The sequence below is a fragment of the Lysobacter terrae genome, from assembly GCF_054782215.1.
This window is the reverse complement of record NZ_BAAGSX010000001.1, coordinates 614,297-723,712: the sequence shown is the minus strand read 5'-3', so window position 1 is coordinate 723,712 and position 109,416 is coordinate 614,297. Positions and strand designations below refer to the sequence as shown.

The following is a 109,416-nucleotide window of genomic DNA, read 5'->3' as shown; positions in this document are numbered from 1 at the left end:
CTACCTCATTACACGGCGGCACGCGCTGGGCATCCTGCTGATTACGGTTCCCGTGTTCGTAGCGGCTGAAGACTGGCTGGCCGGCTTAGCTCTGGCTGCCGTCATGGCATTAGTATTCGGCCTTCCGTTTCTGCTTGTTCTTTTTCGGGTGCGTCCTGGGGTACCAGGGACTGCGCCCTAACAATTCATTCAAGCCGAAGCCGCTTCGCGGCTCGGCTAAGTTCAGGCGTTAGGGGGCTTGATGACACACCACTGGCTGATCGCAGCAATAGCCCTAGTCGCTTCAGGCAGCACTGCAGCGTCGTGCGTTGTCGAGCCCTTAGAGCCACAGCTGCGAGCTGCACAAGTTGTGTACGTTGGCACTGTCGTAGAGTCGGCGCTGGCAATTCCCGCGACCGGGCTGAAAGATGGCAGTCGCTTGGATATCAGGCACACCGTCCAGCCGCAACGAGTGCTCAAGGGCGACCCAGACGCTGTGCCTGTCGTCGTCTCAGGCACCGTGTATTCGGACCCCGCATCTAATCACTCTTGGGAGCTTGCGGAGGCTGTGCAAGTATCTCCCGGAGATTCCATACTCGTCGTAGGGGAAGCCCAGGCACCGACACGTTTGGGCCTGTGCACACCATCGCGCCGCTGGGACTCCAAGGCCTCCGATGCCGTACGCACAGTTTTCGGACACGCTCCCTAACAATTCATTCAAGCCGAAACCGCTTTGCGGATCGGCCTAGTCAGGCGTTAGTCCGCATGAAATTTCCAGTACTTCTGGTAAGTGCCATTCTGTTCTGCTCGACCGCTTCGGCTTGCGAACCAGCCCTTGAAGGAGGCTGGCGTTCCGACGGCGACAGAACCATGGCCTTTGCCCGCGACAACGCAAAGCTTCAGCCACAGCAAGAGTCTTTCTTGACCGCGCTCATGGGGCACATGACCATGGAGTTTGGTGACGGGAAAGTAGAGCTCCGCTTTCCTGACTTGCAGGTTCCGGTTAAGGGCGAGCTCAAGCCATTTGCTGGCTTCGAGGAGAAAGGCTCTTACGACGTTCTTTTCTGCAATGACCGCATGGCCGTCATTCGCTCAACCCTAGACAACGGCGAGGACGACGTTGGGATTTACTATTTCGTTGGTCCCGATGAAATGTGGACGTACTTGGGCAGCAATAAGCCGGCAGTGCCGGACTTGCACTTGCGCGAGTACTTTAGGCGTACCCACTAGGGCCAACAATTCATCCAAGCCGAAGCCGCCTCGCGGCTCGGAACAATTCAGGTATTAGCTCTGAAGGGGAAGAGCACCGTGAGTCCAAAATCCTTTGTCTTGGCGGCCGCAGCCGTTCTATCGCTCGCCGCTGGTGCGATTGCCCAGTACTTCTATCCATATGCGCAGAGCAGCCCAGTCGATGTCTGCTTCACTATTCTGGGTGTAGCCCTCATTTTCGCCTGGTATCGGCTAGATACCACTCAGATTGGATATCGCCGCAGCCCTTGGTTGAACGCAGCGGTGATTGCGATCGCTATTGTTGGCCTTCCCTACTATTTCTTCCGCTCCCGCGGCCTAAAGCGCGGGCTTGTTGCGACTGGCTTGTTCTTACTCACAATCGTGTCGTCGGGCTTCCTAACTGCCCTGGGTAGCGCCGCCGTGTACCGGCTGCAGAGCTAACAATTCATCAAGCCGAAGCCGCTTCGCGGCTCGGCTTAATTCAGGCGCTAGGCCATGAGCACTACCGCAAATCTAGAGTGTCTGGCACAGCTTCTCGAGGCGGAGATGCCGCACGCCGCCTTTCAGCGTCGTGTAGGACCTGATGGGCCTGAGCTTGTCATTCGCTCACCATCTGACCAAGTAGGAGAGCTCGTCATAACTGACGACGGCGACGAGCTGACCGTGTGCATCGGCACGTTTACTCATAGCCATTGGGGCTGCTTCGACAGCACGCTGCCAGCCGAGCAACGGCCCGAGCAGGTGGCCAAGCCCGTCCTTGAGTTCATTAGCGCAATCTTGTCAGACAGGATCGAGTTCTTTGGCGCAAGCACGGGTGGCGGCTCCCGCCCTGTCGGCAAGCCGCGGGGCTGGCTGTCAAGGCTCATGTTCGGCTCTACTACATATCGTTGGTCCGGCCCGGTTTCCGGGTGAGCGCTGACAATTCACTCTCCAACCTTGGTCGCAGATACAGGCGTTGGGCACCATGGGGACTCCCTCTATTAATCCTGGCAATCTCTACGCCCCGCCGCGGTCGCAATCTGCCAAGGCTTTGCCTACGCCATCACTGAGGTGGCGCTTCTGGTTAACCTGCTTCGGCGCCGCGATTGTGCTGCCTGCACTGTTCTACAGTCTTAGCCCATCGGCTTGGCTCGGCACTTCTCTCGCCGTCTTGGCGTGGGCGCTGGCCGCGTACTGGATACTCATCCCATACCTTAGGCTTCGAGACCGCGCTGAGGCGCTGGATCTAACCTACATTGTCTGCATCGTGATCGGGGTTCCGCCCTGCACCGGATTAGCATTCATCCTGCTATTTGTTGCAATGGCAGTGATGGCGTTCTTCTTCGCCTCGGTCTTGTAGGGGGCTGGGATACCGCCTGACCATTCATTCAAGCCGAAGCCGCTTCGCGGCTCGGCATAATTCAAGCGTTGGGCCTCGCATGAACGACATCACGATCCGTGAGATTCAAGAGAACGACCACGCTGAGTGGCAGCGGCTTTGGGCGGGATATAACGCCTTCTATGGCCGGTCCGGCCCCACTGCTCTGCCAGCTGCCGTCGTGGAGACCACCTGGCAGCGCTTCTTCGATCCGTCGGAGCCCGTGCATGCGCTCGTGGCAGAAGCTGATGGCAAGCTCGTAGGCCTCGCGCACTATCTGTTCCATCGCAGCACGATTCAAATCCAGCCCTCGTGCTATCTGCAGGATCTGTATACCTCGGAAGAGTCGCGAGGTACCGGCGTCGGCCGCAAGTTGATTTTGGCGGTGTACGATCGCGCCTTGGCTGCGGGCTCGCCTAGGGTTTACTGGCAAACGCACGAGACCAACAGTGTTGCCATGCAGTTGTACGACAAGGTGGCCGAGCGCTCCGGCTTCATCGTTTACCGCAAGCTGCTTTAGCCGGCAGAGGGCGAGGCCGTACCGCGGGCGAGTCCCGGCATAATTCAGGCATCAGCACTCATGGGGGACTTCATGCGCCTTTTTGCAGCAATCGCCTTGGCGATCTTGCTCTCTTCCTGCTCGACCACGCCAACCAATTCCCAAGGCTGGATTGAACCGCTTGACGCGATCCGCGCGGCCAATGACGACCCGGATCATGGTGTCCGTGGCGAGTTCATCATCACCGTCAAAGCGCTGGATTCCTACAAGGACCGGTCGTTCTTGAACCCGGAGCAAGACTACCGAGACCAAAGAAATCTCACCATCAAGATGCCGACCGCAATGGTTCCGGACCTGGAACATCGCTTGGGCGTCAAGTTTCAAGAGCTCAAGAACCGCAGGCTGGTTGTCCTCGGCGTTGCCAAGCGCACCCGCATCGATTTCATCAGTGACGGTCGCCCGACGGGAAAGTACTACTTTCAAACCCACGTCCTGGTTGAGAGCCCCACTCAGATACGGTTTGCGGACTGAGCGCCAATAGTTCATTCGAGCCGAAGCCGCCTCGCGGCTCGGTTCAACTCAGGCTTTAGGCCACAAAAGAGAATTCCTCATGTTCGTTGTTCTGTTGACCTACACCCAGCCTTTGGCGGCAGTGGACGCACTGGTTCCTGAGCATCGCGAGTTTTTGCAACGTATGTATCAGGCGGGTACGTTTCTGCTTTCCGGCCGTAAAGAGCCGCGCGATGGCGGGGTCATTCTGGCCAATGCGGCGTCAGCTCAGGAGTTGAAGTCAGTTCTCGCCCAAGATCCGTTCCACGTCCACGGCGTGGCTAGCTACCAAGTCATCGAGTTTCTTCCATCCATGGCAGCGCCGGCGTTGCAGTCGCTGGTTTCGGCCTAAAATTCATTCATGCCCAAGCCGCTTCGCGGCTCGGCTAAATTCAGGCGTTAGCTGCTCGGGGGGAGCACATGGATCCAAAGCTCAAAGAGCTCGTTGGCCGTACCAATCTCGGGGAACTGATTCACCATAGCGCGCCCGAGGTCGATCTGAACCAGCCCGTAGACACCGTCGCGCCACCTAAAGCCGATGTGGCGCGATCTACCACAGACCCTCTTCAGATCAACTTCGCTACTGCCGACATCGCAGGCAAACTGCAGGATTCTCGAACCGGGAAAGGTGTAAAGGCATTTGCGTTGATCTTTCTCGGCGGCCCCATGACGATCTTCGGGCTTGGACTCATATTCATGGCATGGTCCAGCCCCACGACAAGTGCTGTTAGCGCCTACTTCTCGACCCTAATAGGCTTGGCTATAGCTGGATTCTGGCCATATGTCGTGTTCGCCAATCGTCGCAAGCAGTCGCGAAACAGCTGACGATTCATTCAAGCCGAGTCGCTTCGCGGCTCGGCTCAATTCAGGCCGAAGCTGCCACCGATGACAGTCCTAGTCCGCCAAGCACGAGAAACAGATGCTTCTGCCATCTGCGCCCTGCTGCGCACTGTGGTGCCTCTAATCCTTCCCGACCCGACGGCACCTGAGGCCGCATCCTTTCTAGCGAGCTTTGAGGCGCCAGCCGTCGCGGAACGCCTCGCTGCCCCGAATTACATCCATTTGATTGCGGAGAGCGGCCGCGATCTGCGTGGCTATATTGCGCTCCGGGATGGCCAGCACCTCTACCACTTGTTCGTGCGGCCCGAGTTTCATGGGCAAGGTATCAGCCGCCTGCTCTGGCAACACCTTCTTCAAGTCGCCGCCCCACGGGCGCTTACGGTAAATTCGTCCTTGCTTGCCGTTCCGGTCTACCGCAGCTTCGGCTTTGTTCCCAACGGTGAGCCGCAACTCCATTGCTGTCCACCTTACGTGCCCATGCTGTACGCAGGTGGCAGCTAGCGAGTCATTAGAGCCGAAGCCACTTCACGGCTTCACTTAATTCAGGTGTGAGCTTCTATCAAGGAGACGCGACATGACTTCCGAGTTCGTTCGCCAATTTCTTCTGTGGTCGCTAGTCACCAACTACGCAATTCTGCTCACTTGGTTCCTCGTCTTTCGCTTTGCTCGTGGCTGGCTTCGAAAGCTGCACGGGAAATGGTTCAACCTGTCGGATAGCGCATTCGACTCCATTCATTACGGCGGCATGGCGGTTTACAAGATCGGCATCCTGCTTTTCAATTTGGCGCCGCTCGTCGCAATATGTCTCACGGGCAATAAACAATGACCGATGCAAACCCCTATAGCCCGCCAGCCTCGCCAATAGCGGAAGCACCGCCACTGCCCCCTACTCCCCAGCGAGCGGCCAAGCCAAACATATTCAGTCGTTGCTGGCGCGGCACGGCCCGCCTATGGCAGGCCTATTGGCTGATAGGGATCGCCGGTCAAATCGCGTTCCTTGCAGCAGCGGCCGCTCTGGCGGTCGCTTGGTCCAGCGTGCTTTCCTCCTCTTCGCTCGGTTCGATTGCGCTGCTGGTACTGCTGCCCCTCTATTTGGGCTACCTGGTCTTCGCGTGGATCTGCATCTGGAGATGCGCGCACAACGTAGAGAACCCCGCATGGGGTGGGCTGGCCCGGGTTTCAGTAGGGTTTTCTGCGCTAAGCACAGCGATGAAGGCTTTCAGCGTTGCTCAAGCATCCGGGCTTTTAGGCTGACAATTCATCCAACCGGTAGTCGCTCGCGGCTCCGCCTAAACCAGGCGTCAACCCTTATGAAGAACATCGTGATTTTCATGCTGGCGCTTATCTGCAGTACGGCCCAAGCCGCGCAGGTGGGACTGCGCCGGGACCGACCGCTAACATGCCCCAAAGAAGTCCGTTCTACCGGGACACTCCTGATTGGTCTTGGCCCTCGGCACGGTAGCGAGCTGGCCATTGTCAGAAAGAGCGATGGTGCTCGTTTCGTCCTCGTCGCAAAGGACAAGATTCTCGACATGCCGTCTCCAGACTTCAAAAAGACCGTCCTATTTCAGTACTACGTCGATGCGGAGGTCGAGGCTACTGACGGCATTCGGCAGAAGATCTTCAACGCCCCTGGCGAGTTCCAAGTTATCGTGTCTGACGATGTAATGGCTGACAAAGGCGGACACCGGTGCACATTTCGGTTCACCGAATGACCTAAGACCTGAGGGCTAGCCGATGCGCTCATTGCTTTTAGCCGACTACTCGCTGGAAGCCTTCGGCGGACGCTTACTCAGTGGACCTTTTCACTGGATGGGCTGCCTCTCCATCAAGGTATCCGCATGGCGATGAACCACCCGCCAGCCTTCCGGCTCACGCCTGAAAATCGTGGTGACTCGGTAGTCCCGCTTGGCGTCCTCGGCCTGCCCGGAACGCCGGTAACGGATATGTTCGTACTGCACTATGTAGGCGAAGTCGCCGCTCGCCGTGGCCTGGACCTGCTCGATCGCTTTGGTTCCCTTGGTATCCAGGAATTGCGAGCTTGCCCAGCCAAGTCTGGCACTGACCTCTTTCCACCCTTTCGCGGTCGGACCGCCTGCTGCGCCGGATAGCGTCACATCGTCCGCGTGCGACCACAGGGCTCTGACCGCATCGGGTTGGCCGTTGTAGAACTGTGTCGCTGCCCCCGCATACTTGGCGAGCATGGCTTCCAGGTCGGCGTCATGAATCGGCTGTGCTGATTTATCGGCGGCTTGACTCACCTGGGATGCGATCACAAGCAGCGCGACCGACATTGCAGTCAGGAATGCTTTCACGGGCGATCTCCCGTTGTGGTGCGAATGAAGGGATTGCCGATGGGGCCTATGGCTGCAAACGACCTTCGATCGTGGTTTCGGTCACACATGACTAAGTGGGTCTTGGGCTGAGACCATCCCGCTAACTCAGCTAGGGCGCGGCGCCATGCCGCGCCCGGTCGTGTCGGCCTATCGACGGGACGGATGGGTGCGCGCCTGCCGCGATCGCGTAAGTCGGCGTCGCTGCAGCAACCGGTAGGCCGCCGGAATCACCACCATTGATAGCAACGGCGCGCTAAGCATGCCGCCTACCATCGGCGCGGCAATGCGTTGCATGACTTCCGAGCCGGCGCCGGTACCGATCAGGATCGGGAGCAGACCCGCCAGGATCACGGCCACGGTCATGGCCTTCGGTCGCACGCGTTGCACGGCGCCTTCGCGGATGGCGAAGTCCAGTTCGTCTTCGCCGGCATCGGGATTGATGGCGAGCTGTCGCTCCCAGGCGTGGCGCAGGTACAGGAGCATGATGATGCCAAACTCGGCGGCGACGCCGGCCAAAGCGATGAACCCGATCAGGGTCGCGACCGACACGGCGTGCCCCATCGCCCAGATCAGCCAGAGGCCGCCCACCAACGCGAGTGGCAGGCTGAGCATGATGATGGCGGCCTCAGAGGCGCGTCGGAACACCAGGTAGATCAGGCCGAAAATGATCATTAGGGTTGCCGGCACCACGATACGTAGACGCTCGCTGGCGCGCTTGAGGTACTCGTACTGTCCCGACCAGCTCACGGCGTAGCCGGCTGGCATCGGTACTTGCCTGGCGACCGCACGTTGCAGGTCGGCCACCACCGATCCCAGATCGCGGCCGGCCACGTCGACGTACACGTAGTTGGTCAAACGGGCGTTGTCGCTACGCAGCATCGGCGGGCCTTCGGTAACCCCAATCTCCGCCACCTGCCCCAGCGTCAGTTGCATGCCATTGGGCGCGAGCAGCGGGACCTGCGTGAGCGCCGCCGACGAATCGCGCACCGTGCGCGGATAGCGCACCACCACCGGATAACGCTCGCGGCCCTGGATGGTTTCCGCGACCGGCTCGCCGCCGATTACCGTGGCGATCAGGCGTTGTACTTCGGCCTGGCTCAACCCGTAGCGCGCCGCGACGTCGGGCTTCACCTTCACGTCGAGGTAGCGCCCTCCGGTGATGCGTTCGGCCAGTGCCGAGCTCACGCCGGGCACGGTGCGCGCGACCTGTTCGATGCGGTCGCTAAGTTGCGCCAGCACCGCGATGTCCGACCCGCTCACCTTGATGCCGATCGGACTCTTGATGCCCGTCGCCAGCATGTCGATGCGGTTTCGAATCGGCGGCACGAACAGGTTCGTCAGGCCCGGCACCTTGACCGCGCGATCGAGCTCCTCGCGCAGCTTCTCGGGCGTCATGCCCGGTCGCCATTGGCTGCGCGGCTTGAACGTTATCGTGGTCTCGAACATCTCCAACGGCGCGGGATCGGTCGCGGTCTCAGCGCGGCCCGCCTTGCCGAAGACGTGATCCACTTCGGGCACCGTCTTGAGCATGCGGTCAGTCAGCTGCAGCAACTGGCTCGCCTTGCCGGCCGACAGGCCGGGCAGCGCCGAGGGCATGTACAGCAGAGTCCCCTCCTCCAGGGGTGGCATGAACTCGCTGCCCAGGCGCAGCAGCGGCATCACGCTCAACAGCAGCAACACGCCGGCCAGCGCCAGCGTTGCCCCCGGGAAGCGCAGCACTGCATCCAGTACGGGGCGATAGAGCGCGATCAGGGCGCGGTTGAGCGGATTGTCTTTTTCGGCGCGAATGTGGCCGCGGATCAGGTAGCCCATCAGCACCGGGATCAGCGTGATCGCCAAACCGGCCGCGGCCGCCATCGCGTAGGTTTTGGTGTAGGCCAGAGGCGAGAACAACCTGCCTTCCTGCGCCTGCAACGCGAACACCGGTACGAACGACAGCGTTATGACCAACAGGCTGACGAACAACGCCGGGCCGACTTCACTCGCGGAATCCGCCATCAGTTGCCAGCGCTCGCCGGCGTCCGGTTCCCGGCTGCGTTCCTCGCGGAACTGCTCCAGGTGCTTGTGCGCGTTCTCGATCATCACCACGGCCGCATCGACCATGGCGCCGATGGCGATTGCGATCCCGCCCAGCGACAGCAGGTTCGCGGTCATGCCCTGGTAGTGCATCACGGTGAACGCGGCGAGCACGCCCAGGGGCAAGGTGATCACCGCGACCAGCGAGGAACGCACGTGCCACAGGAACAGTGCGCACACCAGTGCAACGACGAGGAACTCTTCGCCCAACTTGCGGGTGAGGTTGTGCACGGCTTCGAGGATGAGTTCGGAGCGGTCGTAGGTCGGCACGATCTCCACGCCAGGCGGCAGGCTCGCCTTCAGATCCGCCAGCTTGGCTTTTACCGCCTCGATCGCGGCCAGGGCGCTCTTGCCCGAGCGCAGGATTATCACGCCGCCGGCAACTTCTCCCTCTCCGTCCAGCTCTGTGATCCCGCGCCGCAAAGTGGGGCCGCGCTGCACGGACGCAACGTCCTGCAGCAGGACCGGCACGCCGTCGGCGCCGGTAGCGACCGGTACACGCTCAAAGTCGCCGCGCGAACGCAGGTAGCCCTCGCTACGTACGATGAACTCGGCTTCGCCCTGTTCGATTACCGAACCGCCGGTGGCGCCGTTGGCCGCTTGAATGGCCGCGGTCAGCTGGTTGATGGTGATGCCGCGGGCGGCTAACGCCTGCGGATCCGGTGTGATCTGCCAGGCTTGCACCATGCCGCCAACGCTCGCGACTTCGGCCACGTCGGGCACGGTCTTGAGGTCGTAGCGCAAGAACCAGTCCTGCAGGGCGCGCAATTGCCCCAGGTCATGCCGACCGGTGCGATCGACCAACGCGTACTCGTAGATCCAGCCCAGGCCCGTAGCATCCGGCCCGATCGCCGGACTGACTTGCGCCGGCAAGCGATCGCGCACCTGACTCAGGTACTCGAGCACGCGCGAGCGCGCCCAGTACAAGTCGGTCTTGTCGTCGAACAGCACGTAGACGAACGAGTCGCCGAAGAACGAGAAGCCGCGCACCGCCTTGACGCCCGGCACCGACAGCATCGTCGTGGTCAGCGGATAGGTGACTTGGTCCTCGACGATGCGTGGTGTCTGTCCGGGCCATTCGGTGCGGATGATGACCTGGGTGTCGGAGAGGTCGGGCAAGGCGTCGAGCGGTGTGTGCGCCACCGACCAGAGGCCCAGCACGGCGAGCGCGATCGCGGCGACCAGCACGAACAGCCGATTGGCGATCGAGGCGCGGATGATGCCGGCGATCATGGCTTCGCCTCCGCGGTGGGCACGTCGCGGATAGTGCAATCCGTACCCGCCTCCGGCGCGAACTTCGGTACCAGCGCCATGTCCATGTAGGGCGACTTGCCTGGCTTGTCGAAGTGCTGGTCCGGCATCATCGGGTCGTACCAATAGAGGACCGGGCATGTCCGCGCTGCGGCGCGGGGCGCAGCCGGCGGTGCCATTTCGGGCATGCCAGGCATGACCTCGCTGGGCATCTGTGCCGCTTCATCGGGAGCCGTCGTCTGGGCACCTGCATTGAGACGTTCGAGCGCTCCTGAAAGGTTGGCTTCCGAGTCGATCAGGAACTGTCCCGAGGCCACGATGCGCTCGCCGCCTCTCAGCCCGGCGAGAATTTCCGTCATGCCCTCGCTGCTGCGCCCGGTCTCCACGCGCACGGGCCGGAAGGTGTTGTCGGCGCTGAGCACGATCACTCGCGCCTGTGTTCCGGCGCCGATCAATGCATCCGTTGGGACCAGGGGACGTTCGATCCCGGCCGCGGGTTTCAAAATGACCTGCGCGAACATGCCTGGCGCGAGCGCACCGGCCGGGTTCTCCAGCACAATGCGTGCCCGCTGTGTACGACTGGTCATGTCGACCTGCGGAAGCAATGTTTCGACGCGACCGTGAAATGTTTCGCCCGGCACTGCGTCGACGGTCGCGACCACCGGCGTTCCCGCCTTGATGCCTGCGACACCCGCTTGCGGAATGGCCGCTTCGAGCCAGACCGTGCGAGTGCCGTTGATGCGGAACAGCAGCGTGCCCATCGCTGCGGACTGTCCTTCGCGCGCACCGATCTCGCTGACCACGCCGGTCACCGGCGACGTCAACGTGACGCGGTCGCCACGCGTACCGCTCCCCGCGGGCAGTCCCAACGCCCGCAGGCGTTCGTGAGCGGCCGATTGCAAGTCACGCGCCGCCGCGGAGTGCGCGCCACCCAAGGCGCGTGCTTCCGCGATGGCGGTGTTCCAACTTGGCGCGATGAGGCTGGCCAATGGTTGTCCGGCGCGCACCGGCTCGAACGGGGCGCGCACGTGCAGATGTTCGACGATGGCATCGACGCGAGCACTCACGATGCGTTCCTGACGCAAATCCCAAGCGATCGTGCCGGGCACGCGGATCGCGCTTTGCAGCTGGCCGCGCTTTACTTCGACCGTACGAATGCCCAAGTTCTGCCGCACGCCGGGTGCAATCGCAACGCCGCCAGCGCTCGCCTCATCGGCGTACTTCGGCACCATCTGCATGTCCATGAAGGGCGATTTGCCCGGTTTGTCGAAGTGCTGGCCTGGCACCATCGGGTCGTACCAGTACAGAACCTTGCGGTCGCCGGAAGCCGCGCCTGCAGTGGTGGACGCGCTATCGCGCGAGCGTCCCAATAAGTAGCCGAGGCCAGCGGCGCCCAGCAGTGCAACCAGCACCGCGGCAATCACGATGAAACGATGGGAGCGGGTCATGGCTGTGCCTCCGTCGGCAGCAGGAAGGCCAATGCGGCCCAGGCGCGCCCCAGTTCGCCGAGGTGCTCGGCGTGGGCGAGATGGACATCGAGTTCGTCGCGACGGGCGTTGAGCCACGGCTGCAAGTCGCCGCCGGCGCGGTAGGCGGCAAGCGTCGTCATGCTGCGATCCTGCGCGAGCGGCAGCAGCGAGTCTTCATGCAACGCGACTTGCCGCTTCAACCCTTCCCATCGGGCAAGATCGGCGCGGATGCGCGCAGCTTCCTGACGGCGCAGGTCTTCGCGGCTGGCGAGCGCGGCTTGATAGTCGGCCTCACGCGCGGCAACGCCGCGGTCCTGCCGGTTGCGCGTGAACAACGGCAGACCGATGCCGACCTCGAACAGGAGCATGTCGCTGCGCTCGCCCGAACGCTGGCCGTACGAGGCGCCCACGGTCCAATCCGGGCGCTTGTCGGCGCGGGCTATGTCTATAGCGGCCGCAGCCGTTTCGACCTGCGCGGTAGCCGGCAGCAAAGGTGCCAACCGATCGACCGCGGCGAGCAGTTCGGCTTCCGACACCGGCAACGCGTTGAAGTTGGGCGCGGTATCGCTGACCTCGACCGCGGCATCGCCAAGCCAACGCGCCAGGCCGGCTTGCGCGGCCTTCTTCTCTGCACGCGCCGCTTCGATGCGGTTATCCAACTCCAACAGCGCGGCCTGGGTGGCCAGTGCATCGCTTATCGCTTCGCCGCCGCTGCCCATGCGGACCTTGGACACATTGGCGGCCAATGCCGCCTGTTCCCGCAGCTTTTGCAGCGCCGTCAATTCGCGCTGCGCCGCCCACACGGCGATCCATGCTTCGGCGACGGCGCGGCGCACGCTAAGCCCTTCGGCCTCGGCCTGCGCCTTCGCCTCATCGATCTGGCGGGCCGCGAAGGATCGACGTGCCGAGCGCTTCGCCCGCGACGGAATTTCCTGCCGCAAGCCGATCTTCTTCATGGTCATGTCGTCGACGCGTGTATCGAAAGCGTCGCTGCCGGTGACCGGCAGGTTGTCGATGCCGACGGTGAGCATCGGGTCGGGCAAGGCGCCGGCGCGCGCCGCTTCTTCCTGCGCCGCCGAGATGCCGGCACGACGTGCTTCCAGCATCGGGGCACGTTCACCGGCGAGGCGCACGGCCTCGGGCAACGTGAAAATGGGGGACGCGGCCCAGGCCGCAAGCGGCGCCACTAAGACGGCGACGCACAAAGTCCGGGCCAGCATGCGCATGTAAGCGCGCCGGGACCGGCAACGATCAGAACGGGAGTTCATGACACCTCCGAAACGGACATGGCAACGCGCACGGCACATCGGCGCCGGCGCGAATTCGCTACGTCGTTTCGGGGGCTAGATCAGAAGACTGCAAAAACGCAGCCGTGGAGGCGGATCGGATTGCGCGATCGGCACGTCGGACTGAACGGCGACGTGGGAGATCGGCTGCACGTACACCGGCGCGAGGATGAGCGCCGGCAGGGCCAAGGGCGGAACCGTCAGCTTGACCACGTCGACTGCGACCGAATGGTCCGGGCTGCAATGCTTCTGGCACAGGGCCGGATTGTCCTGCTTCTGCGCCATACCCATCTCGGCGCAGTGCTCGGACATCGCCTTGGTTTCGGCGGGCATCTGCTCCATCGGACACAGGTACGCGGCCAACGCCGCCTGCTGGAACAGCAGGCAGATGATCACCAGGGTGGCGATCTGCAGGCGGTGGCGGGTGCGCCGGGTCATGGGACGGGATGGTACTCCTGGAATTGGCGGCGTATGAAATTCCCGGCCGCCGCATATCGCCTTGGAGCAGGCGCCGGACGAGGAAGTTCCGAACGTTGGGTACGGGCCGTACTATGCCCCCATGCTCAGCGCCTCAGCCAAATCACCATTGACCGCCATCGTGGGGGCCAGCCTCGCCAACCTGACCGCATTGGATGCCTGGCGCCTCTGGTTCAGCCTGGCCACGCTGGCGTGCGACGCGGGGTTCCCAGCAAGAGCGAGGGCGAACGGTGGCTGAGTTGCAACTGCAGAGCATCCTGACCTGCCCGCAATGCGGGCATCAGAGTACGGAGACCATGCCGACAACGGCTTGTCAGTTCTTCTACGAGTGCACTGGCTGCGGTGCGGTGCTGCATCCGAAGCAGGGAGACTGCTGCGTCTTCTGCTCTTACGGCACGGTTGCTTGTCCTCCCATCCAACAACAGAAACCTTGTTGCGGATAGGGATCAGCACTCATGTCACTGCAAACGCAAAGACCCTTGGCAGCCGCGTTCGACTGCATCGCCGATGGCTCGATCGAGAAGACAAAGCAGATCCTTGTCGCCCATCCGGAGCTCGTCAACGCTCACACCTTCTTTGCGGGCGGGACCCTGCTCCACTACGCTGCCGCCAAATCAAGCGCAGAAATGATCGAGCTGCTGGTCGATCTCGGCTTCCATGTCAATTTGCCAGGCAAAACCTTTCAAGACTCCGCACTTCATTCGGCGTGTTGCAACGGCCGCTTGGAAAATGTCGTAGCACTACTTCGCCTCGGGGCGTCCATAGAGCAGAAGGCCTCGTACAACGATCCGGTATTTGGCGCGGTAATTGGCAAGCGCCCGGATATCGTCGAGATTCTTTTCCGCGCCGGCGCTGACCTTGCGCAGCGCTACACCCTGGAGAGCGGCGACAACGTTGATTCGTACGAGTTCGCCGTTCTCAAGGGTGCGCACGAATGCGCAGAAACGATCGCAAAGCTTTCCGGCAGGCTAGTTCATTGACGCGAAGGCCTACCCATTCATTCGCCACGCCCGCTGCGGGTACCTCATCAGGTTGCCCTGCTCGCCATGGGCCGAGAATCCTCCTTCGTGGAGCAGGCTGCGCGCGATCTGGTTCACCGCCACCCGCAGTTCCGCTACCGCGGTGATCTCCCACAGCCCTGAACGCAGCAGCGGGCCGACCGCATAGAGTCCTTCGACGGGCTGTCCGGCGCGATCGACGACATTGAAGTGCTCGGTGGTCTGCAGTCCCAGGCCCAGCGGATCGGCGGCGAGCAGACCCGCTTCGCGCAGGTTGGAGATCAGTGGGTCGGGCGTGCGTTCGACGTCGGTATCCAGGCCGGTTGCGCGGATCAGTACGTCGTAGCGCTCGACACTGACTTCGCTGCGACCGCGTTCGCGAATGGAGACGGCGATGGCGCCATCGCGCCGGCGTGCGCGGAGCAGGCGCCCTGCGCTGACGCGCAGTTGCCCGCTGTGGAGCAGGGTCTCGATTTCCTCCGCTACCGCGGGCGCGATGCGATGGCGGACGCGTTCCCAGTAAGGCCGCACATGGCGGAGAAAGCGGGCGCGGTCGGGCATGGGCAGGCCGCGCCAGAAGTCCTGCAGATACGGCCGCACCGCGTCCACCAGGCTGCGCCAGTCGGGCACGACCTGGGCGAGACTTCTCAGCTTGCTGAGCAAAAGACGCAGGTCGCGTTGATTGAGCGCATGCAGGATGGCGGGCGGCAGCGAGATCGGCGGGGACGGCTCTTCGCTATGTGCGCACGGGAGCAGGCCATGGCGCGAAAGCGCGTGAATCGGCCCGGTATGGCCGCGTCTGCGCAAGGTGACCACGACATCCGCCATGGTCAGCCCCGTGCCGACGATGAGGACGCTGGCCTCGGTGTCGATTCGATCGATCGCGCCCTCGCGCCAGGGCCACGCCACGTAGCTGGGATGCACCGTCAGCGCAGGACCCACGCCCGCCAGCGCCTGCGGCGGTAAGGCGCCGATCGCCAGTACGACCTGATCGCTCAACTGCGCGCCGCCATCGGCGAAATGCAGACGGAAGCCGCGATCGAGACGCTCGACCGCGATGACCTCCTGTTCGACGCAGGCCAGCGTGGCTTCGGTCAATTCGGAGGCGGCGGCCAGGCGCGCACGCAGGTACTCGCCGTAAGCCAGCCGCGGCAGGAAGCGATCCCGCGCCGCGGACGTGAGACAAAGCCAGTCGGCGAAGTCGCCGGGGATCTCGGCCTTCAGTCCGAGTTGGCGCGCACGCACATTGAGCAGATGTTCGGGCCGGGCATCGCCGTAGGCGACGCCGCGGGCGAAATTGCCGTTGATACCGACCAGACAGATATCCACTTGCGGCTTGGCATTGCGTGCCAGTTCGATGGCGAGGGCGCTGCCGCAGAATCCAGCACCGATGATGGTGATGCGCATGTAAGGCCTCCGTTGCGATGCGGGGCCATTAGATCGGCGCGGATTCGAAATGGGGTAAACAGAGAGTTATCCGGCAATGTCGGCTTGGCAGTTCGACATGCCCGCGGAGCATGAGCAGGCGTGAAGAATTTCGTGATGCAACATTGCCAAGGAGACGGTCGAAGCGGTTCAATCGCTGCTCTTGAGGAGAGTCCGTCGTGGCCCAGCCAGCCCTCTTTGCGCCGATCAACATCGGCCAGCTCCAGTTAGCCAATCGCATCGTCATTGCACCGATGTGCCAGTACTCCGCGGAGGACGGGTGCATGAACGACTGGCATCTGATCCATCTGGGACAACTCGCACTGTCGGGAGCGGCGCTGCTGACGATCGAGGCGACAGCGGTCGTCCCGGAAGGCCGGATCAGCTATGCCGACGTCGGGCTATGGAACGACCAGACGCAGGCCGCGTTGGGTCGCACCCTCGATGGCATTCGCCGATGGTCGGACATGCCCATCGCCATCCAGTTGAGCCACGCGGGCCGGAAGGCTTCGGTCGAGGTTCCGTGGAAGGGCGGCGAACAATTCGCTCCGCACAGCGCGCTGGGATGGCAGACGGTCGCGCCCTCCCCTATTCCCTACAAGGACGGGCAAGCGGCGCCGAATGCCTTGAGCCGCCAGGACCTGCGCGACATCAGGGACGCCTTTGCGCGCGCCGCCGTGCGTGCCGCGAACGTGGGCGTCGATGCGATCCAGCTGCATGCCGCGCACGGCTATCTGCTGCATCAATTCCTTTCGCCGCTGTCCAACGCACGCGAAGACGAGTACGGAGGTTCGCTGGAAAACCGGATGCGCTTCCCGCTCGAGGTTTTCGCTGCGGTGAGGGATGCGTTCCCCGCGGAACGAGCCGTGTCCGTGCGCGTTTCGGGAACCGACTGGGTCGACGGCGGCTGGGACCTGCCGCAAACGCTCGCCTTCGCCCAACAGCTGGAGCAGCACGGGTGCAGCGTCATCCACGTGTCCAGCGGTGGCCTGCATCCTGCGCAGGCGATTCCCGTCGGGCCGAGTTACCAGGTTCCGTTGGCGCGTGCGGTGAAGAGCGCCGTCAAGATCCCAGTCGTCGCGGTGGGATTGATCACGAGTTATGAGCAAGCCGAAGCCATCATCGGCAACGGCGACGCTGACATGGTCGCGCTCGCCCGCACCATTCTGTACGACCCTCGCTGGCCCTGGCACGCCGCGGCGCATCTGGGAGCGACGGTCAAAGCGCCGGATCAGTACCTTCGGTGCCAGCCGCAGAGGTACCGGCATCTGTTTAGCCATCAGGCCCGCCAGACATAGAGAAGGCCCAGTCTTCGAGGTTTGATCCTCTACTCGGCTGAGCCTTCCGTGCCGGAGTTATTACAGCGAGTTTTCAGGCTCGTCGCTTGTTCTCCGACGCCTGCGAGGTTAGCGCGACGGTTGTTATTGCAGGATCAAGACAGCCGTGTCGCGTGCGGTAGCACCCGATACGGCCATTCAGCCAGCAAACCGGCCGGCGCCCATGATGCCCAGGCAGGCGGCGACGAGGAGCAGCACCAGCGCGATACCGCTGGCCCAGGCGAGCACGACGCCCAGCACCGCCCTCCACTCTCGACGGCGGGCGAAATACGCCATCAGCGCCAGGGTCGGCGCAAACAGCAGTACCAGCCAAAGCACGCCTTCGAGGAAGCCGCCCCCCATCGAGCCGCCCATCGAAATGAAGCGGGAAAACAGCGGGAACGCTACGCCCGTCCACAGGAAGGTGAATGCGATCGCAGCCCAGCCCCAGCCGAAGCCGCGCCATAGCGGACTGCGCGCCGGCCGCGCGATGCCGCCATTGCTTGGGCGGGAGGCCGGCGGTTCGTAGGGCGAATTCATGCGTCGACCTCGGCGGTGTCCGGTTGCGCCTGCGCAGGCGCGGGGCGGATTTCGTCGCGCAAGCGCTGCAGGCGCTGCGCCTGTTCGTCGCGATAGAACAGGTTGTAGGTGTCGAATGGGATGATGCGACCGTCGGGCTGGGCGATATGCACGCAGCTCTTCTTCACCGCACGCAGGTCGAAACTGTGCGCGTCGATGAACTGCATGATCAGCACGCGGAACACGTTGCGGTAGGTCCAGTCCTGCGGCGCCTGCACCTGCGGAAGGCAGCACAACAGATCGGACAGCGAACAGGCCTGCGATTCGGGCGAGTGGTTGGTGGCGAACAACTCGAACACCTTGGCCCGCAGGCCTTCGTCGCGTTCCACGACTATGGTGTTGCGTCCGGCCTCGACCAGCGTCTTCGGACTGACGAAGCGCGTGAGCGGCACCACGTCGTTGCCGAGTTTGAGCGCATAAGCCATCGCCAGGCAGTCTGGATTGCACGGCACCGGGATCAGGTCGTCGGGCGTGAAGCGCGGCGTCTGTTCGAGGATGCGGCGACGTACTTCGCTCAAGGTCAGGCGGTGTTTCGCCGGATCGAAATTCTCATTGCGCCCGGCGTCCTGGATCGGCTGGAAGGTCACCCCGCGCACGCAAGGCTGCTGCAGGGCGAAGTCGATGATCTCGCCGAGTTCGCCGTCGTTGAGTCCCTTCTTGACGGTGACCACCAGGGTGGTCGAAATGTCGTGGCGGTTGAGGTGTTCCAATGCGCGCAAACGGATGTCGCGCAGGCGCGCCCCGCGCAGTTCCTGGTGCACCTCGTCGCGCAGCGAGTCGAACTGCAGGTACAGCTCGAACCCGGGCTGGTATTGCGCCAGCCTCGCGGCGAACTCGGGCTCCTTGGCGATGCGCAGGCCGTTGGTGTTGACCATCAGGTGGCGGATCGGCCGGCGCCGCGCGGCGTCGAGTACTTCGAAGAACTGCGGATGCAGCGTCGGCTCGCCGCCCGAGAGTTGCACCACGTCGGGTTCGCCTTCGTTGGCGACCACGGCATCGAGCATGCGTTCGATCGTGGCGAGGTCGCGGAAGCCGCTGCGGTGCGGGCCGGAACCGGCATAGCACACGGGGCACTTGAGATTGCAGTGGTCGGTGAGCTCGACCAGGGTGAGGCAGCTGTGCTGCATGTGCTCCGGGCACAGCCCGCAGTCATAGGGGCAGCCCCAGTGCTGCGGCGTGTTGAAGCGCAACGGCATCTCCGGCGCCTTGATGAACACTTCGCGCGCCTTGCGGTAGTACGCGGCATCGTCGGCGATCAGCACGCGCTCGCGGCCGTGCTCGGGGCACCACTTCTCCAGGAAGACGTCGTCGCCCTTGATCAGGATCTTCGCTTCCACGCGGCGCAGGCAGGTCGCGCAGATCGACACCGCGCTGTCGTAGAACAGATACGGCCGCACCTTCCCTGTCATCGCAGCATCGCCCTCCCCAGGCGCGGAATGTCGCGAGCGTAATACAGCAGGCCGGCCAGGCACAGCAGCTGCAGGCCCGATACCAGGCCCAGGTAGGCGGTCGGCATCGGCTTGAGGAAATCCAGCAGCAGTCGGAATGTCAGGTACGACGCGAGGAACAGGCGGAAGGCATCGCCTTCCCGCACGAAGCGATCGCGACCGCGCCACAGCACGGCGCCCAGCACGGCCAGGAAGAGGATTTCGTACAGCGGCGCCGGATGCCGCGGCACGCCGTCGCCGAAATCGACACCCCAGGGCAGCGCGGTCGGTGCGCCCGCGGTGCCGTCAGACAATGCCGTCAGCAGGCAGCCGATGCGTCCGATCAGCATCGCCAACAGCAGCGCGGGCCACATCAGATCGCCGGTCGAGCGCTGCACGCCAGCCACGCGCTTGCCGGTTTCCACGCCCACCAGCCCACCCAGAAGCGCGCCGACGATGGACTTGCCGCCGAGCAGTGCGCGCCAGTCGGGAAACTGCGCGAATGCCGTGCCGGGATCGTAGAGCCAATACGCGATTTTCGAACCCAGCGCGGCGCCCATGGCCGCGAACACGATCACGATCAGATTGCGGTCGCGATCGGCGAGCGCATAACCCGGCGCGCGTCGCCGCAAGGCCAGATAGAAACGGAAGCCGACCGTATAGGCCAGCACCTCGAACACCCAGTGCACCCACGCGGGCTGCTGGAAGAGATTCACGCCCAGGGCCACCAGCCGCGGCCGGTCTGCGCGTAGCGATCGGCGGCGCGTTCGAAGCGGTTGCGCGCGCTGATGCCGCCGCAGGCCAGGTACAGCGGGAGAAACAACAGGCCCAGCGCCATGTACTGGTAGACATGCGCGCGTTCGTGATCGGCGAGGACGATCGGGGCTTCCTCGCGATGCCCCGCGCGATGCGCATAGGTCACGCAGGTCGAATCCAATGTGTAGCCCGTATGCAGGATCACGTTGCCCAAGGTGAGCGCGCCGCCCGGCCCCCAGGGCCAGTGGTGGAACACGATCGCCAGATCGCGCGGGCGCCAATGCGCGTGTGCGCCGAAGGCGAGGCCTGCCGTGCCGGCGACCAGCCCCAGGACCGTATTGGGCAGCGCCCACACCGCACCGAGCACGAGCACGGCGCCGCGCAGAACGTTCGCCGGTAACGCTGGGCTCAAGTGCCCTCTTCCGGGATCAGCAGCCAGAGGATCAGGTAAACGATGATGCCGGGGAACGCGGCGGACACCACCGACAACAGCACGTACAGCACGCGCACCAGCGTCGAGTTCCAGCCGAAGCGCTGGGCGATGCCGCCCATCACTCCGGCGAGCATGCGGTCGTGCCGCGAGCGGGACAGCGTGCGTGGAGCGTTCATGGATCCCTCCTCCGATTGCCTGCGAGTCTAGCGTGGCCTCAACGCGGCCTGGGCCGCTGTCTTTCGCATTTCGAGCAAGCGCGCACGCAACCACTGCGCCGAGGGCACGACGGGATGCCCCGGGCAGCGGACCTGGTAGGCGCGGCCGGTCATGCTGCTCTGCGAACCCGCGAGCGCGATGAACTGCTCGGCATTGGCGACCTTGTCGCGCTCGCGCAGCCAATCGTACTTTCGGCGCAGGTGCTCCTGCGCCTTCGCCGACGGATACCAGGTGCCGTTGCGCTGGAACTCGCAACCGGAGCCGCCCAGCGCCGCGATCAGCTGATCGATCTCGCGCGCCGCGGCGGGCGGCGGTGCGGAAACAGCCGGCAGCGACAGCAGCAAGCCGGCCAGCAAGGCGAACGAGAGGGTTGTGCGGGGACGATTCATGCGCGAAGCCTGAGGGCGGCGAGCTGAACCCAATATCAAACGCCTACCGCGACCGCTGCGCCAGCCAGTCGTGGATCGCCGACGGTACTTCGCGCTGGGCACGGCTCGACACGTAGATGCCGATGTGGCCGCCCTTGAACGACAGCTCGCTGTAGTCCTCGGTGCCGACGAGATCCTTCAGCGCCTTCGACGCCGCCGGCGGCACCAGATGGTCCTGTTCGGCGAAGATGTTCAGTACCGGCATGTCGACGTAATGCAGGTCCACCGCGCGATCGCCGATCTGGATGCCGCCGTTGACGAAGCCGTTGCGCTGGTAGAACTGCGACACGAACTGGCGGAAGGCCTCGCCGGCCTGGTCGGGCGAATCGAAGATCCACTTCTCCATGCGCAGGAAGTCTTCCAGCGCCTGCTTGTTGTCGAGGATGTCGACCATGCCGACGTACTTCTGCACGAACAGGCGCCAGGGCTTGAGCGTGAGGTAGGTCCAGTTCATCAGGTCGGCCGGCACGTTGCCGAGCGTGTCGACGAACGTGTCCACGTCCAGGCAACGCACCCAGTTCGACAGCATGTTGTCATCGCTGTGGAAATCCACCGGCGTGACCATGGTGACGAGGTTGCGGATCTTCTTCGGGTTCAACGCGGCGTAGCACAGCGAGAACGCGCCGCCCTGGCAGATGCCGAGCAGGTTGATCGCGTCCATCCGGTAGGTACGGCGCAGGTGATCGACGGCGCCGCCGAGGAAACGCTGGATGTAGTCCTCGAGATCGAGATAGCGATCCGAACGGTCGGGATAGCCCCAGTCGAGCACGTACACGTCCTCGCCGCGTTCGAGCAGGCCGCGCACGATCGACTTGTCGCTCTGCAGGTCGACCATGTACGGCCGGTTCACCAGCGCGTAGCTGATCAGCAGCGGAACCTTGGCGGTCGGTGCCTTCTCGCCCTTGAAGCGGTACAGCGCCACCTTGCCGTCGCGCCAGACTTCCTCGCGCGCGGTGGCGCCGTAGTGGACGTCGTCGACTTCGTGCAGCGTGTCCAGGCCGGCGCGCAGCTTGGCCTGCATCTGCATCGCTTCCTGCGCCAGGGATTCGGGCGTGAAGTTGAACGGACCGTGCAAGTCGGGGCGGTTCATGCGCGTGCTCCCTTCTTGGCCGGCGCCTTCTTGGTCGCGGCCTTCTTCGGTGCCGCGGCAGCCGCGGGCGCATCGTCCGTCGCGGATGGCGCGGCGGTGCGTTCCTGCAGCGCGTCGCGCACGCGGCGCAATTCACGCTCGAGCTGGACGATCTTGCGATGCGCGGCGTCGATCTCGGTGCGCGTGGGTATGCCGAGCTGACCGCAGTACTGTTCGACTTCGCGCTGCAGTCCGGCGCGCACCTTCATCTGCGCATTGAGCAGGTCGCCGTAGGTCTCGCGGAAACGCGGCGACAGCGCGATCTCGGCATAGGCGTCCTCGGCAGCGTCGATCCACAGGTCGAACAGCGCGCGTGCGGAGGTGAGCTGGCGGCCGGGCTCGCTGCGCTCGGCCAGCTTGTCTTCAAAGCGGCGGAAGGCGGATTGCGTGGCTTCGGCCATCAGCGCGTTGTAGGCGTTGCTCTTTTCCTGGTAGTCCAACTGCGCCTGCGCGAGCGACTGCCAGCGCTCCTGGTGTTCGCGCGCGAAACCGAACGCGGGCAGGCCCAACCAGCTGCGTCCGTCGCGCTGGAAGGACTGCAGCATCGGCGCCATCTGCTCCATCCACTGGTCGACGCCATGCTGGCCCGGACCCGGCATGCCCTTGAACATGTCGGCGAAGGCATTGGGCGCATTCGCGCCCAGCATGCGCTGCCAGGCGGTAGCGATGTCGCCAGGCTGGGCCTGCGTGCCGGCGAACTGCGCGGCCAGTTGCTGCATCTGGCCCATCCACTGCTGCGCCTGCGAGTTGAAGCGGTTGACCGCGTCTTCGGCACCGGTGGTGGGACGCGCCGCGGCCGCGCCCTTGGCGAGCTGCGACCACCAGCCCAAGGCATCGTTCCAGTTGGGCACGGCCGGTTGTGCGGGCGTGGCACCGGTGCGCATCGCGTCGCCCCATGCGCTCCAGTACTGGCGCGCGAGCTGTTCGAAATCGTCAAATCCGCTGGCCATCACGTTCCTCCGTCAAGGCCACGGATCATAACGCCCTGGTTGTTGCAGTGATTCATTAACGCGGGCGGTTCCTTCTCCCCGCCTGCGGGGAGAAGGTGGCGCGTAGCGCCGGATGAGGGGCGGCGAGCGCAGCGAGCTGACGGATCCCTAGGGCTTGGGAATACGCAGGGTCTTGCTGATCATCAGCGAGCCCGACAGCGCGAACAGCAGCACCAGCGGGTGGAATTGCCACGGGCCCAGCTGGGTCATGCCCAGCCACAGGTTCGGGCCGAGCGCGCCCTGCCACGCGGCGACGGCCAGCACCACCACCAGCAGCAGGCTGGTCGGGATCGGCGTGCCCTCGAAGTACTTGACCTTGTCGCCGCCGCCGGCCAATTGCTCGGCGGTGACGTTGTAGCGCGCCAGGCGGCTGACGCCGCAACCGACGAAGTAGCTCAGCACGATCCAGTCCCAGCCGCCCTGCAGCCCGCAGGCATAGGCCAGCGCCGCGGGCGCGACGCCGAAGGAGATCACGTCGGCCAGCGAATCCAGTTCGCGCCCCAGAGTCGACGAGGCCTGCCGCCAGCGCGCCACGCGGCCATCGAGCGCGTCGAAGACGAAGGCGGCCGGGATCAGCGCCATGCCGACCAGCAGGTCGCGCACGACGCCGTCCTGCAGGAAGCGCATCGCCGCGAAGATCGCGCCGGTGCCGCAGAACGCATTCGCGAGGGTGAACCAGTCGGCCAGATGGAAGCCGCGGATCATGGAGAAGTGGCGGCGCTGCGGAGTCGGTGCGTTCATGTCCGCGATGCTGCCAAGCGCGCGCGTCTACGGCAAGCGCCGCCGCTAAACTTACACAGTGCCTTCACAACATCCCGCTCAACAGCCGCCCACTCAGCGCAAGATCGTCCACGTCGACATGGATGCGTTCTACGCGTCCGTCGAACAGCGCGACGACCCTGCCCTGCGCGGCCAGCCCGTGGTCGTGGCCTGGCGCGGCGCGCGCTCGGTGGTGTGCGCGGCCAGCTACGAGGCACGCAAGTTCGGCGTGCGCTCGGCAATGCCGGCAGTGCGGGCGGAGCGGCTGTGCCCGCAGGCGATCTTCGTCCCGCCCGACTTCACCCGCTACAAGGCCGTGTCGAAACAGGTGCGGGAAATCTTCGCGCGCCACACCGATCTGATCGAGCCGCTGTCGCTGGACGAGGCCTATCTCGACGTCACCGTCACCAAAACCGGCCTGCCGACGGCGACCGAGACGGCCGAAGCGATCCGCGCCGCGATCCGCGAGGAGACACAGCTGACGGCCTCCGCGGGCGTGGCGCCTAACAAGTTCCTGGCCAAGATCGCCAGCGACTGGCGCAAGCCCGACGGGCTGTTCGTGATCCGTCCGCACCAGGTGCTGGCCTTCCTCGAACCCCTGCCCGTCGGCCGCCTGCCCGGTGTGGGCAAGGTGATGGAAGGCAAGCTCGCGCAATTGGGCGTGACCACGGTCGGCGACCTGCGCGCCTTGCGCATCGAAGAACTGGAACGCCGCTTTGGCCGCTGGGGCCAGCGTCTGCACGAGCTGTCGCTGGGCATCGACGACTATCCGGTGCAGAGCGAACGCCAGACGATGCAGATCTCCGCCGAAGACACCTTCGAGACCGATCTGCTGCTGGAAGAGCTGGAGCCGCACATCCGGCGGCTGGCGGAAAAGGCGTGGGCTGGTTACGAGCGAGAGCGCGAGTCGGAGCACGGGCGCCTGGCGCGCACCGTGGTCTTGAAGTTGAAGACTGCCGATTTCCGCACGCTGACTCGCAGCCTTACGCCGTTGTCGCGTCCGGAGTCGTTACGGCAGGTCGCCGACATCGCGTGCGAGTTGCGTTCGCGCGTGGAGCTGCCGAGCCGGACGCGCTATCGCCTGGTGGGCGTGGGATTGTCCGGGTTCGTCGATCCGGATAGTGCGGCGGCGCAGGAGGATTTGTTCGGGTGACATCCCTCTCCCCGCTTGCGGGGAGAGGGACAGCGTTGCGTAGCAACGCAGGGTGAGGGGACGTGTTGCGCGGCGAAAAGCTGCCCCTCATCCGCCCTTCGGGCACCTTCTCCCCGCGGGTGCGGGGAGAAGGAAAGGCGGGTCACCAGATCACTACGCGCTTATCGCCCGTACGCACCATCGCATCGCCCTGCTTGCACTGGAACGCCGCCGCGTACTCCGGCATGTTCGACGGTGGTGCGATCGCGCGGAAGTTCGCCGGTGCGTGCGGGTTGGAGGCCACCAGCACCTTCAGTGATTCGGGTGTCATCGTGCTGCGCCAGCTCAGCGCGTAGCTGGCGAAGAAGCGCTGGTCGCGGCTCATGCCTTCGAGCATCGGGTCGGGCGAGTTGCCGGCGGCCTTCTTCATCGCGTCGTACGCGACCTCGATGCCACCCAGATCGGCGATGTTTTCGCCCAGGGTCAGGCGGCCGTTGACCTTCATGCCCGGCAGCGCTTCGTAGCCGTTGAACTGCTGCACCAGTTTCTCGCTGCGGTCGGCGAAGCCCTTGGCATCGGCCGGGGTCCACCAGTTCTCGAAGTTGCCGCTCGGCCCGAAACGGCTGCCCTGGTCGTCGTAGCCGTGCATCAACTCGTGGCCGATGGTGGCGCCGGTGTTGCCGTAGTTGAGCGCGTCGTCCGACTTGGGGTCGAACAGCGGCGGCTGCAGGATCGCTGCGGGGAAGACGACTTCGTTGAGCTGCGGGTTGTAGTAGGCGTTGACCGTCTGCGGGCTCATGCCCCATTCGCTGCGATCGACCGGCTTGCCGATCTTCGCCAGGTACCAGCGGTAGTTGAACTCGTTGGCCGCCTGCACGTTGCCGATGTAGCTGTCACGGCTGGTTTTCAGCCCGGACCAGTCGCGCCACTTGTCGGGGTAGCCGATCTTGGGCGTGAACGTCTCCCACTTCGCCAGCGCCTTCTGCCGCGTTTCATTGCTCATCCACTCGAGCTTTTCCAGGCGCGCCTTCAGCACGTCGCGCATGTTCTGCACCATGTCCAGGACCTTGGCCTTGGACTCGGGTGGGAATGTGGCTTGCACGTACAACTGGCCCATCGCCTCGCCCGCTTCACGATTGACGGTGCCCAGCACGCGCTTCCACGGCTCCTGGATCTGCTTCTGCCCGTTGAGCGCCTTGTTGTGGAACTCGAAGTACTGCTGGGCGAAATCGTCGCTGAGATAGCGCGCCGCGTCGTCGACCATGTGGAAGCGCAGATAGCTCTTCCACGTCGCGACCGGGACGTCGGCGAGCATGCGGTCGAACTCCTGCTGGAACGCCGGCATCGCCAGCGAGAACATCGGCGGCGCCTGCACGCCTTGCGCAGCGAAGAATTCGCTCCAGCGGAAGTGCGGTGTCAGCTTGTCGGCATCGGCGACGGAGACGGCGTTGTAGAACAACCCCGAGTCGCGCGAGAGTTCCTCGCTGGACTTGGAGACTTTCGCCAGGCGCGTTTCGAACGCCAGCACGTCCTTGGCCTGCTTGGCTGCGTCGGCCGCGGAAACGCCAGACATTTCCAGCAGCTTGGCCACGTGCGCCTGGTAGTCGTCGCGCGCCTGCTTCTTGTCGGCATCGAAGTAGTAGCTGCGGTCCGGCAGGCCAAGACCATCCTGCGTGACGTAGGCGATGTTGACGTTGGAATTCTTGAAGTCCGGGCTCGGGCCGAAACTGAAGACGTAGCCTTCGCCCTTGGCGAACGACTCGCGCAGGAAAGCGGCAACGGCGGCGCCATCGCTCAGCGAGTCGATCGCGGCCAGGCGCGGCCGCAGCGGCTCGATGCCTTGCGCGTTGCGCTTCGCGCTGTCCATGCCCGTCGCCCACAGGTCGCCGACGATCTTCTCGACGCCACTGCCCTGCCCGGCCGCGGCGTGCTCGGCGAGCTGGTGCTGGACCGCTAGCGAACGTTCGCTCATCGCTTCGTACAGGCCCCAATCGGTGCGATCGGCGGGGATGGGATTGGCCGCTTTCCACTTGCCGTTGACGTAGGCGTCGAGATCGGCGCAGGCGCTCTTGGCGGGATCGAGATCGCTGGCGTGGAAGCCCGCGACCTGCGGCAGCTTGCCTTCGTCGAGCTTGAACGCGGGCGGCGTGGGCGACGCCTGCGCTTCGGCGGTCGCGTGCTTGCCGGCGTCACAGCCGGCCAGGGCGAGCATGCCGAGCAGGCAGCCGGCGGCCAGCGGTTTGATCGTGGAAACGGCCATGGGAATTCTCCGATTAGGGGGCGGGGCCGCCGGCAAGGAGGCCCGTTCGCAGGCCGTGCGGTGCATCCACGAACCTAGCAGCCGCGAGGCGCGGTATGCATGTGACGTTCGGGCTAGTCGGGAAAAGAAAAGCCGCCCGCAATCGGGCGGCTCACGATGGCACTCAGGCGCCCTGCAGGCGATCAGGGCTTGCTGACGTCAAGGAAAATATCCCGTGCCGCCACGCCCAGATCCGGCTGATCGATGAAAAAGCCCTGCACGCCCAACCCGTACAGCTGCACGGCTTCCGCAATCACCGACTGGTTGACACCTGTTGGCGTCTGGCTGAGATACGGCTCTTCGGCGCGCAGCGTGTACGGATGTACGACCAGCCCGGCCTTCAGCGCGTACGACAGGAACGGATGCACCAGGCCGTAATTGCGTGTGGCCAATTCGGCCTTGCCGTCGTCATTGGCGTCGACCTTCGGTGCCAGCGCGCCGCGCGGCAGCAGATTCACCTTCCACGGACCGATGCCGCTGGCGTAGTTCGCCTTCATCCATTGCAGGGCCGGCTCCGTCGCCAGCGACTGGTAGTGCGTGTCCGTGCCGATGCCGCCGAGGATGTTCGCCAGGCCGCCGTAGGTCGCGGCGAGGTCCGCACCGTGGCTCGCGTTCCAGCGGAAGTCGTAGGGCCCGGTCGAATAGATGTCGTCGAACAACTGCACCAGCGGGAAGTCCACGCCGGCCGAGGGCATGATCGATTTCTTCAATTCGATCAGATTGGCGACTTCGAAACTCTGGATGTAGACGCGGCGCGGATCGGTGAAGCCTTCGGCGACCAGGGTTTCGACCAACTTGCGTCCGAGCGACATATGGATCGGCGTGCCGTCGAGACGGCGGCCTTCGCTGGCGAAGTAAGTCGGATGCTTGGTCTCCGGATAGACGCCGATCACATGGCCGTCGCGGCTCTCAGCCTTCGCCAGGCGTACGACTTCGGCGAAGGTCGGGATCTGGTACAGGCCATCGAAGCGCGTGTTGGCCGGGCGCACGGCGGGAATCCGCTCTTTGGCCCGCAGTGTCTTCAGTTCCGCCAGGGTGAAGTCTTCGGTGAACCAGCCGGTCAGTGCATTGCCATCCACCAGCTTGGTGGTGCGGCGGTTGGCGAACTCCGGATGCTGCGCGACGTCGGTGGTGCCGGAGATCTCGTTCTCGTGGCGTGCTACAAGCACGCCGTCCTTGGTCGCGACCAGATCCGGTTCGATGAAGTCCGCGCCCTGGCGGATGGCCAGGCGATACGACTCCAACGTGTGTTCGGGGCGATAACCGCTGGCACCGCGATGGCCGATCACGATCAGACCTTGATGATCGGTGCGGTGGTTGGGCGTCACGGCATTGGCATCCTTGGCATACGCCACCGGAGCCAGCGCCATCAGGGCGCAAGCGGCGGCGAGCAACGTGCTTCGCATGATGAACCTCTTTGGAGAGTCGGGGGAATGCCGGCGCGTCCGGCCGGCCCCCACATCGTCCGCAGGCGAGGTTGCGGTAGCTTGACCGCCGTGAGTCACGTAGCGGCCGGCGGCGCTTTCGCTATGATCGCGCGACCGTCCAGGGGAAAGACTTCGATGAGTACATCTTCCGGCCCGACGTCGGGCTCGACTTCATCCGGCTCGCTGGCTTCCGCGCTCACGCGGCACAAGTCGATCGAGCAGCTGCAGGCCGAAGTCGGCACGCGCCGCGATTTCCGCCGTGTGCTGGGCTTGTGGCAGCTGACCGGCATCGGTCTGGGCGGCATCATCGGCGTGGGCATCTTCGTGCTCGCCGGGCAGCAGGCCGCGGCCAATGCCGGGCCGGCGGTCGCGCTGGCCTTCATCATCGCGGGCATCGCCAGTGCGGCGGCGGCGCTGTGCTATGCCGAGTTCGCCGGGATGATTCCGGTGACGGGCAGTGCGTATACCTACGGTTATGCGGTGCTCGGCGAATTCGCGGCTTGGCTGATCGGCTGGGACCTGTTGCTCGAATACGCGCTGATCGTGGCCGCCGTAGCCAGCGGCTGGTCCGGTTATGTCATCGCGATCCTGGATTTCATGGGCGTGCATCTGCCGGTGTGGGCGCTAGGCGCCATGGGCACGGGCGAAGGCCATGTTTTCAACGTCATCGCGGCAGCGGTGTCGCTATTGATCGCTGGCCTGCTCACGGTCCGCACCGAATGGGGTGCGCGCTTCAACACCGTCATCGTGCTGATCAAAGTCATCGCGGTGATCCTGGTGATCGGCGTCGGTGTGTTCCACATCGATCCGGCCAACTGGTCGCCGTTCGTTCCCGAGCGCGTGATCGGCGCCGACGGCAAGGGCCATTTCGGTTTCCCGGGTGTGGTGACCGCGGCCGCGGTCGTGTTTTTCGCGGTATTCGGCTATGACACGCTGACCACCGCCGCGGAGGAATCAAAGAACCCGCAACGCGATCTGCCGCGCGCGGTGCTCTTATCGCTCGGCGTGTCGATGGTGCTGTATATCGCCATCTCGCTGGTGCTGACTGGCATCGCGCATTACTCGACGCTGGGAACCGCCGCGCCGGTGGCCGATGCGTTCAAGAATCTGGGCATGCCGTGGATCAGCGTCGCGATCTCGGTGGCGGCGGTGACGGGCATCATCAGTGTGATGTTCGCCTTCCTGCTGGCGGCGGCGCGCATCTGGTTCTCGCTGGCACGCGATGGGCTGCTGCCGGCGTGGTTCGCCAAGGTGCATCCGCGCTATGGCACGCCGCATCGTCCGACGCTGCTGTTGGGCCTGGTAAGCGCGGTCGTCGCCGGCCTGCTGCCGATCGGCGAAGTCGCCGAGTTGGTCAACATCGGTACGTTGTCGGCGTTCGTGGTCATCTGCAGCTCGGTCATCGTGCTGCGCCGCCGGCGTCCGGACATTCCGCGTGCGTTCCGCACGCCATGGGTGCCGGTGGTGCCGCTGATCGGTATCGCCTTCTCGATCTGGTTGGTGTCGCAGTTGCCGTGGATTACCTGGGAGCGCTTTCTGATCTGGATGGCCGTCGGGCTGGTGGTTTATTTCGGCTACGGCATTCGGCATAGCAAGTTGGCTTCGAAGAGCTCGTAGCAGCGGCATTGCTACGGGCGGGCAGGCGGTGCCGGTGGGCAGTCGCGACACGCCGTGAATCCGTCCATGGAGGCTTGTCAGCGGCATCCATGCCGCTGACAGTCACGCCTGCCCACCGGCACCGCCTGCCCTCCACACATCTCGGGCGCGTCTACGAAAGAGCAAAAGCAACTCGCTGCGCTCGCCTCCCCTCATCTGCCCTTCGGGCATCTTCTCCCCGCATGCGGGGAGAAGAAGTGCTTGTGATCGAAGCGGCGATCTGCACGCTCGCGATAAGCGCTGCCCGATGGGATGGGGGTGCGGAGAGCGGACCAGGATGGTCCGCGGCCCCGACTAAAGGCAGGGATGCCGTCCGGAGGGGCGGAGCACCCCCGTCCCGTCGGGTAGCGCGTCCTGCCGAAGCCGACTGCTTCGAATCAGCGCGGCGCGTCGTAACCGCCTCGCAGGCCGCGCGGGGATAGCACCAGTTGCCACAGCTGGATGCGGCGCGCGCGGAAGCTCGCCATCGAGCCGGCGAGATAGAAACGCCACATGCGGCGGAAGCGTTCGTCGTAGGCCGGCAGGCGCTGCCAGGCGGCTTCGATGTTCGCGCGCCAGGCCTGCAGGGTGCGGTCGTAGTCGGGGCCGAAGCCGTGCCAGTCCTCGATCACGAACAAGCCTTCCACGGCGCGCGCGATCTGCGCCGCCGATGGCAGCATCGAATTGGGGAAGATGTAACGCGCGATCCACGGATCGGTGTAGTGCTGCGACACGTTGTTGCCGATGCTGTGCAGCAGGAACAAACCGTCCTCCGCCAGGCAGTCGCGCGCGACTTCGAAGTAGCGTCGGTAGTTCTTCACCCCGACATGCTCGAACATGCCGATGGAGAAGATGCGGTCGAATTTCTCGCCGCGCTCCGGTAGCAGGCGGTAATCCTGCACGCGGATCTCGACCGGCTGTCCATTGCAGAGTTGTCGCGCGAAGTCCGCCTGCTCGCGCGACACCGTCACACCGACGCCGCTTACGCCGTAGCGCTCCGCCGCGAACTTCAGCGCCTCGCCCCAGCCGCAGCCGATGTCGAGCACGCGCATACCCGCCTGCAGGCCCAGCTTGCGGCAGATCAGGTCGAGCTTGGCTTCCTGTGCCTCGTCGAGCGTCCGGGCCTCGCGCCAATAGCCGCAGCTGTACACGAGGCGGCTCCCGAGCATGGCCGCGTACAGATCGTTGCCCAAGTCGTAATGGCGCTCGCCGACGATGAAGCTGCGGCCACGCGTCTGCAGATTGAACAGCTGGGCGCGCAAGCCGTCGAGCACCGCAGCGATGCCGTGCACGCGCTCGTCGATGTGCGCATCCAACAGGCGGAACAGCAGGCCGTCGAGCGAACGCGTGTCCCACCCGCCGTCCATGTACGACTCGCCCAGGCCCAGCGATCCCTGCGCCAGCAAGCGCGCGGGCACGCGCGGATCGTGCATCTGCAGGTCCCAGTCGCGATCGCCGTCGATGCGCACGTCGGCCAACGCCAGCAGCCGCTCCAAGCGGTGACGGAGAGGATGGATGCGCATCGCGGCCGTGGAGGACTGCGTCGCGAACATGGGTTCATCCTGGCTGGAACAGGCTCCGGTAAGCGGGAGCGATATACGGCAGCAACGCCGCGGCCGGCACCTCCACCGTCTGCGTCCCGTCCGAGTATGGACCGACCTGGTACGGCGGGAACACGAAGCGCACGGCGCGGATGCGGCCGTCGGCGCCGACGATGGGTTCGAACTGGCTGAAATGCTCCGGGTCCGGTGCGGTGCCGTCCTCGATCATCTTGTTGGCGCTCTTGAGCACTTCCACGCGTTCGGACGGCGGCAGCTCGTCGGCGTCCACGCGTTGCGACAGCGCGGTGTGCAGTTGTTCGCGCACGAGGGTGGAGATCGCTTCCCAGCCTTTCGGATCGGCGACGAGATCGCTGGCGCGCAGCAGCTTGTTCTGCTGCGGCAGCCAGACCCAGCGCGCGATCAGCGGCGCGCCGTGGGCGCCGCCGGTGTAGCTGCTGCCGTCCACGCCGACCGACACCAGCGTGGGCGAGACATGCAGTTCGGTGAACGGCAGAACCAGTTCGTAGGGCGCACTGCCCTCGCCTTTCTCCCGGCCCTTCGCCGTTTCGAGCAGGTCGGCGCGCGCCGCTTCCGCGTAGCGCCTGAGTTCGGCGGCCAGTGCCGGGTACTGGTTGGCGACCGCCGGGTAGCTGATGCCGATGACGTAGTCGGCGGTGTGCTCGGCGACGTCCTGCATCGGTGCATTGGCGGCCACCGGCGTCGCCGGAGCGGTCGGTGTCTGCGCAACCGCTGCAGGCGCCTGCCCCGGCTGTTCGCGCTTGCACCCAGGAAGCGAGACCGCGACGAACAGCATCAGAACGGGCAACGGCCCGAGCCGGTTGGTGCCGAACCCATAAGACGTTGAGGTGCGCGGAACACGCGTGCGCATGAACAATCCTTTCAAGGCATCCCTTTCTAACCCGCCGGGACAGTATCGCCCCGAACTGTGATGTCCGTATTCACAATCCACGCAGAATGCCGGGCGAACCGGCACTGCGCGTTCACCATTCGGTGCGGTTGGGCAGCAGTCCGCGCAGTTCGGCGTCGGTGAGGTTGCGCCACTGGCCGGGCTTGAGGTGGCCCAGCTTGACGTTGCCGATGCGCACGCGCAGCAACTGCTTCACGCGCAAGCCGAAGTGCGCCGCCATCAAGCGGATCTGCCGGTTGAGGCCTTGCACCAGCACGATGCGGAAACCGAACTTGCCCAGCTTGCCGGTCTTGCACGGCAGCGTCATCTCGCCGTGCACCGGCACGCCGCGGCTCATGCCGCGCAGGAATTCGTCGGTGACCGGGTGGTTCACCGCCACCAGGTATTCCTTCTCCAGCTTGTTCTCGGCGCGCAGGATCTCGTTGACGATGTCGCCGTTGCTGGTGAGCAGGATCAGACCTTCGGAATCCTTGTCGAGCCGGCCGATCGGGAAGATGCGCTTCTCGTGGCCGACGTAGTCGACGATGTTGTCCTTGACCGACGACTCGGTGGTCGAGGTGATCCCCACCGGCTTGTTCAACGCGATGTAGACGTGGCGGCGCTGGCCCTTGGCGACGGTGCGCACCTGCAGCTTCTGGCCATCGACCAGGACCTCGTCGCCCTCGGCCAGTTCGGCGCCGACCCGCGCGCGCAGGCCGTTGACGGTGACGCGCCCTTCGGCGATGAGGCGGTCGGCTTCGCGCCGCGAGCAATGGCCGGAGTCGCTGATGTACTTGTTGAGACGCATGCCACGGTGGGGTCGGAACGGCGGGGCATGATACGCCGTCCCTCCCCGTCCCGCCGGCCGCGGCGCAGGACGAGGGCGCGGCGCTAGGCCAGCAGGTCGACGTACTGCTTGTGCCGCTGCACCCACAGCGCCGCATACGAACACGCCGGCCGCACCCGGGTGCCGGCGCCGCGGGCGAATTCGAAGGCCGCGCGCACCAGCTCGGAAGCGATGCCCCGCCCTTCGAGCGGACGGGGTACGCCGGTGTGATTGATCACCAGGATCTCGCCGTCGTAGTGGTACGTGACCTCGGCCTCCAGGCCTTCGACGACGGTGGTGAAGCGATGGGCGACGGGGTCATGGTGAACTTCGTATTGCGGCATGGCGTTCAGGCGTGGTCTCCGGAAGGAATCGAGGACGGAGGGTCATGGGCGAATCGCCAGTCTATTCGCCCGCGTCGCTACGGCCCTGCTGATGGCGGTCCTGCTGGCTGACGCTGCCCTGGATGGCGTCCATGCGGCTTTCGGCCTGGTGCAGCTCCTCGGCATGGGCGTCGGCTTCGGCGGCCTGCTCGGCGTCGGGTTCGAGCGTCGCCTGCTGACCCACCGGGTGGTTGTGATCGGTATCGAACTGGCGCCACGGCGGCGGTTCGCGGTCATGGGCCTGCTTGGCTTCCAGCAACTGGCGGGTGTTCGCCAGCGCTTCTTCGGGGGTGATGTGGTGGGGCTTGCGGGTGCGCGAGGTGCCGCGATTGGTGGCGCGCGGGGTGGCAGACGGGGCGACGGAGAAGCTGGTGGTCGTCGCGTCGGCGGGTGGCAGCGTGGTGGCCGCGTCGGTGCGGGCGGCCCGGCGCCGCTGGGCTTTCTCGGCGGTGGTGACGCCGGAGGCGCCGGCGGGGCGTGCGGTCGGCGTGGAAGGCGTCTTCGTTGCCGCCTGCTTCGCGGGGCGGGTCGCGGGGCGCTTGCTCGCCGCGGTCTTCTTCGCTGCGGCCTTCTTCGCGGCCGGCTTCACGGTCTTCTTCGCGACCTTTTTCGCGACCTTCTTTGCGGCCTTCTTGGGGGCGATCTTCTTGGCTGCCGGCTTCTTCACTGCCTTACGGGCGGCGGCGGTCTTGCGTGCGATCTTCTTGGCCGGAGCTTTCTTCACGGCCTTCTTCGCGGTCTTCTTCACTGCTTTCTTGGCGGTTTTCTTGGCCGCCTTGCGCGCCGGTGCCCTGCCGGCGGCGGACTTGCGGGCTGCGGGTTTCTTCACTGCCTTGCGGGCGGTCTTGCTGCTTTTGCGGGTCGCCATGCTCGTCTCCCTGGTCGCTGGTGTGCGATCCGGCGCTGGCCGCGCCGTACGCGGGACGGATAGCACGCGCGGCATTCACATCCGGTGAGCGATGGTGTGACCGCCCCGGTCGCTCCACTGCGTTGGTTTGCATGCAGGTGACAGGGGCGATCCCCACGGAGGGCGCCCACCCGGCCCGGCGGCCGGCAAGGAAGGCGCTCTGGTCACCCGCCAAGCAAAGCAACCAGGGGGAGACTCGTCATGGCCCAGATGCAATTCAGTTCCTACGAAAAATTCAGCGACGAAGCGCTGATGCGCCGCTACTTCGAGCTGTCAGATCATCCCGAGGAGCATGCGGACGAATTGGCCGCGATCGACTCGGCCATCCAGTCGCGGTTGTTCGCCCAATACGGCGCTGCCGAGCCGGGATCATCGCCGCGTAACCGCACCGCCTCGCCGCTCTGAGAGATCTGCGTCAATCCTGCTGAGTAGCCCTCGCCCCGCTTGCGGGGCGAGGGACAGCTTCGCGCAGCGAAGCAGGGTGAGGGGACGTGTCGGCGGTAGCGATCCCGGCGCGGGCAGGCGGCGCCGGTGGGCAGTCGCGACACGCCGTGAATCCGTCCATGGAGGCTTGTCAGCGGCATCCATGCCGCTGACCGTCGCGCCTGCCCACCGGCACCGCCTGCCCTCCCATACATCTCGGGCGCGATGGCAAAAAGCGAAAGCAACTCGCTGCGCTCGCTCCCCCTCATCTGCCCTTCGGGCATCTTCTCCCCGCACGCGGGGAGAAGAAGTGCGTGTGATCGAAGCGGCGATCTGCACGCTCGCGGTTAGCGCTGCCCGATGGGATGGGGGTGCGGAGAGCGGACCAGGATGGTCCGCGGCCCCGACTAAAGGCAGGGATGCCGTCCGGAGGGGCGGAGCACCCCCATCCCGTCGGGTAGCGCGCCCCACCGAAGCCGGCGGCTTTTAAATCCGCCTACGCGGGAATGACAGGCAGGGCCGGATTCCGAACCGATGCCTACAGGAACCGGGGACTCTGCAAGCTCTGGATGAAGTGCTGCAGCACCTCCGGCTCCATCAGCAGCATGAACATCACGCCGTACGCGGCGCCGGAAAGATGGGCGCTGTGGTTGACGTTGCCGCCGCCCTGGCGGTCTTTCCAGAACGAATACGCGACATAGCCGATGCCGTACACGAAGCCGGGCACCGGCAGCGGCGCCATGATCCACATCCACGGATCCAACAGGATCGAGGCGAACAGCACCGCCGAAACGCCACCGGAAGCACCCAGGCTGCTGTAGCGCGGATCGTGGCGATGCTGCATGTAGGTGGGCAGGATCGCCACGACTATCGCCGACAGATAGAACAGCACGAAGCCGATCGGCCCGATGTAGCTGCTCATCACCCGCTCGACCACACGCCCGAAGAAGAACAGCGTGATCATGTTGAAGATCAGGTGCGACCAGTCGGCATGGATGAAGCCATGCGTCAGCAGCCGGTCGAACTGCTTGTTCCGCTCGATCGCCGGCGGCCACAGGATCAGGCGCTGCAGCAGCGCCGGCCGCTCGAACGCCAGCCATGACACCACCACGGTCACGGCAATCAGCATTAAGGTCAGCATCGTCGTCAGGCCGTCCGGTAGTTGTCCTGCATAGGATAGCCGCGCGCGTACGCCGCGAACGCGAGCGCCGCCGCGAATGCGAAGGCCGCGAAGAAGAACATCAGGAACGCGTTCTCACTCAGCCCCGTCGAGGCGATATGCGCGGTCACCGTGTCGTTGCGCACCGCGGCATTGGTCAGCAGCACCCACAGGCTGCCGAAGGTGCTGGTCAGATACCAGAACGCCATGATGACGCCCTTCATCGCCTGCGTGGCCTGGCTATAGGCGAACTCCAACGCCGTCGCCGACACCAGCACTTCGCCGAAGGTGAGCAGCAGATACGGCAGCATCTGCCACGACAGCGAGGTGGGCGCGCCGCTGTCGATCTCCAGCTGGATCAAGCCGGCGATGATCCAGGCGAAGCCCGCGAACGTGATGCCCCAGCCCATGCGGCGCAATGCCGTCGGCTCCCAACCCAGGCGGCGCAGCAACGGATACAGCACGGCGTTGTTGAAGGGAATGATCAGCATGACCAGCATCGGGTTCAGCGCCTGCATCTGGCTGGCTTCCTTGACCAGGAAGCTCGGCCACCACGCCAGGTCGTGCGGCACCACCATCTGCTTGCCCTGCAATACCCAGGTCGAGGCCTTCTGATCGAACAACGACCAGAACGGCGTCGTCAGCGCGAACACGATGAGGATGCGCAGCACCGCGCGCACACTGTCGACGGCTTCGTCGGGATGCTTGCCGCCGCGGGCGCGCTCGAGTTGCATCGACGTGCCGACGCCGCCGAACGCGATGATCGCGGCCAGGGCCAGGCAGGCGGTGATCACGAAACCGAAATCCTCGGGCCAGAACGGCACGGACACGCCGAACAACAGCGGCACCGAAATCAGCAGCAGCACCGCCGCGATGGTGAAGCCCACCGCGACCACCACCAGGCCCGGCTTGCCCTGCCCGGCCACTTCGGTAGTCAGCGCCGTCTTGGCGACGTTGAAGAACGAGTGCGGATCCTGGCCATGGGTCGGCGGCACCCGCACGTACTGCCCGCGGCCCAGCCAGAAGATCACCGTCGCGATGAACATCAGGATGCCCGGAATGCCGAACGCCACCGCCGGACCGTAATTGCGCAGGAACAGCGGCATCAACAGCGAAGCGAAGAACGAACCGAAATTGATCGTCCAGTAGAACGCGTCGAAGACGATCTTCGCCAGATGCTTGTTGTCGCGGGTGAACTGATCGCCCACGAACGACACCACCAGCGGCTTGATGCCGCCGGAGCCGAATGCGATCAGGAACAGGCCGGTGTAGAAGCCGGCACGATCGCTCTCGAACATCGCCAGGCAGGCATGGCCGGCGCAGTAGATCAGCGAGAACCACAACACCGTGTTGTATTTGCCGAAATAGCGGTCGGACAACCAGCCGCCCAGCAGCGGGAAGAAATAGACGCCGATGACGAAGCTGTGGAAGACGTCCTTGGCCGCACCTTCGCGCTCGGCCTCGGGCAGATAGGCCAGCAGGATGCTGCTGACCATGAACTGCACCAGGATGTTGCGCATGCCGTAGAAGCTGAAGCGCTCGCACGCTTCGTTGCCGATGATGTACGGGATCTGCCTCGGCAATCGGGCCGATGCGGCGGATACGGCAACTTCGCTCATGCGGGACAACCGGGTTCTGCGGGAAGCGGCAAGCCTACCCGAATCCCCGCGAATGCCCCCGGGCACCGCCCCGGAGGCATTCAGGAATGCGGCGTTACGCCCATTCGGTCAGCCCTTCCCGCTCGTACAAGGTCGCGAACGACGGACGCGTCTTCATCCGCTGCGCCAGCGCAGCCAGATGCGGCCAGGTCGTGGCCGGTTGCGGCATGTTGCGGGACCAGCGCATCAACATGGTGAGCTGAAAATCGGCCGCGCTGACGTGATCGCCGAGCAGGTACGGACCGTGCGCGCCCAGGTGCGCATCGAGCCGGTCCCACGCGGCTTCGATGCGGGGCTGCACGTGCTCGCGCACCAGGGCCTCGTTGCCGGCACCCGCGGGTTCGTGCGGATACCACCAGATGCGGAACAGCGGTTGCACCGCATTGGCAAGGTGAAACATCCACTGCAGGTACTGCGGCCGCAACGGGCTGTCGAGTGCGGGCGCGAGACTGGCCTGGTGATGCCGGTCCGCCAGCATCACGGTGAGCGCGCCGCACTCGAACCGCGGCACGCCGTTGTCGATCAACGTGGGCACCACGCCGTTGGGATTGAGCGCCAGGTACTCGGGCGACTTCTGTTCCCCGGCCTTGGTGTCGACCAGGCGCAATTCGTGCGGCACGCCAAGTTCGATCAGGAGCCAATGCACGACCATGCTGGCGGCACCAGGGGAGTAGTAGAGCGAGTACATGCTGCGGCTCCTTGGATTGGGCCGCAGATCATCGCATGCGCGGACCAGGCGGCACATGGCGGGCGCTTGCTCCCGGCTGCTGACACCACGCCGACAGCAAGCTGCGCACATTCGCCACCATTCGCATCGCCGCGCCATCTTCGCGCCGTTACCATCCACCCCTTCCTTCCACCCGCCTTCCACATCCGACCATGCGCCGCACTCTCCTGCTCTCCGCCAGCCTGGCCCTCGCCCTTGCCGCTACCGCGACGCAAGCCGCCGACCTCAGCACCGTGTCGGAGCGCAGCGGCTTCCTGAAGACCGGCCGCTACGACGAAGTGATCGCGCTGTGCGATGCCTTCCAGCAACGCTATCCGCAGGTGGTGCGCTGCTTCGACTTCGGCACCACGCCGGAAGGCCGGCCGATGAAGGCGCTGGCGGTCAGCACGACCGGCAAGCTGCAGCCAGAAAGCGCGCGCGAAGCCGGCCTACCGGTACTGCTGGTGCAGGGCGGCATCCACGCCGGCGAGATCGACGGCAAGGACGCGGGCTTCCTGCTGCTGCGCGAATTGCTGGAAGGCAAGAAGAAGAACAACCCGCTCGACCGGATCGTGCTGCTGTTCGTCCCCGTCTTCAACGTCGACGGGCATGAGCGTTTTGCCGCATGGAACCGTCCCAACCAGCGCGGTCCGGAGGAAATGGGCTGGCGCACGACCGCGCAGAACTACAACCTCAACCGCGACTATGTGAAGGCCGACGCGCCGGAGATGCAGGCGATGCTGGGCCTGGTGAACGCCTGGGATCCGCTGGCGATGATGGATCTGCACGTCACCGACGGCGCCAAGTTCCAGCACGACGTATCGATCATGGTCGAACCGGCCGACGGCAACGACGAGCCCTTGCGTGCGGTCGGCAAGGCCTGGCGCGATGGTGTGATCGCGCAATTGAAGAAGCAGGGCTCCATGCCGCTGCCGTTCTATCCCTCGTTCGTGGAGAACGACAATCCCGCCTCCGGCTTCGCCCACGGCGTGGCGGCGCCGCGCTTCTCGCAGAGCTACTTCGCCCAGCGCAACCGCCTGGGCATGCTGGTGGAAACGCATTCCTGGAAGGACTACCCGACCCGCGTGCGCGTGACCCACAACACCGTGCTCGCCGCCGCCGAACTGATCGCGGCGCACGGCAAGCCATGGCGCGAGCAGGAACGCGCCGCGGACGCGCGGGCTTCGCAGCTGGGCGGACAGCCGGTCGCGCTCGACTACAAGGCGACGGACAAGGTGCGGACGATCGCCTTCCAGGGCTACGCCTACACCCGCACGCCGTCGGAAATCTCCGGCGCACTGATGACCCGCTACGACGAAAGCAAGCCGCAGGTCTGGAACATTCCGCTGCGCGACGAGATCGTGCCCGGGCACGTCGTCGCCGCGCCGCGTGCCGGCTACGTAGTGCCCGCGGCCCATGCCGCCTGGGTCGCCGCCAAACTGCAGCAGCACGGGATCGAATTCCGCCGCCTGGACACGCCGGTCGCCGGACAGGACGTGCAGGTGTTCCATGCCGACACGACGAAGTTCGGTACGCAGTCCTTCGAAGGCCATCAAACCCTGGAAGTCACCGGTGCCTGGCAGGCGGAACAGCGCGACCTGCGCGCCGGCGCCTTGTTCGTGCCGATCGCGCAGCCCAAGGCCAGGCTGGTGATGGCGCTGTTCGAACCGCAATCGCAGGATTCCCTCCTCGCCTGGGGCGAATTCAACACCGCGTTCGAACGCAAGGAATACATGGAGGACTACGTCGCCGAGGAGGTCGCCCGCGACATGCTCGCCCGCGATCCGGCGCTGAAGGCGCGGTTCGAACAGCGCGTGCGCGACGATGCCGCTTTCGCGAAAGACCCCGCCGCGCGGCTGGAATTCTTCGCCCGTCTGCACTCGTCCTGGGACAAGGCTTACGACGTCTATCCCGTGGTGCGCGTGGACAAGGCTCCCTGATTGCGACGCCTGTTTGCTGCGATGTGATGTCGCTCACGCATGCGGGCCACGAACGGAACCGGCGCGGGTGTAGCCTGCGTCGGTTTCGAACCGTGGAGACTCCATGACCGTCCGCCGCCTCCTGCCCGTGCTCGTCCTCGCGCTGCCGCTGCTCGCGTGCAAGCCTTCGGCTTCCGAACAGACCAGCGGATCGTCTGTCGCGCCCCCGCCGGAGCACAAGACCGCCAGCGCCCCGACGCACTGGCAGTGCGATCGGCTCGCGGTCACGACGTACTTCGACGACGCCTCGCTGGAGTCGATCACGCTGGAAACGCCGGAGCGCAGGTTCACGCTCAAGTCCATGGCCGATGAAGGAGGCGCGCGCTTCGCCGACGCCGCCGGCAATGAATTCCGCAGCCGCCCCGGCTCGGTGGTGCTTGCGCTGGCCGGACAGCCCACGGCCGAATGCAGGAAGCTGCGCGCCGACGCCTCGGCGTCGCGCTAGGCCACGCGTCCGCGGAAAGGATCCGCGTCGCCGGCGAACAGACGGTGGGCGACTTCGCGCTCGTCCGCCTCGATTTCGCCGATGAAGCCGCGGGCGTCGCCCAACTCGGCGAAGGCGGCGAAGCCACGTTCCAGGAAGCCCTGCAGTTCTGCCAGTCCCGCCGCGCGCGCGGGACCGCGCGAGAGCTTGAGCAACGCAAACACACCCGGCATGCGCAACGCATGGGCGAGGCCGTTGCCGACCCGGGAAATCAGCTCGATCTGGTGCGTGCGCAAACGCGGCAAACCGCACGCGCGATAGGCCTGGACATAGAGCGAAGCATCGAGCTTGCTCCCGCGCGGCGCCACGTCTCCCAATACCTGCGCGATGCGCAGATCGAAGGCATGAGTGAGCACTCCCAACTCGATCGCGTCGGCGAGCGTCCCCAGCAACGCGCCCGGCAACAGGCGCTGCATCATCGGCAGCACGCGCGCGATGTCGGCGTCGCGCCGGCTGAAGTCGCGGTCGCTGTAGACGTCGTTGAGGAAGAAGTGCGCGGCGGGGCGTCGCTTCGGATCGCGCAGGAAGCGGTCGAAGCTGGCCTCCAGGCGCTCGGCCTGCCAGCGGCGCACCTCCGGCAGCCAGCGCAGCTGGTTGCGCGGCTCGCGCTGGGGATCGTGCAGGGCCTGATGCCGGGCGAGCAGGCAGCCGAGGCGTTGGGGGAGGTCGCGCGTTCGTGACATCAAGCGGATGATCCCGTCCGCGCGCGGAGGAGGCAACCTCATCGACGGGCATTCACCCGTCTGAAACGTCGGCATCGGCGACGTCGGCATCGACTACCTGCGTCCCGTTCCGGGCGCACCGGGTCGGCTACACTCGGCCGACTCCATCCCCTCCCGTACGCATGCTGTCCTTCCACACCGCCCGTCAGAGGGCGCGCAAGGCTTCCGATACGCATCCGCCCCGCATCGGCCTGGCCGTCGCCGGCGGCGGCCCGATCGGCGGCATGTACGAGCTGGGCGCCCTGCGCGCGCTGGACGAGGCCATCGACGGCTTGGATCTGTCGCGCCTGGATTGCTACGTGGGCGTCAGCAGCGGTGCGTTCCTGGCCGCCGGGCTGGCGAACCGCATCGGCACCGAGGAGCTGTGCCGGATCTTCCTCACTGGCGACAGCGACGATGTGCATTTCCGGCCGGAGACGTTCATGCGACCGGCCTTCTTCGAATACATGCGCCGTGCCGCCGCGCTGCCGCGCCTGGCCACGGACTGGTGGCGCGAGCTGTTGACCTCGCCGGGGCTGTTCTCGGCGGGCGAGCTGCGCTGGCCGGATTTCCTGACCCGTTTCGGCGGCCTGGTGCCGACCGGGTTCTTCGACAACAGCGAAGTGGAACGCTTTCTGCGCGATGTGTTCACGCGTCGCGGCCGTAGCAACGACTTCCGTCAGCTCGATGCGCGCTTGTTCGTGATCGCCGTCGATCTCGACAGTGGCGAGGCGGTGCGCTTCGGCGCCGGCCAGTGGGAAGACGTACCGATCTCGCAGGCGATCCAGGCCAGTGCGGCACTGCCCGGCCTGTATCCGCCGGTGGAGCTGCGCGGTCGCCAGTTCGTCGATGGTGCCCTGCGCCGGACGATGCACGCCTCGGTGGTGCTGGAACGCGGCATCGATCTGATGCTCGGGGTCAATCCGCTGGTGTCATTCAACTCCGGTGTCGACTCGGGCATGGGTGCCGCCAGTCCCGGCCGGCTCGCGGCCGGCGGTCTTCCGGCGGTGCTGTCGCAGACGTTCCGCACGCTGCTGCAGTCGCGCATGCAGATCGGTCTGGCCAAGCACCAGCAGCAGTTTCCCGACATCGACCAGCTGATCTTCGAGCCCAATGCGCAGGATGGCGAGCTGTTCTTCACCAACGCTTTCAGCTTCGCCAATCGCCAGCGCATCGCCGAGATCGCCTACCGCAACGTGATGGCCGATCTGCGCAATCGCGCGGAGATACTGGCGCCGGTGTTGGCCGCGCATGGCCTGCGCGTGCGTGCGGAGGTCGTCGGCGACTCGCAGCGTTCGATCCTCGATGGCCTCAAGCCGCAGCCGCGCAAGACGGAAACCACGGCGCGCCTGCATCGTACGCTTGACGATATCGATGCGCTGATTGCTTCGCGCAACGTTCACTGAGTCCTCTGGGCTTCGGTGGGACGCGCTACCCGACGGGACGGGGGTGCTCCGCCCCTCCGGACGGCATCCCTGCCTTTAGTCGGGGCCGCGGACCATCCTGGTCCGCTCTCCGCACCCCCATCCCATCGGGCAGCGCTTACCGCGAGCGTGCAGCTCGCCGCTTCGGTCACACGCTCTTCTTCTCCCCGCGAGCGGGGAGAAGATGCCCGAAGGGCAGATGAGGGGGCGAGCGAAGCGAGTTGCTTTTGCCTTTGCCAACGCGCCCGAGATGTATGGGAGGGCAGGCGGCGCTGGTGGGTAGGCGCGACTGTCAGCGGCATGGATGCCGCTGACCAAGCCTCCATGGACGGATTCACGGCGTGTCGCGACTGCCCACCGGCGCCGCCTGCCCGCGCCTGCATGCATGCATGCAACACGCTGCAGCACGAATGTCCGCTTAGCTTGGTGTGAAAGCTCTAGACAACACCGCGATCTTGCAGCCATCACCCACCTCCCTTCCGGGATCCGCCATGGCCAAGTTCAAGAAGACTGCGAAGAAGACTGCCGCCCCCACCAAGCGCACGACCAAGACTGCGTCCAAGAAGGCCAGCGCCGCGCAGGCCGAACAGCTGTCGAAGACCTTGAGCGAATCCGCACAGCAGGTATGGCTCGCGGGCGTAGGCGCCTTCAGCCGCGCACAGACCGAAGGCACCAAGCTGTTCGAAGCGCTGATCAAGGAAGGCCTGAAGCTCGAGCACAACGCACTGAAGTTCGCCGGCGGCCAAGCCGACGCCGTACGCGGCGCAGTCGAAAGCAAGGTGGGCCAGGCGCGCGAGCGCGCGACCGACACCTGGGATCGCCTGGAAAAGGTTTTCGAAGACCGCGTGCAGCGCGCGCTGACCCAGCTCGGCGTCCCCGGCCGCGACGATCTTGCCGAACTGACTCGCAAGGTCGACTCGCTGACCGCCGAACTGCGCAAGCAGAACGGCAAGCCGGCCGCGAAGACCGCGGCGAAGACGGCCCGCAAGCCGGCCGTTCGCAAGGGCCGCGCCACGCCTTCCGCCTGAACCTCGCGCCGGGCGCCAGCATCGTCCTGAATCGGCGCCAGTAACGGGCAGTTTCCGCCCGCCAGTCCAACCGAAACGCAGCTCCCCTCCCCTTGCGATTCGGACTGGCGGGCGTTTTTATGCGCGATCGATTTTTGCGCAACCGCTGACGTCCTTCACGTTCTCGCCCTTGGTGCCGTGCCGTATAGTCTCGGCCTCGAACTCTCGGGGGCACCATGTCGGCTTCGTCGCTTCTGCTCGCAACCATCGTGACCGTAGCGCTTGGCGGCGCGGTTTCCGCCTGGCTATGGCTGGTGCTGCGTCCGCGTGTGGAACGCGATGAGGGTCTGAAGCTGCTCGCGGCCATGCGCTGGCGCGAATTCTCGCGCCTGGTCGTGGATGGCCTGCGCAGTCGCGGCTTCGAGCCCGAAGCGGTGGAAGAAGCGGCCGAGCGCGGCCAGGATTCGGTGATCCATCTCAAGCGCGAGGGCCGGGAATGGCTGCTCGCCTGCAAGCACGGCCTCAACTACCGCATCACCCAGACCATGGTCGCGGATATGGCGGATGCGATCCGCTTCCACGGTTCCGCGGGTGGCGTGGTCGCGACGCTCGGCGAGTCCGATGCCGATGCGCGCAGGGGCGTGGCCGGCACGGTCCAAGTCCTGGACGGCAACGCGCTATGGCCGCTGGTGCAATCGCAGTTGTCCTCGGGCGTGCGCGACGAGCTGGCCGCCAAGGCAACCGGGGCCGCGACGCGGCACATCGCGCTGGCCTGGGCGGGCGCCGCGACGCTGGGACTGGTCACCGCACTGACGGTTCCCGTGCCTGCCAGTGCGCCCGCCGATACGACCGTCGTAGCCACGACTAGCGCAGCGCCGTCTGCGCCGGTCGCCGCTCGGCCTGCACCAGTGGCCTCGGGCACCACCGCGGAAGCCGTGGCACCGGTGAGCGAGAACGAGGAGCGCGACGAGGTGATTCGCATGGTCACCACGCTTCCGGGGGTGGAGCGGGCGATGTGGAGCACGCGTTCCACTCTGCTGGTCTATCTCACCGATGAGGGTGCCGACCCGGTTCGCGGTGTTTGCGATATCGTCGTGAAGTACGACGCGCTGCGCACCTCGCGCGTACATCTGCAGCCGCCGACTGGGGCTACGCGGCCCGCGCGGTTTTTGCAGTGCGCTACGTTTTAGTGGCTAGCTGACTTTCGTAGCGCATCCCGCCAAAGCGGGCGCCGAAGCCGACATCGCTGATGCATGCACCTGCGGGGCAGGCGGCGCCAGTGGGGCTGCGTGACACGCCGTGAATCCATCCATGGAGGCTTCTCGGCGGCATCCATGCCGCCGACAGTCACGCAGCCCCACTGGCACCGCCTGCCCCCGACACATCACCGATGCGTTGGCGAAAAGCGAAGCTCGAAGAGCGAATTGCCAGCAATTACCGCTTTTCTTCGAAGCGGCGATCTGCACGCTCGCGGTTAGCGCTGCCCGCCGGGATGGGGGTAGCGGAGAAGCGGACCAGGATGGTCCGCGACCCGACTTAAAGGCATGGATGCCGTCAGGAGGGCGGAGCTACCCCCATCCCGGCGGGCAGCGCGTCCCACCGAAGTCGACGACGTTAGACAGTCTCGGAGTGCCATCCGTGGCGCATTGCCGCGCGGCATCCATGCCGCGCCAGAAAATCCGCACAAGCCGCCAATAAGGCGGCTTGTAAGCGCGGGTTTTCTACCAATGAACCCCTCGCATCAGCGCAGCGAACGCGATCTGCTCGTTGCTCGGCTGCGCCTCTCCCTTGAGCGCGGCCCTGTCGCCCTTCGCCGCCGCCGAATCGGGGAACAGTTCGAAGGCGGTGCTCATCACGACTTCGTACGCCTTCGGGGCCACGGCATTGATCACCGAGGCGAAGATGCCCAGGCGCGTCGCGATGCGGCTGGGACGTTCGATGATGCCCTTCACCACCAGGTCCGCGGCTTCGTCCGGCGTCAGCGTCGGCACGCTCTCGTACATCTTGGTCGGCGCGATCATCGGCGTCTTCACCAACGGCATGTTGATCGTGGTGAAGGAGATGCCCTTGCCGGACAACTCGCCCTGCGCGCAGCGGCTCCACGCGTCCAGCGCCGCCTTCGACGCGACATATGCCGAGAAGCGCGGCGAATTGGCCAGCACGCCGATCGAGGAAATGTTGATGATGTGGCCGCGACGGCGATGGGTCATGCTCGGCAGGAAGCCCATGATCAGGCGCAGGCTGCCGAAGTAGTTCAACTGCATCGTGCGCTCGAAATCGTGGAAGCGGTCGTAGCTCAGTTCGATCGAACGGCGGATCGAGCGGCCGGCATTGTTGATCAGCACATCGACGTGGCCATGCTCCTTCAGCACGGTCTGGATCAACCGGTCGCAGTCGGCCATGTCGGCAAGGTCGGCGGTGTAGGCGAAGACCTTGCCGCCCGCCGTCTTCATCGCGTCGCGGGCCTTGAACAGTTCCTCTTCGCCGCGCGCCACGATCACGGTGATCGCGCCCGCTTCGGCGACACGCTGCGCCGTCGACAGGCCGATGCCCGACGAACCGCCCGTGATCACCACGACCTTGCCCTTGACCTTGCCCTTCAGCGAGCGATCGACGAACAGGTCCGGATCCAGGTGGCGTTCCCAGTAGTCCCACAGCCGCCAGGCATAGCCGTCCAGCGGCGGCACCTTGATGCCGCTGCCGCGCAGGGCGCGCTCGGCCTCGCGATTGTCGAAGCGCGTGGGATATGTGATGAACTTGAGCGTTTCCTTGGGAATCTTGAAGTCGCGCAGCAGCATGCCGATGAAGCGCTTCACCGGCGGCAGGTTGCCCACCGCGGCGCGGATTCCGCCGGGCACGAAGGCGAACATGCGCGCGTCGATGCGCATGGTCATCTCCGGCGCGTGGCCGGCGCGCGCGAAGCAATTGAGCACCTCGCCCACGCGCATCGGTTCCGGATCGGTCAGATGGAAGCAATGGCCGTCCAGCTTGGGCTTGTGCGCGATGTGGTCCATCGCGTCGACGACGTAGTCGACCGGGACGATGTTGATGCGGCCGCCTTCGATGCCCAGCGTGGGCATCCATTGCGGCAGCATTTCGCGCATCTTCTTGATCAGGGTGAAGAAGTAGTACGGGCCGTCGATCTTGTCGATCTCGCCGGTCTGCGAATGGCCGACCACCATGCCGGGGCGATAGATGCGCCATTTGATGCGCTTTTCCTTGCGCACCAGGCCTTCGGATTCGTGCTTGGTGGACAGGTACGGATCGTCCAGGCCTTCGGCCTCATCGAACATGTCCTCGCGGAACACGCCCGGATACAGGCCCGCGGCCGCGATCGAACTGGTGTGGTGGAAGCACCCCGCACCAATGGCCGCGGCCAGGTCCAGCGCATGCTGGGTCCCGTCGATATTGGCCGCACGCTGCGAGGCGGCGTCGGCGCTGAGGTCGTAGATCGCGGCCAGGTGGAAGAAATGCTTCACCTTGCCGGTCAGCGCCTTGACCTGCGCGGCGCTGACGCCGCACTTGGCCGCGGTCATGTCGCCGGGGACCACCACGACGCGCTTGGGGTCCCATCCCATCTTCTTGGCGATGGCATCGAACTTCTTCTGCGAATCCTTGCGCACCAGCACGTGGATCGTGCCTTTGCGTTCCAGCAGCTTGCTGACCAGATAGCGACCGATGAAACCGGTGGCACCGGTGACGAAGTAGCTCATGCCCCTGCTCTCCCGAGAACAGCCGGCGCGATGGTGTGTGCGAAGCGAGCGCCGGCCTGCGGCTAACGTTGCCAGAGGCCGCCGCGCCCCACAATGCCCTCCCGTATTGACCGTGCAAAACGCCCATGCTGTGATGCCGCGTCCGTCTCGTCCCGTCCTCTGCATGGAGCCGCCGTCATGGCCGATCTGAAGTCCCAATTCGAACAGGCCGCGAAGGACGTCCACGCGCTGGCCGAGCGCCCCGACAACGACACGCTGCTGCGCCTGTATGCGCTCTACAAGCAGGGTTCCGAGGGCGACGTGTCCGGTGCGAAGCCGGGCTTCTTCGATTTCGTCGGCACCGCCAAGTACGAGGCCTGGGCGAAACTCAAGGGCACCGGCCAGGACGAGGCGATGAAGAAGTACGTCGACCTGGTCAAGAAGCTGCGCGGCTGAGGCGGGACTGACGATCGATGGCCCGGCAAACCCGCCAGCGCATCCTCGATGCCAGCCTGGCCATGTTCAACGCCCAGGGCGAACCCAACGTCACCACCAACCACATCGCCGATGAGCTGGAGATCAGCCCCGGCAACCTGTACTACCACTTCCGCAACAAGGACGACATCATCGAGCAGCTGTTCGCGCGCTTCGAAGAGCGCATGGACACCGCGCTCGCCGCGCCCGAAGGCCGCCTGCCCGGGCTGGAGGACATCTGGCTGCAGTTGCACCTGGTGTTCGAGGCGATCTGGGACTACCGCTTCCTCTACCGCGACCTGGTCGAGATCCTCAGCCGCAACCGCCGCCTGCGCCTGCGCTTCGCCCGCATCCTCAAGCGCGCCGACGAGCAGGCGCATGCGGTCATGCGCGGCCTGTCGCAGGCGGGCGTGATGCGCGCGTCCAGCGCGGAACTGGCCGCCACCGCGACCAACGTGCTGGTGATCGCGACGTTCTGGCTCAATTACGCCTCCGCGCGCGGCGACAAGGACGAGCACGAAGCCATCCGCGCCGGCATCGTCCAGGTGATGATGCTGCTGGCCCCCTTCCTACGCGACGCCGAACGGCTGCACCTCAACAACCTGACTCGCGCCTACGTAGATTGATCACGCCCACCCGGCCACGCCGCGCGGCGGCGGGCGCCGGTCACTGACAGGAGTTCGCCATGGCTGCCGCCAAATGGGCTGCATTTCCCCTCGATGCCAAGGGTTTCGCCTATGCAGGCGACGCGCTGAAGAAAGCCTGGCCGCAGCTGCACGCCGGCGACTGCGAACCCTTCCCCGACGCCAAGCACGCCGCCGTGCTGCTCAAGGCCGCCGGCAAGGCCGCGCCCAAGCTGGATGCCGACGCGTTGTCTTCGGCGCTCCAGGACGCCTGGCGCGCGTTCCATCGCGGCGACTTCAAGCTGGCCTTCGAGACCGGCGAAAAGCTGGGCCCGGTCGGCGCTTCGGTCGCGGTCAAGGCCATCGGCATCCATGCGACTTATCTGGTCGACAGCGAGGCCGAGAAGCTGAAGCGCTTCGAACAGGCCGCTAAGCTGGCCGAAGCCGCGGTGAAGGCCCTGCCCGACGAAGCGAACAGCCACTACCGCCTCGCCTTCGCTCTCGGCCGTTACAGCCAGGGGCTCTCGATCGTGAAAGCGTTGAAGGAAGGCATCGCGACCAAAGTGCGGACCGCCCTGGATACGACGCTCGAACTGGCGCCCAAACACGCCGAAGCGCACACCGCCATGGCCGTGTACCACGCGGAAATCGTCAACAAGATCGGCGCGCTGATCGGCGGCATGACCTACGGCGCCAAACCGGCCGAAGCCGAAAAGCACATCAAGACCGCGCTGAAACTGACGCCCGCCTCGCCGATCGCGCATATCGAGCACGGCAACGTACTGATGCTTCTGTACGGCGACAAGAAGGAAGACGACGCCGCAGCAGCCTACGAGAAGGCCGCCAAGGCCAAACCGGCCGACGCGATGGAAGCGCTGGACGCCGCGTATGCGCGGGATCAGATCGAGTAATTCGGGTCTCGCCGCCTGGGAATTCGTCGAAATTTGTCAGGCCAGAACCCCGGTGCGGGAAATTTCGGGTCGCGACGGGTTGATCCCCACGGCCGCAGCCCCTAAAATGCGCGGCCCAGCATCGCTCCGGCGACGCATCGGGCGGTTAGCTCAGCGGTAGAGCATTGCCTTCACACGGCAAGGGTCGCAGGTTCGAACCCTGCACCGCCCACCATCGAATCAGCACAAAGGCCACCTGCGAAGGTGGCCTTTGTCGTTGCAGGAGGTCGTGATTCCCGGGGCCTCGACGGCCTCAGTCCTTGGGATCGCAATGCTTGTCCCGGGCGGCGTGCGCCGCACGCATGCGTCGCGCGATCCACAGCGCTAGCGCGGTCAGCACACTGGCAATCATCGATTCCCCCGAGACGACGTACTCATTACTGCCTCATCGGCCCATTCAGCGGACGGCGGCCGCAGCCGCCCTGGCTGGCCATCCGGGGATGATAGGGGTGCTACGGGAGCCGGCGATATTGGGAAAATGCTTAGCCCCGCACCATCCGGGCGGCCGCTCGCCCGCCCGCGACCGCGGTTATCGCAGCTCCGGCTCGATCCACCGTTGCAGGACCGCCAGCAGTTCATCGGGATCGATGGGCTTGGCGACGAAATCGTCCATTCCGGCCGCCAGGCAGCTTTGCCGCTCTTCCTGCATCACGTTCGCCGTCATGGCGACGATGGGCAGCCGCTCGTTCGACTTGAACAGGCGTATCTCCCGCGTTGCCGTCAATCCATCCATCACCGGCATCTGCAGGTCCATGAGCACCAGGTCGTAATAGCGCTCGTGCACCAGCCGCAACGCCTGGCCGCCATCGCCGGCGACGTCCACCACCAGGCCGGCGTCGCCGAGGATGGCTTTGGCGACTTCCTGGTTGAACTCGTTGTCCTCGACCAGCAGCACGCGCACGCCATGCAGGGACGAATCTTCGTGCGCCTCCCGCAACTTGCGCGGCCGCGCGGTGCGTCCTTCGTCGCTGCCCATGCCGATGCGCGCTGTGAACCAGAACGTGCTGCCCTTGCCCAGCTCGCTCTCGACGCCCAGCGTGCCTCCCATCAGTGCGACGAGATTCTTGGAGATCGCCAGGCCGAGGCCGGCCCCGCCGTAACGACGCGTGGTGGAACTGTCGCCCTGCCTGAAAGGCTCGAAGATCAGTCCGATCTGCTCCTGGCTCAGTCCGATGCCGGTGTCCTGCACGCAGAAGCGCAGCAGCAGATCGCGCTCGCTGCGTTCGAGCACCTCGACCGCAATCCGGATCGCGCCCTGCTCCGTGAACTTGATCGCGTTGCTGACGTAGTTGATCAACACCTGCCCGAGGCGCAGCCGATCGCCCACGATGTTCGCCGGTACTTCGGGCGCCAGGTCGAAAGCGATGGGTAGGCCTTTCGCGATCGCCTTGTCGGCCACCACGTCGGCGACGTTGCTGAGCAAATCCTGCATGGCGAAGCAGGTATTTTCGACGGTTAGCTTGCCGGCCTCGATCCGGGAAATATCGAGTACGTCGTTGAGCACGCTAAGCAAATGCTGCCCGGCGATCTGGATCTTTTCCAGGTACTCGCGCGTGGCAGCGTCGGTGCGGCCTTTGAGCGCCAGATGCGACATGCCGAGAATGGCGTTCATCGGCGTGCGTATCTCGTGGCTCATGTTCGCCAGGAAGCGGCTCTTCGCGGCGCTGGCGGCATCGGCCGCAAGCTTGGCGCGCTTGAGTTCGTCCTGGACCCGCACCCGCTCGGTCACGTCCTGCGTGGTGCCGCTGACATGGAGCGGCGCGCCACTGCCGTCGTAATACATGCGGCCGCGCGATGACAGGCAGTGCACGCTGCCATCGTCCCAGACCGCGCGATAGTCGGCCGCAAAAGATTCGCCCTGTAGTGCGGCCGCGATGGCTCCCGCGACGCCTTCGCGGTCGTCCGAATGGACCCGCTCCAAGAGCGCCTCGAGGCTCACCGACATGTCCGGGGGCAGTTCGAACATTGCCAGGGTGTGCTCCGACGCACTGAGCGTCTGGGTCTCGACCATGTATTGCCAGGTCCCCAGGTCCCCGCCTTCGATCGCCAGGCTCAGCCGGACCTCGCTCTCGCGCAGCGCCGCTTCCGCCCGCTTGCGCTCGGTGATGTCGCGGACCCAGGTGACGATGAGCGTGCGCTCGTCGTCCTCGGCCAGCGAGGCGACGACCTCGACATCGCGCAACGAACCGTCGCCGCGCCGGTGCCGGCTCTCGAACGCATAGGGACGATTGCTGCTGCGCAGGATCTCAAGCGTTGGCGCCATGCGCTCGGGAGGAAAATCCGGATCGAAGCTCAGGATGTCCGCGCCGATCACCTCCCGCATGGGGCGCCCCAGGTGTTCCAGCGCGGCCGGATTGGCGTAGACGATGGAGCGGTCCTGCGGATCGATCCACAACACCGGGCCTGCCGTCTCCACGACCTTCCGGTTGAAGAGGATCCGTTTCTCCGCGCGCCGTCGCAGGGTGACGTCGTCGAACGCGAACTGCAGCAGCTGCCGGCCCTGATGTTCGAAGCTCATCAGGTGCACGCGCGCATCCCAGGTTTCGTCGCTGGGCCGCTGGTGCAGCCATTCGAAGATATCCATATTCTCGGCCAGGGCGGCGGCGACGTGGCGCGCCATGGCGGTGCGGGATTCGGTGCCGTCGTACTGGCAGGCGGGCGAGAGTTCGGACGGGCCGGCTTCCAGCAGCTCTTCGCGGCTCATCAGGCCGTGCAGGCGCACGGCGGCGTCGTTGCAGTCGATGAATCGGTCCTGCTCGGGGTCATAGACAGCCATCGCCCGCTGCGAGCCCTGGAACAGCAAGCGATTGAACGCCTCGCTTTCCTTCAGCGCCTCTTCGGCGAACTTGCGCTTGGTCACATCGCGCACGATCACCAGCAGTCCCTCGCGGCTCTGCAATTGGATCGCCTTGATCACCAGTTCGGCGGAGAACTGCTTCGTTCCGCCGCGCAGATGCAGCCATTGCACATGCACGGCGTCGCCTTCCATCTGTACCGGCAGGTCGGTCGGCAATGGTTTCGAGGCTCCATGCAGGAGATGGTCCACAAGGAACTCACGCAGACGCCTGCCCAGGGCCACGCTGCTTTCGCCACAGGGCTGCCATCGTGGCGTCAGCGCCGGATCGGTCAGGTGGCGGCCGATCAGCTCCTGCTTCGAGTTCACGCCGTACAGGCTTGCCGCCGCATGGTTGGCGTCGACGATGCCGTCTTCGGTGACGAACAGGTAGCAGTCCGGCGAACGTTCCCACAGCGTGCGGATCTGCTCCATCGCCGCGCGCGCCTGCTGCTCGGCCTCGCGGCGGCGGGTGATGTCTATGGCGATGCCGCACAGCGAATACGGGTTCCCGACGCCATCCAGCAATGGGAACCGGGTGCTCATGAAGATACGGGGGCCGTCTGCGCCGGGCACCTGCTCCTCGACCTCCACCGCGTTTCCGCTGGACAGCACGTCGGTGTCGACATCTCGGATGCTCTCCGCCGCATCCTGCGGAACGGCCTCGATATCCTTGCGGCCGATCGCGGCCCCGGGCGGCAGTTTGAAGAATTGATCGTAGGCGCGGTTGGTGAGCACCAGCCGGCCCTGCAGATCCTTGACGAAGACGATCGCGGGATATTCGTCGATGACGCCCTGGATCAATTGCTGAGCACGACGCTCGCGCCGCGTGGTGTGGAAGAGCAGCCACGACAAGACGATGCCCAGTAGCAGGCACACGACGATCGAGATCGCGACGATGGCGACGATCCAGATGTACTCCTGTTTTGCCGCTTCGTTTTCCTCCCGAGCTACGCGGGATTGCAACTCGATCAGGCGCAGCAGCTCGGTCCGCAGCGCCTTCGACGCATCGAAGAACCGACCTGACTGCACGGCGGGAATTGCCTGCGTACGCTGCACAGAGGGACGTTGAGCAAAGAACGTCTTTAGCTCAGCGTCGGCGCGCTGCACGAGACGCGCCTCTTCCGGCGTCAGGTACGTCTCCAGGTATGCCGCCCAGATCGCCACCGTCCTGCGTGCCGCGGCGTCGGCGTGCCGCTGTCGTGCCTGGGCGCTCGCGACGCTGGCTTCGTGCACGTCGGCGGTGATGATCTGAACGCCATCCAGCACCTCGGCCAGATACCCGGATGCGACGACACGGTCGGCATAGACCGTATTGAGACGTGCTTTCGCGTTGTGCAGGCCGATGATGCCGACGACGCCGGACAGTGCGGCGATGACGAACGGCAAGGCCAGCAGCAGCGTGAACTTTTCAGCGACTCTCACACCCTTCCCCGCATGTTCCCCAACATGGTCGCCGGACGATGTCGTCCGGTGCGCCCGGCTCGATTCGCAGCGACATATGCGTGGTCAGCCAAAGGCGCTAGCAAGCTAGTCCTTTCCTGCCCCGCACAGAATCGGGAAAAGTCTTAGGCCGCAGCGTCCCGGCATCGCCTCGGCGCAACAGTTCTAGGGGCGGCTTCTACAAGCCCGCGGGCCGTCTGCCGGGCGGGTTCTGCGCTGCGCTGACGGTCAGCTGAGCAGGTAATCCAGTCCGTGTGCCGCCAGGTAGGGCCCGATCTCGGCATTCGAGCGCAGGCCGAGTTTGTGCAGCGCGTTGTACTTGTGCGTGGTGACGGTCTTGTAGCTGCGCCCGCTGTCGATGGCTATCGCCTGCAGGTTCTCGCCGCGGGCAATCTGCAGCAGGACCTGCCGTTCGCCGCTGGTGAGCTGGTGCCAGGGGTGCGTACGCGCGGAATCGATGTCGAGCGCGGGATCTTGGAACGTCCCGCCCGTGGACACGATCCGGATCGCATCGACGGCGACGTTGGGGCCGCTGGATTTCAGCACGTAACCCTTCGCGCCCAGATCGAACGCGGCCAACGCCAGCGACGGATGCATCTGCCCCGTATACACGACCACGTTCAACCCCGGCTCACGCGCGGTGATCGTCTCGAGCAGCCTGACGCTTTGGAGTTTGCCCGGCATCTGCAGGTCGAGCACCAGCAGCTGGTACGAACCATCCAGGCGTTCCAGCAGCGCATCGCTGTCGCTGACCACCTCGATGCTGGTGTCCTCACCGGGAAACACCGCCTTCAGCATCTCGCTCAAGGCGATGCAGATGATCGGGTGATCGTCCGATATCAGAATCCGCATTCGTCCCGTCCCACTCAGTTCTCCGTCGCCAGGTATCGGACGACCCGTTGCTCTACTCGCGCCAACTCCTCGCGCACTGCCCGGAAGGCCGTCGCCCGGTCATCTTCTTGCGAGGACAGCGCCGTTTCCATGGCCACCGCGGCCTCCGCCGCCGCGTGCTCGCCGATCTGCCGGCACGAGGACTTTAGCTTGTGCATCAGCCGGCCGATTTCCGCCCAGTCCTGGCCGGCAAAGGCGCCCTCCAGCCGTTCGCTATCTGCCTGTGCGACGCGCAGGAAGACCTCGAGCGTCCGGCGGATCCTCTCGCGATCGCCGTGGAACAACTTGCTCAACGGTTCGAATACCGGCGCGTCGTCCGTCATTGTTGCCCCTTGGGCTTCAGCGCGGTTCAGTCGGGGCAGTGTACTCCGCCGACCCGCCACCCGAACTGCTATTGTCCGCTCCTGGGCAGGCCATGCCCCGCCCGTGACGAAGGCCGCACCGCCATGCTCTGGCCCCACCTAAGCGGATTGAGGACGCTGGTCGTCGACGACGACCCCCTCATGGTGGAGGTCGTCTCGATGGTGCTGCAGGACCTGGGCCTGACCGTCGTCGCGGTCGCTCTCGATGGCACCGCCGCGCTGGAGCGACTGAGTTCGTCGCCGATCGATCTGCTGGTCTGCGATCTCAACATGCCCGGCATGGACGGCATCCGGCTGCTCAGCCATGTCGCCTCGCTGCCTGCACGTCCGGCGATCCTCCTGCTCAGCGGCGAGGACCCCCGCATCCTCGAAGCGGCGCGGCAGTTCGCCGAAGCAAAGCAATTGACGATCATCGGCGCGGCGTCCAAGCCGGTGACGTCGGAGTCGCTGATCGCCCTGTTGCAGGCGTTCCGGCGCACAGAAGAACAGCCGGTACAGCGCCCGCGTACGATCGTCGGCTGCCAGCAGATCCGGTTGGGCCTGGCCGACCACGCCGTGCGCCTGGCCTATCAACCGAAAGTCGATCTCGTCGACGGCCGGCTCATTGGCGTAGAGGCGCTCCTGCGCTGGAACGACAGCGAGCTCGGCGCCGTGCCGCCGCCGGACATCGTGCGCGCCGCGGAAGGCTGCAGCCTGATCGACGAGTTGACCATCGGCGTGCTCGCCTGCGCGGTGCGCGATCGCGCGGCGCTCGCCGGCAACGGCATCGACACGAACATCGCCTTCAACGTGTCGATGCACAATCTGCACAGCCTCACCATCGTCGAGCGCATGTCCGAGCTGGTGATCGCCGCCGGCGACCAACCCAAGCACTTCACCGTCGAAGTGACCGAAACCCATCTCATCGAAGACCTGAGCTCGGTACTCGAGGCGTTGCTGCGCCTGCGGCTACAGGGCTTCAAGATCGCGATCGACGACTACGGCACGGGCGCGGCGACCATGCAGTTCCTGATGCAGTTGCCGAGCACGGAGCTCAAGATCGACCGCACCTTCGTTACCGCCGCCACCAAAAGCGAATCCGGTCGTGCGCTGTTGCAGTCCGCGATCGACCTGGGCCTGCAACTGGGCCAGGACGTCATCGCCGAGGGTGTGGAAACCGCGGGCGAAGCGCGGCTGCTGCGACAGCTGGGCTGCCGCTTCGCACAAGGCTATTACTACGCGCGGCCGATGACATTGGATGCCTTCACGGCGTGGATCGCGCAATATCGCCAGTCCGCGACACAGGCTCACGTTCGGGAGTGACGCGAGCACCGCGTGCGCTTGTCATAATGCGCGGTGCCACGGCACGACCTTCCACCTCAGGACCGCCTCGATGGACACCCGCCTGTATCACAACCCGCGCTGCTCGAAATCACGCGGCGCTCTGGAAATGCTGCAGGAACAAGGCGTCCAGCCGCGCGTCGTCGCCTATCTCGATACGCCGCCGACCAATGAGGAGTTGCACGCCTTGTTGCAGATGCTGGATCTGCCGGCGCGTGCACTGCTGCGCAGCGGCGAAGAAGAATACGTCGCGCTGGGCCTCGCCGACCCCGCATTGACGGACGATGCGCTGATAGCGGCGATGGTCGAGCATCCCCGCCTGATCGAGCGGCCGATCTTCGTGCATAACGGTCGTGCGGTGATCGGGCGTCCGCCTGAACGCGTCCTCAGCCTGCTCTGAGCAACCGCGTCAGCGCGACTTGCTGTCGCGCATCCGTCGCACTCGTTCCGGTGCGGAGAACGAATCGCTGCGCGCTTCCGCCCAGAACGCCTTGAATACCGCGTGGTCGGGCACGCGCAGCAACAACTCGCCAGGTTCCAGGAAGTGATACAGCGCCGCCTGCGAACGCACTTCGATCGGCGACACGCGGCGCAGAATGTGCTCCGGCCCGAGTTGCCCCGGATGCTCCAAACCCGCCGCCGCCAGCAGATCGCGCAGCGCCTTTAGCGTGTTCTGGTGGAAGTTGAATACGCGCGTGGCCTTGTCCGGCACGTCCAGGTGGCTCCAGCGCGACGGGTCCTGCGTCGCCACGCCCGTCGGGCAACGATCGGTGTGGCAGCTCAACGACTGGATGCAGCCGAGCGCGAACATGAAACCGCGGGCCGCATTACACCAGTCGGCGCCGAGCGCCATCGTGCGCGCGATGTCGAACGCGCTGGTGACACGGCCCGCCGCGCCGACGCGGATATTGCCGCGCAGATCCAGGCCCACCAGGGTGTTGTGCACGAGCATCAGCGCCTCGTGCATCGGCACGCCGACATGGTCGATGAATTCCGCCGGCGCCGCACCGGTACCGCCCTCCGCGCCGTCGACCACGATGAAGTCCGGCAACAGTCCGGTTTCGCGCATCGCCTTGGCGATGCCGAACCATTCCCAGGGATGCCCGATCGCCAGCTTGAATCCGGTCGGCTTGCCGCCGCTGGCCTCGCGCAGGCGCGCCACGAATTCGAGCAACTCCACTGGCGTGTGGAAAGCGCTGTGCTGCGCCGGCGACACGCAATCGATCCCCATCGGCACGCCGCGCGTCGCCGAAATTTCCGCGCTGACCTTGGCCGCGGGGAGCACGCCGCCGTGCCCGGGCTTGGCGCCCTGCGACAACTTGATCTCGATCATCCGGACCTGCGGATCGCGCGCGCCATGGATGAAACGGTCGAGGTCGAAGTGTCCCTGCTCGTCGCGGCAACCGAAGTAGCCCGAACCGATTTCCCAGACCAGATCGCCGCCGTTTTCACGGTGATAAGGCGAGATCGAACCTTCGCCCGTGTCGTGATAGAAGCCGCCCAGCTTCGCGCCCCGGTTCAACGCGCGGATCGCATTGGCCGATAGCGCGCCGAAACTCATCGCGGAAATGTTGAACACGCTGGCCGAGTAAGGCTGCGCGCTGTTTTCGCCGATGGTGAGGCGGAAATCGAAGGACGCCGGATGGCTGGGGGTCAGCGAGTGGTTGATCCATTCGTAGTCGATGCCGTACACGTCCTGCAGCGTGCCGAAGGGCCGCGTGTCGTTGACGGATTTCGAGCGTTGATAGACCAGCGCCCGCTGCTGGCGCGAGAACGGCGTCTCCGCCGTGTCGGACTCGATGAAGTATTGCCGCATCTCCGGCCCGATCGACTCCAGGCCGTAGCGGAAATGCGCGAGCACCGGATAGTTGCGCCGCAGCGTGCTGCGCTTCTGCAGGAGATCCACCGTGCCCAGCAATGACAGCAGGCCGAACACGGCTGCACCGAACCACCAGGCGCCTCCGCTCCATGCCGCCAAGGCGAGCGAAACGGCGAGAAGCAGGAGACTGGCGACGTAAGCGGCGTAGCGCATGGACACGGACAGTCCTCCGTTCAATTGGACTAGAGCCGCGCGTCCACCGTGTCGCGCGGATACAGGCTCTTGATGTCGTAGAGCAATGCGCCGGGCCGGCCGAAACGGCGCGCACCCTCCGCACCCAGCTCACGATATTGCTCGTGGGCAACCGCCAGCACCACCGCGTCGTAGCGGCCGGGCTGCGGCTCATCCGCGAGCAGCTCCACGTTGTATTCGTGGCGGGCGGTGGCCGGATCGACCCAGGGATCGTGGATGTCGACCTGCGCGCGGTATTCGCGGAAGCGCTGGGCCAGCTCAACGACGCGGGTATTGCGCAGGTCCGGACAGTTTTCCTTGAACGCCATGCCGAGGATGAGGATGCGCGAACCGGCGACGGCGATGTCGCGCTGGATCATCAGCTTGATGACCTCGTTGGCGACGTGCTCGCCCATCGCATCGTTGATGCGGCGACAGGCCAGCAGGATGTCCGGGTAGTAGCCGGTCGCCTGCGCCTTCTGGATCAGGTAGTAAGGGTCGACGCCGATGCAGTGGCCGCCGACCAGTCCGGGACGGAACGGCAGGAAGTTCCATTTCGTCCCGGCCGCTTCCAGCACTTCGGTGGTGTCCAGACCCAGGCGCTGGCAGATCAGCGCGAACTCGTTGATGAAGGCGATGTTGGCATCGCGCTGGGTGTTCTCGATGACCTTCGCCGCCTCGGCCACGCGCAGGCTGGAGGCCTTGTGCGTGCCGGCCTTGATGATGCTGCGATAGAGCGCATCGACGAAGTCGGCGGCTTCAGGCGTAGAGCCGGACGTCACCTTCGGAATATCGGCGAGGCGACGCTCGCGGTCGCCCGGGTTGATCCGCTCGGGGCTGTAGCCGACGAAGAAGTCGACGTTGAACCGCAGGCCCGAGACTTCCTCCAGCTGCGGAACGCAGATCTCTTCGGTCGCGCCGGGATAGACGGTGGATTCGTAGATCACGGTGTCGCCGCGCTGGAGCACGCCGCCGATGGTGCGGCTGGCTTCGATCAGCGGCGTGAAGTCCGGACGCTTGTGCACGTCGATAGGCGTCGGCACGGTGACGACGTAGACGTTGCAGCCGCGCAGGTCTTCGACGTCGGCGCTGAAGCGCAGCTTCGCCGCGGAGCGGATCTCGTCGCCGCTGCTCTCGTGATTGCCGTCGCGACCGTCGCGCAGTTCCGCGATGCGTTGCGCGGCGATGTCGAAGCCCAGCGTGTCGTACTGCTGGCCGAATTCGATCGCCAGCGGGAGACCGACGTAGCCCAGGCCGATCACGGCGATGCGTGCGTTGCGGGGATCCAGCATTCGACCTGCCTAGTTCGCGTTTGACTCAGGTCGGTGGTGGCCAACCCGTTTGGTGCCTGGGGCGGGACTCGAACCCGCATGGGGTCGCCCCCGGCGGATTTTAAGTCCGCTGCGTATACCGGTTTCGCCACCCAGGCGCGGCCACAAGCTTACTCATACGAGAAAGCCCGGCAATGCCGAGCCAAAAGTCCGGCATTGCCGGGCCAACGAATTTCGACAAAAAAGCCCGGCAAGCCGGGCTTTGAAATCTGGAGGCCGAGGTCGGAATTGAACCGGCGTACGCGGATTTGCAGTCCGCTGCATAACCACTCTGCCACCCGGCCGGATGACGCTTTGTAACGCTTTCGGATTCTGTCACACCGCGGGGGTTTCGCAAGCCTGCGATTGCAAAGCTCGCTGCGACTACCGGAAAAAACGAAGCCCCGCGAACGGGGCTTCGTGAAAACTGGAGCGGGAAACGAGACTCGAACTCGCGACCCCGACCTTGGCAAGGTCGTGCTCTACCAACTGAGCTATTCCCGCAGAGGAAGCGCCATTTTAGGCATGGAAACGAAAGTGTCAACACCTGAATGCAGGTTCGTTTACTTCGCCTGCATCGATGGCGCCGGCGCCGCCGCGGTCCTCAGGGCCTGCGGGCGTCTTCGCGCAAGGCGGGCCACGCCGCGCGCAGATACGCCAGGCCCGACCACAGCGTCAGCAGCGCCGCGACCGCCAGCATCCAATCGCCGATGGTGAACACCGGCACCGTCAGCGTGCGGCCGGACAAGGTGATCTGCAGCGGTTCGAAATACAGCAGGAAGGTCAGCGCGACCATTTGCACGATGGTCTTGATCTTGCCGATCGCGGCGACCTTCACCCGGGCGCGCTGACCCAGCTCTGCCATCCATTCGCGCAAGGCGGATACCGCGATTTCGCGGCCCACGATCACCGCGGCCCACAACGCCATCCACGGCGTCGGATGCTTCTGCACGATCAGCAGCAGCGCGACCGCGACCATCAGCTTGTCCGCGACCGGATCGAGAAAGGCGCCGAAGGCCGAGGACTGGTTGTAGGCGCGCGCGATCCAGCCATCCAGCCAGTCGGTCACCGAGGCCAGCACGAATACGAACGCCGCCGCGAAATTGGTCCACTTGTAGGGGAGATAGAACACCAGGACCAGCACCGGAATCAGCAGGATTCGCAGCAGGGTCAGGATGGTCGGTACGGTCAACTTCATCAGGACGGAGGGGTTCGGACCTAGGGTCAGTGTATGGGGATTCGCCGGTGAATGACGACGGGCTACTGCGCCACGCCGTGCAGGGCAGCGTAGATGCGCTCGGCCAGCGCGGCGTTCACGCCTTCGACCCGCGCGATTTCCTCGACGCCGGCCGCTTTCAGTCCGCCCAGCCCGCCGAAATGCTTGAGCAGGGCGGCGCGACGGCGCGGTCCGATGCCCGGGATGTCCTCCAGGCGGCTGGTGCTGCGCGCCTTCTGGCGGCGGCCGCGGTGGCCGGTGATGGCGAACCTGTGCGCTTCGTCACGCACCTGCTGGATCAGCTGCAGCGCGGGCGATTCCGCGCCGGGATGGACGATGCGCCCATCCGGAAGCAGCAGCTCTTCGTCGCCCGGGCGCCGCGCGGGCCCCTTGGCGACGCCCACGAGGGTGACGCCCTCCACGCCCAGATCGTCCAGGGCGGTGCGCGCCTGCGCCACCTGCCCCGCGCCGCCGTCGATCAGCAGCACGTCGGGCATGACGCCCTGCTCTTCCACGGCGCGGCGGAAGCGGCGTTCGATCGCCTGGTGCATGGCGGCGTAATCGTCGCCCGGCTCGATGCCGGCGATGTTGTAGCGCCGGTATTGGCCGCGCACCGGGCCTTCGCTGTCGAAGACGACGCACGAGGCCACGGTCGCTTCGCCCATGGTGTGGCTGATGTCGAAGCATTCGATGCGCGCGGGCAGCGCCGGCAGGACCAGCAGATCGCGCAGGCCTTCGGCGCGGGCGCGCTGCGCGGCGTGGCTGGTGCGCTCGGTGGCCAGGGAGAGTTCGGCGTTGCGCCGCGCCAGATCCACATAGCCGGCGCGTTCGCCGCGGACGCTGGTCTTGATCTGGATTTTGCGGTCGGCGGTCAGCGACAGCGCTTCTTCGATCAGTCCGCGATCGGGAATATCGCGGTCCAGGACGATCTCGCGCGGCGGCGTTTGTTCGGCGTAATACTGGGAAACGAACGCCGCCAGCACTTCCGCGGCATCGGTGCTGCCGCCGGTCTTCGGGAAAAAGGCGCGGGTGCCGAGATTGCGTCCATCGCGGAACGCGAGCAGCAGTACGCAGGCCGCTGCGTCCTGCATCGCGACCGCCAGCACATCCAACTCTGCGGCGCGACCGTCGACATACTGGCGCGCCTGCAGGCTGCGGATCGACTGCATCAGGTCGCGCAGGCGCGCGGCTTGCTCGAATTCGAGGCGTTCGCTGGCCGCTTCCATCGCCTGTCCGAGTTCCTTGCTCAGTTCGTCGCTGCGGCCGTCGAGGAACAGGCTGGCGCGGCGCACGCTCTCGGCGTAATCCTCCGCGGGCACCAGGCCGACGCAGGGCGCGCTGCAACGGCCGATCTGGTGTTGCAGGCACGGCCGGGAGCGGTTGCGGAACACGCTGTCTTCGCAGCTGCGCAGGCGGAACAGCTTGTGCATCAGGTTGAGCGTTTCGCGCACGGCGACCACGCTGGCGTAGGGGCCGAAATAGCGGCCCGGAACGGCGCGCGGTCCACGATGCAGGGCGATGCGCGGCCAGCTCTCCGTCGTCAGCAGAACGTAGGGGTAGCTCTTGTCGTCGCGCAGTTGCACGTTGTAGCGCGGCTTGAGCGACTTGATCAGCTGGTTTTCCAGCAGCAGCGCTTCGGCTTCGGTGCGGGTGACGGTGACTTCCATGCGCGCCACCTGCGCCAGCATCGTGGCGATGCGCGGCGACTTGGGGGAGGCGTTGAAGTAGCTGGCGACGCGGTTCTTGAGTGCGCTGGCCTTGCCGACGTACAGCACGGCGTCGTCGGCGGCGATCATGCGGTAGACGCCCGGCGCGGTGCTCAGGCCTTTCACGAAGGCCTTGCCGTCGAAAGCCAGGGTTGTGGAAGTCATTGGATCGGCTGGCATCGGCTCGCGTATCTGGGGTCGATTATGCGCGAGCGCAACCTTTGCCGCGATTGCGTAACTGAATTTTCAGGTGCAGCGGCTGTGGGGTTCCAGCGCGGGCAGGCGGTGCCGGTGGGCAGTCGCGACACGCCGTGAATCCGTCCATGGAGGCTTGATCGGCGGCATCCATGCCGCCGACAGTCGCGCCTACCCACCGGCACCGCCTGCCCTCCCATACATCTCGGGCGCGTTGGCAAAGGCAAAAGCAACTCGCTTCGCTCGCCCCCTCATCTGCCCTTTGGGCATCTTCTCCCCGCGCGCGGGGAGAAGAAGAGCGTGTGGCCGAAGCGGCGATCGTCACGCTCGCGATAAGCGCTGCCCGGCGGGATGGGGGTGCGGAGAGCGGACCAGGATGGTCCGCGGCCCCGACTAAAGGCAGGGATGCCGTCCGGAGGGGCGGAGCACCCCCATCCCGTCGGGCAGCGCGTCCTACCGAAGCCGTGAACGCGGTCGGCGCAGTACTAACGACGTTCCGCCATCCGCGCTTCCGCGCGAGCGAGGTCTTCAGGCGTATCCACGCCCGGCGGAAACGGTGCAGGCGTCACCGCGGCCGCGATGCGGAAGCCGGCTTCCAGCACCCGCAGTTGTTCGAGCGATTCCACCTGCTCCAGGCGGCCGGGCGGCATTGCCGCGAACCGTTGCAGGAAGCCTGCGGTGTACGCATAGATGCCGATGTGGCGCAGCCAGTGACCGCCTTCGGGCAGCTGCGTGCGATCGCGCGCGAACGCATCGCGTGGCCACGGCAGCGGCGCGCGGCTGAAGTACAGGGCGTCGCCGTTGCTGGCCTGCACCAGCTTCACCGTGTTGGGATCGAACAGCGTTTCCACATCGGTCACGGGCGCCGCCAGCGTCGCCATCTCCGCCCCGCTCTGCTGTAGCAGCGCGGCGACGGCACGAATGCCTTCCGCCGGAGCGAAGGGTTCGTCGCCCTGCAGGTTCACCACCAGCGTGTCGTCGTGCCAGCTCGCGATGCGCGCGCATTCGGCGAGACGATCGGTGCCGGAGACGTGCCCGGTCGAAGTCATGGCGACATGCACGCCGCTGCCCTGCAGCGCGTCGGCGATGCGCTGATCGTCGGCGGCGACCCATACCTCACGCGCACCGGCGGCCAGCGCGCGGCGGGCCACATGCAGCACCAACGGCTCACCGGCGAGCAGGCGCAACGGCTTGCCCGGCAGGCGCGAGGCGGCATACCGGGCGGGAATGGCGACGACGAAATCCGATGCACTCATGCAAGCCTCTACCAACAAAGCCTCAACGAAACCGCGCTCAGCCGTGGGCGGCGCGCAATTTGCCCAGCAATGCCACCCAAAACGCTTCAGGCAGCTCCGCAGTCACCGGCACGCTGAACCAGTCGTCGCGCGCGATCTCGGCGCACTTCACCGCGTCCTTCTCCGTCATCAGCACCGGCAGGCGGCTGCCGAACTCGAAGTCGGCCGCCGTATAGCGGTGATGATCGTGGAACGCATGCGGCACCACCGCGATGCCGAAGCCGCGCAGCATCGCGAAGAAACGCTCGGGATCGCCGATCCCGGCCACCGCATGCACGCGCTGACCCGCGAACGAGGCCAAAGGACGCGCACGCCCGCCCGTGATCGGCGTTGCATGCTCGGCCAACAATTTCATCGGCCATTCGCCGAAACCCGCGCCGGCATTGCCTGACGACGCATTGCCGCCATTGGGCGCACCCCCGCCGAGATTGACGACGCGGAAGTCGCACCGTTGCGCGCGTTCGACCGGCTCGCGCAGCGGCCCCGCCGGCAGCCGCTGCGCATTGCCATAGCGCAGGCGGCCGTCGATCACTTCGATCTCGATGTCGCGTGCCAAACGGTAATGCTGCAGGCCGTCGTCGCAAACGATGACGTCGCAGCCTGCCTTCACCAAGGCCTTGCTTGCGGCCACGCGGTCGCGGTCGACGCGCAGCTTGGCGCCGGTGTGCAGCGCGATCAGCGCGGGCTCGTCGCCGACCTTGGCCGGATTGCTTTCGCGGTCTACCCAGCGCGGCTGCGAAGGTTCCTCGCGGCCGTAACCGCGGCTGGCGACGCCGGGTTTGAAGCCTTCGGCCTGCAGACGCCGCACCATCGCGATGGTGAGCGGCGTCTTGCCGGTGCCGCCGACGCTGATGTTGCCGACGACCAGCACCGGCACCTCGCTGCGCCAGCTGCGCAGGATGCCCTTCGCGTACAGCCGTCGGCGCAGTCCGGTGATCGCCGAATAGATCCCGGACAACATGCGCGCGCCCCAGGGCACGCGCGCTTCGCCATACCAGTACGCGGGACGTTGTCCGCTCGCCATCGGCTCACTCGCCCTCGCGGAATTGCATGCGGTGCAGGTGCGCGTACAGCCCGCCCTGCGCCAGCAATTGCGCGTGCGTGCCGCGTTCGACGATGCGTCCCTGGTCCATCACCAGCACCTGGTCGGCGTGCTCGATGGTCGAGAGGCGATGCGCGATCACCAGCGTGGTGCGGTTGGGCATCAGATGATTGAGTGCGTCCTGCACCAGGCGTTCGGACTCGGTGTCGAGCGCGGCCGTGGCTTCGTCCAGGATCAGGATCGGCGCGTCCTTCAACATCGCGCGCGCGATGGCGACGCGCTGGCGCTGGCCGCCGGAGAGCTTGTTGCCCTTCGCGCCGATGTGGGTCGCGAGGCCCTCGGGGAGCTGCTCGATGAATTCCATCGCATTCGCGCCGCGCACGGCGCGATCCAGCGCCTCGTCGCCGGCGTCCTGCAATTCGCCGTAGGCGACGTTCTCGGCGACGCTGCCGCCGAACAGCATGACCTGCTGGCCGACCATGGCGATCTGCCGGCGCAGATCGGCAAGGCGATACTCGTGCAGGGGATGGCCGTCGAGTTCGATGCTCCCCGATTCCGGTTCATAGAAGCGCGGGATCAGCTTGATCAACGATGACTTGCCGCTGCCCGAACGCCCCACGATCGCCGTGACCGTGCCCGGCCTCGCGGTGAAACTGACATCGGCGAGCGCCGGACGCGTCTGGCCCGGATAACGCGCCTGCACGGCGTGGAATTCGAGCAGCCCCTTGGCCCGTTCGATCGGGCGCGTGCCCGCATCCGGTTCGTCGGGCGCATCGAGTACGGAAAACAGGCGTTCCGCCGAAGCGATGCCGCGCTGGAGCAATCCCTGCACGTTGGTCAGCTGCTTCAGCGCGGGAATGATCGCCAGCATCGAGATCATCAACTGCACGAAACCACCGGCGCTGAGGCGTCCGGCGGCGGCTTCGCGGCCGGCGAAGAACAGCAGCAGCGCCAACCCCACCGCGCCGGTCAACTGCACCACAGCGGAGGAGATGCTGCGAGTGGCCTCGATCTTGAGGCTGAGCTTGAGATGGTGGTTGGCCTGCTCCGAATAACGCTTCAGCTCAGCCGGCTGCGCGCCGTAGATCTTCACTTCCTGCTGGTTCGACAAGGCCTGGTCGGCGGACAGCAGCAGCTGCGCCCCGCTCTCCTGCACGCGATGGCCGAAACGGCGATAGCGGCGCCCGACCTTGTCCATCATCCACGCGATTACAGGACCGAGCAGCAACACGGCGAGGGTGACGCGCCAGCTCGCGTAGAGCATCACGCCGAGCATGTAGATGACCTGCAGCGACTGCTGCAGCATCACTTTCGCCGAATCGATTGCGGCCTGCGCGACCTGGTCGCTGTCGGAGCCCAGCCGCATCAGCATCGACGGCACCGGTTCACTGTCGAAGCGTGCGCCGGGCAGACGCAGGTACTTGCCCAGCGCGGTCGTGCGCATGTCGCGGGAGATGCCGCGCCCCGCCTTGGCCATGTACAGGTCGGTGATGTAACCGGCGATGCCGCGCACGACGAAGATCCCGACGATCGCCAGCGGCAGCAGCAGGCTGAATTCCTGGTTCTTGGCGACGAAGGTCTCGTCGACCATCGGCTTGGTCAGCAGGCCGAAGGCACCCGCCGCCGCGCCTTCCAGCATCAGGCCGATGAAGGCGATGAACAGGATCATCCGGTACGGACGGGCCAGTCCCAATAATCGCCGGTAGATGGACCACGGCGAGGCGGTGGAGGTCACTGCGCCTTCCCTTGCGAACTCGCGCCGCGCGGGTTGGCCGTCTCCGGTGACGTCGCGAGCATGATCTGGCGGAAGCCGAGCTGGCCCAGTGCATCGTAGGCCGTGACCACGGCCTGATACGGCGTACGCGCGTCGGCGCGCAGCAGGACCTTGCGCTCGCGGTCGCTGCCGGCGACTTCGGCGAGCGTGGCCTTGAGCGACTCGACGTCGTCGCGCAGCACTTCGCGGTCGTCGACGAAGTAGCGGCCGTCGGCGTTCACCAGCACGCTCAGTGCGCGCGTGGTGTCGGTCGCGGCTTCTCCGGTCGCCTTGGGCAACTGCAGCTTGAGCACCGAGCGGGCGTCGAAGGTGGTGGTGACGACGAAGAAGATGATCAGCGTGAGGATGACGTCGATCAGCGGGATCAGGTTGATCTCGGGTTCGTCGTCCTTGCGGTGGTCACGAATGCGCATCGGCGGAACTCAAGGCGTGCCGACCGGCGGGGTGATGCCGTGCGTGCCGGGGGCCATGCGGGCCGATGCCGGACGCGGCTCGATGGTGTCGAGCAACTGGATCGCTTCGTGTTCCATGTCGACGATGTACTCGGCGATGCGTCCGCGGAACCAGCGGTGCGCGATCAGCGCCGGGATCGCGACGATCATGCCCGTGGCCGTGCACACCAGCGCCTTGCCGATGCCGCCGGCGAGCTGGTTCACGTCGCCGATGCCGTGGTCGAGGATGCCCAGGAACATCTGGATCATGCCGACGACGGTGCCGAACAGGCCCAGCAGCGGGCCGGCGGCCGAGATCGTGCCGAGCGTATTGAGATAACGCTCCATGCGGTGTACCAGATGGCGGCCGACGTCCTCGATGCGTTCGCGGATCTGATCGCGCGGACGGTTGCGTACGTCGAGCGCAGCGGCCAGGAGCGCGCCCAGCGGCGAAGTCGCGCGCAGTGACTCGATATGGGCCGGATCGAGCTTGCCGCCCGCCGCCCACGTCCGCACTTCCTTGCCCAGTCCCGGCGGCAGCACCGCGCGGCGGCGCAGCGTCCAGGCGCGCTCGACGACGATGGTCAGCGCCAGCACGGACAACAGGATCAGCGGAATCATCGGCCAACCGCCGGCCTTGACCAGTTCCAGCACTCGCAAACCTCCGGCCCGCGGCCGCTCTTAAGGGGTACACCTAAGGGGTATGTCCCAAGGTGGGTCGGGACATCAGGCCGCTAGCATACGGAGCGGACCTCACGGTGGCGATATTTCGGGGCCGGGAACCCGGCAATCAAGCCGTTCACGGCCGACGTCAAGGCCTGCGGGCCGCGTCCCACCAGCGCGGCTGTGCGCCGCGTCGCGTTTCGACCATTACGCCGCGGGCGCGCAGCCCCACGCGCAGGGCGCCACCGGTCGCCGTATCGAGCGTGTGCGCGCCCGCGTGCTGCCAGCGCTGCAACACCTCGGGCCGCGGGTGGCCGAAGCGGTTGCCGTGACCGGACGACACCAGCGCGTAGCGCGGATGCGTGGCGTCGACGAAGGCGGCGTCGGACGATCCGCCGCTGCCGTGATGGGCGACGAGCACGACGTCGGAAGCGAGCTCCTGCCGATACAGGCGCACGAGGTCGCGCTCGATGACCTCGCCGATGTCGCCGGTCAGCAGCGCCGAGCCGTTCCTGCCGCGTACGTGAAGAACGCAGCTGGACTCGTTCGCCAGGTAGGGGAAATGCGCGGGCGGATGCAGGAAGCGGAACTCCACGCCGTCCCAATTCCAATGGTCCCCCGCCCGACAGGGCGTGGTCGGGAACGGCGGCATGCCCGGCAGGCGCACACCTTCCGGCGCCTGCGTACGCAGCACCGGGAATTCCCTGCGCACCGCCGCAAAGCCGCCGACGTGGTCGAAGTCGCCATGGCTGATGACCGCCCGATCGATGCGACGTACGCCCAGTGCGCGCAACGCCGGCGTAACTGCGCGTTCGCCCGCATCGAAACCGTCCTCGACCGCGGGGCCCATGTCGTAGAGCACCGCATGTGTCCGGGTGCGTACCAGGACGGAGAGCCCCTGCCCCACGTCGATCACCAGCAGTTCCGCTTCGCCGGGGTTGGGCAGATCGCGGTCCGGCCAGAGCAACGGCAGCCACAGCAGCAACGCCAGCGATTTTCCGGGCATGCCCCGCGGCAGCAGCAGCCAGAAGGCGCCGCACAGCGCCAGCGGCAAAGCGAACCAGCGCGGCTCCGGCAGCCACCACAGCGACAATCCGCTGCGCGACAACCGCTCGAACAAGGGCCAGGTCAGATCGAAACACCAGGCGGCCCAGCGCCACGCCCACGCGCCTGCACCTGCGTGCACGGTCTCCAGCAGCAAGCCGGCGAGCGCGAGCGGAACGACGACCAGGCTCCACCAGGGCACGGCGAGCAGATTGGCGACCGGTCCGGCCAGCGACGCCTGCCCAAACAGGGCGACGCTGGGCGGCAACAGGCCCAACGTAGCGGCACCCTGCGCCGACAGGAACTCGCGCACGACGTGCTGGCCCCCATCGGGCAGACACCACAGCAGCCAGGCCACGCCCAGGAAGCTGAGCCAGAACCCCGCGCCGATCACCGCCAGCGGATCGAACAGGATCACCGCGATCGCCGCCAGCGACAGCGCCTGGGGTGCACGCGCCGGCCGTCGCCACGCGCGCGCGGCCGCGACCACCGCGATCATCAACACCGTGCGCACGGTGGGCAGGGCGAAGCCCGCCGCCGCGGCATAGCCGGTAGCGCCGGCGACTGCGGCAAGCGCTGCCGCCGCGGGCAGCGGCCAGCGCCGTGCCAATGCCGGCAGCAACCACCACAAACCGCGTGCGAGCAGAGCGGCGAAACCGGCAACCAGTCCTACGTGGAATCCGGAAATCGCGATGAGGTGGGTCAGTCCGTTCGCCCGCAACACCGTCCAATCGTCATCGTCGAGCGCGCGCGTATCGCCCAGAGCCAATGCGCGGAGGAAACGCGTCGACGACGCCGGCACTTGCGCGGCGATGCGGTCGGACATCGTCTCGCGCCAGGCCAGCAGTCCGCTCGCGGGCGCGACACGCCGCGCCATTGCAGGGGCGTAGACATAGCCGGTAGCCGTGAGGCGCTGCGCGAGGGCGAATTTTTCGGCATCGCTTCCACCCGGGTTGCGCAGACCGCGCGGCGCCCGCAGACGCACCGGTAGCGACCAGTGCTCCCCTGCACGCAATCGTTGTCGCGGTTTGGTGTCGGCGTGATGCTCGTCGTACCAGGACAGCCGCAGTACACGGCCGCGAAGGTCGGACTGCTCACAACCGTCGGCATCCACCGCGAAGAGGAAACGGATACGGCGCGGTTCGTATTCCGGCAGGTCGACGATGCGCCCGCTGACGATGAGCTCGCTTTTCTCCAGCGACGCCGGCAGCTGCACGGCGAGCGAGTACGCCCCGTGCACACCGGTGAGCGCGAAGCCGCAGACGAAGGCACCGGCGACGCGCGCGACCGATCGAAGCCAAGGCACCGAATCGCGCCCGCGCAGCGGCGGCCAGCCACACCAGCCGCACCATCCCGCGAGCAGCAAGGCCAGCGATACACCCCAGGGCGCCAGCCAGGGAAGCCACAAGCAGGCGACCACGCCCGCCAGCAGCGCCAGCGCGGCGGAGATTCCCAGTGCGGGAGGGTTGAATGGTGGCGTCCTTGCCACTTGCATTATGGGTTGCGCTCCTTCGCTAAGACCTACACCTCGTCGCGCTGCAGCTGCCGAAGCTTGCCTTCATGCAACTCGAGCACCCGATCCATGCGCCGCGCGAGCGCGCGCGCATGCGTGACCAGCACCAGGCTGGTGTGATGCTCGCGATTGAGCGCCAGCATCAGTTCGAACACGGTGGCGGCGGTCTTCTCGTCGAGATTGCCCGTAGGCTCGTCGCCCAGCACGCAGGCCGGACGATTGACCAGCGCACGCGCCACGGCCGCGCGCTGGCGTTCACCGCCCGAAAGCTCGCCCGGCTTGTGTTCCAGGCGATGTCCCAGGCCTACCGATTCCAGCAACGCCTTCGCCCGCTGCGAGGCGTCCGCAACGGCGGTGCCGTTGAGCAGCACCGGCAGCATCACGTTTTCCAGCGCCGTGAACTCCGGCAGCAGATGATGGAACTGGTAGACGAATCCGAGCGACTTGTTGCGCAAGGCGCCACGCGCCGCGTCCGACAGCGCGCTCATCTTCTGTCCCGAGACGTAGACCTCGCCCGCGGTCGGCGTATCCAGGCCGCCAAGCAAATGCAGCAGCGTGCTCTTGCCCGCGCCGGAAGCGCCCAGGATCGCCACGGTTTCGCCCTTGGCGACCGACAGCGACAGGCCATCGAAGACCGGCGTGCGCAGCTTGCCTTCGGCGTAGGTCTTGCCCAGGTGCTCGGCGTGAATCACCGCCTCGTTGGCGGCGTCGCGGGTAGCGCTGTTCATCGCATTCTCACTCATAGCGCAGCGCCTCCGCCGGAGCCGTACGTGCCGCGCGCCAGGCCGGATATACCGTCGCCAGGAATGCCATCAGCAATGCGGTGACCGCAGTCAGCACCACCTCGTGCGCCTGCAGATCGGTGGGCAGGCCGGTGATGTAATAGACGTCCTCCGGCAACAGCTGCACGCCGAAGACGTACTCGATGCCATGCAATACGTGCTCCAGGTTGAGCGTCAGCAGGATGCCGCCGATGACGCCGATGGTGGTGCCGATCACGCCGATCAGGGTGCCCTGCACCATGAATACCTGCATCACGCCGCGCGGCGTCAGGCCCAGCGTGCGCAGGATCGCGATGTCGGCCTGCTTGTCGGTAACCAGCATCACCTGCGAGTTGACCAGGTTGAAGGCGCCCATGCCGATGATGAAGGCCAGCAGGATCGCCATGATGGTCTTCTCCATCTTCAGCGCACGGAACAGGTTGGCGTTCTCGCTGCTCCAATCGCTGACGGTGTACGGCCCCTTGAGTTCGAGCGCGAGATCGCGCGCGACCTCGAAGGCCTTGTCCATGTCGTGCAGCTTCAGGCGCACGCCGGTGACGCCCTCGCCCATCCGCAGCACGCGTTGCAGGTCCTGCATGTTGACGACGGCCAGGCCCTTGTCGAAATCGTTGTAGCCCGCCTCGAAGATGCCGCTGACCTGGAACCGCTTCTGCGTGGCGATCGCCCCCATCGGCGTGCTGCGGAAGTCCGAGGTGGTGACGATCACGCTGTCGCCGACGCCTACACCCAACCACAGCGCCAGTTCGCGGCCAAGCACGATGTTGAAGCTGCCGGGGGTGAGCTGGTCGAGCTTGCCTTCGACCATCTTCTGCGGCAGCACCGAGACCTTGCCCTCCTCCGCCGGCAGCACGCCGCGCACGAGCGCGGGCTGGTTGCGGGCGCCGGAGATCAGCGCTTCCTTCTCCACGTACGGCGCGGCACCGGCGATGCGCTTGTCGATCAGCGCGACCTCGACCGCGTGCGGCCAGTCCTGCACCGGTTCGCCGTAGCCGCTGACCGTCGCATGCGCGGTCATCTGCAGCATGCGATCGCGGATTTCGCGCTGGAAGCCGCCCATCACCGACATCGTGGTGATCAGGATCGCGACGCCCAGCGCGATGCCGACGATCGACGCGAACGAGATGAAGGAGATGAAGCCATTGCGGCGTTTGGCGCGCAGATAGCGCAAGCCGATGGCGACGGGAACGGGTTTGAACATGCCGGGTCGGATCTACAGCCGGGGCGCGGGGCGCGAAGCGGCTATGGTGCCATCGAACGCGGTGTACGCAGCGGGACGCGTGCGGCCATAGCCAGCCGGAGTTCACGCCGCGCGGCGGCGCTCAGGTTATCCGGCCACCCCAGCAGGTACGCGCGACGGCCATCGGCGCTGCGCCAGCGCAGAAAGGCCAGCGGCCCGCGCCAGCGCACTTCCAGCGCCTGCATGGGCTGGCCGTCGATCGTCGCTTCGCTGTTTCCCGGCGGAATCACGATCAGGCGAACCGGACGCCGCCGTTCGCGTCGCGCCAACAGGGTCGCCTGCGTCAACGCCGCCAGCGCGAGCGGAACCGAAGCCTGCCAGGGCAGCTGGGACGCGACGGCCGCAATATCCGCCAGAAGGCCAAGCGCGCCCAAGGCAATGACAAGAACGCGTGAGCGACGCCACTCAAGGCGGCAAGGCGCGGATGCGGTCGACCAGCGTCTGGATGTCGGCATCGTCGGCAGTCTCGTGGCCCATGAACCAGTGCCACAGCCTATCGTCCTCGGTTTCCAGCAGGCGTAGGAAAACGCCGCGCTCGGCCTGGGAACTCTGCCGCCATTCGCGATCGAGGTAGCGGCCGAACAATTGGTCGAGTTCTCTCATCCCGCGTCGGCACTTCCAGCGCAGGCGCCGCAGCTCGGCTTCGTCGGATTCGTTCATTCGCTCAGCAGTCCGTAACCCAGCATGCCCCACATCGCCCACAGCACCATGCCGCCGGTGACGTAGACGTAGAAGCGATGCATCACTTTGTTGTAGGTGCACTGGATCCAGCTGTGCACGATCCGCAGCGCTACGAAGAGCCAGGCCAGCACCACTAGCGGCACGGTCACCAGGTCCGCCAGCGCAGCCACCGCCAGCGCGAGATAGAACAGCACCGGCAACTCGAACAGGTTGCGGAAGTTGTCGGCCGCGCGGCTGTCGGTGAGACGCGCCGATACCTGCGCGGACAACGCCACCGCCTGCGGGTGGATCCGCTCGCGCTTCATCTGGCCGATGCGGGTGAAGTACATGCGCCACCACACCACGAAGGTGAGCGCCGCCATCGCCACGGCAGGTAGAAAAATCGAACTTGATGCCATCGCCCCCCCGAGTGATCTAGCTCCGGCCAGCAGTGATCGCTTCCGCGCGGTGCCTGTAGAACTGCAGGATGGTAGCGGCCGCGTCGTCCACCAGCAGCTTTCCCCAGACATCCGCGTACCAGTTGAAATTCGTGCTCACACGATAGGTCACGTGGATGTCCAGGCGCGTTCCCTGCCCTTCGGGCGTCAGGCGATAAGACGTGTCTACCAGGTCGAAGTACTTGCCGCCGATGACCACATGTTCATCCAGCGCATCCGCCGGAATGGCTCCCGGGAGGAACGAGTAGCGCCAGCGGATATAGCGCTTCTCTTCCCAGGCATCGATCGGCTCGTCGAAGCGCACGCCCTTGTCCCAGCGCAGCTTGCGCACGCGCCCCTGCGGAGTCTCGACGGTATGCGCCGATTGCGGGTACGGCACGCCGATGCGGTAGGCCAGGCCGTCGCGCATCTCGGCCGGCTGGATCGCCTCGGCGCGGTTGATCAGCCCCCAGATGACTTCAGGGGCCGCATCGATCTGCACCGACGCGTCCGCAGTCTGCAGCCGGTCCGGAAGCGGTTGACCGCGCTCCCACAGCCCAAGCAAAAGGGGCAACATCAGCAGCAGGCTCATCGCCGAAGCCGAGGGCCGATACAGTTTCAACACCGCCCACATCACCACGCCGCCCAGCGAACTGATGCAGAGGAACAGCGGCAAGGCCATGGCGATGCAGATGCTGCCTTCGATCATCAGCAGCGCGGTGCCGCCCACGAAGGCGAGGATCGGCAGCCAGGGTGCGATCAAGGCGTAACCCAGCGTGCGCTGGCGGCCGCCGGAGAAGTACACGGTCAGCGTGCCGATCAGGAACGGCACCAGGCAGACGAACGACCACAGCATGGCCTCGCTGGCGGCGTTGGAACGGCCGCCGCTGGCGAACAGCGGAAGGCCGAAGGCCAACCGCATCAGCAAGCCATAAACAGCGCCGATGGCGAAGACGTAGCGCTTCTTCAGCGCCGTGCCGAAACCGGAATCCCTGCCCGGTATCGCGACGCTCATCAGACGCGTCGCGCGAGCATCAGCTTCTTGATCTCCGCGATCGCCAGCGCCGGGTTCAGGCCCTTCGGGCAGGTGCGCGCGCAGTTCATGATGGTGTGGCAGCGGTACAGCTTGAACGGATCTTCCAGATCGTCCAGGCGGCTGCCGGTGTCTTCATCGCGCGAGTCGACGATCCAGCGGTAGGCCTGCAGCAGGACCGCCGGGCCGAGGTAGCGCTCGCCGTTCCACCAGTAGCTGGGGCAGCTGGTCGAGCAGCAGGCGCACAGGATGCATTCGTACAGGCCGTCGAGCTTCTTGCGGTCGGCCGGCGACTGCAGGCGCTCGCGGTCCGACGGCGCCGGGCTCTGCGTGCGCAGCCACGGCTTGATCGAGGCGTATTGCGCGTAGAAGTGGGTCAGGTCCGGCACCAGATCCTTCACCACCGGCATGTGCGGCAGCGGATAGACCGGCAGTTCGCCCTTGCCGCTGCAATCGCTGATCGCCTTGGTGCAGGCCAGCGTGTTGGTGCCGTCGATGTTCATCGCGCACGAACCGCAGATGCCTTCGCGGCAGGAACGGCGGAAGGTCAGCGTCGGATCGATCTCGTTCTTGATCTTGATCAGCGCATCCAGAACCATCGGACCGCAGGTCGCCAAGTCGACTTCGTAGGTGTCGACGCGCGGATTCATGCCGTCGTCCGGATTCCAGCGATAGACCTTGAACACGCGCGGCTGCTTGGCGCCGGGCGAAGCCCAATGACGGCCCTTCTGGATCTGCGAGTTCTTGGGAAGAGTGAATTCAGCCACGTTGCTCGCTCCGGATCAGTAGACGCGCTTCTTCGGCGGCACCACGGCGACGTCATCGGTCAGCGTGTACATGTGCACCGGGCGGTAGTCGATCTTGGTGTTGCCGGCTTCGTCGATCGAGCACAGGGTGTGCTTCTGCCAGTTGGCATCGTCGCGATCAGGGAAGTCCTCGCGAGCGTGGGCGCCGCGCGATTCCTTGCGGTTCTCCGCCGAGACGATGGTGACCAGCGCCTGGTCGAGCAGGTTCGAAAGTTCGAAGGTCTCGATCAGGTCCGAGTTCCAGATCAGCGAACGGTCGCTGACCTTGACGTCGGCGAAGGACGCGTGGATCTCACGCATCTTCGCCACGCCTTCGGCCAGCGTATCGCCGGTGCGGAACACGGCGGCGTCGGCCTGCATCGTGCGCTGCATCTTGTCGCGGATGACCGAGGTCGGGGTGCCGCCGTTGGCGTTGCGCAGCTTGTCCAGGCGCGCCAGCGACGCGTCGCAGGCATCGGCTTCGAGCTTGGCGTGCGCGCCGTTCGGGGTGATGGTTTCGGCGGCGCGGTTGGCGACGGCGCGGCCGAACACGACCAGGTCGAGCAGCGAGTTGGAACCCAGACGGTTCGCACCGTGCACCGACACGCAGGCGGCTTCGCCGATCGCGTACAGGCCCGGGACGACCGCGTCGGGATTGCCGTCGCGCAGCTGCACCACTTCGCCGTGGTAGTTGGTCGGAATCCCGCCCATGTTGTAGTGCACGGTCGGAATGACCGGAATGGGTTCCTTCTCCACGTCGACGCCGGCGAAGATGCGCGCCGATTCGGCGATGCCCGGCAGCTTCTCGTGGATGACTTCCGGGCCGAGGTGGGTCAGGTCGAGCAGGATGTGGTCCTTGTGCTCGCCGACGCCGCGGCCTTCGCGGATTTCGATGGTCATCGAGCGGGAGACCATGTCGCGCGGGGCGAGGTCCTTCACGCTCGGCGCGTAGCGCTCCATGAAGCGCTCGCCATTGCTGTTGCGCAGGATGCCGCCTTCGCCGCGCACGCCTTCGGTGATCAGGCAGCCCGCGCCGTAGATGCCGGTCGGGTGGAACTGCACGAACTCCATGTCCTGCATGCCCAGGCCGGCGCGCAGCGCCATGCCGCCGCCATCGCCGGTGCAGGTGTGCGCGGAGGTCGCGCTGAAGTAGGCACGGCCGTAACCGCCGGTGGCGAGCACGGTGCCCTGCGCGCGGAACAGATGCAGCGTGCCTTCGGACATGTCCAGGGCGAGCACGCCGCGGCAGGCGCCGTGCTGGTCCATGATCAGGTCGAGGGCGAAGTATTCGATGAAGAACTGCGCGTCGTGCGCCAGCGACTGCTGGTACAGCGTGTGCAGGATCGCGTGGCCGGTGCGGTCGGCCGCAGCGCAGGTGCGCTGCGCCGGCGGGCCTTCGCCGAAACGCGTGGTCATGCCGCCGAACGGACGCTGGTAGATCTTGCCGTCGTCGGTGCGCGAGAACGGCACGCCGTAATGCTCGAGTTCGATGATGGCCGGAATCGCTTCCTTGCACATGTATTCGATCGCGTCCTGGTCGCCCAGCCAGTCCGACCCCTTCACGGTGTCGAAGAAGTGGTAGCGCCAGTCGTCCTCGCCCATGTTGGCGAGCGCCGCGGCCACGCCGCCCTGCGCCGCCACGGTGTGCGAACGGGTCGGGAAGACCTTGGTGATGCAGGCGGTCTTCAGGCCCTTCTGCGCCAGGCCGAAGGTGGCGCGCAGGCCCGCGCCGCCGGCGCCGACCACGACCATGTCGAACTTGTGTTCTTGAATCTTATAGGCCGCCACGACTCAGGCTCCCAGCGCGATGCGGATGATGGCGAGCACGCTGGCGAGTGCCGCGAGAACGCAGATGAAGATGTTGGCCAGGTGGAGCACCGTAGCCGACCACGGCGTGTGCACGTAGTCCTCGATGATGACCTGCAGGCCGAGTTTGGCGTGCCAGAAGGTCGCGACAACGAAAGCGATCAGCAGCACGGCGTTGCACGGACGGGCAACGGCGGCGCGCACGCTGCCGTAGTCCGCGCCGACCAGCGAAATGATCAGCCACAGCACGTACAGCGACAGGAACACCAGCGCGACGGCGGTGATGCGCTGCAGGACGAAATGATGCGTACCGTCCTTGGCCGAGCCCAGGCCACGCGCCGTCTTCAGCGGCGTGCGCAGGCGATTGTTGGAAGCACTCATGCGCCACCCCGCTGCATCATCGCCAGCACCCAGATCAGCACGGTCAGCAGCAGGCTGCCGAAGACGGAAATCCAGCTGCTGCGCACGAAGGATTCGATCGCGTAGCCGTAGCCCGCGTCCTGCACCAGATGGCGGATGCCGTTGAGCAGGTGAAAGGCCAGCGACCAGCTCCAGCCGAACAGGATCAAAAAGCCCAGCGGCGAGCGCGCGAACGCGCTGAAGTGCGCCCACTGCTCCGGTCCCGCGGCCAGCGACAGGAACGCGCAGACCATCAACAGGCTGCCCAGGGCGAGGACGACACCGGTCGCGCGGTGCAGGATCGAAGTCACCATCTGCACCTGCCAGCGGTAGACCTGGAGGTGGGGCGACAAGGGGCGTTCGCGGACGCGCGGGTCGGGAGCAGCCATGGGCGTGCGTTGTTTCTCGGCTGGGCGGCATCGAGCCGCGTGGCGGAAGTGAAAAGCGTGAGCGTGAAGCGGGTAGCTAGAAGTCGATGCAGCGGCCGTTCTTTTCCCAATCGCCGTAGCGGGTCGGTTCCGGGCCTTCGCGTCCGCCCCATTCCTTTGGGGGCTGCTTCGTTGTCGACTCGTCCGGGGCGGGTTGCGAACCTGCGCCGGCGGGCCCGTCCGTGACAGCCTCGTGCGGGGCTTCCTGGGGGGATTGGCCTATCATCACAGCGCAAAATCTTAATTCCCGCCCCCATGCATGACAACCCGCAGGCCAGCGCCGGCTTGAATTTCAGCCTTCCCGACCACCGTGTGATCGCGCTTTCCGGCCGCGATGCGGCGACGTTCGCGCAGGCGCAATTCATGAACGATCTCAAGGTCTTGGCGCCGGGCCGCTGGCAATGGAGCGGCTGGCTGACGCCGAAAGGACGCGTGGTCGCGCTGTTCGCGCTGCTCAAGTTCGACGAGGAAAATCTGTGGCTGCTGGCGCCGGATTCGGACCCGGTGACCTTCGCCGCCGCGCTGCAGCGCTTCGTCTTCCGCAGCAAGGTCACCATTGCGGTCCGCGACGACCTGCGGGTGGAGGGCACTTTCGCCATGCCGGCGCAGGCGCGCGGCAACGAAATCGCCGGCGAGGCTGGCAGCGGCATCGAACTGGACTTCAGCGCCGACGGCGGCCCGCGCACTTTGCGGATCCTGCCGGCTTCCACGGCCTCGCACGATCCGACCTGGATGGCGCGCTGGGCCGCGTTCGACCTCGAACACGGCATGACCCGCCTGCCCGCCACGCAGTCCGACCACTGGACGCCGCAGCAGCTTTCACTCGACCGGCTCAATGCCTTCAGCGTGAAGAAAGGCTGCTATCCGGGGCAGGAAATCGTGGCGCGCACGCACTTCCTCGGCAAGGTGAAGCGCGGCCTCGCCCTGATCGAAGCCGCATCCGCTTTGCACCCCGGCGAAGATCTCAAGACCGCAACCGACCCGCTGGGCCACCTGATCGCCAGTGCCGACCACGACGGGCGCCACTTCGCGCTCGCCGTCGTGCCGCTCGAACGCGACAGCGCGACGCTGCAGGCGGGCGGCGTCGAGGCGCGCGAACTGCCGCTGCTGGAAGGCCTGGCGCGCTGAGCGGCGCGCCAGGCAACGGACCTCAGGCCAGGCGATCGGCCGCGGCGACGATGTCCTCTTCCGCCGGAATCACCAGGAAGGCGGCGCCGGCCAGCGGCGTATAGGTATCGACGCCGACCACCCGCTGGAACGGACGCGCACCGAAGCCGCCTTCGGCAATGGCGGTGATCACGCCCTCGCCCACGCCGGCGCTGTGGCGGCCTTCGTCGACGACGACTATGCGCTTGGCCGACTTCGCCTGTTCGACGATGTAAGCCTCGTTGAGCGGGACCAGCCAGCGCAGGTCGACGACGCGCACCTTCCAGCCGTGCTTGGCTTCGATCGCACGCGCCGCGCGCAGGCTCATCGGCACGCCGTTGCCGTAGGTGAAGATCACCAGGTCGTCGTTGCCTTCACCGTATACGCGGCCCTCGCCCAGCGGCATCGCTTCCTCGGGCTTGGGATAGGTCGTCAACCACTGGCCGTCGCCGGCTTCGTACAGATCCTTGGTCATGTACAGCGCGATCGGCTCCAGGAACACGCTGACGCGGCCGTCGACCTTCGCCAGCGCCGTCAGCGTGCGCAGCATCGTCGCCGCGTCGTCGCCGCGCGACGGACAGCCCACGACCAGGCCCGGAATGTCGCGCAGCGCGGTGATCGAGTTGTCGTTGTGGAAGTGGCCGCCGAAGCCGCGCTGGTAGCCAAGTCCGGCGATGCGCACGACCATCGGGTTGGCGTACTGGTTGTTGCTGAAGAACTGCAGCGACGCCGCTTCGCCGCGGATCTGGTCGCAGGCGTTGTGGAAGTACGCGAGGTACTGGATCTCGGGGATCGGCAGCATGCCCATGTTGGCGAAGCCCTGGGCCATGCCCAGGATCATCGTTTCGTCCAGCAGCGTGTTGAACACGCGACGTGCGCCGAAGGCTTTCTGCAGGCCCTTGGTGACGGTGTACACGCCGCCCTTCTGCGCCACGTCCTCGCCGAACAGCAGCGTGTCCGGGTACTTGGCGAAGATGTCGTGCAACGCGTTGTTGATCTGGATGGCGAGATGGCGCGGCGCCTGGTTCTCCGGCAGCTTGGCTTCGCCACCGAAGACGTCGAGGCGGCGCTGCGCGTAGTCGGCGCGTTCGGCTTCCTGCTGCACCTTCGCCGGCGTGTACGGCGCGAGCGGTGCGATCACGTCTTCGAGCTTGTCGAGCTTGGGGCGACGGTCGGCTTCCTCGGCCGCGGCGAAACACTTCTTGCGCGTGGCTTCGTACAGGTCGAGCACTTCGTCCTTCGTCATCAGCCCCGACTCGAGCGCGATGGCGGCGGAGCGCAATAGCGGATCGGCCGCTTCCACCGCGCACAGTTCTTCGACCGAACGCCACTCGATTTCGAAGTCCGTACCGGCGTGGCCCATGATCCGGTTGGTCTTCAGATGCAGGAAGGTCGGGCGACGCGTACGGCGGCAGTGCTCGACGGCCTTCTGCACGTCGCCGTAGCCCGACGCCAGGTCCAGGCCGTCGGCGAAGAAGTAGTCCAGGCCGTCCATGTTCTGGAAGCGGTTGGCGACCCAGCCCGACGGCGTCTTCACCGAAATGCCGATGCCGTTGTCTTCGCAGACGAACAGCACCGGCGCCGGCAGCTTCTGGTACGCCGTCCACGCCGCGGCATTGAAGGCCGTCTGCGCGGTGGCGTGATTGGACGAGGCGTCGCCGAAGGAGCAGATCGCGATGCTGTCGTCGGGAATCGGCAATGCATGGCCGAGGCGCTTGCCCGCTTCGATGGCGACCGCGGTGCCCAGTGCCTTGGGCAGGTGCGAGGCGATCGTGGACGTCTGCGGCAGCACCCACAACGGCTTGCTGCCCCACACCTTGTGGCGGCCACCGGAAGCCGGATCGTCCTTGCTGGCGGCGAACGACAGCGCCGAATCCATGACCGGATCCATTCCGGGGAGCTTGCGGAAACGCTCGGCCATGAAGCCGCCCGAGCGGTAATGCAGGAACGCCGGATCGGTATGGCGGGTCAGGCGCGCGACCATCGCGTTGCCTTCGTGGCCGCTGGAACCGATGGTGTAGAAAACCTTGTTCTGCACGCGCAGCACGCGCGCCATCAGGTCGAGATGGCGGCTGATCAGCTGCGATTCGAACAGTTCACGAAAACCCTGCGCGTCGAGCGCGCTGCCATCGAGGATGGCCTCGTGCGCGGCGGGCTTCGCGTCGCTGCGCCCATTCCAGGCCTTCACGAAATCGGTGAAGTTGACGTCGCAGATCTCGGCCCGATTGAGGCCTTTCATGCGAGCGGGAATGGGGCTGGGAATGGTCGCGAACATGGAATCTTTTCTCGTAGCGCGGGCTTTGGCCCGCCGTTTTTGGAATTCGATGAAGGTGGCCTGGAGCCACCTAGGAAAGCAGGCCGCGGCCCGTTACATGGATTGGTCGATCAACGCCTGCGCAGCGGCATCCGGCTCGGGCATGGGCACAAAGCCCGGCGTCGCTTCGACGCGCGCGAGCCAGTCGCGGATCGCGGGATACGTATCCAGCCCGATACCGCCATGCGCGGCAACGCAGGTGTAGGCGTGCAGCGCGATATCGGCGATGCCGTAGAAGTCGCCGGTGAACCAGCGCTGCGTCGCCAGATGACGCTCCATAACGGCCAGGGCCTGATGGCCGCGTTCGCGCAGGCGCGGCAGGTCGGCGCGGCGCGGTGAATCGATCGGCGTCCAGCCGCAGATGAAGCGCGCCACGGCGATGTACGGCTCGTGGCTGTACTGCTCGAAGAACATCCAGCTCAGCGCCTGCGCCTTCTGCCACGGGTCCACGGGCAGGAACGGCGAGCCTTCGGCGAGCCAATGCAGGATCGCGTTGGACTCCGTCAGTACGCGGCCGTCGTCGAGTTCGAGGAAAGGCACTTTGCCGTTGGGATTCTTCGCCAGCATCTCCGGCGTGCGGGTCGAGCCGTCGTCGCTGCGCTTCTCGACCCACTTGTAGTCGCGCCCCAACTGCTCCAGCAGCAGACGCACCTTGTGGCAGTTACCGGAGGGCGAAAAGCCGTAGACCGTAATCACGCGCAAACCTCCTGGCGCCGCGCGAGCCACTCTTCGCGCGTCTGTCCCCAGATATCGATGGGGTGCGCATCCAGCGGCGCCGGCAGCTTGCCCGGTCCGCGATTGCGCGAACCCAGGCGCTGGGCGACCGCTTGCGAGGCGGTGTTGGTGGGGGCGATGGAATGGATCACTTCGCTCCAGCCCAACACATCGAATGCCCAATCCATGGCGACGGTGCAGGCTTCGGTCGCGTAGCCCTTGCCGCGCGCGTCCATATGGAACGAATAGCCGACTTCCGTGCCGGGCCAACCGTCCGGCCGCCACGGGCCGGCCTGGCCCATCCAGCGGCCGCTCGACTTCTCGATCACCGAAAACATGGCGAAGCCCTGCAGCAGCCAGGCCCCCGGCATCTGCAGGAAGCGCCGCCATGCTTCGTGACGCAGCAAGGGGCCGCCGATGTGATGCGAACTCTCGTCCGCCAGCATTTCCGCGTAACGCTCGAAATCCTCGACCCGCGGCACGCGCAGGATCAGTCGCGAGGTTTCGAGCTGGACATCAGGAGCAGGCAAGGCCACATCCTCCCGCAGGTTGCAGACTCGGCATCGCCCCTGCACGGGGCGATGCGCGGACAGACATCAGAACGCGTTGATACCGGTCAGCTCGCGGCCGATCACCAGCTGATGCACGGTTTCGGTGCCTTCGTAGGTGATGACCGATTCGAGGTTCAGGGCATGACGGATCGCGGCGTGCTCGGTGGTGATGCCGGCGCCTCCGAGCAGATCGCGGCATTCGCGGGCGATGTCGATCGCGATGCGGCAGTTGTTCCACTTCGCCAGCGAGACCTGCGAGGGCTGCATGTTGCCGGCATCCTTCAGGCGGCCCAGCTGCAGCACGAGCAGCTGTGCCAGGGTGATGCGGCGGGACATTTCCGCCAGCTTGATCTGCGCGCTCTGCGTCGCCGCCACCGGGCGGTCGAACAGGATGCGTTCCTTGGAGTAGTTCAAGGCCTCGTCCAGGCACGCGATGGCGGCGCCGATCGGGCCCCAGGTGATGCCGTAGCGGGCCTGGGTCAGGCAGCCCAGCGGGCCCTTGAGGCCTTTCACGTTCGGCAGGCGGTTGGCTTCGGGCACGCGCACGTTGTCGAAGTACAGCGCGCTGGTCACCGATGCGCGCAGGCTCATCTTGTGCTTGATTTCCTGCGCCGCGAAGCCGGCCATGCCCTTCTCGACGACGAAGCCCTGGATGCCTTCGTCGGTCTGGGCCCAGACGATGGCGATGTCGGCGAGGTTGCCGTTGGTGATCCACATCTTGGAGCCGTTGAGGATCCAGTCGCCGCCATCCTTGCGGGCGTTGGTCTTCATGTTGGCGGGGTCGGAGCCGCCGTGCGGTTCGGTCAGGCCGAAGCAGCCGATGGTTTCGCCGCGTGCCATCGAGGGCAGCCAGCGCTCGCGCTGTTCTTCGCTGCCGTAGGCGTAGATGGGGTACATGCACAGCGAGGACTGGACGCTGACGAAGCTGCGGATGCCGCTGTCGCCGCGTTCCAGTTCCTGGCAGATCAGGCCGTAGCTCACCGCATTGAGGCCGGCGCAGCCGTACTTTTCCGGAAGCGAGGAACCGAGGAGGCCGAGTTCGGCAATTTCGGGCACCAGTTCCTTCGGAAAGCGGCCCTGATCGAATGCATCGCCGATGATCGGCAGGACGCGTTCGTTGGTGAAACGCGCGACGGTGTCCTGGACCGCCTGCTCTTCTTCGCTCAGGAGGGAACGGACGTCGTACAGATCGTAGGGGTTCAGGGCAGCCATGTTCGGGAGCTCGGGCGCGAAGAAAGACGCCCATTGTATCGGCCGGTTTTACGGGGTGGCAGCCGTGGAATGGCCGACCCGGGGGCGCTTACTGGGGCAAACCGACGATCGGACCTGCGGATTGCGCATGTCCCGGGAACACCAATCCATGGAGGCTTGTCGGCGGCATCCATGCGATATCGGCGCGGGCAGGCGGTGCCGGTGGGCAGTCGTGACACGCCGTGAATCCGTCCATGGAGGCTTGTCAGCGGCATCCATGCCGCTGACAGTCACGCCTACCCACCGGCACCGCCTGCCCTCCCACACATCGCGGGTGCGTTGGCAAAAAGCAAAAGCAACTCGCTTCGCTCGCCCCCTCATCTGCCCTTCGGGCATCTTCTCCCCGCACACGGGGAGAAGAAGAGCGTGTGGCCGAAGCGGCGAACGTCACGTTCGCGGTTAGCGCTGCCCGCCGGGATGGGGGTGGCGGAGGGCGGACCATGGATGGTCCGCGGCCCGACTAAAGGCAGGACTGCCGTCCGGAGGGTCGGAGCCACCCCCATCCCGGCGGGTAGCGCGTCCCTTCCGAAGCCGACCGCCTCAGCGACGGCAAAGCAAAGGCAAAGACAAAGAAAACGGGGCCGGATCGCTCCGGCCCCGTGGGGTATTGCTTGCTGCGTGAAAGCTTAGCCGCCGGTCTTGTCGCTGCCAGCGGAGGCCGTCTGGGTGACGACTTCGCCATTGATCACCGGCAGCTTGTTACCCGGCTTTTCGTCCATGCGGATGGTCTGCTCCTGACCGTTGTAGCGGTAGGTCACGTCATAGCCGGTCACTGCGTTCTCCGAACCCAGGCGGATCTGGCTGCCCGGCTTGGTGCCCGTGCGCATCGTGCCCGTGGTGCCGTCCGGATTGCGGTAGGTCACGTTGTAAGCGACCGTCTTGCTGGAGCTGCTGGTATCCGACACGGTGTGGCACTGACGCTCGGTGCGGTTCACGATCTTGCCGCCGACGTGGTTCTTGTCGACGCGGTTGCCGATGTAGCCACCGGCTGCTGCGCCGGCGACCGTCGCGGCCTTGCGGCCGTTGCCGCTGCCGACCTGGTTACCGACCAGGCCGCCGATGATGGCGCCCGCCACGGTGCCGCCGACGTTGCCGTCGCGTTCCGGCGCGCGTTCCTGCACCACCACGTCCTGACACACTTCGCGCGGCGTGGAAGTCGTGCTGGTTTCCTTCACCGGTTCGGTGCCGATCACGGTCGCGTACAGCGGCTTCTTCTCGGTCAGTTCCTTGACGTTCACGACGTCGGCGTATTCGAGCTTGCTACCTTCGATAGCACTGTTGGCAGCGACGTCGCCCGCGGCGCCGGCGGTTGCAGCCGGGTTGGCCGTAGCGAAATCGCTGGTCGCCGCGGTGTCGTTGTTGCGGAAGCTGTTGTAAGCCGCTACGGCGACACCGCCCACTAGCAGCGAAGCCAGCGCGACGGCGAGCATGTTCTTGTTCATGGGGCCTCCTGCTGCGGGTATCTCCCGCGTGTTGGTTGGACGGCTGCATTGCAGCACCGCCAACCTGAACAAGCGCCTAGCCAATACAACGAAAAGCTAACGGAGATGAACCGGTTGTTCACACCGTGATAGCGTGCACATATCCAACGTGTTCGGTTACCGCCATGGCTAATCCTTTGCTGGCTCCCATCCTCGGCTTTCTTGGTCGCCTGACTTATCCGCGGCTGTTCGTCGTCACAGCGACGCTATTCGTCATCGACCTGATCATCCCGGACTTCATTCCATTCGCCGACGAAATCCTGCTCGGCCTGGGCAGCCTGTTGCTGGCGAATTTCAAGAATCGCAAGACGCCAGCACAAGGCGGCAAGGTGATCGACGGCGAATCGCGCCGCTGAGTAGACGTGGCGCTCGTAGATAGCCACTGTCATCTCGACGCCGCGGAATTCGATGCCGATCGCGAGGCGGTGATCGCACGCGCGCGTGCGGGCGGCGTGACCCGCCAGATCATTCCCGCGGTGGATGCCGCCGGTTGGCCTAAACTGCGCGAGGTCTGTTCCGGCGTAACGGGGTTGTATCCCGCCTACGGACTGCACCCGATGTACCTGGATGCGCATCGCGACGAGCATCTGGTGCAACTGCGCGAATGGATCGAACGCGAAAACCCGACCGCCGTCGGCGAATGCGGCCTGGACTATTTCGTCGAGGGCTTGGATCACGATGCCCAGGCGCATTACTTCGAAGGACAGCTTCGGCTCGCGCGGGAATTCGAGCTACCGGTGATCGTGCATGCGCGGCGTGCAGTCGACGCCGTGACCGTGATGATTCGTAAGGTCGGGAAGCTGCGCGGGGTGATCCACAGCTTCTCGGGAAGCGAGGAACAGGCCCGCCAGTTGTGGGAGCTGGGATTCATGATCGGCCTGGGCGGGCCGGTGACCTACGAGCGGGCCAACCGCCTGCGCCGGCTGGCCGCAAACATGCCGATCGAGCATCTGCTGCTGGAAACGGATGCGCCCGACCAGCCCGACTCCGATATCCGCGGCGAGCGCAACGAACCCGCGCGCCTCACACGGGTCCTGAGCGTGATCGCGGAACTGCGCGGCTGCAGCGAGGACGACGTCGCCCATGCGACAAGCGCGAACGCCGAACGCCTGTTCGGCCTGCAACGCTCGCGATAGCGCTTATTTCTTCGCTTTAAGCAGCAGCTCCAACGCACGACCGACGGCCGCAAAAGCGAACGTCCCGGTAATGTGCGTCGCGGCCCCCAGGCCGGCACCGCAATCCAGCTTCAATGCCGCATCGCCACTGACCTGCGGACGCACGCCGCACACGCTGCCGTCCGGCTGCGGGTACTGCACGTTTTCCAGCGAGTAGATCGCGGAGATGCCGAAGTAGCGATCCTTGTTCTTGGGAAAATTGAACTCGCTACGCAGCTTCTTGCGGACCAGCGCGAGCATCGCGTCGTGCTCGGTGCGGGACAGGTCGCGCACGCGGATCAGGGTCGGATCGGTGCGCCCGCCGGCGGAACCGCAGACGATCAGGGGCAGCTTGCGGCGGCGGCACCAGGCGATCAGTTCGACCTTGCTGCGGAAACTGTCACAGGCGTCGAGCACCAGATCGAAGCCGCGATCGAGCAGCGCCTCGACGTTGCCCGCCGTCAGAAAATTCGGAATCGCTTCCACTTCAATGCCGGGGTTGATGGCGCGGCAGCGTTCCGCCATCGCCTCCACCTTGCTCCGCCCGTACTGCCCCTGCAGCGCCGGCAACTGGCGGTTGGTGTTGGACACGCACAGATCGTCGGCATCGATGAGGCACAAGTGCCCGATGCCGCTGCGCGCCAGGGCTTCGACGGCCCACGAGCCGACGCCCCCCATGCCGATCACGGCGATGCGCGCATGGGCGAAGCGCTGCAGGGCGCCCTTGCCATAGAGACGGTCGATGCCGCCGAAGCGCTCCTGCCAGCGCGGATCCAATGCGGGTAAGTTCATCTGTGCATTGTAAATGGCAGCGGTGGCGGAGCCCGGCACCGCCTTGCTAAGGTGCGCGGCAATGGCCCCAGGTCGGCCTCCACCGCAAAGGAATCAGCATGAGCAGCGACCCCAATTCCACGGTCCGCAAGGGCCATGGCACCAAGTATCTGTTCCTGTTCCTGCTCGGCCTGGTGATGGGCGTCGTGGGCGTGGTCATGGTCCTGCGTGCGTGGGACGCGCGGAAGGATCACTTCCCGGAAGCCCTCATGCACGTGCAGGGCTGGCATATGGGCCAACTGAGCAAGGCGGTCGAACAGAACCGCTGCGCCGCGACCGACACCCTGCCGCACCTGAAGGCACTGCGCACGACCGCCGACGACCTCGAACGCGCCTTCCCGGGCCTGGCCGACGATCAGCGTTTCGTCGATGCGGCCAGCAAGTTGCGCGGCACCTTGGATACTGCGCTGACTTCCCCGCCGATGAATTGCGCCGGCGTGGCCGCGCTCAACAAGGACATCGGTGCGGGCTGCAAAGCCTGCCATCAGGATTTCCGCTGAGCACACCAAGGGTGTGCTGTGCCCTGCCCCGCTGCGCGCTGAACGCGGCAGCGGGAACACCCCTAAGTTGATGACCGGTTCACGCGCGTACGCCTAGGTTGGGCCACGTGGTCATAGTGACCATCTGCCCATCACCACCTTCAAATGAAGGAGCGTCGCATGAATATCCGCAATCCCCTTCTGATCGGCGTCACGGCGGTCTCGATCGCGTTGGCTGGCTGCGCATCGTCGCCCAGCTCCAGCGGCGGCGGTTACTACGGCGGTGGCTACAACCAGGCCAACTGCTACGACTGCGGCACGGTGCAACGTATCGAACAGGTCGGCCAACCGACCAGCGGCGTCACCGGCGCGGTGCTGGGCGGACTGGTCGGCGCGGCCGCTGGCCGCGAGATCGCCGACGACAAGAGCAAGGGCCGTCGCAATACCGCGACCGCCGCCGGTGCGGTCGCCGGCGCGGTGGCCGGCAGCGCGATCGAGCGCAACGTACGCGGCCCGCATTACAACATCTACGTGCGCATGGACGACGGCCGCACGATCACTGTCAACCAGAACGATCTCAACGGCGTTCGCGAAGGCTCGTACGTTCGCGTGAACAACGGGCGCGTCACCCTGCGTTGAACCGTCGATCGATCCCAAAAAAAAGGGCCCGGAAACGGGCCCTTTTTCTTGCCTGCAAAAAAGGCGACGGCTATTTCCAGCATTCGGACGTTGCGCCGCTCTTCTTGCCGGTCTGGTCGATCGTCATCGTGCCGCACTTGGTTTCGGATTGGGCTTGCGATCCCTGCGGGACGACCTGCAGGGTGTAGCCGCCCGCGCTGGGCGCCACGGTGAAACTGATGGCGTAGTGCGCGGCCAGATCGGGCTCGCACGCCGGCGCCGGCGCATTCGCGTAGCTCATGCTGGTCGTGTAGTAGCGCTCCATGCGCTGCGCCTGCTCCAGCAGGCAACCCTGCGCGGCGCTACGGCGCGCCTTGACCATGGCGAATTCATAGCTGGGAATGGCGATGGCGGCGAGGATCGCCACCACCGCCATGGCGATCAGCAGCTCGATCAGCGTGAAGCCGCACTGCATGGAGTAACGGGCTTTCATCGATCAATCCCTCAATATCTCGCGCCACGAAACGCGCTGCGGCGCACTGCCCGGCGGGTTGACCGGCGGATCCGCCTTTCCGCCCAGGGAGCCGCCGACCACCGCGATCGCGTGTCCCGGACCGCGAATGATGATCGGCTTGGTCAGCATGCCGATGCCCGGGTCCATCGAGCCCACCGCGACCTTGTCGCCATCGCCGTTCGTCAGCGTGTCCTTGTTGTCGAACACGCCATCGCCATTGCTGTCGAAGAACGGATTCTGCAGGCTGGTCCCGGTGAACGCGTCGAGCGCATTGAGGTAACCCTTGCCGCCCGCATCGCAGGCGTTGCTCGTGGGCGGAATGACGCTGGCGAAGAACAGGGCCGGGCCGTCTATCAACGGCCGGTTGACCACGCGTTCGCCCGCCGAAGGCTTCGACAGATCCAGATACCAGCCGCGCTTGCCTGTCGGTAGAAGGCTGGCCTTCTCGAATGAGCGATTGCCCGTCGCAGCATCGACGGTGTCGATGCTGCGCGCCTCCAGGTCGGAGCGATCGACGACGCCGGTGCCGTCATCGATCAGGCCATACATCGACTGGATGGCGGTGTCGGTCAGATCGTCCCTGGACAGCAGGCTGCCGGTGCCGACGAAGACCCAGCGCTGCCCGGTCGACGGGTTGAGCGCGAGGGCCAGATCGGCGGTGATCGGCTGACCGGACTGCGTCTTGAAGAACGGCTTGCCGCCGAATGCGATCGATCCGGTCGCGCCGGTCCTGAAATCGAATTTCCAGACGTTGCCCTTCAGGTCGCCGGCGAAGACGTAGTCGACCGTGCCGTTGCCGTCCTCGTCCCAACCGCGCGGCGAAGACAGGCCGTTGTCGCCGCCCACGCCGGTGTCGATCTCCTGCATGACCGTACCGGTCTTCAGATTGATGACGAAGAGCACCGCATTGCCGCTGCTGCTGTTGATGCCGTTGCCGAAGATCGCGACGCTGGTGCCGTCGTTCAAAGTGGCGATCATGGGTTCGCCCAGCACGTAGCCCATGTTGGTGCCGCCGTTGCGTTCCCACAGCACGTTGGCGACGCCGAAGCGGGTCGGGTCGGTCACGTCCAGGGCATACACGCCCTTGCCGCCACGACCGAGCGTACCGACCAGGTAGTTCTTGCCCGCGGTCATGCCGCGGGTGGAGACGACGATCGGGCCATCGACGAAGTACTCGTGCGAGTACTGCGGGCTGCTGAGCGCGGCCAGCTTGGCGAAGTCGATGCCGCCCGGTACGTAGGCGAAGCGCTCCACACCATTGAGCGCGTTGAACGCGTGCAGCATGCCGTCGTTCGAGCCGACGAAAATGGTCTCGGAATCCTTCACGTACATCGGCGAGGAATTCACGATATCGCCCAGCACCGTGTCGCGATCGCGCAACTGTCCGCCGCTCTGGCGCTCGCGGGTGCGGTCGCCCTTGAGGTAGGCCACGTTGTCGGCAGCGCTCACGGGGGCGATGGCGCGGCTCGACTGGTCGAGCAGGCTGGTCTGCGCGGCGGTCGAGAAGGCCGCGCCGCTCGAGCCGTTCCAGGTCAGGAACGTACGGCCGGTCGTGGGGATCAGCGTCGAGGCCTTCCAGGTCGCCGTATCGGCGACGCCCGCCTCCGACGCGTCGTAGGCGGCGAGTTCGCCGCTCCATTTGCCGGACACGTAGCTGGCCTGGTAGACGCGCGTGTTGGTGATGAACGAGGTGCTGTTCGCGGTCACGTTCGACGCCGAGCCCAGGCGCTCGGCGACGGCGGCGAACGCCTGCAGCAGGCCGTCGGTGAATTCCTTGGTATTGCTCGCTACCAGGAAGCCGCCATGGCCATTGACGCCGGCGTGCCACAGATCGTCGATGCGATCGGCGTTCTCGCCGCCGTTGATCGGGTCGGGCCAGTGCTTGGTTCCGTTCTTGATCGAGTCGAAATCCTGGTTGGGATTCAACCGGCCCTTGAGGCCGATGGAGACCCCGAAGGTCACCATGTGCTGCCAGAACGCCTTGTCGGCGAACGACTTGGGAACGTTGTTCTCCAGGTCGGCGCGCAGATCGCGCTTCCAGTAGTACATCGCCACGTCGGCCAGCGTGTCGCCGCGCGTCCTGCGGGTGGTCTCGATGAAATTGTCGTAGTACGGGTTCTCGGGCTGGTAGGTGTAGGTCTCCTTGACGTTGCCGTCCGCGTCCGTGCGGGTGACCGTCGGGCCCTCGGTACCGTCGGCGTCGCCGACGCTGGTGTAGCCGTCGGTGTCGTTCCAGAAACCGTCGGTGGTCAGGATGGCGAAGTTCTGCCGGCAGCTGATCTGGTTCGCGGCGGCTTGCGGCCCCCACGGGCCGTTCATGCCCGTGTCGGAGAAGTACTCACCCGCGCGCTGCAAGGCGCGATGCAGCGGTGTACTGCTGCCGCCGCGCGCGGCCTGCAACCGGTCGTACCAGGTGGTCTTGTTGGCACCGCGGAACAGACCTCCTTCCGAGTCCACCGGGATGTCGTAGGGAATGCCCGTGGTGTTGCGGTTGATCGTGTCCAGGCCGATGCGCAGCTTTTCGCCGACGCGGCTCAGCGCCTCGCTGGCGCCGGCCTTGGCGACCTTCATGCGGCTGCGGTGGTAGGAATACCACGTCGCGAAATTGACCATCTCCGCCGCTTCGTCGCGCGTAGCCACCGGCGTGGCGAAGGTGCAGTTCAACCAGCCGTCGTCGCGATTGCTGCCGCTGTCGCAACCGGCGCCGGACTCGCCGCGGTTGCGCGACGACAGCCGGCCCCATTCGCTGCGCACCACGCGCAGTTGCCTGCTCACCCAACGGATCTGATAGCGGTAGAAATCGGCCGAGTCCGTGCTGGTCAGGACCGTGGCGGATTTGGGCACGAAGAAGGTCTTGGTGCTGTCGGACAAATCGACGACGTCGGTCAGCAACGTCGTATGCCGGTAGGCGGCGGTGTAGGACGTGCCGCCGGTGAAGCGGGTGCCATCCGCCTTGATCCACGGCAGGTAGGTCGTCGCCGGGTTGTAGTAGATGGTGTTGTGCCCGTACGACGCGTGGGTGATGCGCGTGTCGTCGAGATCGCCGGTGGCGCCTGTACCGCTGTCGTAGTTGGGATCGGACAGCGCCGCCGGCATCGCGATCAGGTTCATCGAACCGGAGTCGTCGAGGATCAGGCGCACGTTGGCGGGCGGGTATTCCGCCTGCGACTGCAGCGGCACGTTCGGGATGACCACGGCGTAACCGGGCGCCGCGGCCAGGGTCGCGAAGAAAGTCACTGCTGCGGCGAAGGCGCGGCCTTTGAAGCCGCGAGCGGCTTGTGCGCGGCGGACTTCGGGAATGAAGGGCGTCGTGGGCATGATCAACTCCGTATCGGTTCCGCTCAGGGAACCGCGTAGATCGACTGCAACATCACTTCGGCGCGGCCATCCGCGCGACTGAGCGCAGTGACGCGATAACGGCTCTCGGTACCGCTGCATCCGCCTTCGCCGATGACATTCTTGGTGGTGCAGCTCGCGCGCGGCGGAATGTTGTTGGCGAGCAGTTCGACGATGAACTTGGGCTTCTCGGTCTGGCCGCCCAGCGTCACCACCGTCTCCGGCGCGTCGTCCCACACGTTGTCGTCTTCCCACACCGGAGCCGCCGCCGGGTTGGGTTTCGCGCACAGGCCTTTGACGCAGCCAGCCGCGGGCAGCGCCGGCTTGGTCGCGGCCAGCAGCTCGCCTTCGCGCAGGGCGGCTTCGGCTGCCTGGAACGCCAATCCGCGATCGCGAACGTTCGCGCTCATGTGTTCTTCCATAAGCGTTCCGCGCAGGCTCGCCAGGCCGATCAGCGCGACCACCACGAGCAGCACGAGCACCATCACCAGCGTGGTGGCGCCGCGCTGATAGCGAGCGGCACGGAAATGCGGGCGCATGCATGCCCCCGTCGAGCTTGCTTCCATCGAACGTGCGGTCATTGGGCGTGATTCCGGATCGTGACGACGAGCTGCAGATGGCGGCGCAATGCATTGCCGTCGATGCCGGCGGGATCGACGCCTTCGAGGGTCAGGTCCGCGCTGATCGCGACCACGCGGTCGGACGACCAGTCCGCGGCTGCCAGCGACGAGGCATCGACGTAGTTGGTCGCGCCGGACAGCAGATATCGCAGCTGCATGTCGCGTACGCCTTCGACGACCTCATTGTTCTCGACGGCCAACGCACCCGCGTTATTGCGCAGCGTGGACTGGAACAGCGAACGCCCACCGCGGTCATTGGCGCCGATGTACCAGCGCGTGGTGCGCAGCTTCGCGATGATCGCCGGCCAGCGATCCTCGGCTTCGTTCTTGATCCCGTCGTCGTCGCCATCGCAGCCGCCGCCGGAGAACTTGCCCTGGTAGCAGCCGAACGCGTAGGCGTTGCCGGTCACCGAAGCGCAGTTGACCGGGCTGCTGAAGCCCAATCCCTTGCTGCAGTTGCCGGGCGTGCCCAGGCCCGTGTTGTGGACGATGGTGTCGTTGATGCCCGGCTGTGCGTTGGTGACCTGGAACACCGCGACTTCCGCGAAGTCGCAGGCCACCGCGAGGTCGCCGTCCGCCAGGCCATGATTGACCGTCGCCACCTTGAACTGTGCCGAGGCCGGCACGTGACTGACGATCGCCACGCCGGATGCGGCCGACTTGAGTTCGATGGCGTCGGTACCCGCGATGCGCTGCTGCGCCGCCGCGCCGAACGCGGCGTCCGCGAACGCCGCATTGCCTTCGTAGCCGCGGACGCCCGAGGTGATGTCGCTGTACCAACGGCTCGAGGGATTGTTGAGCACGTTGTAGATCGGCAGGTTCTTCTCGCAGGGGTTGCCGGCGGCTTCGCGCATGTCGCGGGCCATGAGCTCGAACGCCACGCGCATGTTTTCCTGCACGCGGCCGAGGCTCTCGGTGGCGTTGTAGGTCCGGCTGGTGGCCAGGAACGCGGTGATCGCGGCGCCGACCACGATCATTCCCACGACCATGGACACCATCAGCTCGATCAACGTGACGCCGCGCGCCGCGCGGGCCTGGGTATGAACGTACGGTGTCATAGGCGTGTCACCGTCTTGATGGTGTTTTCGGTTTCGCCCTGGGCGCGCGAGTCGTCCCACTGCACGGAGATCTCGCATTCGACGCTGCCGCACACAACCTGGGCGCAGGCGGATTCGCCGAGGGTCTGTTTCAAGGAATCGATCCAGTTGGCGAGATCGTTCATGGCGAGCGATCCGCGATCCGGGGCGGTGCAGGTCATCGCGGTGAGGTTGTAGCGGCCGATGCGCGCCTCCTCCCGATTCGCCCGCATGGCATCGAGGATGGCGTAGGTCTGCACCATGGCCTGGCTGCGTTCCAGCGAGCTCTGGCTGCTGCGCAGCGTGGCCATCTGCAACGCGGCGATGCCCAGCAGGCCGAACGCTAGGACGACGATCGCGATCAGCACCTCGATCATGCCTACACCGGCGGCACGGCCGGGTCCGGCGAACGCGCGCCGGGGCTTCGTGCGGGAGGCCTGCACGCGGGAGATCGACTTCATGGTTTGTCTCCTGGCGTCAGGCATTTGCCGTTGGCGCTCTTCCTGCTCACGCTGATGCGGCTGCCTGCGGCGATGCTCACGTCGCTTTCGTTCTGTTGCGGCTGAGTGGTGGGCAGACAAACGCCGACGGCCGCGTTGAGCAGATTGCCCCCGGCATCCCGGGCGATGCCGTCGGCGTTGAAGGTGACCCTGCCGGCGAACGCGGCACTTCCCAGCAACTGCACCTTTCCGGACACGGTCGATCGCCGCACCAGGCGTTCGGCCGCGCCGTACTGCCCGTTGCGGTCGGCGTCCAGGAACACGATCCAACCGCTCGCATTGGCCGCGCCGCACACCGGCACGTCGGCATTGGGGTCGGCGCTCAGGCAGGCCACGGTGCGGCGGTTGGCGCGGATCGCTTCGAAGCGCGCCGACTGCAGGATGGCGATGGTTTCGTTGGCCGAAGCGCGCAGGCGGTTGCTGTTGATCAGCCCTTCCATGGCCGGTGTCGCGGCGACCAGGAGGATGGCGAGCACGCTAAGCGTGACCAATAACTCGATCAGGGTGACGCCGCGCTGCGTACGCAGGGCGGCGCGTGGCAAGAGACGGATTGAAGCGTGCGCGCTGTGTGGACGGGCGCGCAGGATCGTCGTGGCGACAGGCGCCACGGCTGGTTGTACCAGCGCGATCCCACGAATTTTCCCCTGCATCCCTTCCCCCGAGTGCCACATCCGTGCCAGTGCCGCGCCCCTGCGGCCAAGCCGGTTACCGTTCGTCAGACCGACCTACGGTAGGAATTTACAGACGAAACCGCAAGAAAAACCGACCAGCGGTCGAAACCTTGCCGAATCGTGAGGCTTTTCACACTCGAAGTGGCCGCTTTGGGGCCGGATAGACGGCGCCGGGGACGCCGCATGCTGCGTCGCAGCAACGCGCAAGGGGAGCGGAAGGGGAAACGATCGATGCCGACTGAGTCGACTACGCCGACAAAAAACAAACCCCGCAGAGAGCGAGGTCATCGGACAAAAAAGAAACCCGGCAGAGCCGGGTTTCCAAAATCCTGTTACGCGGACGAACCGCGCCGGGACGGATTAAATCGGTTCGACAGCGTCTGCCTGCAGGCCCTTCTGGCCCTGGACGACGGTGAACGAGACCTTCTGGCCTTCCTTCAGGCTCTTGAAGCCCTGGGTCTGGATCGCGCGGAAATGCACGAACACGTCTTCGCCGTTTTCACGGCTGATGAAGCCGAAGCCCTTGGCGTCGTTGAACCACTTGACGGTACCGGTTTCACGGTTCGACATACTGACTTGCTCCTTGGAACATTTGCTGGTTGAGACACGACCTTCATCGTGTGCTGGTTCGCAAGGAGGAAGCGAGGTGTAACGATGTAGCGGATCGACGGATCAACCGCATCGGGCCACGATTCACGGTGACCCTGGCAAACACAGCGCCCGAACGGTACCCCGGGAATCGTGAAAATGCAACGAGGCCTCCCCGGCCCCAAAACACCGGTATCGGCCGGACAAATCGACGGATAGGAACGAAGGAAAGAATGGAACTGCAGACTGTTTATTACGTGCTCGCCGCGGTCATGATGCTGGTCGGGATCGCGGGCACCGTGCTCCCTGCCCTGCCCGGCCTACCACTGGTCTTCGCCGGCATGCTCCTGGCGGCCTGGGCCGGGGACTTCAAGCAGGTCGGAGGCTGGACGATCGCCGTCCTGGCGCTGCTCATGCTGCTCTCCCTGGGCATCGATCTCATGGCGACCGCCATGGGGGCGAAGCGGGTCGGCGCCAGCAAGCCGGCATTGCTCGGGGCCGTGCTGGGGACGTTCGCCGGCCTGGCGTTCGGGATCGTCGGGGTGTTCATCGGTCCCTTCGTCGGCGCCCTGCTGGGCGAGCTGGTATGGCTGCGCAAGGTCGGAACGCGTGAGCTCGGGCAAGCGACCAAGGTCGGCCTCGGCACCTGGCTGGGCATCGTGGTGGGGACGATCCTCAAGCTCGGCGTCGCCTTCATGATGATCGGGCTGTTCGTCACCGCGTGGATCGTCGAATGAAGGCAGCCACTGCACTCACGCTCGCGCTCCTGGCCCCGGCCGCCGCCGCCGAGCCGCCCCCGCAACACCTGCCCGGTCCCGAAGCCTGCGTCGCCATCGACGTCGATGCCGACCGTCTGGCCTGCTACGACGCGGCGATGAAGCGCGGCGGCGCCGACACCAGCGCCGCCGACGAAGCCGCGAAGGCCGCAAGGGCCAGCAAGCAGACCTACCGGCAGTACGAACGTCTCGAACTGGAGACGTTGCCGCCGAAGGAACGCACCCGCCGCGTGGTCAGCGATCTGTTCAAGAAGGAAGAGAACTCGGTCTTCGACGAACGCATCGCCAACGCCGGCAAGGGCTCGATGCTCGACAGCCGTTGGGAACTCGCCCGGGACTCCAAACTGGGCACCTTCAATTTCCGCGCCTACAAGCCGGTCTATCTGTTGCCCGCGTTCTGGACCAGCGATCCCAACGAACTTCCCACCTCGTCCAATCCCACCCGAGTGCTCGCGCAGCGCCAGCGGCTCAACTCGATCGAGACCAAATTCCAACTGAGCTTCAAGACCAAGGTCGCGGAGAATCTGTTCGGCGACAACGGCGACCTGTGGGCCGCCTATACCCAGAGCTCGCGCTGGCAGGTCTACAACGCCGACGAGTCGCGGCCGTTCCGCGAGACCGACTACGAGCCGGAAGTCCTGCTGGTCTTCCGCAACAGCTACTCGCTCGGCGGCTGGCGCGGACGTATGCTCGGTATCGGCGTCAACCACCAGTCGAACGGACGCGCCGACCCGATCTCGCGCAGCTGGAATCGCGTGGTCGCCAACATCGGCCTGGACCGCGAGAACTGGGCGGTGATGATCCGCCCCTGGTGGCGCATTCCGGACGGCCGCAATGCCGACGAGAATCCAGGCATCCAGGATTACATCGGCCGTGGCGACATCACTCTCGTGCATCGCTGGAACGATCACGAACTGGCGCTGATGGCGCGGCATTCGTTGCGTACCGGCGACGACTCGCGCGGCGCGGTGCAGTTCGACTGGGGGTTCCCGATCAACCGTACCCTGCGCGGCCATGTGCAGGTCTTCGACGGCTACGGCGAAAGCCTGATCGACTACAACCATCGCGCCTGGTACCTAGGCCTGGGGATCTCGCTGCTCGAGTGGTATTGAGCGCGTAGTACCGAACGCGGGCTGACCGTGCATTGCACTGGCAGCCCGCGTTCGCTGGTTTTCACGGCGCTTTGCTGAAAAGCACGACACAGTGGCGCCATGCCCTGGTCACGCAAGCGCATGCTCTGGACAATCGTCCTTACCGCCCTCGCGACCTTGTTGTTGGTCGTGTTGTCGCTCAATTTCATCTCGCCCGAGAAGCAGCTCGACCGCAAGCTGGAGCACCGCTATGCGGTGGCAGACCCGCAGTTCCGGCGCGAAATGGGCGTGATGCTCGGGCCCGCGATCGTGCCGGGCAACCACGTCGTCGATCTGGAAAACGGCGCCGAAATCTTTCCCGCGATGCTCGCCGCGATCCGCGGCGCGAAGAAGACGATCACCTTCGAAACCTACATCTACTGGGAAGGCCGGGTCGGCCAGGACTTCGCCGATGCGCTATCGGACCGCGCTCGTGCCGGCGTGACCGTCAACGTGACCATCGACTGGGTCGGCAGCATCACCATGGACGAGCACCAGCTGCAGCAGATGCAGGACGCCGGCGTGCACGTCGAGCGTTACCGCCCGCTGCACTGGTACAACCTGGCGCGCCTAAACAACCGTACGCACCGCAAGCTGCTGGTCGTCGACGGCGCAGTCGCCTTCACCGGCGGCGTGGGCATCGGCGACCCCTGGCTGGGTCACGCGCAAGATCCAGAGCATTGGCGCGACATGCATTTCCGCATCGAAGGCCCGGCCGTGGCGCAATTCCAGTCCGCCTTCAACGACAACTGGATCAAGACCACCGGCGTGGTGCTAAACGGTGCGGACTACTTTCCGCCGCTGGCACGCGCCGGGGAAATGGATGCGCATCTGTTCATCAGCTCGCCCTCCGGTGGCAGCGAAAGCATGCACCTGATGTATCTGATGGCGATCGCCGCCTCGGAGCGGACCATCGACCTGCAGGCGGCGTACTTCATTCCCGACGAGCTCGTCACCAAGGCGCTGATCGCCGCACGCCATCGCGGCGTGCGCATCCGCGTGATCGTTCCCGGCAAGAACACGGACTCGGACGCGGCACGTTTCGCCTCCAAGTCCGGCTGGGGACCGCTGCTACTGGCCGGCCTGGAGATCCACGAATACGAACCGACCATGTTCCACAACAAGATGCTGATCGTGGACGGACTGCTCGTCTCGGTCGGCTCGACCAACTTCGACCTGCGCTCGTTCCGGCTCAACGACGAGGCCAGCCTCAACGTCTACGATGCCGCGTTCGCCGCGCGCATGACCAAGGTCTTCGAGCATGACCTGCTGTTCACGCATCGCTACACGTATCAGACCTGGAAGAAGCGCCCGCTCAAGGAAAAGCTTTTCGAGACTTTCATCCTGCCGTTGAAGTCGCAGTTGTAGTGCGGCGGCGGCCGCGTCCTTTTACTCGCCCGGTTGCGGCAGCGCGGACATTCCCAGCCGCTGCTTCTCCGCCGCGACCATCTTGCGCACGTCTTCGCGCAGCTGACGCGCGTCGAAGACGATGCCGTCCTTGATCGTGTAGTCCACGCCGCCAACGCGGCGCAGCTTGCCGTCGGCATCGAGGCGCACATGGCCGGTGCCGTAGAGCACCTTGAAGTTGGCCAGCGGATTCTCCTTGATCACCAGCAGGTCGGCGAGCTTGCCCGGCTCCACCGAGCCGATGCGATCGTCGGCCCCGAGCGCTTCGGCGCCGTTGAGCGTCGCGCTGCGCACCACTTCGAGCGGGTGAAAGCCGGCTTCGCGTAGCAGCTCCAGTTCCTGGATCGTGCCGAAACCGTAGACCTGATAGATGTAGCCCGAGTCGCTGCCGACGGTGACACGGCCGCCGCGGTTCTTGTAATCGTTGACGAAGTCCATCCAGCGCCGGTAGTTATCGCGCCAGGCCACCTCGTCCTCGGTGCCCCAGTCGTAGAAGAAACTGCCGTGGTTCTCGCGATTGGGGCGGAAGAAGTCCCACAGCGCGGGCCAGGTGTACTGCGCATGCCAATCGGCGTTGCGCGCGCGCATCAGGTCGCGGCCGGCGAGATAGATGGTGAAGGTGGGATCGATGGTGAAGTTAAGGCCGAGCAGTTCCTTCATCACCGCCTCGTAATGCGGGCTGCCCGGCGGCGCTGCCTGCGCCCACAAGCGACCGGCCTGGCCGAAGCGGTGCTGCTCGTCGAGGAAGTTGTAGTCGGCGGGAAACTGCTGCACGGTCTGGCCGTCGAACAGCGCTTCCGGCAGGCCGTACCAATGCTCCATCGTGGTGAGGCCCTGACGCGCGGTGTCGAGCACGTTGACGCGTGCGACCGCGAGCGGCGCATGGTGGCAGGCGCTGCGCATGCCCTGCTTCTTCAATTCGTCGAAGGCGGCGGCGAGCAGATCCGGACGCGCGCCGAAGCACTTCATGCCGACTGCGCCTTTGCGCTTGATGTCGCGCACCCACTGCCGTGCTTCTTCCGGCCGCGTCATCGGGGTGTCGCGGCCCATGCCGAAGAAGGCGTACGGGAAGATGCGCGGCGCGGCGATGCTGTTGCTTTCGCTGCGGTGCTGCTCGGACACACAGAAGTCGATGCCGTTGCCGCAGCCGGGATCGCGCACGGTAGTGATGCCGTGGCCCAGCCAGAGCTTGTAGACGTAGTCGGCGTTGACGCCCTGTTCCTTGCCGCCGATATGGCCATGCATATCGATCAGACCCGGCAGGACGTAGTAGCCGGCCAGGTCCATCTCGCGTCCACCGGCCTTGAGCTTGGGACGCTTGTCGGCCTGGATGGGTGCATTGGCGTTGCCGACGATCTTCACGTCGGCGATGCGGTTGCCCTCGATCACGATGTCGACCGGACCGTAGGCCGGCGCACCCGTGCCGTCGACCACGGTGACGCCGCGCAGGATCAGTTGCGAATAGGGGCCTTCACCGCTCTGGCGCGGTGAGCCGGGAGGAATCGCGGTGTCTTCCGCCGCGTTGGCGAAGGCGGATGCGAGCGAGAACAGGCAGCCGATCAGCCCGAGAAGAATGTTGCGCCGCATGCCTGCCCCGCTCGCCTGAAGAGCGCCGAGCATAACAATGGTGAGAGAGGCAACAGCAAGAGCAGCTCGCTGCGCTCGCTCCCCTCACCCGCCCTGCGGGCACCCTCTCCCCGCTGCGCGGGGAGAGGGTCACTTACAGCGAACCTCAGGCCACCACCACCGGAATCTTCCCGATCCGCGCCTGCCACTCCTTCGGCCCGGTGTTGTGCACCGACGTGCCCTGCGAATCCACCGCCACCGTCACCGGCATGTCCTGCACTTCGAATTCGTAGATCGCCTCCATGCCCAGGTCGGCGAAGCCGACGACCTTGGCCGCCTTGATCGCCTTCGATACGAGATACGCCGCACCGCCGACCGCCATCAGGTAGGCGGACTGATGCTTCTTGATCGCCTCGATCGCGGCCGGGCCGCGCTCGGCCTTGCCGACCATGCCCATCAGGCCGGTCTGCGCGAGTACCTGCTCGGTGAACTTGTCCATGCGCGTCGCGGTGGTCGGGCCCGCCGGGCCGACGACTTCGTCGCGCACCGGATCGACCGGGCCGACGTAATAGATGAAGCGACCGCGCAGATCGACCGGCAACGCTTCGCCCTTGTTGAGCATGTCGACCATGCGCTTGTGCGCGGCGTCGCGGCCGGTGAGCAGCTTGCCGTTGAGCAGCAGCACTTCGCCGGGCTTCCACGCGGCGACTTCTTCTTTGGTCACCGTGTCGAGGTTGACGCGGCGGCCCTTCGAGGCGTCGTAGGTGAGCTCCGGCCAGTCGGCCAGCGACGGCGGATCCAGCATCACCGGACCGGAGCCATCGAGGGTGAAGTGCGCGTGGCGCGTCGCGGCGCAGTTCGGAATCAGCGCCACCGGCAGATTGGCGGCATGCGTCGGGTAATCCTTGACCTTGATGTCGAGCACGGTGGTCAGGCCGCCCAGGCCCTGCGCGCCGATGCCCAGTGCGTTGACCTTCTCGTACAGCTCCAGGCGCAGCTCTTCGGCACGGTTGGACGCGCCGCGCTGCTGCAGCTCGGTGATGTCGATCGGCTCCATCAGCGCTTCCTTCGCCAACAGCATCGCCTTTTCGGCGGTGCCGCCGATGCCGATGCCGAGCATGCCCGGCGGGCACCAGCCGGCGCCCATGGTCGGCACGGTCTTGAGTACCCAGTCGACGATCGAATCGGATGGATTGAGCATGGCGAACTTCGACTTCGCCTCGGAACCACCGCCCTTCGCCGCGACGATCACGTCGACGGTGTTGCCCGGCACGACCTTGACGTTGACCACGCCCGGCGTGTTGTCCTTGGTGTTGATGCGCTTGCCGGCCGGATCGGCCAGTACCGAGGCGCGCAGCTTGTTGTCCGGGTGGTTGTAGGCGCGGCGCACGCCTTCGTGGACCATGTCCTCGACACCCATGGTGGCGTCGTCCCAGCGCACGTTCATGCCGATCTCTAGGAACACGGTGACGATGCCGGTGTCCTGGCAGATCGGGCGGTGGCCCTCGGCGCACATGCGCGAGTTGATCAGGATCTGTGCGATCGCGTCCTTGGCCGCGGGCGATTCCTCGCGCTCGTAGGCGGCGGCGAGGTTCTGGATGTAATCGACGGGGTGGTAGTACGAGATGTACTGCAGGCCGTCGGCGATGGATTGGATCAGGTCTTCCTGCTTGATCGAAACAGGAGCATTGCTTGCAACGGGCTTGCTGGCGGTCACGGGCTGCCGGTGGGTAGCGGGCGGAGCCCGATATTGTAGGCGGGCCTGGGTCCGACGCCCCGCTGCCACCGCCGATGAATGGCGGGCCGGGACTCGGTCCGCATGGCACTGTCACACCGCCGCCCCCTCGCCCGTCCTGGCTGCATGAGCACCGAACCCCTCTTCGAGACCTACCGTTCCCGCCTGTTCGGGCTGGCCTACCGCCTCCTGGGCAGCCGCAGCGACGCCGAGGACGTGGTCCAGGACGCCTGGCTGCGCTGGCATCAGGCCGATCGCACCGCGATCCGCGATACCGAGGCCTGGCTGGTCACGGCCACGACGCGGCTGGGCATCGACCGCCTGCGCCTGGCGCGCACCGAGCGCGAGCACTACCCAGGGCCGTGGCTGCCCGAACCGCTGACCGTCGACGAATCGCCCACCCCGGAAGGCCGGGCCGACCTGGGCAGTCAGGTTTCGCTCGCCTTCCTGTCGCTGCTGGAGAAGCTGGGGCCGGAAGAACGCGCCGCGTTCCTGCTCAAGGAAATCTTCGACTACGACTACGCCCAGGTGGCGCAGCTCATCGGCCATAGCGAAGCCAATTGCCGGCAGATGGTGCACCGCGCGCGGCAGCGCCTGCAGGCGGAGCGGCCGCGCTTCGAAGTCGCACCGGACAAGCACCGGCGTCTGCTCGAGCGCTTCATGCATGCGGCGGAATCCGGCGACCAGGCCTCGATCGTGGCCTTGCTGGACAACAACGCGCGCCTGGTCTCCGACGGCGGCGGCAAGGTCACGGCGACGATTCGTCCGCTCGAGGGCGCCGAGCGCATCGCCCGCCTGTACGGCGCGGTCGCGAGTCGGATCGGCGCGCAGACGCAGTGCCGCATCGGCTATGTCAACGGCGAACCGGCCATCCTGCGCTGGTACCAGGGCCATCTGCATTCGATCACCACGGTCACGATCGACGGCGACCGCATCACCCAGGTACTGACGGTGTTGAATCCGGACAAGCTGCACGCGTTCGACTGAAAAGTCCTTCGCGTCGTGTCACAACGCGCCGCGCTCGCCCGTCTACTTCATTGACACGGCCACCGTGGCCGACAAACGAGAAGACCGCAATGAACACCTCCCCCATCGATTACGCCGCCCTCGCTCCGGAGGCCTACCAGCACCTGTACAACCTGAGCATCAGCCTGCACAAGGGCCCGCTCGGCCACAAGATGGTCGAACTGATTTCGCTGCGCGTATCGCAGATCAACGGCTGCGCGTTCTGCCTGGACATGCATTCCACCGCGCTGCGCAAGGCCGGCGTCGATCAACGCAAGCTGGACACGCTCGCCGCGTGGCGCGAAAGCCCGCTTTTCGACGAGCGCGAACGCGCCGCACTGGGTTGGGCGGAGGCGCTCAATGCGATCGGCAGCGCACACGTGCCGGACGACGCGCTCGAAACCCTGCGCTCGCAGTTCGACGAACGCGAGATTTCCGAGCTCAGCTTCGTCGCGGCGATGATCCGTTCCTGGAACATGCTCAGCGTCGGCCTGCACAAGCAGCTGCCGGTCGCGGCGTAATCGCGGCGCGTCAGCAGTCGCCGCGTCGGACGACGCGGCGACCGCTATCCCCACAGTCAATGGGCGTGCGGCGTTCCGTGCGGCGCCCACCAGGCGTAGGTCGCGCCGAGCACCGCACCGAAGGCCACGTGCGAGAGCACGGCGCCCCAGCTGCGCGCACCGGCGAACCACGGGAACAGCTCGGTGAACCCGTAGAAGTTCACCACGTACAGAATCAGGCCATATCCGGCGCCGAGCAGTGTCGCCTGGCGGATCGTGCGCCCCTTCGCGATGAAGGCGAAAACGAGCGCGTAGGTCAGCGACATCACCAGATGCAGGATCACGGCGGCGAGCGTGACCGACAGGTTGGCGCTTTCCGGCGGCGGCAGCATGGCGGTGCCCTGGGTGATGGCCGCGATCATGCGGATCATGACCCCCGGGTTGACCCCCAGGACGTAGCGGGTGACCAGCAGTTCGAGCACCAGGAATACGGTGCCGGCAGCGAGTGCCGAGAACACCAGCGCCTTGCCCGAGATATGCGCACCCGGGACGGTGAGGTGGGGGTGGTGACGAGCAATGGTGGCAGGCATGAGTCCTCCTTTCGTACGGCTGGCGGACCGCACAGGCACGATCTGAAGCTGCGGGCGCCGCACGCGGGCACTACAGCACAGCTAATGGCCGGGGCGGGCGCCGACTGTCGGAGGTTCAGCCTGGCGCCAGCGGCGCTCAGTCGGCGAAAGCGACCTCACCGTAAAGATCGTGTTCGTCGCTGCCCATGATCTCGACATCGACGAATTCGCCCGGCTTCAGGCCGGCCTCGAAGCCGTTCTGGATCTGCACCACGCCGTCGATCTCCGGGGCATCGGCCATCGAGCGCGCGATCGCCAAGTCGCCATCGATCGCGTCGACCAGGCAGCGCTGCACGCTGCCGACCTTGGCTTCCAGCTTGGCGGCGGAAATCTCGGCCTGGCGCTCCATGAAACGGGCCAGACGCTCCTGCTTCACTTCCTCCGGTACCGGATCGGGCAGATCGTTCGCCGCCGCGCCTTCGACCGGCGAATAGGCGAACGCGCCCACGCGATCCAGCTGCGCTTCGTCGAGGAAGTCCAGCAACTCTTCGAACTCCGCCTCGGTCTCGCCGGGGAAACCGACGATGAAGGTCGAGCGGATCGTGAGCTCCGGGCAGATCTCGCGCCAGCGATGGATGCGCTCGCGCACCTTGTCCACGGCGCCGGGACGCTTCATCAGCTTGAGTACGCGCGGACTGGCGTGCTGGAACGGGATATCCAGGTACGGCAACAGCTTGCCCTCCGCCATCAACGGAATGATCTCGTCGACGTGCGGATAGGGATACACGTAGTGCAGGCGCGACCAGATGCCGAGTTCGGACAGGCCTTCACACAGCGCCTTCATGCGCGTCTGGTAAGCCTTGCCGCGCCACTCGCGCTCGGCGTACTTCACGTCGACGCCGTAGGCGCTGGTGTCCTGCGAGATCACCAGCAGTTCCTTCACGCCGCCCATCGCCAGCTTCTCGGCTTCGCGCAGCACCTGATCGACCGGACGCGACACCAGGTCGCCGCGCATCGATGGGATGATGCAGAAGCTGCAGCGGTGATTGCAGCCTTCGGAGATCTTCAAGTACGCGTAGTGCTTGGGCGTGAGCTTGACGCCGATGTCGTCGAGCGGGCGACGCGGCACCAGGTCGATGAAGGGATCGTGCTTGGGCGGCAGCACCTTGTGCACCGCTTCCATCACGCTTTTGTAATCCTGCGGCCCGCTGATCGAGAGCACACCCGGATGCGCTTCGCGGATCACTTCCTCGCGCTTGCCCAGGCAGCCGGTGACGATCACCTTGCCGTTCTCCGCCATCGCCTCGCCGATCGCATCCAGCGATTCGGCGACGGCCGAATCGATGAAGCCGCAGGTGTTGACCACGACCACATCGGCGTCGTCGTACGTCGGCACCAGGTCGTAACCTTCGACCTTGAGCTGGGTGAGGATGCGTTCGGAATCGACCAGGGCCTTGGGGCAACCGAGGCTGACGAAACCGACTTTAGGATTGGCGACGGACGACATGGAGCGCAAATTTCCGGAAGAATTTCGAGAAAAAACAGGCAATTGTACCTGCTCGGCGCGGCTTGAGCCGGCAGCTTGCAGCGGACGCTCGCGAAGCGGTTAATTAGGGCTCCCCACCTCGCCCGCCCCGCCGTCATGAGCCACTGGATAGACCTGAATACGCCCCACGGACCGGTACGGGCCTGGCGCGCGGACCCTACCGGCCCTTCGCAGGGCGCCGTCGTGGTGCTGCAGGAGATCTTCGGGGTCAATCCGCATATCCGCGCGGTGACGGAACGGCTGGCGAACCAAGGCTTCGTCGCGCTCGCCCCCAGCCTGTTCGACCCGGTCGAAACCGGCGTCGAGCTCGAATATGCCGAAGCCGATGCGCAACGCGGCGTCGCGCTGCGCAACAGCCTCGGCTTCGACCGCGCGATCGACGTGGTCGAAGCCGCCGCCGACCTGCTGCAGTCGGAGGGCCTGCGCACGGGCGTGATCGGTTTCTGCTGGGGCGGCAGCGTCGCCTTCCTCGCCAATACGCGGCTGGGCTTGCCGGCCGTGAGCTACTACGGCGCGCGCAGCGTGCCCTTCCTCGACGAGCCCGCGCGTGCACCGCTGATGTTCCATTTCGGCGCGCGCGACAAGAGCATTCCATCGGGCGACATCGAGCTGCATCGCAAGAAGCAGCCGACAGCGCGGATCCATGTGTACGAGGAGGCCGACCACGCCTTCAACCGCGACGTCGACAACACGCACTACCATGCGCAAAGCGCCGCACTGGCGTGGCAACGCACCCTGGACTTCCTCGCGGAGAACCTGCGATGAACCGCACGCCTCCCTCCACCGGCTGGCACCTGCATCCGCAACTGTCCGACGACACGCATCCGGTGGCGCACTTCGACCTGTGCGACCTGCAATTGATGGACGATGCCAACCATCCGTGGCTGATCCTGGTGCCGCGCGTGGAAAACGCGGTGGAATGGATCGACCTCAGCGAGATGCAACAGGTCGAACTCACGCGCGAGATCGGCCGCGCCTGCCGCGTGCTGCAGGCGGTGTTCCAGCCGCACAAGCTCAACGTCGCGGCGCTGGGCAACGTGGTTCCGCAACTGCACGTCCATGTGATCGCGCGCTTTCGCGAAGACATCGCCTGGCCGCGTCCGGTGTGGGGTATGGCGACCGCGCAGCCGTACTCGCCCGAAGAACTCGTGCGCCGCATCGAGCGCCTGCGCGCGGCGCTGGCGTGAACGACGCGCTAGCGTGACCGCGTGAGTCTTCCGCCGCGCCCCGACATCGAGCCGCTCGCCGACGACGCCCTGCTGTTGCGGCTGGGCGACCGTATCGATCCCGCCGTGAACGCCCGCGTGCATGCGCTGTGCGCGCATATCCGCGCCCGGCCGCCCGGGTGGTTGCGCGACCTGGTGCCGGCGTACGCGAGCGTCGGTGTCTTCTTCGACCCGCTGTCGATCGACGCAGATGCCGTCGCCGCCTGGCTGCGTGCGCAAGGCAAGGCCGCCGGCGGATCCAAGGCCACGCGACACGGCGTGGAAGCGCGCACCGTGGAGATCCCGGTCGTCTACGGCGGCGAAGCCGGACCGGACCTCGACAGCGCTGCAGCGGAATTGGGCATCGCGCCCGCCGAATTGGCGCAGCGCCATGCCGCCGGTCTCTACACCGTGGCGATGATCGGATTCGCCCCCGGCTTCCCCTATCTGCTCGGTCTGGATCCGCAACTGGCGCTGCCGCGGCTGGCGACGCCGCGCACTTCGGTGCCCGCAGGCAGCGTCGCCATCGGCGGTCTGCAGACCGGCATCTATCCGCGCGAAAGCCCGGGCGGATGGCGTCTCATCGGGCGTACACCGCTGAGCCTGTTCGATCCCTCCAAAGATCCGCCGACGCTGCTCGCGCCCGGCGATCGCGTGCGCTTCGTCGCCGTGGCAGCGGCCGCGTGACGTCGTCGCGCAATGGTGCCCTTGCGCGGAATGCGCGCATGACCGTGCGCGTGCTGTCCGCCGGCCTGTCGACCACCGTGCAGGACGGCGGCCGCGTCGGCTGGCGCCATCTCGGTATTGCCGCATGCGGTGCGCTCGATCCCACTGCGGCGATGCTGGCCAATCGCCTGGTCGGCAACGCGCCGCAGGGCGCCGTGCTCGAGCTGACCTTGCATGGCCCCACGCTGCAATTCCATGGCGCCGTGAGGCTGGCGATCTGCGGAGCCCGTGCCAGCACGCATTTCGAATCCGACGACGGTGAGCGCTGCACGATCGAAAGCGGCCGCCCCGTCGATCTTCCCGCGGGCACTCTGCGCATAGGTGCGTTGCACGGCGGTGCGCGCGCGTGGCTGGCGTTCGCCGGCGGCATCGACGTGAAGCCGGTACTGGGCAGCCGCAGCACCGATCTGCGCGGCGGCTTCGGCGGCATCGAAGGACGCGCGCTGCATAGCGGCGACGTGTTCCCGCTGCAGGCCCTGGACCACAAGATAACGCGCGCCACTGCGCCGAAATGGTGGATCGACCCGTACTTCAACGCGGACGCGGACGAGCGCGGCACCCTCATCCATTACGTGCCCGCGCAGCACGCCGACGTACGCCTGGACGGCCCC

109 protein-coding genes and 4 tRNA genes (2 of these 113 only partly in view) are annotated in these 109,416 nt (G+C 65.7%); 42 read left to right on the top strand and 71 right to left on the bottom strand.

The genetic code is table 11. The features are described from left to right. The 11 genes from ACYVJ8_RS03545 to ACYVJ8_RS03495 all read left to right on the top strand — a co-directional run. Nucleotides 1–181 carry the final stretch of a hypothetical protein gene (locus ACYVJ8_RS03545; RefSeq protein WP_460709503.1) on the top strand. It extends 191 nt beyond the left edge of the window, so the window shows 181 of its 372 coding nt (coding positions 192–372); the start codon falls outside the window, past its left edge; it ends in the stop codon at nt 179–181. 563 nt (nt 182–744) lie between these two features. Then, nucleotides 745–1,209 (top strand): hypothetical protein, encoded by a 465-nt coding sequence (locus tag ACYVJ8_RS03540; RefSeq protein ID WP_460709502.1) that lies wholly within the window; start codon nt 745–747, stop codon nt 1,207–1,209. A gap of 78 nt (nt 1,210–1,287) precedes the next feature. Beyond that, nucleotides 1,288–1,650, top strand: coding sequence for a hypothetical protein (locus ACYVJ8_RS03535; protein ID WP_460709501.1), 363 nt, complete (start codon nt 1,288–1,290; stop codon nt 1,648–1,650). Between the two features lie 54 nt (nt 1,651–1,704). Continuing rightward, nucleotides 1,705–2,121: a hypothetical protein gene (locus ACYVJ8_RS03530; RefSeq protein WP_460709500.1), complete on the top strand. Its 417-nt coding sequence runs from the start codon at nt 1,705–1,707 to the stop codon at nt 2,119–2,121. Between the two features lie 506 nt (nt 2,122–2,627). Next, nucleotides 2,628–3,086 carry a GNAT family N-acetyltransferase gene (locus ACYVJ8_RS03525; protein WP_460709499.1) on the top strand — a complete coding sequence of 153 codons (459 nt, stop codon included), beginning with the start codon at nt 2,628–2,630 and terminating at the stop codon, nt 3,084–3,086. A 72-nt stretch (nt 3,087–3,158) separates the two neighbouring features. Further along, the gene (locus tag ACYVJ8_RS03520; protein WP_460709498.1) at nt 3,159–3,596 is read left to right on the top strand and encodes a hypothetical protein; all 438 of its coding nucleotides are present in this window, start codon (nt 3,159–3,161) and stop codon (nt 3,594–3,596) included. 79 nt (nt 3,597–3,675) lie between these two features. Beyond that, entirely contained in the window at nt 3,676–3,966 is a 291-nt protein-coding gene (locus ACYVJ8_RS03515; protein ID WP_460709497.1) for a YciI family protein, read from the top strand. A gap of 68 nt (nt 3,967–4,034) precedes the next feature. Then, nucleotides 4,035–4,439: a hypothetical protein gene (locus ACYVJ8_RS03510; protein ID WP_460709496.1), complete on the top strand. Its 405-nt coding sequence runs from the start codon at nt 4,035–4,037 to the stop codon at nt 4,437–4,439. A 60-nt stretch (nt 4,440–4,499) separates the two neighbouring features. Continuing rightward, on the top strand, nt 4,500–4,955 hold the full coding sequence (locus tag ACYVJ8_RS03505) for a GNAT family N-acetyltransferase (RefSeq protein WP_460709495.1): 456 nt from the start codon (nt 4,500–4,502) through the stop codon (nt 4,953–4,955). Between the two features lie 73 nt (nt 4,956–5,028). Then, complete coding sequence (locus ACYVJ8_RS03500) at nt 5,029–5,280, top strand: DUF6868 family protein (protein WP_460709494.1); 252 nt, start codon at nt 5,029–5,031, stop codon at nt 5,278–5,280. Nucleotides 5,281–5,764: 484 nt separating this feature from the next. Then, nucleotides 5,765–6,169 carry a hypothetical protein gene (locus ACYVJ8_RS03495; protein ID WP_460709493.1) on the top strand — a complete coding sequence of 135 codons (405 nt, stop codon included), beginning with the start codon at nt 5,765–5,767 and terminating at the stop codon, nt 6,167–6,169. Between the two features lie 90 nt (nt 6,170–6,259). Here ACYVJ8_RS03495 and ACYVJ8_RS03490 read toward each other — a convergent pair whose 3' ends face one another. The 5 genes from ACYVJ8_RS03490 to ACYVJ8_RS03470 all read right to left on the bottom strand — a co-directional run bounded on the left by ACYVJ8_RS03490 (nt 6,260) and on the right by ACYVJ8_RS03470 (nt 13,310). Next, the gene (locus ACYVJ8_RS03490; protein WP_460709492.1) at nt 6,260–6,769 is read right to left on the bottom strand and encodes a nuclear transport factor 2 family protein; all 510 of its coding nucleotides are present in this window, start codon (nt 6,767–6,769) and stop codon (nt 6,260–6,262) included. Nucleotides 6,770–6,937: 168 nt separating this feature from the next. Next, a complete protein-coding gene (locus tag ACYVJ8_RS03485) occupies nt 6,938–10,099 on the bottom strand; it encodes an efflux RND transporter permease subunit (RefSeq protein ID WP_460709491.1) in 3,162 nt (1,053 codons plus the stop codon). Continuing rightward, on the bottom strand, nt 10,096–11,565 hold the full coding sequence (locus ACYVJ8_RS03480; RefSeq protein WP_460709490.1) for an efflux RND transporter periplasmic adaptor subunit: 1,470 nt from the start codon (nt 11,563–11,565) through the stop codon (nt 10,096–10,098). Before ACYVJ8_RS03480 ends, ACYVJ8_RS03485 begins: the two co-directional genes overlap by 4 nt. After that, nucleotides 11,562–12,806: a TolC family protein gene (locus tag ACYVJ8_RS03475; protein ID WP_460711017.1), complete on the bottom strand. Its 1,245-nt coding sequence runs from the start codon at nt 12,804–12,806 to the stop codon at nt 11,562–11,564. The genes ACYVJ8_RS03480 and ACYVJ8_RS03475 overlap by 4 nt, the downstream gene beginning before the upstream one ends. A gap of 123 nt (nt 12,807–12,929) precedes the next feature. After that, complete coding sequence (locus tag ACYVJ8_RS03470; protein ID WP_460709489.1) at nt 12,930–13,310, bottom strand: hypothetical protein; 381 nt, start codon at nt 13,308–13,310, stop codon at nt 12,930–12,932. Between the two features lie 278 nt (nt 13,311–13,588). Here ACYVJ8_RS03470 and ACYVJ8_RS03465 point away from each other — a divergent pair, with 278 nt between their 5' ends. Then, the gene (locus ACYVJ8_RS03465) at nt 13,589–13,792 is read left to right on the top strand and encodes a GDCCVxC domain-containing (seleno)protein (RefSeq protein WP_460711015.1); all 204 of its coding nucleotides are present in this window, start codon (nt 13,589–13,591) and stop codon (nt 13,790–13,792) included. A gap of 12 nt (nt 13,793–13,804) precedes the next feature. After that, complete coding sequence (locus ACYVJ8_RS03460) at nt 13,805–14,329, top strand: ankyrin repeat domain-containing protein (RefSeq protein ID WP_460709488.1); 525 nt, start codon at nt 13,805–13,807, stop codon at nt 14,327–14,329. A 9-nt stretch (nt 14,330–14,338) separates the two neighbouring features. Here the strand turns inward: ACYVJ8_RS03460 and ACYVJ8_RS03455 are convergent, their stop codons facing one another. After that, nucleotides 14,339–15,754, bottom strand: coding sequence for an FAD/NAD(P)-binding protein (locus tag ACYVJ8_RS03455; protein WP_460709487.1), 1,416 nt, complete (start codon nt 15,752–15,754; stop codon nt 14,339–14,341). 197 nt (nt 15,755–15,951) lie between these two features. Here ACYVJ8_RS03455 and ACYVJ8_RS03450 point away from each other — a divergent pair, with 197 nt between their 5' ends. Continuing rightward, nucleotides 15,952–17,070: an NADH:flavin oxidoreductase/NADH oxidase gene (locus ACYVJ8_RS03450; RefSeq protein ID WP_460709486.1), complete on the top strand. Its 1,119-nt coding sequence runs from the start codon at nt 15,952–15,954 to the stop codon at nt 17,068–17,070. 177 nt (nt 17,071–17,247) lie between these two features. Here the strand turns inward: ACYVJ8_RS03450 and ACYVJ8_RS03445 are convergent, their stop codons facing one another. The 9 genes from ACYVJ8_RS03445 to ACYVJ8_RS03405 form a co-directional block, all read right to left on the bottom strand. Next, nucleotides 17,248–17,628: a hypothetical protein gene (locus tag ACYVJ8_RS03445; RefSeq protein ID WP_460709485.1), complete on the bottom strand. Its 381-nt coding sequence runs from the start codon at nt 17,626–17,628 to the stop codon at nt 17,248–17,250. Continuing rightward, nucleotides 17,625–19,076 (bottom strand): radical SAM protein, encoded by a 1,452-nt coding sequence (locus ACYVJ8_RS03440; protein ID WP_460709484.1) that lies wholly within the window; start codon nt 19,074–19,076, stop codon nt 17,625–17,627. The genes ACYVJ8_RS03445 and ACYVJ8_RS03440 overlap by 4 nt, the downstream gene beginning before the upstream one ends. Then, on the bottom strand, nt 19,073–19,810 hold the full coding sequence (locus tag ACYVJ8_RS03435) for a prolipoprotein diacylglyceryl transferase (protein WP_460709483.1): 738 nt from the start codon (nt 19,808–19,810) through the stop codon (nt 19,073–19,075). Before ACYVJ8_RS03435 ends, ACYVJ8_RS03440 begins: the two co-directional genes overlap by 4 nt. Then, nucleotides 19,807–20,235: a hypothetical protein gene (locus tag ACYVJ8_RS03430; RefSeq protein ID WP_460711014.1), complete on the bottom strand. Its 429-nt coding sequence runs from the start codon at nt 20,233–20,235 to the stop codon at nt 19,807–19,809. The genes ACYVJ8_RS03435 and ACYVJ8_RS03430 overlap by 4 nt, the downstream gene beginning before the upstream one ends. A 23-nt stretch (nt 20,236–20,258) precedes the next feature. After that, nucleotides 20,259–20,459 carry a PspC domain-containing protein gene (locus ACYVJ8_RS03425; protein ID WP_460709482.1) on the bottom strand — a complete coding sequence of 67 codons (201 nt, stop codon included), beginning with the start codon at nt 20,457–20,459 and terminating at the stop codon, nt 20,259–20,261. A 27-nt stretch (nt 20,460–20,486) separates the two neighbouring features. Then, nucleotides 20,487–20,888: a YfeK family protein gene (locus ACYVJ8_RS03420; RefSeq protein ID WP_460709481.1), complete on the bottom strand. Its 402-nt coding sequence runs from the start codon at nt 20,886–20,888 to the stop codon at nt 20,487–20,489. Between the two features lie 43 nt (nt 20,889–20,931). Beyond that, a complete protein-coding gene (locus ACYVJ8_RS03415) occupies nt 20,932–22,002 on the bottom strand; it encodes a class III poly(R)-hydroxyalkanoic acid synthase subunit PhaC (RefSeq protein ID WP_460711012.1) in 1,071 nt (356 codons plus the stop codon). Between the two features lie 11 nt (nt 22,003–22,013). Next, nucleotides 22,014–23,006: a class III poly(R)-hydroxyalkanoic acid synthase subunit PhaE gene (gene phaE, locus ACYVJ8_RS03410; protein WP_460709480.1), complete on the bottom strand. Its 993-nt coding sequence runs from the start codon at nt 23,004–23,006 to the stop codon at nt 22,014–22,016. Nucleotides 23,007–23,153: 147 nt separating this feature from the next. Further along, on the bottom strand, nt 23,154–23,786 hold the full coding sequence (locus tag ACYVJ8_RS03405; RefSeq protein WP_460709479.1) for a CDP-alcohol phosphatidyltransferase family protein: 633 nt from the start codon (nt 23,784–23,786) through the stop codon (nt 23,154–23,156). Between the two features lie 58 nt (nt 23,787–23,844). Here ACYVJ8_RS03405 and dinB point away from each other — a divergent pair, with 58 nt between their 5' ends. Next, nucleotides 23,845–24,957, top strand: coding sequence for a DNA polymerase IV (dinB, locus tag ACYVJ8_RS03400; RefSeq protein WP_460709478.1), 1,113 nt, complete (start codon nt 23,845–23,847; stop codon nt 24,955–24,957). Between the two features lie 142 nt (nt 24,958–25,099). Here dinB and ACYVJ8_RS03395 read toward each other — a convergent pair whose 3' ends face one another. Further along, complete coding sequence (locus ACYVJ8_RS03395) at nt 25,100–27,196, bottom strand: M13 family metallopeptidase (protein ID WP_460709477.1); 2,097 nt, start codon at nt 27,194–27,196, stop codon at nt 25,100–25,102. 182 nt (nt 27,197–27,378) lie between these two features. Continuing rightward, nucleotides 27,379–28,641: a glycerophosphodiester phosphodiesterase family protein gene (locus ACYVJ8_RS03390; protein ID WP_460709476.1), complete on the bottom strand. Its 1,263-nt coding sequence runs from the start codon at nt 28,639–28,641 to the stop codon at nt 27,379–27,381. A 156-nt stretch (nt 28,642–28,797) separates the two neighbouring features. Between ACYVJ8_RS03390 and ACYVJ8_RS03385 the strand changes: the two genes are divergently transcribed. Continuing rightward, the gene (locus ACYVJ8_RS03385) at nt 28,798–30,279 is read left to right on the top strand and encodes an amino acid permease (RefSeq protein WP_460709475.1); all 1,482 of its coding nucleotides are present in this window, start codon (nt 28,798–28,800) and stop codon (nt 30,277–30,279) included. 416 nt (nt 30,280–30,695) lie between these two features. Here the strand turns inward: ACYVJ8_RS03385 and cfa are convergent, their stop codons facing one another. The 5 genes from cfa to ACYVJ8_RS03360 all read right to left on the bottom strand — a co-directional run bounded on the left by cfa (nt 30,696) and on the right by ACYVJ8_RS03360 (nt 34,822). Then, nucleotides 30,696–31,850 (bottom strand): cyclopropane fatty acyl phospholipid synthase, encoded by a 1,155-nt coding sequence (gene cfa, locus ACYVJ8_RS03380; protein WP_460709474.1) that lies wholly within the window; start codon nt 31,848–31,850, stop codon nt 30,696–30,698. A gap of 4 nt (nt 31,851–31,854) precedes the next feature. Then, on the bottom strand, nt 31,855–32,727 hold the full coding sequence (locus ACYVJ8_RS03375) for a DUF3298 and DUF4163 domain-containing protein (RefSeq protein ID WP_460709473.1): 873 nt from the start codon (nt 32,725–32,727) through the stop codon (nt 31,855–31,857). Nucleotides 32,728–32,839: 112 nt separating this feature from the next. After that, the gene (gene rluF, locus ACYVJ8_RS03370; protein ID WP_460709472.1) at nt 32,840–33,553 is read right to left on the bottom strand and encodes a 23S rRNA pseudouridine(2604) synthase RluF; all 714 of its coding nucleotides are present in this window, start codon (nt 33,551–33,553) and stop codon (nt 32,840–32,842) included. A gap of 83 nt (nt 33,554–33,636) precedes the next feature. After that, the gene (locus ACYVJ8_RS03365; protein ID WP_460709471.1) at nt 33,637–33,915 is read right to left on the bottom strand and encodes a GNAT family N-acetyltransferase; all 279 of its coding nucleotides are present in this window, start codon (nt 33,913–33,915) and stop codon (nt 33,637–33,639) included. 61 nt (nt 33,916–33,976) lie between these two features. Beyond that, on the bottom strand, nt 33,977–34,822 hold the full coding sequence (locus ACYVJ8_RS03360; protein ID WP_460709470.1) for a hypothetical protein: 846 nt from the start codon (nt 34,820–34,822) through the stop codon (nt 33,977–33,979). 240 nt (nt 34,823–35,062) lie between these two features. Here ACYVJ8_RS03360 and ACYVJ8_RS03355 point away from each other — a divergent pair, with 240 nt between their 5' ends. Continuing rightward, nucleotides 35,063–35,266 carry a hypothetical protein gene (locus tag ACYVJ8_RS03355; RefSeq protein ID WP_460709469.1) on the top strand — a complete coding sequence of 68 codons (204 nt, stop codon included), beginning with the start codon at nt 35,063–35,065 and terminating at the stop codon, nt 35,264–35,266. Between the two features lie 556 nt (nt 35,267–35,822). Here ACYVJ8_RS03355 and ACYVJ8_RS03350 read toward each other — a convergent pair. From ACYVJ8_RS03350 to ACYVJ8_RS03340, 3 genes are all read right to left on the bottom strand, one after another. Next, nucleotides 35,823–36,425, bottom strand: coding sequence for a rhomboid family intramembrane serine protease (locus tag ACYVJ8_RS03350; protein ID WP_460709468.1), 603 nt, complete (start codon nt 36,423–36,425; stop codon nt 35,823–35,825). Between the two features lie 5 nt (nt 36,426–36,430). Further along, nucleotides 36,431–38,062, bottom strand: coding sequence for a POT-type proton-dependent oligopeptide transporter (locus tag ACYVJ8_RS03345; protein ID WP_460709467.1), 1,632 nt, complete (start codon nt 38,060–38,062; stop codon nt 36,431–36,433). Between the two features lie 94 nt (nt 38,063–38,156). Then, complete coding sequence (locus tag ACYVJ8_RS03340; protein ID WP_460709466.1) at nt 38,157–38,789, bottom strand: glutathione S-transferase family protein; 633 nt, start codon at nt 38,787–38,789, stop codon at nt 38,157–38,159. A gap of 191 nt (nt 38,790–38,980) precedes the next feature. On the opposite strand from ACYVJ8_RS03340, the gene ACYVJ8_RS03335 reads away from it, so the two are divergent. Together ACYVJ8_RS03335 and ACYVJ8_RS03330 are read left to right on the top strand one after the other, a co-directional pair. Continuing rightward, entirely contained in the window at nt 38,981–40,747 is a 1,767-nt protein-coding gene (locus ACYVJ8_RS03335; protein WP_460709465.1) for a M14 family metallopeptidase, read from the top strand. Between the two features lie 103 nt (nt 40,748–40,850). Next, nucleotides 40,851–41,231, top strand: coding sequence for a hypothetical protein (locus ACYVJ8_RS03330; protein WP_460709464.1), 381 nt, complete (start codon nt 40,851–40,853; stop codon nt 41,229–41,231). Here the strand turns inward: ACYVJ8_RS03330 and ACYVJ8_RS03325 are convergent. Continuing rightward, the gene (locus tag ACYVJ8_RS03325; RefSeq protein ID WP_460709463.1) at nt 41,228–41,953 is read right to left on the bottom strand and encodes an FFLEELY motif protein; all 726 of its coding nucleotides are present in this window, start codon (nt 41,951–41,953) and stop codon (nt 41,228–41,230) included. The genes ACYVJ8_RS03330 and ACYVJ8_RS03325 overlap by 4 nt on opposite strands. 161 nt (nt 41,954–42,114) lie before the next feature. On the opposite strand from ACYVJ8_RS03325, the gene ACYVJ8_RS03320 reads away from it, so the two are divergent. From ACYVJ8_RS03320 to ACYVJ8_RS03310, 3 genes are all read left to right on the top strand, one after another. Continuing rightward, complete coding sequence (locus ACYVJ8_RS03320) at nt 42,115–43,377, top strand: patatin-like phospholipase family protein (protein ID WP_460709462.1); 1,263 nt, start codon at nt 42,115–42,117, stop codon at nt 43,375–43,377. Nucleotides 43,378–43,886: 509 nt separating this feature from the next. Next, nucleotides 43,887–44,423, top strand: coding sequence for a phasin family protein (locus ACYVJ8_RS03315; RefSeq protein WP_460709461.1), 537 nt, complete (start codon nt 43,887–43,889; stop codon nt 44,421–44,423). 215 nt (nt 44,424–44,638) lie between these two features. Next, nucleotides 44,639–45,592, top strand: coding sequence for a restriction endonuclease (locus ACYVJ8_RS03310; RefSeq protein WP_460709460.1), 954 nt, complete (start codon nt 44,639–44,641; stop codon nt 45,590–45,592). Between the two features lie 531 nt (nt 45,593–46,123). On the opposite strand, the gene ACYVJ8_RS03305 is transcribed toward ACYVJ8_RS03310, so the two are convergent. After that, nucleotides 46,124–48,115 carry an SDR family oxidoreductase gene (locus ACYVJ8_RS03305; RefSeq protein WP_460709459.1) on the bottom strand — a complete coding sequence of 664 codons (1,992 nt, stop codon included), beginning with the start codon at nt 48,113–48,115 and terminating at the stop codon, nt 46,124–46,126. Between the two features lie 177 nt (nt 48,116–48,292). Here ACYVJ8_RS03305 and ACYVJ8_RS03300 point away from each other — a divergent pair, with 177 nt between their 5' ends. The 4 genes from ACYVJ8_RS03300 to ACYVJ8_RS03285 all read left to right on the top strand — a co-directional run bounded on the left by ACYVJ8_RS03300 (nt 48,293) and on the right by ACYVJ8_RS03285 (nt 50,316). After that, nucleotides 48,293–48,550, top strand: a complete 258-nt coding sequence (locus ACYVJ8_RS03300; RefSeq protein ID WP_460709458.1) for an acyl-CoA-binding protein — start codon at nt 48,293–48,295, stop codon at nt 48,548–48,550. 17 nt (nt 48,551–48,567) lie between these two features. Continuing rightward, nucleotides 48,568–49,194, top strand: a complete 627-nt coding sequence (locus tag ACYVJ8_RS03295) for a TetR/AcrR family transcriptional regulator (RefSeq protein WP_460709457.1) — start codon at nt 48,568–48,570, stop codon at nt 49,192–49,194. 59 nt (nt 49,195–49,253) lie between these two features. After that, a complete protein-coding gene (locus tag ACYVJ8_RS03290; protein WP_460709456.1) occupies nt 49,254–50,102 on the top strand; it encodes a hypothetical protein in 849 nt (282 codons plus the stop codon). 139 nt (nt 50,103–50,241) lie between these two features. Next, nucleotides 50,242–50,316: transfer RNA gene (locus tag ACYVJ8_RS03285), tRNA-Val, on the top strand. A gap of 354 nt (nt 50,317–50,670) precedes the next feature. Here ACYVJ8_RS03285 and ACYVJ8_RS03280 read toward each other — a convergent pair. The 3 genes from ACYVJ8_RS03280 to ACYVJ8_RS03270 all read right to left on the bottom strand — a co-directional run bounded on the left by ACYVJ8_RS03280 (nt 50,671) and on the right by ACYVJ8_RS03270 (nt 55,631). Then, nucleotides 50,671–54,399 (bottom strand): PAS domain S-box protein, encoded by a 3,729-nt coding sequence (locus ACYVJ8_RS03280; RefSeq protein WP_460709455.1) that lies wholly within the window; start codon nt 54,397–54,399, stop codon nt 50,671–50,673. Nucleotides 54,400–54,645: 246 nt separating this feature from the next. Further along, nucleotides 54,646–55,269 (bottom strand): response regulator, encoded by a 624-nt coding sequence (locus tag ACYVJ8_RS03275; protein WP_460709454.1) that lies wholly within the window; start codon nt 55,267–55,269, stop codon nt 54,646–54,648. A 14-nt stretch (nt 55,270–55,283) separates the two neighbouring features. Beyond that, complete coding sequence (locus ACYVJ8_RS03270) at nt 55,284–55,631, bottom strand: Hpt domain-containing protein (RefSeq protein ID WP_460709453.1); 348 nt, start codon at nt 55,629–55,631, stop codon at nt 55,284–55,286. Between the two features lie 123 nt (nt 55,632–55,754). On the opposite strand from ACYVJ8_RS03270, the gene ACYVJ8_RS03265 reads away from it, so the two are divergent. Both ACYVJ8_RS03265 and arsC read left to right on the top strand, forming a co-directional pair. Beyond that, a complete protein-coding gene (locus ACYVJ8_RS03265) occupies nt 55,755–56,972 on the top strand; it encodes an EAL domain-containing response regulator (RefSeq protein ID WP_460709452.1) in 1,218 nt (405 codons plus the stop codon). Between the two features lie 70 nt (nt 56,973–57,042). Then, a complete protein-coding gene (arsC, locus tag ACYVJ8_RS03260; RefSeq protein ID WP_460709451.1) occupies nt 57,043–57,390 on the top strand; it encodes an arsenate reductase (glutaredoxin) in 348 nt (115 codons plus the stop codon). Between the two features lie 9 nt (nt 57,391–57,399). On the opposite strand, the gene ACYVJ8_RS03255 is transcribed toward arsC, so the two are convergent. From ACYVJ8_RS03255 to ACYVJ8_RS03140, 24 genes are all read right to left on the bottom strand, one after another. Beyond that, nucleotides 57,400–59,022, bottom strand: coding sequence for an FMN-binding glutamate synthase family protein (locus tag ACYVJ8_RS03255; protein WP_460711010.1), 1,623 nt, complete (start codon nt 59,020–59,022; stop codon nt 57,400–57,402). 29 nt (nt 59,023–59,051) lie between these two features. Beyond that, nucleotides 59,052–60,332: a nucleotide sugar dehydrogenase gene (locus tag ACYVJ8_RS03250; RefSeq protein ID WP_460709450.1), complete on the bottom strand. Its 1,281-nt coding sequence runs from the start codon at nt 60,330–60,332 to the stop codon at nt 59,052–59,054. A gap of 50 nt (nt 60,333–60,382) precedes the next feature. Then, nucleotides 60,383–60,469: transfer RNA gene (locus ACYVJ8_RS03245), tRNA-Leu, on the bottom strand. A 112-nt stretch (nt 60,470–60,581) separates the two neighbouring features. Next, a tRNA-Cys gene (locus ACYVJ8_RS03240) sits at nt 60,582–60,655 on the bottom strand. Nucleotides 60,656–60,778: 123 nt separating this feature from the next. Next, nucleotides 60,779–60,854: transfer RNA gene (locus ACYVJ8_RS03235), tRNA-Gly, on the bottom strand. Nucleotides 60,855–60,954: 100 nt separating this feature from the next. Then, a complete protein-coding gene (pgsA, locus tag ACYVJ8_RS03230; RefSeq protein WP_460709449.1) occupies nt 60,955–61,548 on the bottom strand; it encodes a CDP-diacylglycerol--glycerol-3-phosphate 3-phosphatidyltransferase in 594 nt (197 codons plus the stop codon). A 62-nt stretch (nt 61,549–61,610) separates the two neighbouring features. Continuing rightward, on the bottom strand, nt 61,611–63,437 hold the full coding sequence (gene uvrC / locus ACYVJ8_RS03225) for an excinuclease ABC subunit UvrC (protein ID WP_460709448.1): 1,827 nt from the start codon (nt 63,435–63,437) through the stop codon (nt 61,611–61,613). Between the two features lie 515 nt (nt 63,438–63,952). Further along, nucleotides 63,953–64,723, bottom strand: a complete 771-nt coding sequence (gene kdsB / locus ACYVJ8_RS03220) for a 3-deoxy-manno-octulosonate cytidylyltransferase (protein WP_460709447.1) — start codon at nt 64,721–64,723, stop codon at nt 63,953–63,955. Between the two features lie 37 nt (nt 64,724–64,760). After that, nucleotides 64,761–65,786, bottom strand: a complete 1,026-nt coding sequence (gene lpxK / locus ACYVJ8_RS03215; protein ID WP_460709446.1) for a tetraacyldisaccharide 4'-kinase — start codon at nt 65,784–65,786, stop codon at nt 64,761–64,763. Between the two features lie 4 nt (nt 65,787–65,790). Then, nucleotides 65,791–67,539: a lipid A export permease/ATP-binding protein MsbA gene (msbA, locus tag ACYVJ8_RS03210; protein WP_460709445.1), complete on the bottom strand. Its 1,749-nt coding sequence runs from the start codon at nt 67,537–67,539 to the stop codon at nt 65,791–65,793. After that, nucleotides 67,536–67,991 carry an ExbD/TolR family protein gene (locus tag ACYVJ8_RS03205; RefSeq protein ID WP_460709444.1) on the bottom strand — a complete coding sequence of 152 codons (456 nt, stop codon included), beginning with the start codon at nt 67,989–67,991 and terminating at the stop codon, nt 67,536–67,538. The genes msbA and ACYVJ8_RS03205 overlap by 4 nt, the downstream gene beginning before the upstream one ends. Before the next feature lie 9 nt (nt 67,992–68,000). Continuing rightward, complete coding sequence (locus ACYVJ8_RS03200; RefSeq protein ID WP_460709443.1) at nt 68,001–68,663, bottom strand: MotA/TolQ/ExbB proton channel family protein; 663 nt, start codon at nt 68,661–68,663, stop codon at nt 68,001–68,003. 157 nt (nt 68,664–68,820) lie between these two features. Beyond that, complete coding sequence (locus tag ACYVJ8_RS03195; protein WP_460709442.1) at nt 68,821–71,211, bottom strand: DNA internalization-related competence protein ComEC/Rec2; 2,391 nt, start codon at nt 71,209–71,211, stop codon at nt 68,821–68,823. A 26-nt stretch (nt 71,212–71,237) separates the two neighbouring features. Next, entirely contained in the window at nt 71,238–71,957 is a 720-nt protein-coding gene (gene lolD, locus ACYVJ8_RS03190) for a lipoprotein-releasing ABC transporter ATP-binding protein LolD (RefSeq protein WP_460709441.1), read from the bottom strand. Between the two features lie 7 nt (nt 71,958–71,964). Beyond that, entirely contained in the window at nt 71,965–73,209 is a 1,245-nt protein-coding gene (locus ACYVJ8_RS03185; RefSeq protein WP_460709440.1) for a lipoprotein-releasing ABC transporter permease subunit, read from the bottom strand. Between the two features lie 41 nt (nt 73,210–73,250). Further along, the gene (locus ACYVJ8_RS03180; RefSeq protein ID WP_460709439.1) at nt 73,251–73,703 is read right to left on the bottom strand and encodes a hypothetical protein; all 453 of its coding nucleotides are present in this window, start codon (nt 73,701–73,703) and stop codon (nt 73,251–73,253) included. Beyond that, complete coding sequence (locus ACYVJ8_RS03175) at nt 73,654–73,908, bottom strand: FAD assembly factor SdhE (RefSeq protein WP_460709438.1); 255 nt, start codon at nt 73,906–73,908, stop codon at nt 73,654–73,656. The genes ACYVJ8_RS03180 and ACYVJ8_RS03175 overlap by 50 nt, the downstream gene beginning before the upstream one ends. Further along, entirely contained in the window at nt 73,905–74,327 is a 423-nt protein-coding gene (locus tag ACYVJ8_RS03170; protein WP_460709437.1) for an MAPEG family protein, read from the bottom strand. The genes ACYVJ8_RS03175 and ACYVJ8_RS03170 overlap by 4 nt, the downstream gene beginning before the upstream one ends. Nucleotides 74,328–74,343: 16 nt before the next feature. Beyond that, nucleotides 74,344–75,360: an SRPBCC family protein gene (locus ACYVJ8_RS03165; RefSeq protein WP_460709436.1), complete on the bottom strand. Its 1,017-nt coding sequence runs from the start codon at nt 75,358–75,360 to the stop codon at nt 74,344–74,346. Then, the gene (locus ACYVJ8_RS03160; protein ID WP_460709435.1) at nt 75,360–76,145 is read right to left on the bottom strand and encodes a succinate dehydrogenase iron-sulfur subunit; all 786 of its coding nucleotides are present in this window, start codon (nt 76,143–76,145) and stop codon (nt 75,360–75,362) included. Before ACYVJ8_RS03160 ends, ACYVJ8_RS03165 begins: the two co-directional genes overlap by 1 nt. Before the next feature lie 15 nt (nt 76,146–76,160). Next, nucleotides 76,161–77,951, bottom strand: coding sequence for a succinate dehydrogenase flavoprotein subunit (sdhA, locus tag ACYVJ8_RS03155; RefSeq protein WP_460709434.1), 1,791 nt, complete (start codon nt 77,949–77,951; stop codon nt 76,161–76,163). A 3-nt stretch (nt 77,952–77,954) separates the two neighbouring features. After that, nucleotides 77,955–78,350: a succinate dehydrogenase, hydrophobic membrane anchor protein gene (sdhD, locus tag ACYVJ8_RS03150; RefSeq protein ID WP_460709433.1), complete on the bottom strand. Its 396-nt coding sequence runs from the start codon at nt 78,348–78,350 to the stop codon at nt 77,955–77,957. Beyond that, nucleotides 78,347–78,757 carry a succinate dehydrogenase, cytochrome b556 subunit gene (gene sdhC, locus ACYVJ8_RS03145; RefSeq protein ID WP_460709432.1) on the bottom strand — a complete coding sequence of 137 codons (411 nt, stop codon included), beginning with the start codon at nt 78,755–78,757 and terminating at the stop codon, nt 78,347–78,349. Before sdhC ends, sdhD begins: the two co-directional genes overlap by 4 nt. A gap of 76 nt (nt 78,758–78,833) precedes the next feature. Beyond that, the gene (locus ACYVJ8_RS03140) at nt 78,834–79,022 is read right to left on the bottom strand and encodes a DUF1674 domain-containing protein (protein WP_460709431.1); all 189 of its coding nucleotides are present in this window, start codon (nt 79,020–79,022) and stop codon (nt 78,834–78,836) included. 29 nt (nt 79,023–79,051) lie between these two features. Here ACYVJ8_RS03140 and ygfZ point away from each other — a divergent pair, with 29 nt between their 5' ends. Beyond that, the gene (ygfZ, locus tag ACYVJ8_RS03135) at nt 79,052–79,924 is read left to right on the top strand and encodes a CAF17-like 4Fe-4S cluster assembly/insertion protein YgfZ (RefSeq protein ID WP_460709430.1); all 873 of its coding nucleotides are present in this window, start codon (nt 79,052–79,054) and stop codon (nt 79,922–79,924) included. 22 nt (nt 79,925–79,946) lie between these two features. Here ygfZ and ACYVJ8_RS03130 read toward each other — a convergent pair whose 3' ends face one another. The 5 genes from ACYVJ8_RS03130 to ACYVJ8_RS03110 all read right to left on the bottom strand — a co-directional run bounded on the left by ACYVJ8_RS03130 (nt 79,947) and on the right by ACYVJ8_RS03110 (nt 86,214). Beyond that, nucleotides 79,947–82,217 (bottom strand): thiamine pyrophosphate-dependent enzyme, encoded by a 2,271-nt coding sequence (locus ACYVJ8_RS03130; protein ID WP_460709429.1) that lies wholly within the window; start codon nt 82,215–82,217, stop codon nt 79,947–79,949. 93 nt (nt 82,218–82,310) lie between these two features. Beyond that, the gene (locus tag ACYVJ8_RS03125; RefSeq protein WP_460711008.1) at nt 82,311–82,949 is read right to left on the bottom strand and encodes a glutathione S-transferase family protein; all 639 of its coding nucleotides are present in this window, start codon (nt 82,947–82,949) and stop codon (nt 82,311–82,313) included. Continuing rightward, complete coding sequence (locus tag ACYVJ8_RS03120; RefSeq protein WP_460709428.1) at nt 82,949–83,500, bottom strand: GNAT family N-acetyltransferase; 552 nt, start codon at nt 83,498–83,500, stop codon at nt 82,949–82,951. Before ACYVJ8_RS03120 ends, ACYVJ8_RS03125 begins: the two co-directional genes overlap by 1 nt. 66 nt (nt 83,501–83,566) lie before the next feature. Next, nucleotides 83,567–84,733, bottom strand: a complete 1,167-nt coding sequence (locus ACYVJ8_RS03115; RefSeq protein ID WP_460709427.1) for an acyl-CoA dehydrogenase family protein — start codon at nt 84,731–84,733, stop codon at nt 83,567–83,569. Between the two features lie 665 nt (nt 84,734–85,398). Next, nucleotides 85,399–86,214, bottom strand: coding sequence for a glycine zipper 2TM domain-containing protein (locus ACYVJ8_RS03110; protein ID WP_460709426.1), 816 nt, complete (start codon nt 86,212–86,214; stop codon nt 85,399–85,401). A gap of 164 nt (nt 86,215–86,378) precedes the next feature. On the opposite strand from ACYVJ8_RS03110, the gene ACYVJ8_RS03105 reads away from it, so the two are divergent. Together ACYVJ8_RS03105 and ACYVJ8_RS03100 are read left to right on the top strand one after the other, a co-directional pair. Continuing rightward, a complete protein-coding gene (locus ACYVJ8_RS03105; protein WP_460709425.1) occupies nt 86,379–86,609 on the top strand; it encodes a DUF6116 family protein in 231 nt (76 codons plus the stop codon). 6 nt (nt 86,610–86,615) lie between these two features. Continuing rightward, nucleotides 86,616–87,389 (top strand): TatD family hydrolase, encoded by a 774-nt coding sequence (locus ACYVJ8_RS03100; protein WP_460709424.1) that lies wholly within the window; start codon nt 86,616–86,618, stop codon nt 87,387–87,389. A 3-nt stretch (nt 87,390–87,392) separates the two neighbouring features. Here the strand turns inward: ACYVJ8_RS03100 and tcdA are convergent, their stop codons facing one another. Beyond that, nucleotides 87,393–88,199, bottom strand: a complete 807-nt coding sequence (gene tcdA, locus ACYVJ8_RS03095; RefSeq protein ID WP_460709423.1) for a tRNA cyclic N6-threonylcarbamoyladenosine(37) synthase TcdA — start codon at nt 88,197–88,199, stop codon at nt 87,393–87,395. A 98-nt stretch (nt 88,200–88,297) separates the two neighbouring features. Here tcdA and ACYVJ8_RS03090 point away from each other — a divergent pair, with 98 nt between their 5' ends. Continuing rightward, on the top strand, nt 88,298–88,738 hold the full coding sequence (locus tag ACYVJ8_RS03090) for a hypothetical protein (RefSeq protein WP_460709422.1): 441 nt from the start codon (nt 88,298–88,300) through the stop codon (nt 88,736–88,738). Between the two features lie 159 nt (nt 88,739–88,897). Continuing rightward, nucleotides 88,898–89,356, top strand: coding sequence for a glycine zipper 2TM domain-containing protein (locus ACYVJ8_RS03085; RefSeq protein WP_460709421.1), 459 nt, complete (start codon nt 88,898–88,900; stop codon nt 89,354–89,356). 70 nt (nt 89,357–89,426) lie between these two features. Here the strand turns inward: ACYVJ8_RS03085 and ACYVJ8_RS03080 are convergent, their stop codons facing one another. The 7 genes from ACYVJ8_RS03080 to ACYVJ8_RS03050 form a co-directional block, all read right to left on the bottom strand. After that, entirely contained in the window at nt 89,427–89,828 is a 402-nt protein-coding gene (locus ACYVJ8_RS03080; RefSeq protein WP_460709420.1) for a type IV pilin protein, read from the bottom strand. 3 nt (nt 89,829–89,831) lie between these two features. Further along, nucleotides 89,832–93,167, bottom strand: a complete 3,336-nt coding sequence (locus tag ACYVJ8_RS03075) for a pilus assembly protein (RefSeq protein ID WP_460709419.1) — start codon at nt 93,165–93,167, stop codon at nt 89,832–89,834. 23 nt (nt 93,168–93,190) lie between these two features. Beyond that, nucleotides 93,191–93,724, bottom strand: a complete 534-nt coding sequence (locus tag ACYVJ8_RS03070; protein WP_460709418.1) for a pilus assembly PilX family protein — start codon at nt 93,722–93,724, stop codon at nt 93,191–93,193. Between the two features lie 38 nt (nt 93,725–93,762). Further along, the gene (locus ACYVJ8_RS03065) at nt 93,763–94,863 is read right to left on the bottom strand and encodes a PilW family protein (protein ID WP_460709417.1); all 1,101 of its coding nucleotides are present in this window, start codon (nt 94,861–94,863) and stop codon (nt 93,763–93,765) included. Then, nucleotides 94,860–95,342: a type IV pilus modification protein PilV gene (gene pilV / locus ACYVJ8_RS03060; protein WP_460709416.1), complete on the bottom strand. Its 483-nt coding sequence runs from the start codon at nt 95,340–95,342 to the stop codon at nt 94,860–94,862. The genes ACYVJ8_RS03065 and pilV overlap by 4 nt, the downstream gene beginning before the upstream one ends. Continuing rightward, nucleotides 95,339–95,923, bottom strand: coding sequence for a GspH/FimT family pseudopilin (locus ACYVJ8_RS03055; protein WP_460709415.1), 585 nt, complete (start codon nt 95,921–95,923; stop codon nt 95,339–95,341). Before ACYVJ8_RS03055 ends, pilV begins: the two co-directional genes overlap by 4 nt. A 489-nt stretch (nt 95,924–96,412) precedes the next feature. Beyond that, nucleotides 96,413–96,622, bottom strand: a complete 210-nt coding sequence (locus tag ACYVJ8_RS03050; RefSeq protein ID WP_460709414.1) for a cold-shock protein — start codon at nt 96,620–96,622, stop codon at nt 96,413–96,415. 251 nt (nt 96,623–96,873) lie between these two features. Here ACYVJ8_RS03050 and ACYVJ8_RS03045 point away from each other — a divergent pair, with 251 nt between their 5' ends. From ACYVJ8_RS03045 to ACYVJ8_RS03035, 3 genes are all read left to right on the top strand, one after another. Next, nucleotides 96,874–97,377, top strand: a complete 504-nt coding sequence (locus ACYVJ8_RS03045; protein WP_460709413.1) for a DUF456 domain-containing protein — start codon at nt 96,874–96,876, stop codon at nt 97,375–97,377. Then, nucleotides 97,374–98,528 (top strand): phospholipase A, encoded by a 1,155-nt coding sequence (locus ACYVJ8_RS03040; protein ID WP_460709412.1) that lies wholly within the window; start codon nt 97,374–97,376, stop codon nt 98,526–98,528. Before ACYVJ8_RS03045 ends, ACYVJ8_RS03040 begins: the two co-directional genes overlap by 4 nt. A 120-nt stretch (nt 98,529–98,648) precedes the next feature. Next, nucleotides 98,649–99,914: a phospholipase D-like domain-containing protein gene (locus ACYVJ8_RS03035; protein ID WP_460711006.1), complete on the top strand. Its 1,266-nt coding sequence runs from the start codon at nt 98,649–98,651 to the stop codon at nt 99,912–99,914. A gap of 21 nt (nt 99,915–99,935) precedes the next feature. Here the strand turns inward: ACYVJ8_RS03035 and ACYVJ8_RS03030 are convergent, their stop codons facing one another. Together ACYVJ8_RS03030 and ACYVJ8_RS03025 are read right to left on the bottom strand one after the other, a co-directional pair. Then, nucleotides 99,936–101,540 (bottom strand): amidohydrolase family protein, encoded by a 1,605-nt coding sequence (locus ACYVJ8_RS03030; protein ID WP_460709411.1) that lies wholly within the window; start codon nt 101,538–101,540, stop codon nt 99,936–99,938. A 145-nt stretch (nt 101,541–101,685) separates the two neighbouring features. Further along, nucleotides 101,686–103,236 (bottom strand): fumarate hydratase, encoded by a 1,551-nt coding sequence (locus ACYVJ8_RS03025; RefSeq protein ID WP_460709410.1) that lies wholly within the window; start codon nt 103,234–103,236, stop codon nt 101,686–101,688. 144 nt (nt 103,237–103,380) lie between these two features. Between ACYVJ8_RS03025 and ACYVJ8_RS03020 the strand changes: the two genes are divergently transcribed. Together ACYVJ8_RS03020 and ACYVJ8_RS03015 are read left to right on the top strand one after the other, a co-directional pair. Continuing rightward, on the top strand, nt 103,381–104,241 hold the full coding sequence (locus tag ACYVJ8_RS03020; RefSeq protein WP_460709409.1) for an RNA polymerase sigma-70 factor: 861 nt from the start codon (nt 103,381–103,383) through the stop codon (nt 104,239–104,241). Between the two features lie 89 nt (nt 104,242–104,330). Beyond that, nucleotides 104,331–104,780, top strand: coding sequence for a carboxymuconolactone decarboxylase family protein (locus ACYVJ8_RS03015; RefSeq protein ID WP_460709408.1), 450 nt, complete (start codon nt 104,331–104,333; stop codon nt 104,778–104,780). Nucleotides 104,781–104,836: 56 nt separating this feature from the next. Here ACYVJ8_RS03015 and ACYVJ8_RS03010 read toward each other — a convergent pair whose 3' ends face one another. Both ACYVJ8_RS03010 and rimO read right to left on the bottom strand, forming a co-directional pair. Next, entirely contained in the window at nt 104,837–105,349 is a 513-nt protein-coding gene (locus tag ACYVJ8_RS03010) for a hypothetical protein (protein WP_460709407.1), read from the bottom strand. Between the two features lie 136 nt (nt 105,350–105,485). Beyond that, the gene (rimO, locus tag ACYVJ8_RS03005; RefSeq protein WP_460709406.1) at nt 105,486–106,835 is read right to left on the bottom strand and encodes a 30S ribosomal protein S12 methylthiotransferase RimO; all 1,350 of its coding nucleotides are present in this window, start codon (nt 106,833–106,835) and stop codon (nt 105,486–105,488) included. Between the two features lie 135 nt (nt 106,836–106,970). On the opposite strand from rimO, the gene ACYVJ8_RS03000 reads away from it, so the two are divergent. The 4 genes in view from ACYVJ8_RS03000 to ACYVJ8_RS02985 are tightly spaced (at most 38 nt apart) and all read left to right on the top strand, a layout consistent with a single transcriptional unit that may run on beyond the window. Continuing rightward, nucleotides 106,971–107,639, top strand: coding sequence for a dienelactone hydrolase family protein (locus tag ACYVJ8_RS03000; protein ID WP_460709405.1), 669 nt, complete (start codon nt 106,971–106,973; stop codon nt 107,637–107,639). Beyond that, nucleotides 107,636–108,061: an HIT family protein gene (locus ACYVJ8_RS02995; RefSeq protein ID WP_460709404.1), complete on the top strand. Its 426-nt coding sequence runs from the start codon at nt 107,636–107,638 to the stop codon at nt 108,059–108,061. The genes ACYVJ8_RS03000 and ACYVJ8_RS02995 overlap by 4 nt, the downstream gene beginning before the upstream one ends. Nucleotides 108,062–108,082: 21 nt before the next feature. Continuing rightward, the gene (gene pxpB / locus ACYVJ8_RS02990; RefSeq protein WP_460709403.1) at nt 108,083–108,766 is read left to right on the top strand and encodes a 5-oxoprolinase subunit PxpB; all 684 of its coding nucleotides are present in this window, start codon (nt 108,083–108,085) and stop codon (nt 108,764–108,766) included. Nucleotides 108,767–108,804: 38 nt separating this feature from the next. Beyond that, on the top strand, nt 108,805–109,416 hold the 5' portion of the coding sequence (locus tag ACYVJ8_RS02985) for a 5-oxoprolinase subunit C family protein (RefSeq protein WP_460709402.1). 372 nt of this gene lie beyond the right edge of the window; 612 of the gene's 984 nt are visible here — the first part of the coding sequence; it begins with the start codon at nt 108,805–108,807; its stop codon lies off the right edge, out of view.

What these genes read in the sequence shown, in the direction of transcription:
- ACYVJ8_RS03540 (WP_460709502.1), top strand. Translation starts at nt 745, where the DNA reads ATGAAATTTCCAGTACTTCTGGTAAGTGCCATTCTGTTCTGCTCGACC.
- ACYVJ8_RS03530 (WP_460709500.1), top strand. Translation starts at nt 1,705, where the DNA reads ATGAGCACTACCGCAAATCTAGAGTGTCTGGCACAGCTTCTCGAGGCG.
- ACYVJ8_RS03525 (WP_460709499.1), top strand. Translation starts at nt 2,628, where the DNA reads ATGAACGACATCACGATCCGTGAGATTCAAGAGAACGACCACGCTGAG.
- ACYVJ8_RS03520 (WP_460709498.1), top strand. Translation starts at nt 3,159, where the DNA reads ATGCGCCTTTTTGCAGCAATCGCCTTGGCGATCTTGCTCTCTTCCTGC.
- ACYVJ8_RS03515 (WP_460709497.1), top strand. Translation starts at nt 3,676, where the DNA reads ATGTTCGTTGTTCTGTTGACCTACACCCAGCCTTTGGCGGCAGTGGAC.
- ACYVJ8_RS03510 (WP_460709496.1), top strand. Translation starts at nt 4,035, where the DNA reads ATGGATCCAAAGCTCAAAGAGCTCGTTGGCCGTACCAATCTCGGGGAA.
- ACYVJ8_RS03505 (WP_460709495.1), top strand. Translation starts at nt 4,500, where the DNA reads ATGACAGTCCTAGTCCGCCAAGCACGAGAAACAGATGCTTCTGCCATC.
- ACYVJ8_RS03500 (WP_460709494.1), top strand. Translation starts at nt 5,029, where the DNA reads ATGACTTCCGAGTTCGTTCGCCAATTTCTTCTGTGGTCGCTAGTCACC.
- ACYVJ8_RS03495 (WP_460709493.1), top strand. Translation starts at nt 5,765, where the DNA reads ATGAAGAACATCGTGATTTTCATGCTGGCGCTTATCTGCAGTACGGCC.
- ACYVJ8_RS03485 (WP_460709491.1), bottom strand. Translation starts at nt 10,099, where the DNA reads ATGATCGCCGGCATCATCCGCGCCTCGATCGCCAATCGGCTGTTCGTG.
- ACYVJ8_RS03480 (WP_460709490.1), bottom strand. Translation starts at nt 11,565, where the DNA reads ATGACCCGCTCCCATCGTTTCATCGTGATTGCCGCGGTGCTGGTTGCA.
- ACYVJ8_RS03475 (WP_460711017.1), bottom strand. Translation starts at nt 12,806, where the DNA reads ATGCTGGCCCGGACTTTGTGCGTCGCCGTCTTAGTGGCGCCGCTTGCG.
- ACYVJ8_RS03470 (WP_460709489.1), bottom strand. Translation starts at nt 13,310, where the DNA reads ATGACCCGGCGCACCCGCCACCGCCTGCAGATCGCCACCCTGGTGATC.
- ACYVJ8_RS03460 (WP_460709488.1), top strand. Translation starts at nt 13,805, where the DNA reads ATGTCACTGCAAACGCAAAGACCCTTGGCAGCCGCGTTCGACTGCATC.
- ACYVJ8_RS03455 (WP_460709487.1), bottom strand. Translation starts at nt 15,754, where the DNA reads ATGCGCATCACCATCATCGGTGCTGGATTCTGCGGCAGCGCCCTCGCC.
- ACYVJ8_RS03445 (WP_460709485.1), bottom strand. Translation starts at nt 17,628, where the DNA reads ATGAATTCGCCCTACGAACCGCCGGCCTCCCGCCCAAGCAATGGCGGC.
- ACYVJ8_RS03440 (WP_460709484.1), bottom strand. Translation starts at nt 19,076, where the DNA reads ATGACAGGGAAGGTGCGGCCGTATCTGTTCTACGACAGCGCGGTGTCG.
- ACYVJ8_RS03425 (WP_460709482.1), bottom strand. Translation starts at nt 20,459, where the DNA reads ATGAACGCTCCACGCACGCTGTCCCGCTCGCGGCACGACCGCATGCTC.
- ACYVJ8_RS03420 (WP_460709481.1), bottom strand. Translation starts at nt 20,888, where the DNA reads ATGAATCGTCCCCGCACAACCCTCTCGTTCGCCTTGCTGGCCGGCTTG.
- phaE (WP_460709480.1), bottom strand. Translation starts at nt 23,006, where the DNA reads ATGGCCAGCGGATTTGACGATTTCGAACAGCTCGCGCGCCAGTACTGG.
- ACYVJ8_RS03405 (WP_460709479.1), bottom strand. Translation starts at nt 23,786, where the DNA reads ATGAACGCACCGACTCCGCAGCGCCGCCACTTCTCCATGATCCGCGGC.
- ACYVJ8_RS03395 (WP_460709477.1), bottom strand. Translation starts at nt 27,196, where the DNA reads ATGGCCGTTTCCACGATCAAACCGCTGGCCGCCGGCTGCCTGCTCGGC.
- ACYVJ8_RS03390 (WP_460709476.1), bottom strand. Translation starts at nt 28,641, where the DNA reads ATGCGAAGCACGTTGCTCGCCGCCGCTTGCGCCCTGATGGCGCTGGCT.
- ACYVJ8_RS03385 (WP_460709475.1), top strand. Translation starts at nt 28,798, where the DNA reads ATGAGTACATCTTCCGGCCCGACGTCGGGCTCGACTTCATCCGGCTCG.
- cfa (WP_460709474.1), bottom strand. Translation starts at nt 31,850, where the DNA reads ATGTTCGCGACGCAGTCCTCCACGGCCGCGATGCGCATCCATCCTCTC.
- ACYVJ8_RS03375 (WP_460709473.1), bottom strand. Translation starts at nt 32,727, where the DNA reads ATGCGCACGCGTGTTCCGCGCACCTCAACGTCTTATGGGTTCGGCACC.
- rluF (WP_460709472.1), bottom strand. Translation starts at nt 33,553, where the DNA reads ATGCGTCTCAACAAGTACATCAGCGACTCCGGCCATTGCTCGCGGCGC.
- ACYVJ8_RS03365 (WP_460709471.1), bottom strand. Translation starts at nt 33,915, where the DNA reads ATGCCGCAATACGAAGTTCACCATGACCCCGTCGCCCATCGCTTCACC.
- ACYVJ8_RS03360 (WP_460709470.1), bottom strand. Translation starts at nt 34,822, where the DNA reads ATGGCGACCCGCAAAAGCAGCAAGACCGCCCGCAAGGCAGTGAAGAAA.
- ACYVJ8_RS03355 (WP_460709469.1), top strand. Translation starts at nt 35,063, where the DNA reads ATGGCCCAGATGCAATTCAGTTCCTACGAAAAATTCAGCGACGAAGCG.
- ACYVJ8_RS03350 (WP_460709468.1), bottom strand. Translation starts at nt 36,425, where the DNA reads ATGCTGACCTTAATGCTGATTGCCGTGACCGTGGTGGTGTCATGGCTG.
- ACYVJ8_RS03345 (WP_460709467.1), bottom strand. Translation starts at nt 38,062, where the DNA reads ATGAGCGAAGTTGCCGTATCCGCCGCATCGGCCCGATTGCCGAGGCAG.
- ACYVJ8_RS03340 (WP_460709466.1), bottom strand. Translation starts at nt 38,789, where the DNA reads ATGTACTCGCTCTACTACTCCCCTGGTGCCGCCAGCATGGTCGTGCAT.
- ACYVJ8_RS03335 (WP_460709465.1), top strand. Translation starts at nt 38,981, where the DNA reads ATGCGCCGCACTCTCCTGCTCTCCGCCAGCCTGGCCCTCGCCCTTGCC.
- ACYVJ8_RS03330 (WP_460709464.1), top strand. Translation starts at nt 40,851, where the DNA reads ATGACCGTCCGCCGCCTCCTGCCCGTGCTCGTCCTCGCGCTGCCGCTG.
- ACYVJ8_RS03325 (WP_460709463.1), bottom strand. Translation starts at nt 41,953, where the DNA reads ATGTCACGAACGCGCGACCTCCCCCAACGCCTCGGCTGCCTGCTCGCC.
- ACYVJ8_RS03320 (WP_460709462.1), top strand. Translation starts at nt 42,115, where the DNA reads ATGCTGTCCTTCCACACCGCCCGTCAGAGGGCGCGCAAGGCTTCCGAT.
- ACYVJ8_RS03315 (WP_460709461.1), top strand. Translation starts at nt 43,887, where the DNA reads ATGGCCAAGTTCAAGAAGACTGCGAAGAAGACTGCCGCCCCCACCAAG.
- ACYVJ8_RS03310 (WP_460709460.1), top strand. Translation starts at nt 44,639, where the DNA reads ATGTCGGCTTCGTCGCTTCTGCTCGCAACCATCGTGACCGTAGCGCTT.
- ACYVJ8_RS03305 (WP_460709459.1), bottom strand. Translation starts at nt 48,115, where the DNA reads ATGAGCTACTTCGTCACCGGTGCCACCGGTTTCATCGGTCGCTATCTG.
- ACYVJ8_RS03300 (WP_460709458.1), top strand. Translation starts at nt 48,293, where the DNA reads ATGGCCGATCTGAAGTCCCAATTCGAACAGGCCGCGAAGGACGTCCAC.
- ACYVJ8_RS03295 (WP_460709457.1), top strand. Translation starts at nt 48,568, where the DNA reads ATGGCCCGGCAAACCCGCCAGCGCATCCTCGATGCCAGCCTGGCCATG.
- ACYVJ8_RS03290 (WP_460709456.1), top strand. Translation starts at nt 49,254, where the DNA reads ATGGCTGCCGCCAAATGGGCTGCATTTCCCCTCGATGCCAAGGGTTTC.
- ACYVJ8_RS03275 (WP_460709454.1), bottom strand. Translation starts at nt 55,269, where the DNA reads ATGCGGATTCTGATATCGGACGATCACCCGATCATCTGCATCGCCTTG.
- ACYVJ8_RS03270 (WP_460709453.1), bottom strand. Translation starts at nt 55,631, where the DNA reads ATGACGGACGACGCGCCGGTATTCGAACCGTTGAGCAAGTTGTTCCAC.
- ACYVJ8_RS03265 (WP_460709452.1), top strand. Translation starts at nt 55,755, where the DNA reads ATGCTCTGGCCCCACCTAAGCGGATTGAGGACGCTGGTCGTCGACGAC.
- arsC (WP_460709451.1), top strand. Translation starts at nt 57,043, where the DNA reads ATGGACACCCGCCTGTATCACAACCCGCGCTGCTCGAAATCACGCGGC.
- ACYVJ8_RS03255 (WP_460711010.1), bottom strand. Translation starts at nt 59,022, where the DNA reads ATGCGCTACGCCGCTTACGTCGCCAGTCTCCTGCTTCTCGCCGTTTCG.
- ACYVJ8_RS03250 (WP_460709450.1), bottom strand. Translation starts at nt 60,332, where the DNA reads ATGCTGGATCCCCGCAACGCACGCATCGCCGTGATCGGCCTGGGCTAC.
- pgsA (WP_460709449.1), bottom strand. Translation starts at nt 61,548, where the DNA reads ATGAAGTTGACCGTACCGACCATCCTGACCCTGCTGCGAATCCTGCTG.
- uvrC (WP_460709448.1), bottom strand. Translation starts at nt 63,437, where the DNA reads ATGACTTCCACAACCCTGGCTTTCGACGGCAAGGCCTTCGTGAAAGGC.
- kdsB (WP_460709447.1), bottom strand. Translation starts at nt 64,723, where the DNA reads ATGAGTGCATCGGATTTCGTCGTCGCCATTCCCGCCCGGTATGCCGCC.
- lpxK (WP_460709446.1), bottom strand. Translation starts at nt 65,786, where the DNA reads ATGGCGAGCGGACAACGTCCCGCGTACTGGTATGGCGAAGCGCGCGTG.
- ACYVJ8_RS03205 (WP_460709444.1), bottom strand. Translation starts at nt 67,991, where the DNA reads ATGCGCATTCGTGACCACCGCAAGGACGACGAACCCGAGATCAACCTG.
- ACYVJ8_RS03195 (WP_460709442.1), bottom strand. Translation starts at nt 71,211, where the DNA reads ATGCAAGTGGCAAGGACGCCACCATTCAACCCTCCCGCACTGGGAATC.
- lolD (WP_460709441.1), bottom strand. Translation starts at nt 71,957, where the DNA reads ATGAACAGCGCTACCCGCGACGCCGCCAACGAGGCGGTGATTCACGCC.
- ACYVJ8_RS03185 (WP_460709440.1), bottom strand. Translation starts at nt 73,209, where the DNA reads ATGTTCAAACCCGTTCCCGTCGCCATCGGCTTGCGCTATCTGCGCGCC.
- ACYVJ8_RS03180 (WP_460709439.1), bottom strand. Translation starts at nt 73,703, where the DNA reads ATGCCGACATCCAGACGCTGGTCGACCGCATCCGCGCCTTGCCGCCTT.
- ACYVJ8_RS03175 (WP_460709438.1), bottom strand. Translation starts at nt 73,908, where the DNA reads ATGAACGAATCCGACGAAGCCGAGCTGCGGCGCCTGCGCTGGAAGTGC.
- ACYVJ8_RS03170 (WP_460709437.1), bottom strand. Translation starts at nt 74,327, where the DNA reads ATGGCATCAAGTTCGATTTTTCTACCTGCCGTGGCGATGGCGGCGCTC.
- ACYVJ8_RS03165 (WP_460709436.1), bottom strand. Translation starts at nt 75,360, where the DNA reads ATGAGCGTCGCGATACCGGGCAGGGATTCCGGTTTCGGCACGGCGCTG.
- sdhD (WP_460709433.1), bottom strand. Translation starts at nt 78,350, where the DNA reads ATGAGTGCTTCCAACAATCGCCTGCGCACGCCGCTGAAGACGGCGCGT.
- sdhC (WP_460709432.1), bottom strand. Translation starts at nt 78,757, where the DNA reads ATGGCTGCTCCCGACCCGCGCGTCCGCGAACGCCCCTTGTCGCCCCAC.
- ACYVJ8_RS03140 (WP_460709431.1), bottom strand. Translation starts at nt 79,022, where the DNA reads ATGATAGGCCAATCCCCCCAGGAAGCCCCGCACGAGGCTGTCACGGAC.
- ygfZ (WP_460709430.1), top strand. Translation starts at nt 79,052, where the DNA reads ATGCATGACAACCCGCAGGCCAGCGCCGGCTTGAATTTCAGCCTTCCC.
- ACYVJ8_RS03130 (WP_460709429.1), bottom strand. Translation starts at nt 82,217, where the DNA reads ATGTTCGCGACCATTCCCAGCCCCATTCCCGCTCGCATGAAAGGCCTC.
- ACYVJ8_RS03115 (WP_460709427.1), bottom strand. Translation starts at nt 84,733, where the DNA reads ATGGCTGCCCTGAACCCCTACGATCTGTACGACGTCCGTTCCCTCCTG.
- ACYVJ8_RS03110 (WP_460709426.1), bottom strand. Translation starts at nt 86,214, where the DNA reads ATGAACAAGAACATGCTCGCCGTCGCGCTGGCTTCGCTGCTAGTGGGC.
- ACYVJ8_RS03105 (WP_460709425.1), top strand. Translation starts at nt 86,379, where the DNA reads ATGGCTAATCCTTTGCTGGCTCCCATCCTCGGCTTTCTTGGTCGCCTG.
- tcdA (WP_460709423.1), bottom strand. Translation starts at nt 88,199, where the DNA reads ATGAACTTACCCGCATTGGATCCGCGCTGGCAGGAGCGCTTCGGCGGC.
- ACYVJ8_RS03090 (WP_460709422.1), top strand. Translation starts at nt 88,298, where the DNA reads ATGAGCAGCGACCCCAATTCCACGGTCCGCAAGGGCCATGGCACCAAG.
- ACYVJ8_RS03085 (WP_460709421.1), top strand. Translation starts at nt 88,898, where the DNA reads ATGAATATCCGCAATCCCCTTCTGATCGGCGTCACGGCGGTCTCGATC.
- ACYVJ8_RS03080 (WP_460709420.1), bottom strand. Translation starts at nt 89,828, where the DNA reads ATGAAAGCCCGTTACTCCATGCAGTGCGGCTTCACGCTGATCGAGCTG.
- ACYVJ8_RS03075 (WP_460709419.1), bottom strand. Translation starts at nt 93,167, where the DNA reads ATGCCCACGACGCCCTTCATTCCCGAAGTCCGCCGCGCACAAGCCGCT.
- ACYVJ8_RS03070 (WP_460709418.1), bottom strand. Translation starts at nt 93,724, where the DNA reads ATGCGCCCGCATTTCCGTGCCGCTCGCTATCAGCGCGGCGCCACCACG.
- ACYVJ8_RS03065 (WP_460709417.1), bottom strand. Translation starts at nt 94,863, where the DNA reads ATGACACCGTACGTTCATACCCAGGCCCGCGCGGCGCGCGGCGTCACG.
- pilV (WP_460709416.1), bottom strand. Translation starts at nt 95,342, where the DNA reads ATGAAGTCGATCTCCCGCGTGCAGGCCTCCCGCACGAAGCCCCGGCGC.
- ACYVJ8_RS03050 (WP_460709414.1), bottom strand. Translation starts at nt 96,622, where the DNA reads ATGTCGAACCGTGAAACCGGTACCGTCAAGTGGTTCAACGACGCCAAG.
- ACYVJ8_RS03045 (WP_460709413.1), top strand. Translation starts at nt 96,874, where the DNA reads ATGGAACTGCAGACTGTTTATTACGTGCTCGCCGCGGTCATGATGCTG.
- ACYVJ8_RS03040 (WP_460709412.1), top strand. Translation starts at nt 97,374, where the DNA reads ATGAAGGCAGCCACTGCACTCACGCTCGCGCTCCTGGCCCCGGCCGCC.
- ACYVJ8_RS03035 (WP_460711006.1), top strand. Translation starts at nt 98,649, where the DNA reads ATGCTCTGGACAATCGTCCTTACCGCCCTCGCGACCTTGTTGTTGGTC.
- ACYVJ8_RS03030 (WP_460709411.1), bottom strand. Translation starts at nt 101,540, where the DNA reads ATGCGGCGCAACATTCTTCTCGGGCTGATCGGCTGCCTGTTCTCGCTC.
- ACYVJ8_RS03020 (WP_460709409.1), top strand. Translation starts at nt 103,381, where the DNA reads ATGAGCACCGAACCCCTCTTCGAGACCTACCGTTCCCGCCTGTTCGGG.
- ACYVJ8_RS03015 (WP_460709408.1), top strand. Translation starts at nt 104,331, where the DNA reads ATGAACACCTCCCCCATCGATTACGCCGCCCTCGCTCCGGAGGCCTAC.
- ACYVJ8_RS03010 (WP_460709407.1), bottom strand. Translation starts at nt 105,349, where the DNA reads ATGCCTGCCACCATTGCTCGTCACCACCCCCACCTCACCGTCCCGGGT.
- rimO (WP_460709406.1), bottom strand. Translation starts at nt 106,835, where the DNA reads ATGTCGTCCGTCGCCAATCCTAAAGTCGGTTTCGTCAGCCTCGGTTGC.
- ACYVJ8_RS03000 (WP_460709405.1), top strand. Translation starts at nt 106,971, where the DNA reads ATGAGCCACTGGATAGACCTGAATACGCCCCACGGACCGGTACGGGCC.
- ACYVJ8_RS02995 (WP_460709404.1), top strand. Translation starts at nt 107,636, where the DNA reads ATGAACCGCACGCCTCCCTCCACCGGCTGGCACCTGCATCCGCAACTG.